94 protein-coding genes (1 of these 94 running past the window's edge) are annotated in these 115343 nt (G+C 39.4%); 32 read left to right on the forward strand and 62 right to left on the reverse strand.

The window, feature by feature from the left end; genetic code table 11:
• Positions 1-9: 9 nt before the first annotated feature.
• The 7 genes from ABEG20_RS16950 to pdhA form a co-directional block, all read right to left on the reverse strand.
• A complete protein-coding gene (locus ABEG20_RS16950; RefSeq protein ID WP_406824440.1) occupies positions 10-258 on the reverse strand; it encodes a DUF4834 family protein in 249 nt (82 codons plus the stop codon).
• A gap of 103 nt (positions 259-361) precedes the next feature.
• The gene (locus ABEG20_RS16955; protein ID WP_406824441.1) at positions 362-898 is read right to left on the reverse strand and encodes a hypothetical protein; all 537 of its coding nucleotides are present in this window, start codon (positions 896-898) and stop codon (positions 362-364) included.
• Positions 898-1095, reverse strand: a complete 198-nt coding sequence (locus tag ABEG20_RS16960) for a YwbE family protein (protein WP_090497912.1) — start codon at positions 1093-1095, stop codon at positions 898-900. Before ABEG20_RS16960 ends, ABEG20_RS16955 begins: the two co-directional genes overlap by 1 nt.
• Positions 1096-1150: 55 nt before the next feature.
• Entirely contained in the window at positions 1151-2443 is a 1293-nt protein-coding gene (locus ABEG20_RS16965) for a DUF3472 domain-containing protein (RefSeq protein ID WP_406824442.1), read from the reverse strand.
• A gap of 77 nt (positions 2444-2520) precedes the next feature.
• The gene (gene uvrB / locus ABEG20_RS16970) at positions 2521-4563 is read right to left on the reverse strand and encodes an excinuclease ABC subunit UvrB (RefSeq protein ID WP_406824443.1); all 2043 of its coding nucleotides are present in this window, start codon (positions 4561-4563) and stop codon (positions 2521-2523) included.
• 397 nt (positions 4564-4960) lie between these two features.
• On the reverse strand, positions 4961-6640 hold the full coding sequence (locus ABEG20_RS16975) for a 2-oxo acid dehydrogenase subunit E2 (protein WP_406824444.1): 1680 nt from the start codon (positions 6638-6640) through the stop codon (positions 4961-4963).
• Positions 6641-6669: 29 nt separating this feature from the next.
• Positions 6670-7665, reverse strand: a complete 996-nt coding sequence (gene pdhA / locus ABEG20_RS16980; protein ID WP_265851127.1) for a pyruvate dehydrogenase (acetyl-transferring) E1 component subunit alpha — start codon at positions 7663-7665, stop codon at positions 6670-6672.
• A gap of 496 nt (positions 7666-8161) precedes the next feature.
• On the opposite strand from pdhA, the gene ABEG20_RS16985 reads away from it, so the two are divergent.
• From ABEG20_RS16985 to ABEG20_RS16995, 3 genes are all read left to right on the forward strand, one after another.
• Positions 8162-8719 carry a C40 family peptidase gene (locus ABEG20_RS16985; RefSeq protein ID WP_406824445.1) on the forward strand — a complete coding sequence of 186 codons (558 nt, stop codon included), beginning with the start codon at positions 8162-8164 and terminating at the stop codon, positions 8717-8719.
• A gap of 198 nt (positions 8720-8917) precedes the next feature.
• Positions 8918-10012 carry a CapA family protein gene (locus ABEG20_RS16990; protein WP_406824446.1) on the forward strand — a complete coding sequence of 365 codons (1095 nt, stop codon included), beginning with the start codon at positions 8918-8920 and terminating at the stop codon, positions 10010-10012.
• Between the two features lie 116 nt (positions 10013-10128).
• The gene (locus ABEG20_RS16995) at positions 10129-10311 is read left to right on the forward strand and encodes a hypothetical protein (RefSeq protein ID WP_265851125.1); all 183 of its coding nucleotides are present in this window, start codon (positions 10129-10131) and stop codon (positions 10309-10311) included.
• Positions 10312-10381: 70 nt separating this feature from the next.
• On the opposite strand, the gene ABEG20_RS17000 is transcribed toward ABEG20_RS16995, so the two are convergent.
• Positions 10382-10567 carry a hypothetical protein gene (locus ABEG20_RS17000; RefSeq protein WP_113950816.1) on the reverse strand — a complete coding sequence of 62 codons (186 nt, stop codon included), beginning with the start codon at positions 10565-10567 and terminating at the stop codon, positions 10382-10384.
• Positions 10568-10927: 360 nt separating this feature from the next.
• Here ABEG20_RS17000 and ABEG20_RS17005 point away from each other — a divergent pair, with 360 nt between their 5' ends.
• Positions 10928-12337, forward strand: coding sequence for a hypothetical protein (locus tag ABEG20_RS17005; RefSeq protein WP_387505391.1), 1410 nt, complete (start codon positions 10928-10930; stop codon positions 12335-12337).
• A gap of 98 nt (positions 12338-12435) precedes the next feature.
• On the opposite strand, the gene ABEG20_RS17010 is transcribed toward ABEG20_RS17005, so the two are convergent.
• Positions 12436-14478, reverse strand: coding sequence for a M13 family metallopeptidase (locus ABEG20_RS17010; protein ID WP_406824447.1), 2043 nt, complete (start codon positions 14476-14478; stop codon positions 12436-12438).
• A 160-nt stretch (positions 14479-14638) separates the two neighbouring features.
• On the opposite strand from ABEG20_RS17010, the gene ABEG20_RS17015 reads away from it, so the two are divergent.
• Entirely contained in the window at positions 14639-15580 is a 942-nt protein-coding gene (locus ABEG20_RS17015) for an SPFH domain-containing protein (protein WP_406824448.1), read from the forward strand.
• Positions 15581-15864: 284 nt separating this feature from the next.
• Here the strand turns inward: ABEG20_RS17015 and ABEG20_RS17020 are convergent, their stop codons facing one another.
• The 4 genes from ABEG20_RS17020 to ABEG20_RS17035 form a co-directional block, all read right to left on the reverse strand.
• Positions 15865-18030 carry a carboxy terminal-processing peptidase gene (locus tag ABEG20_RS17020; RefSeq protein ID WP_406824449.1) on the reverse strand — a complete coding sequence of 722 codons (2166 nt, stop codon included), beginning with the start codon at positions 18028-18030 and terminating at the stop codon, positions 15865-15867.
• A 271-nt stretch (positions 18031-18301) separates the two neighbouring features.
• Complete coding sequence (locus ABEG20_RS17025) at positions 18302-18991, reverse strand: hypothetical protein (RefSeq protein WP_406824450.1); 690 nt, start codon at positions 18989-18991, stop codon at positions 18302-18304.
• 29 nt (positions 18992-19020) lie between these two features.
• A complete protein-coding gene (locus tag ABEG20_RS17030) occupies positions 19021-19863 on the reverse strand; it encodes an isoaspartyl peptidase/L-asparaginase (RefSeq protein ID WP_406824451.1) in 843 nt (280 codons plus the stop codon).
• Positions 19864-19959: 96 nt separating this feature from the next.
• Complete coding sequence (locus ABEG20_RS17035; protein WP_406824452.1) at positions 19960-20835, reverse strand: cyanophycinase; 876 nt, start codon at positions 20833-20835, stop codon at positions 19960-19962.
• Between the two features lie 296 nt (positions 20836-21131).
• Here ABEG20_RS17035 and cphA point away from each other — a divergent pair, with 296 nt between their 5' ends.
• Positions 21132-23747, forward strand: coding sequence for a cyanophycin synthetase (gene cphA / locus ABEG20_RS17040; RefSeq protein ID WP_406824453.1), 2616 nt, complete (start codon positions 21132-21134; stop codon positions 23745-23747).
• Positions 23748-23982: 235 nt separating this feature from the next.
• Here the strand turns inward: cphA and ABEG20_RS17045 are convergent, their stop codons facing one another.
• The 4 genes from ABEG20_RS17045 to ABEG20_RS17060 all read right to left on the reverse strand — a co-directional run bounded on the left by ABEG20_RS17045 (position 23983) and on the right by ABEG20_RS17060 (position 27020).
• A complete protein-coding gene (locus tag ABEG20_RS17045; RefSeq protein ID WP_406824454.1) occupies positions 23983-24438 on the reverse strand; it encodes a PA2169 family four-helix-bundle protein in 456 nt (151 codons plus the stop codon).
• 126 nt (positions 24439-24564) lie between these two features.
• The gene (locus ABEG20_RS17050) at positions 24565-25482 is read right to left on the reverse strand and encodes a glycosyltransferase (RefSeq protein ID WP_406824455.1); all 918 of its coding nucleotides are present in this window, start codon (positions 25480-25482) and stop codon (positions 24565-24567) included.
• Positions 25483-25590: 108 nt separating this feature from the next.
• The gene (locus tag ABEG20_RS17055; RefSeq protein ID WP_406824456.1) at positions 25591-26001 is read right to left on the reverse strand and encodes a GxxExxY protein; all 411 of its coding nucleotides are present in this window, start codon (positions 25999-26001) and stop codon (positions 25591-25593) included.
• A 248-nt stretch (positions 26002-26249) separates the two neighbouring features.
• Positions 26250-27020 (reverse strand): class I SAM-dependent methyltransferase, encoded by a 771-nt coding sequence (locus tag ABEG20_RS17060; RefSeq protein WP_406824457.1) that lies wholly within the window; start codon positions 27018-27020, stop codon positions 26250-26252.
• A 253-nt stretch (positions 27021-27273) separates the two neighbouring features.
• Here ABEG20_RS17060 and ABEG20_RS17065 point away from each other — a divergent pair, with 253 nt between their 5' ends.
• Positions 27274-28653: a M57 family metalloprotease gene (locus ABEG20_RS17065; protein WP_406824458.1), complete on the forward strand. Its 1380-nt coding sequence runs from the start codon at positions 27274-27276 to the stop codon at positions 28651-28653.
• Between the two features lie 83 nt (positions 28654-28736).
• Here the strand turns inward: ABEG20_RS17065 and ABEG20_RS17070 are convergent, their stop codons facing one another.
• On the reverse strand, positions 28737-32834 hold the full coding sequence (locus tag ABEG20_RS17070; protein WP_406824459.1) for a gliding motility-associated C-terminal domain-containing protein: 4098 nt from the start codon (positions 32832-32834) through the stop codon (positions 28737-28739).
• 215 nt (positions 32835-33049) lie between these two features.
• Here ABEG20_RS17070 and ABEG20_RS17075 point away from each other — a divergent pair, with 215 nt between their 5' ends.
• Positions 33050-33736, forward strand: a complete 687-nt coding sequence (locus ABEG20_RS17075; protein WP_406824460.1) for an FkbM family methyltransferase — start codon at positions 33050-33052, stop codon at positions 33734-33736.
• Here the strand turns inward: ABEG20_RS17075 and ABEG20_RS17080 are convergent.
• From ABEG20_RS17080 to ABEG20_RS17120, 9 genes are all read right to left on the reverse strand, one after another.
• Complete coding sequence (locus ABEG20_RS17080; RefSeq protein WP_406824461.1) at positions 33731-35059, reverse strand: flippase; 1329 nt, start codon at positions 35057-35059, stop codon at positions 33731-33733. The two genes, ABEG20_RS17075 and ABEG20_RS17080, sit on opposite strands and share 6 nt — an antisense overlap.
• A gap of 74 nt (positions 35060-35133) precedes the next feature.
• The gene (locus ABEG20_RS17085; RefSeq protein ID WP_406824462.1) at positions 35134-35751 is read right to left on the reverse strand and encodes a hypothetical protein; all 618 of its coding nucleotides are present in this window, start codon (positions 35749-35751) and stop codon (positions 35134-35136) included.
• Between the two features lie 41 nt (positions 35752-35792).
• Positions 35793-36311, reverse strand: coding sequence for a DinB family protein (locus ABEG20_RS17090; protein ID WP_406824463.1), 519 nt, complete (start codon positions 36309-36311; stop codon positions 35793-35795).
• Positions 36312-36330: 19 nt separating this feature from the next.
• Positions 36331-37029 (reverse strand): DUF4476 domain-containing protein, encoded by a 699-nt coding sequence (locus tag ABEG20_RS17095; RefSeq protein ID WP_406824464.1) that lies wholly within the window; start codon positions 37027-37029, stop codon positions 36331-36333.
• Positions 37030-37106: 77 nt separating this feature from the next.
• On the reverse strand, positions 37107-37796 hold the full coding sequence (locus ABEG20_RS17100; RefSeq protein WP_406824465.1) for a YjjG family noncanonical pyrimidine nucleotidase: 690 nt from the start codon (positions 37794-37796) through the stop codon (positions 37107-37109).
• 1494 nt (positions 37797-39290) lie between these two features.
• Positions 39291-39620, reverse strand: a complete 330-nt coding sequence (locus tag ABEG20_RS17105) for a low molecular weight protein tyrosine phosphatase family protein (protein WP_406824466.1) — start codon at positions 39618-39620, stop codon at positions 39291-39293.
• A gap of 61 nt (positions 39621-39681) precedes the next feature.
• A complete protein-coding gene (upp, locus tag ABEG20_RS17110) occupies positions 39682-40326 on the reverse strand; it encodes a uracil phosphoribosyltransferase (RefSeq protein WP_406827402.1) in 645 nt (214 codons plus the stop codon).
• 88 nt (positions 40327-40414) lie between these two features.
• Positions 40415-41683, reverse strand: a complete 1269-nt coding sequence (locus ABEG20_RS17115; protein ID WP_406824467.1) for a DUF7033 domain-containing protein — start codon at positions 41681-41683, stop codon at positions 40415-40417.
• Positions 41684-41814: 131 nt separating this feature from the next.
• Positions 41815-42321, reverse strand: a complete 507-nt coding sequence (locus ABEG20_RS17120) for a DUF6702 family protein (RefSeq protein WP_406824468.1) — start codon at positions 42319-42321, stop codon at positions 41815-41817.
• A 188-nt stretch (positions 42322-42509) separates the two neighbouring features.
• Here ABEG20_RS17120 and ABEG20_RS17125 point away from each other — a divergent pair, with 188 nt between their 5' ends.
• The 7 genes from ABEG20_RS17125 (at position 42510) to ABEG20_RS17155 (ending at position 49653) form a co-directional block, all read left to right on the forward strand.
• Positions 42510-43094 (forward strand): HupE/UreJ family protein, encoded by a 585-nt coding sequence (locus ABEG20_RS17125; protein ID WP_406824469.1) that lies wholly within the window; start codon positions 42510-42512, stop codon positions 43092-43094.
• Between the two features lie 11 nt (positions 43095-43105).
• Complete coding sequence (locus ABEG20_RS17130) at positions 43106-45478, forward strand: M1 family metallopeptidase (protein WP_406824470.1); 2373 nt, start codon at positions 43106-43108, stop codon at positions 45476-45478.
• Between the two features lie 225 nt (positions 45479-45703).
• Positions 45704-46255: a cupin domain-containing protein gene (locus tag ABEG20_RS17135; RefSeq protein WP_406824471.1), complete on the forward strand. Its 552-nt coding sequence runs from the start codon at positions 45704-45706 to the stop codon at positions 46253-46255.
• Positions 46256-46323: 68 nt separating this feature from the next.
• Entirely contained in the window at positions 46324-47553 is a 1230-nt protein-coding gene (locus ABEG20_RS17140) for a serine hydrolase domain-containing protein (protein WP_406824472.1), read from the forward strand.
• Positions 47554-47557: 4 nt separating this feature from the next.
• Complete coding sequence (locus ABEG20_RS17145) at positions 47558-48541, forward strand: hypothetical protein (RefSeq protein WP_406824473.1); 984 nt, start codon at positions 47558-47560, stop codon at positions 48539-48541.
• 23 nt (positions 48542-48564) lie between these two features.
• The gene (locus ABEG20_RS17150) at positions 48565-48870 is read left to right on the forward strand and encodes a YbaB/EbfC family nucleoid-associated protein (protein WP_138818975.1); all 306 of its coding nucleotides are present in this window, start codon (positions 48565-48567) and stop codon (positions 48868-48870) included.
• A 105-nt stretch (positions 48871-48975) separates the two neighbouring features.
• Positions 48976-49653 carry a metal-dependent hydrolase gene (locus ABEG20_RS17155; protein WP_406824474.1) on the forward strand — a complete coding sequence of 226 codons (678 nt, stop codon included), beginning with the start codon at positions 48976-48978 and terminating at the stop codon, positions 49651-49653.
• A 186-nt stretch (positions 49654-49839) separates the two neighbouring features.
• Here the strand turns inward: ABEG20_RS17155 and ABEG20_RS17160 are convergent, their stop codons facing one another.
• Together ABEG20_RS17160 and polA are read right to left on the reverse strand one after the other, a co-directional pair.
• Entirely contained in the window at positions 49840-50181 is a 342-nt protein-coding gene (locus tag ABEG20_RS17160; protein WP_406824475.1) for a hypothetical protein, read from the reverse strand.
• Between the two features lie 240 nt (positions 50182-50421).
• Entirely contained in the window at positions 50422-53229 is a 2808-nt protein-coding gene (gene polA, locus ABEG20_RS17165) for a DNA polymerase I (RefSeq protein WP_406824476.1), read from the reverse strand.
• Positions 53230-53376: 147 nt separating this feature from the next.
• Here polA and ABEG20_RS17170 point away from each other — a divergent pair, with 147 nt between their 5' ends.
• Positions 53377-54060 carry a hypothetical protein gene (locus tag ABEG20_RS17170; protein ID WP_406824477.1) on the forward strand — a complete coding sequence of 228 codons (684 nt, stop codon included), beginning with the start codon at positions 53377-53379 and terminating at the stop codon, positions 54058-54060.
• Between the two features lie 47 nt (positions 54061-54107).
• Here ABEG20_RS17170 and ABEG20_RS17175 read toward each other — a convergent pair whose 3' ends face one another.
• The 5 genes from ABEG20_RS17175 to trmB form a co-directional block, all read right to left on the reverse strand.
• Positions 54108-54698 (reverse strand): DNA-3-methyladenine glycosylase I, encoded by a 591-nt coding sequence (locus ABEG20_RS17175; protein WP_406824478.1) that lies wholly within the window; start codon positions 54696-54698, stop codon positions 54108-54110.
• A gap of 32 nt (positions 54699-54730) precedes the next feature.
• On the reverse strand, positions 54731-55105 hold the full coding sequence (locus ABEG20_RS17180; RefSeq protein WP_406824479.1) for a four helix bundle protein: 375 nt from the start codon (positions 55103-55105) through the stop codon (positions 54731-54733).
• 103 nt (positions 55106-55208) lie between these two features.
• A complete protein-coding gene (locus ABEG20_RS17185; RefSeq protein ID WP_406824480.1) occupies positions 55209-55562 on the reverse strand; it encodes a carboxymuconolactone decarboxylase family protein in 354 nt (117 codons plus the stop codon).
• Positions 55563-55624: 62 nt separating this feature from the next.
• Entirely contained in the window at positions 55625-55960 is a 336-nt protein-coding gene (locus tag ABEG20_RS17190; protein ID WP_406824481.1) for an MGMT family protein, read from the reverse strand.
• Positions 55960-56610 carry a tRNA (guanosine(46)-N7)-methyltransferase TrmB gene (gene trmB, locus ABEG20_RS17195; RefSeq protein WP_406824482.1) on the reverse strand — a complete coding sequence of 217 codons (651 nt, stop codon included), beginning with the start codon at positions 56608-56610 and terminating at the stop codon, positions 55960-55962. Before trmB ends, ABEG20_RS17190 begins: the two co-directional genes overlap by 1 nt.
• A 112-nt stretch (positions 56611-56722) precedes the next feature.
• Here trmB and ABEG20_RS17200 point away from each other — a divergent pair, with 112 nt between their 5' ends.
• A complete protein-coding gene (locus ABEG20_RS17200) occupies positions 56723-57649 on the forward strand; it encodes a GDP-L-fucose synthase family protein (RefSeq protein ID WP_406824483.1) in 927 nt (308 codons plus the stop codon).
• Positions 57650-57701: 52 nt separating this feature from the next.
• Here ABEG20_RS17200 and ABEG20_RS17205 read toward each other — a convergent pair whose 3' ends face one another.
• The gene (locus tag ABEG20_RS17205) at positions 57702-58829 is read right to left on the reverse strand and encodes a glycoside hydrolase family 130 protein (protein WP_406824484.1); all 1128 of its coding nucleotides are present in this window, start codon (positions 58827-58829) and stop codon (positions 57702-57704) included.
• A 220-nt stretch (positions 58830-59049) separates the two neighbouring features.
• Here ABEG20_RS17205 and ABEG20_RS17210 point away from each other — a divergent pair, with 220 nt between their 5' ends.
• Positions 59050-59982, forward strand: a complete 933-nt coding sequence (locus ABEG20_RS17210; RefSeq protein ID WP_406824485.1) for a LysR substrate-binding domain-containing protein — start codon at positions 59050-59052, stop codon at positions 59980-59982.
• A 265-nt stretch (positions 59983-60247) separates the two neighbouring features.
• On the opposite strand, the gene ABEG20_RS17215 is transcribed toward ABEG20_RS17210, so the two are convergent.
• The 4 genes from ABEG20_RS17215 to ABEG20_RS17230 all read right to left on the reverse strand — a co-directional run bounded on the left by ABEG20_RS17215 (position 60248) and on the right by ABEG20_RS17230 (position 63311).
• Positions 60248-60709 carry a hypothetical protein gene (locus ABEG20_RS17215; protein ID WP_406824486.1) on the reverse strand — a complete coding sequence of 154 codons (462 nt, stop codon included), beginning with the start codon at positions 60707-60709 and terminating at the stop codon, positions 60248-60250.
• A 96-nt stretch (positions 60710-60805) separates the two neighbouring features.
• Positions 60806-61414 carry a superoxide dismutase gene (locus ABEG20_RS17220; protein ID WP_090497809.1) on the reverse strand — a complete coding sequence of 203 codons (609 nt, stop codon included), beginning with the start codon at positions 61412-61414 and terminating at the stop codon, positions 60806-60808.
• An 844-nt stretch (positions 61415-62258) separates the two neighbouring features.
• Positions 62259-62726, reverse strand: a complete 468-nt coding sequence (locus ABEG20_RS17225; protein ID WP_406824487.1) for a nucleoside deaminase — start codon at positions 62724-62726, stop codon at positions 62259-62261.
• A 249-nt stretch (positions 62727-62975) separates the two neighbouring features.
• Positions 62976-63311 (reverse strand): tRNA-binding protein, encoded by a 336-nt coding sequence (locus tag ABEG20_RS17230; RefSeq protein ID WP_406824488.1) that lies wholly within the window; start codon positions 63309-63311, stop codon positions 62976-62978.
• A gap of 188 nt (positions 63312-63499) precedes the next feature.
• Between ABEG20_RS17230 and ABEG20_RS17235 the strand changes: the two genes are divergently transcribed.
• From ABEG20_RS17235 to ABEG20_RS17245, 3 genes are all read left to right on the forward strand, one after another.
• On the forward strand, positions 63500-64984 hold the full coding sequence (locus tag ABEG20_RS17235) for a xylulokinase (RefSeq protein WP_406824489.1): 1485 nt from the start codon (positions 63500-63502) through the stop codon (positions 64982-64984).
• A gap of 61 nt (positions 64985-65045) precedes the next feature.
• Entirely contained in the window at positions 65046-66377 is a 1332-nt protein-coding gene (gene xylA / locus ABEG20_RS17240) for a xylose isomerase (protein ID WP_265851154.1), read from the forward strand.
• 195 nt (positions 66378-66572) lie between these two features.
• Positions 66573-68240 carry a sodium/sugar symporter gene (locus ABEG20_RS17245; RefSeq protein WP_406824490.1) on the forward strand — a complete coding sequence of 556 codons (1668 nt, stop codon included), beginning with the start codon at positions 66573-66575 and terminating at the stop codon, positions 68238-68240.
• Positions 68241-68798: 558 nt separating this feature from the next.
• On the opposite strand, the gene ABEG20_RS17250 is transcribed toward ABEG20_RS17245, so the two are convergent.
• The 7 genes from ABEG20_RS17250 to ABEG20_RS17280 all read right to left on the reverse strand — a co-directional run bounded on the left by ABEG20_RS17250 (position 68799) and on the right by ABEG20_RS17280 (position 74942).
• Positions 68799-69182, reverse strand: coding sequence for a hypothetical protein (locus ABEG20_RS17250; protein ID WP_406824491.1), 384 nt, complete (start codon positions 69180-69182; stop codon positions 68799-68801).
• A gap of 1 nt (position 69183) precedes the next feature.
• Positions 69184-70419 carry an ABC transporter permease gene (locus tag ABEG20_RS17255; protein WP_406824492.1) on the reverse strand — a complete coding sequence of 412 codons (1236 nt, stop codon included), beginning with the start codon at positions 70417-70419 and terminating at the stop codon, positions 69184-69186.
• A gap of 108 nt (positions 70420-70527) precedes the next feature.
• The gene (locus ABEG20_RS17260; protein WP_406824493.1) at positions 70528-71166 is read right to left on the reverse strand and encodes an MBL fold metallo-hydrolase; all 639 of its coding nucleotides are present in this window, start codon (positions 71164-71166) and stop codon (positions 70528-70530) included.
• Positions 71167-71215: 49 nt separating this feature from the next.
• Complete coding sequence (locus tag ABEG20_RS17265; protein ID WP_406824494.1) at positions 71216-71803, reverse strand: gliding motility lipoprotein GldD; 588 nt, start codon at positions 71801-71803, stop codon at positions 71216-71218.
• 77 nt (positions 71804-71880) lie between these two features.
• The gene (locus ABEG20_RS17270; protein WP_406824495.1) at positions 71881-72624 is read right to left on the reverse strand and encodes a shikimate dehydrogenase family protein; all 744 of its coding nucleotides are present in this window, start codon (positions 72622-72624) and stop codon (positions 71881-71883) included.
• Positions 72625-72710: 86 nt separating this feature from the next.
• Complete coding sequence (locus ABEG20_RS17275) at positions 72711-73478, reverse strand: phosphosulfolactate synthase (protein WP_147230194.1); 768 nt, start codon at positions 73476-73478, stop codon at positions 72711-72713.
• Between the two features lie 60 nt (positions 73479-73538).
• Positions 73539-74942, reverse strand: coding sequence for a tetratricopeptide repeat protein (locus ABEG20_RS17280; RefSeq protein WP_406824496.1), 1404 nt, complete (start codon positions 74940-74942; stop codon positions 73539-73541).
• A gap of 250 nt (positions 74943-75192) precedes the next feature.
• Between ABEG20_RS17280 and ABEG20_RS17285 the strand changes: the two genes are divergently transcribed.
• Positions 75193-75648 carry a nuclear transport factor 2 family protein gene (locus ABEG20_RS17285; protein ID WP_406824497.1) on the forward strand — a complete coding sequence of 152 codons (456 nt, stop codon included), beginning with the start codon at positions 75193-75195 and terminating at the stop codon, positions 75646-75648.
• Positions 75649-75756: 108 nt separating this feature from the next.
• On the opposite strand, the gene ABEG20_RS17290 is transcribed toward ABEG20_RS17285, so the two are convergent.
• On the reverse strand, positions 75757-78264 hold the full coding sequence (locus ABEG20_RS17290; protein ID WP_406824498.1) for a M1 family aminopeptidase: 2508 nt from the start codon (positions 78262-78264) through the stop codon (positions 75757-75759).
• Positions 78265-78344: 80 nt separating this feature from the next.
• On the reverse strand, positions 78345-79223 hold the full coding sequence (locus tag ABEG20_RS17295) for a TraB/GumN family protein (protein ID WP_406824499.1): 879 nt from the start codon (positions 79221-79223) through the stop codon (positions 78345-78347).
• A gap of 115 nt (positions 79224-79338) precedes the next feature.
• On the opposite strand from ABEG20_RS17295, the gene ABEG20_RS17300 reads away from it, so the two are divergent.
• On the forward strand, positions 79339-80880 hold the full coding sequence (locus tag ABEG20_RS17300) for an aldehyde dehydrogenase family protein (RefSeq protein WP_406824500.1): 1542 nt from the start codon (positions 79339-79341) through the stop codon (positions 80878-80880).
• Positions 80881-80926: 46 nt separating this feature from the next.
• Here the strand turns inward: ABEG20_RS17300 and ABEG20_RS17305 are convergent, their stop codons facing one another.
• On the reverse strand, positions 80927-82738 hold the full coding sequence (locus tag ABEG20_RS17305; protein ID WP_406824501.1) for a DUF4153 domain-containing protein: 1812 nt from the start codon (positions 82736-82738) through the stop codon (positions 80927-80929).
• A gap of 134 nt (positions 82739-82872) precedes the next feature.
• Here ABEG20_RS17305 and ABEG20_RS17310 point away from each other — a divergent pair, with 134 nt between their 5' ends.
• From ABEG20_RS17310 to ABEG20_RS17325, 4 genes are all read left to right on the forward strand, one after another.
• The gene (locus ABEG20_RS17310; protein WP_406824502.1) at positions 82873-85683 is read left to right on the forward strand and encodes an outer membrane beta-barrel protein; all 2811 of its coding nucleotides are present in this window, start codon (positions 82873-82875) and stop codon (positions 85681-85683) included.
• Between the two features lie 52 nt (positions 85684-85735).
• Positions 85736-86509: a GLPGLI family protein gene (locus tag ABEG20_RS17315; protein ID WP_406824503.1), complete on the forward strand. Its 774-nt coding sequence runs from the start codon at positions 85736-85738 to the stop codon at positions 86507-86509.
• Positions 86510-86616: 107 nt separating this feature from the next.
• Entirely contained in the window at positions 86617-87186 is a 570-nt protein-coding gene (locus tag ABEG20_RS17320; RefSeq protein WP_406824504.1) for a Crp/Fnr family transcriptional regulator, read from the forward strand.
• A gap of 280 nt (positions 87187-87466) precedes the next feature.
• The gene (locus ABEG20_RS17325) at positions 87467-87901 is read left to right on the forward strand and encodes a carboxymuconolactone decarboxylase family protein (protein ID WP_406824505.1); all 435 of its coding nucleotides are present in this window, start codon (positions 87467-87469) and stop codon (positions 87899-87901) included.
• Between the two features lie 113 nt (positions 87902-88014).
• Here ABEG20_RS17325 and ABEG20_RS17330 read toward each other — a convergent pair whose 3' ends face one another.
• A complete protein-coding gene (locus ABEG20_RS17330; protein WP_406824506.1) occupies positions 88015-89199 on the reverse strand; it encodes a class I SAM-dependent rRNA methyltransferase in 1185 nt (394 codons plus the stop codon).
• 223 nt (positions 89200-89422) lie between these two features.
• Positions 89423-90433 carry a LacI family DNA-binding transcriptional regulator gene (locus tag ABEG20_RS17335; protein WP_406824507.1) on the reverse strand — a complete coding sequence of 337 codons (1011 nt, stop codon included), beginning with the start codon at positions 90431-90433 and terminating at the stop codon, positions 89423-89425.
• A 261-nt stretch (positions 90434-90694) separates the two neighbouring features.
• On the opposite strand from ABEG20_RS17335, the gene ABEG20_RS17340 reads away from it, so the two are divergent.
• The 5 genes from ABEG20_RS17340 to ABEG20_RS17360 all read left to right on the forward strand — a co-directional run bounded on the left by ABEG20_RS17340 (position 90695) and on the right by ABEG20_RS17360 (position 99217).
• Positions 90695-93877 carry a SusC/RagA family TonB-linked outer membrane protein gene (locus ABEG20_RS17340; RefSeq protein WP_406824508.1) on the forward strand — a complete coding sequence of 1061 codons (3183 nt, stop codon included), beginning with the start codon at positions 90695-90697 and terminating at the stop codon, positions 93875-93877.
• A 22-nt stretch (positions 93878-93899) separates the two neighbouring features.
• Positions 93900-95696 (forward strand): RagB/SusD family nutrient uptake outer membrane protein, encoded by a 1797-nt coding sequence (locus ABEG20_RS17345; protein ID WP_406824509.1) that lies wholly within the window; start codon positions 93900-93902, stop codon positions 95694-95696.
• A gap of 10 nt (positions 95697-95706) precedes the next feature.
• The gene (locus tag ABEG20_RS17350) at positions 95707-97272 is read left to right on the forward strand and encodes a DUF4957 domain-containing protein (protein WP_406824510.1); all 1566 of its coding nucleotides are present in this window, start codon (positions 95707-95709) and stop codon (positions 97270-97272) included.
• A 177-nt stretch (positions 97273-97449) separates the two neighbouring features.
• The gene (locus ABEG20_RS17355) at positions 97450-98472 is read left to right on the forward strand and encodes a pectinesterase family protein (RefSeq protein WP_406824511.1); all 1023 of its coding nucleotides are present in this window, start codon (positions 97450-97452) and stop codon (positions 98470-98472) included.
• A 4-nt stretch (positions 98473-98476) separates the two neighbouring features.
• The gene (locus tag ABEG20_RS17360; protein WP_406824512.1) at positions 98477-99217 is read left to right on the forward strand and encodes a rhamnogalacturonan acetylesterase; all 741 of its coding nucleotides are present in this window, start codon (positions 98477-98479) and stop codon (positions 99215-99217) included.
• Positions 99218-99628: 411 nt separating this feature from the next.
• Here the strand turns inward: ABEG20_RS17360 and ABEG20_RS17365 are convergent, their stop codons facing one another.
• The 11 genes from ABEG20_RS17365 to ABEG20_RS17415 all read right to left on the reverse strand — a co-directional run.
• Positions 99629-101254 (reverse strand): NADP-dependent glyceraldehyde-3-phosphate dehydrogenase, encoded by a 1626-nt coding sequence (locus ABEG20_RS17365; RefSeq protein ID WP_406824513.1) that lies wholly within the window; start codon positions 101252-101254, stop codon positions 99629-99631.
• Between the two features lie 120 nt (positions 101255-101374).
• Positions 101375-102820: an MFS transporter gene (locus ABEG20_RS17370; protein WP_406824514.1), complete on the reverse strand. Its 1446-nt coding sequence runs from the start codon at positions 102818-102820 to the stop codon at positions 101375-101377.
• A 28-nt stretch (positions 102821-102848) separates the two neighbouring features.
• Entirely contained in the window at positions 102849-103511 is a 663-nt protein-coding gene (locus ABEG20_RS17375; protein WP_406824515.1) for a bifunctional 4-hydroxy-2-oxoglutarate aldolase/2-dehydro-3-deoxy-phosphogluconate aldolase, read from the reverse strand.
• The gene (locus tag ABEG20_RS17380; RefSeq protein ID WP_406824516.1) at positions 103508-104557 is read right to left on the reverse strand and encodes a PfkB family carbohydrate kinase; all 1050 of its coding nucleotides are present in this window, start codon (positions 104555-104557) and stop codon (positions 103508-103510) included. Before ABEG20_RS17380 ends, ABEG20_RS17375 begins: the two co-directional genes overlap by 4 nt.
• A gap of 114 nt (positions 104558-104671) precedes the next feature.
• A complete protein-coding gene (gene uxaC / locus ABEG20_RS17385) occupies positions 104672-106072 on the reverse strand; it encodes a glucuronate isomerase (protein WP_406824517.1) in 1401 nt (466 codons plus the stop codon).
• A gap of 220 nt (positions 106073-106292) precedes the next feature.
• The gene (locus ABEG20_RS17390) at positions 106293-107939 is read right to left on the reverse strand and encodes a UxaA family hydrolase (protein ID WP_406824518.1); all 1647 of its coding nucleotides are present in this window, start codon (positions 107937-107939) and stop codon (positions 106293-106295) included.
• 1 nt (position 107940) lies between these two features.
• Positions 107941-109452: a tagaturonate reductase gene (locus ABEG20_RS17395; RefSeq protein ID WP_406824519.1), complete on the reverse strand. Its 1512-nt coding sequence runs from the start codon at positions 109450-109452 to the stop codon at positions 107941-107943.
• Positions 109453-109548: 96 nt separating this feature from the next.
• Positions 109549-110673: a pectate lyase gene (gene pelA, locus ABEG20_RS17400; RefSeq protein WP_406824520.1), complete on the reverse strand. Its 1125-nt coding sequence runs from the start codon at positions 110671-110673 to the stop codon at positions 109549-109551.
• Between the two features lie 141 nt (positions 110674-110814).
• Positions 110815-112746, reverse strand: a complete 1932-nt coding sequence (locus ABEG20_RS17405) for a glycoside hydrolase family 88 protein (RefSeq protein ID WP_406824521.1) — start codon at positions 112744-112746, stop codon at positions 110815-110817.
• Positions 112747-112753: 7 nt separating this feature from the next.
• A complete protein-coding gene (locus ABEG20_RS17410; protein WP_406824522.1) occupies positions 112754-114427 on the reverse strand; it encodes a glycoside hydrolase family 28 protein in 1674 nt (557 codons plus the stop codon).
• A gap of 158 nt (positions 114428-114585) precedes the next feature.
• Positions 114586-115343, reverse strand: partial view of a pectinesterase family protein gene (locus tag ABEG20_RS17415; protein ID WP_406824523.1) — the 3' portion only. 199 nt of this gene lie beyond the right edge of the window; 758 of the gene's 957 nt are visible here — the last part of the coding sequence; its start codon lies off the right edge, out of view; its stop codon occupies positions 114586-114588.

Consider the following 115343-nt stretch of genomic DNA (forward strand, 5'->3'; position numbering starts at 1 on the left):
GTTTAGTTTTTATTTTACTTCTTCGTAATCTACAAAGTCGCCGAGTTTATCTGTTTTACTTTGATCGGGTTTTGGAGGCATGTAATCTATAGAAATAGAACCTTCAGGTTTAGATCGCCGCTGTTGTTGCTGTCCGGTAGCCTGACTATGCATTTTGCTGGCCAGGTTATTAAACAGCATGGGTAAAATCAACCTGATCAACATTCTGATCAGCCAAAGTACCAATATTGTAATAAAAATGAATTTTACTAATGCCATGCTTTAAATTACTGTTGTTACAAATATAGACGTACTACCATTTATTTTGTTACTTTTTAAGCCTTTAATTGCAATCTGATTACAATATAATACGCATATAAGGCTATAAAGGTTTTATCGAGACCTGTAAAAACCGTTCTTTCCCCGAGGCATTAATTTTTTTAATTACTTCTACATTTTCTACAAGATCACCTGAGAGGTAAATATCATTATTGCTGGAGAGTTTTTTATCTTCAATAAAAATAGGCAGATTCCAGTATTTCTTTTTGATTTTATAAATTTTAAACAAATCCATGAAACACCATATTTTGATGTCATTTTTTAAGCCAACTTCGATCACCCCATTTTTTGCGCTTTCTCCATATATCTTTGCCCCCTCTTCAGCCGCTAAGATTTTAAACGAAGTGATACTTGAAGGGCTTAAAAACTCAATCACATAACCATTCTCAATTACAATTTTATTAATAACGTATAATGGTGCATTTGCAATTATCCCACCCTTTGGTGGTGAAATGTACCAAGGTATTCGCCCCGTTTTTCCTTTGCCATCAATAGGCTTTCCCTTAAATGATTCAGGTAATTGTGCCGATGCGCCAGCGGCAATTAAAAAAAATAAAGGAATAAGGTAGGTTTTTTTCATTAATCTTCAACTATTTCAGCTACACGGCCAACCTGACCATCTTCGAGCCTCACTTTTATTCCTCTGGAATGAAATGCGGATGAAGTAAGCAGATCTTTCACCACGCCATAAGTGATGTTTCCCGATCGCTGATCTTTCTTTAAAATAATACCGACTTCCAAACCCGGATAAATGTCTTTTCTGTTTTGCCCGTCCATTGTGCTGTAATAAAATGATGATGAAAATTTCAAAATTCCATAATTATTTTGAATGTTAAGGTAATTTACTAAAATCTATTTCCGGTTTCTTACCTTTTGAGGTTCTGGTGAAGATTTTTCTTGCTGTGGTATAATCCTTAAAAAAGCCACCGTTCTTTAAATAAAAGGCACCTTTATCAACTCCTCCCTGGTAATCCATCCGATAGCCTTTTGCACCAGTATTATCGGTAGTAAAGCGGGCTGATTTTAATTCGATCCATGTTCCCTTATCATCACAGATCCATTGGTTATCAAACAAAACTTTTCGCGATAAGTCTCCCTGTACAGGTGAGAAGTTTTCTAAAAAAGAATGGAAGCGCTTTAAATAGGTTTTTGTTTGTGGCCTGGTAAAACTTGCAATCAATTGCCATTTATCGGTTTCGGGAGTAAAGAAATAGGCAGTATACGTGGTTAGGCTATCTTTTCCGGGTACACCATGGAGTAAGAATTTATAGGTGTTTCCTGCTTTCCATATATAGTTCAGGTAACTCTGACCTCCGGCGCCTTCATTCCCAAATTCTCCGGTATGTACACCTTCGCCTTTCTTAAGCATTTTAATTTTGTGCGATTCGGGGATACTTTTCGGATCGTCGGTATTAAATGGGCTCCATACCGAAAACAGGATATGTCTTTCAGTCGGGCTGTTAACCTGCATGCCAAAATAACCTTCGCCAAAACCACAAGCCATAAAATATGAACCTAAAATATCTTCTCCTTTAGGCACGGTTACTTCGTTATAATACCATTCTGCATTTACATTTTCTGGTTGCTGATAGTTTAAGTGCACCGATGGTCCACGTCTGCCCCAATGAAAAAAGTTGCCTTCATTGTTTTTAACATAAACTGTTTTGCCGTCAATAGCTGTGCCGCCGATGTACAAGCTTTGTATCGAAGGAAAATTGCTGGCACTTTTGCTTATTCCTTTGATGGTTATGGACACATATCCGGTGTCTTTAATAATCCATTCGCCAATTTTACCATCAAAGGGTTTATTTTCATCAAAACCGACCTTTTTGGGTTGATTGTTTATGGAAAATTCTAAGGTGGATTGTCCTTCCCACGTAGGTTTCTCTGATAAGGAAATTATAACTGTTCCAGGTTTAGATACCCTAAAATAAGCTATAAAATATTCTTTTGGGTTAGACCAGTTTACAATTCCCTTGTTCGATAATGTTCTTTCTGAATCCTGATGTAAAGAACTGTAGGCATTACCACCAAGAGGAAGAGAAATTGCTGCAGCATTTTGGGCATGACTTTTTAGCCCCATGAAACCGAGTAAGATCAGCGTTACTAGTTTAAAAGATTTCATTAAATGATTTTTAGATAACTTGTTGAACTGCAATTCTAATTTAAATTATCTAAAAATCAATCCTTAAAACCAAATCGTTACTTGCCGAATTTTTCGTTAAACATTTTCTCTAGTGCAAACATTTCATCACGCAGCTTTGCAGCCTGTAAAAAGTCCATATCTTTTGCTGCTTTTTGCATGTCCTTACGGGTGGTATCAATTGCCCTTTGCAATTCGGCCTTACCCATATACTGTACAATCGGATCTGCTGCAATGCTAATTTCGGCATTTTCAACGTAAGCCCTGGCTTTATTATCGCTTGCTTTTTGCGAGAAATCGAGCACAGAGGTCTGTTCTAAAATGGCCTCTCTTGATTTTCCAACAGTTTTTGGTGTAATGCCATTTTCAAGATTGTAGGCGATTTGAATATCCCTACGTCTGTTCGTTTCTGAGATGGTTTTTTCCATACTTTCCGTAATGCCATCTGCATACATGATTACTCTACCCCTATCATTACGGGCAGCACGGCCTATGGTTTGGATAAGCGATTTTTCAGACCGTAAAAAACCCTCTTTATCCGCATCCAAAATCGCTACCAAGGTAACTTCTGGTAAATCCAACCCCTCGCGTAAAAGGTTAATACCGACTAAAACATCAAATTCTCCCAAACGTAAACCCCGCAGAATTTCTACCCGTTCCAAGGTTTTAATTTCGGAATGGATATACCTGGTTTTGATGTTTAAGCGATCAAGATACTTGGTTAACTCTTCAGCCATACGTTTGGTTAAAGTAGTTACTAAAATACGTCCGCCATCTTTTATCGTTAGGTCTATTTCATCTAAAAGATCATCAACCTGGTTAATGGCAGGCCTGATCTCTATAACAGGGTCCAATAATCCGGTAGGCCTGATTACCTGCTCTACCACTACACCTTCTGATTTCTCCAGTTCGTATTCTGCCGGAGTAGCACTCACATAAATGGTTTGCGGCGCAAGGGCTTCAAATTCGTTGAAATTTAACGGCCGGTTATCCAATGCTGCCGGTAAACGGAATCCATATTCTACCAAAGATAATTTCCTCGACCGGTCTCCGCCATACATGGCCCTGATCTGCGGAACGGTAACATGACTTTCATCAATGACCATTAAATAATCATCCGGAAAATAATCCAGCAGACAGAAAGGCCGCATACCCGGCTGTCTCCCATCAAAGAAGCGGGAGTAATTTTCTATACCAGAACAATAACCCAGTTCTTTCATCATTTCAAGATCGAAATTGGTTCGCTCTTCCAGCCTTTTGGCCTCCAATAAATGCCTGTCGGCAATCAATTGGTTTTTACGGATTTCCAATTCTTCCTGGATGCTCCAGATGGACTGATTGAAACGGTCTTTTGGCGTCACAAAAAGGTTGGCGGGATAAATAGCCATGTCTTCCAGTTTTTCGAGGGTTTTGCCTGAAACAGGATCAATCGCAGAAAGTTCTTCAATATCATCGCCGAAAAAAGAAATTCGGTACGCGTGGTCCAGATAAGCTGGGTAAACATCAACGGTATCGCCTTTCACCCTAAAAGTTCCCCTCTTAAATTCGGTTGTGGTACGCGAGTATAAAATCTCAACCAAACTATGCAAAAATGCATTTCTCGAAATCCGCAGCCCTACACCAAAGCGAAAAACCATTCTCGAAAAATCTTCCGGATTACCCATACCATAAATACATGATATCGATGATACCACGATAATGTCTCTCCTGCCGCTCATTAATGATGAGGTGGTACGTAAACGCAACTTCTCGATCTCCTCGTTAATGCTCAGGTCTTTTTCGATATAGGTATTGCTGGAAGCGATAAAGGCTTCTGGCTGATAATAATCATAGTAAGAAACAAAGTAATTTACCGAATTTTCGGGAAAGAAATTTTTAAACTCACCGTAAAGCTGTGCGGCCAGGGTTTTATTGTGACTTAAAATCAGGGTGGGCTTTTGGGTCTGCTCAATTACATTGGCCACAGTAAATGTTTTTCCTGACCCGGTTACCCCCAATAAGGTTTGATAATGTTCGTTAGCGTTTACACCATCTACCAACTGTTTTATAGCATTGGGCTGATCTCCGGTAGGTTTATATTCTGAAGTGATTTTAAATTTCATGAGTATATCAAATATAAGACTTAACAACTAAAGAGTAAACAGGCGAAAGTCAGGAAAGTTGGAAATTGACCGGCAACAACAAGCATTAAAATCATGAAGTTAATTTTTCACAAAGATTAAAATTGAGCTCAAAACGGTTTAAACGAATATCAACCTGTAGATTTCTCTACTATGATCTAAAGTTTCTCTACTATGATCTAAAGGGCGACTTTTTGGACAACTATACAAAAATCAAGAATAAATCTATTTCCGGCTTGCCGCCCAAGCGCCCATGTTATTTTAAATGCTGATAACGGAAACGCCCGGTCTTTTAAATCTTAAACGCAAAAAAGCCATCACTTAGGATGGCTTTAAATTTTATAATGAGATCCTTCGACAAGCTCAGGATGACAAAGTATTAGGCTAATAACCTGATCGGCTCTTCTAATAAACCTTTTAATGTTTGTAAGAACTGTGCTCCTGTTGCACCATCAACCACACGGTGATCGCAACCTAAAGTGAGTTTCATTACATTACCAGGAACAACAGCACCATTTTTAACGACAGGCACTTGTTGAATAGCGCCTACTGATAAAATTGCACCATCAGGAGAGTTGATAATGGAAGTAAACTCATCAATACCAAACATACCTAAGTTAGATACGGTGAAAGTAGAACCTTCCCAATCCGCTGGTTGTAATTTCTTGGCTTTTGCTTTCGCACCAAAATCTTTTACTTCAGCAGAAATGTGTGATAAAGATTTTCCATCAGCGAAACGCACAACCGGCACCAATAAACCATCTTCAACGGCCATGGCTACACCAATGTTGGTATGTTCGTTAAATCTGATTTTATCGCCACCCCATGATGAGTTAACAGCCGGGTGTTTTTTCAATGCAACGGCAACCGCTTTAATTACGATATCATTGAAAGAAACCTTAACAGGAGCAACCGCATTAATAGCTGTACGTGCAGTCATTGCGTTGTCCATATCAATGCTGATGGTTAAATAGAAGTGTGGTGCTGTAAATAAACTTTCTCCTAAACGTTTTGCAATTACTTTACGCATTTGCGAAACTGGCTGTTCAGTAAATTTAACTTCACCTACAAATTGTGGAATAACCGGTGCTGGTGCAGCAGCTTTCTCAGCAGCCGGAGCTGATGCAGATTCTGCTTTTGCCGGCGCTGTACCTGGCTTAAAGTTTTCGATATCTTTTTTAATGATACGGCCACCTTCTGCACTGCCCGCAACCTGTGCTAAATCGATCCCTTTATCTTTAGCGATTTTCTTAGCTAAAGGAGATGCTTTAACACGGCTATCTGAAGAACTTTCTGCAACAGGAGCAGGTGAACCTGAGTCAGCAGTTGCAGCTTGTTTTTCTTCTTTTGGTGCTTCAGCAGTTTCAGCTTTAGGAGCCGGAGCTGAGCCGCCTGCTAAAATCCCACTTACATCTGTTCCTTCAGGACCCACAATGGCGATAATTCCGTTTACTTTAGCTGCCTGGCCTTTTTCTACTCCAATGTGTAATAAAGTTCCGGTTGCATAACCCATCACTTCCATAGTTGCCTTATCGGTTTCTACGTCAGCAAGAACATCATCATCTTTTACTTTATCACCAACTTTTTTATGCCATTCGGCAATTACGCCTTCTGTCATGGTATCGCTTAACAAAGGCATGCGGATAACCGTAACACCTTTTGCCGCTAATTCTTCTTCGCTTAAACCACCGCCTTGTGCAGGGGCTGTTTCTTCTTTTTTATCTTCAGTTTTTGGCGCTTCTGTGCTTTCAGCTTTTGGGTTTTCACCTTTAGCTTCCGCACCACCTTTTTCAGCATCTAAAGCTGCCTGAAAGTCTTCACCTTCCTTACCGATAACGGCCATAATCGCATCAACTGGAACAGCTTCACCTTCCTTTACACCAACGTATAAAAGAGTACCATCCCAATAAGATTCCATATCCATTGTTGCTTTGTCAGTTTCTACTTCTGCCAAAACATCGCCGCTTTTCACTTTATCGCCCACTTTTTTGTGCCACTTCGCCAAAACCCCTTCGGTCATGGTGTCGCTCATTTTGGGCATTTTAATTACATCAGCCATTATATCTAATTAATTGAATCTTATTAATATTAGTCCATTACGTAAGGATAATCCTGTTGCATATATACATCTTTGTATAGTTCGGATGCATCTGGCCAAGGAGATTCTTCAGCAAATTTTACTGCCTGATCTACAATTCCTTTTACTTTAGCTTCTATTTCTTCAATCCAGGCTTGATCTGCATACTTCTCTTTAAGGATCGTTTCTCTTGCATGCTCAACCGGATCTTTTGCCTTATAATCTTCTAATTCTTCTTTGGTACGGTATTTTGCCGGATCTGACATGGAGTGACCACGATAGCGGTAAGTTCTCATTTCTAAGAAAGTTGGTCCTTCACCTTTACGTGCACGTTGAATGGCTTCGTCCATCGCATTGTGTACAGCAACCGGATCCATACCGTCAACTGGTGCACATGGCATATCGAAACCTAAACCAATTTTATAAATATCAGTCATGTTTGTAGTACGTTGTACTGAAGTACCCATTGCATAACCATTGTTTTCGCAAACAAAAATAACAGGCAATTTCCAAAGCATAGCCATGTTAAACGTTTCGTTTAATGCGCCCTGGCGCACAGCACCATCACCCATATAACAAATGTTTACGTTATCAGTTCCTTTATATTTTTCTGCAAAAGCAACGCCAGCACCCAACGGAATCTGACCGCCAACAATTGCATGGCCACCGTAAAAGTTATGTTCTTTACTGAACATGTGCATTGAACCACCTTTACCTTTAGAGCAACCTGTAGCTTTACCATACATTTCTGCCATAATACTATCAGCACTAACTCCTAAAGCTAAGGCGTGAGCATGATCACGGTATGTTGTAATCATTGAATCACCTTTTTGCATTGCAGATATTGCGCCTGCAACTACAGCTTCTTGCCCGATGTATAAATGACAAAAGCCACGTATTTTTTGTTGTCCGTATAACTGGCCAGTTTTTTCTTCGAATTTGCGCATCAGCAACATCGACTCGAACCACTTTAACCAGGTATCTTTATTTATTTCTACTGCACTCATTTTAGGGTATTTGTTTTTTTGCGACAGCAAATCTAATTTTTTTATTGTAATTTTTGGCACTTTTTAGTGTAAAAACATCATAGTATTAGGGTTATAATCAGATTTAACAGTTGTTTTACAATTAAATATAATACTGCCATATCAATATTGATTTAACATCGATTTTTTATAATTAAATCAACGCCCTTTATCATAATATGGAATCAATTTATTCTGAAATATAATTCTGCATATCTACTCATATCCATAATTTAAAAATAATGGATTTTCAGGATAACAGTAAAAATTAAAAAGAAATATTTTAGTAAAATCATGCTTTTTTATGCGGAAATTTTAATCAAAAACGGTGGATAAAAAACAAAAATGTTAATAACTTTCATTTTTTCTAAGATTACATTTGGATAACATTTGTATAATTAATACTTTTGACAACCAACAATAAGCCCATGTGGTGTACGTTAATGTGTAAGTGAATACCCAAACATAACTGTATAACATGATTAAAAAATTTTTGTTTTCTACTCTATTTGCTATCTGCACGCTCTCAGCCGCATTTGCGCAGACAAAAACAAAAGAATCTGGTAAAGAATTAAATGATCCCGACAACCTTGCATCGCAGTATTTTTCGCAGGTAATGGGTGTAGCGGTAGATGCAACTTCAAATTTAAAACTGTATAAGTTTATTTACGAATGGATCGGAACGCCATATAGTTATGGTGGAAACACCAAAAGAGGGATCGATTGTTCGGCTTTCACCAAAGCCATTTACGATAAAGTTTTCAACACCACCATCAGAAGAAATTCGCGCGATATTTTCAGCATGGTAGATCCATTATCAAAAGAAGATTTAAAAGAAGGCGATCTGGTTTTCTTCAAAATTAAAAGCAGAAGCATTTCGCATGTAGGTATTTACCTGGGCGACAACAGATTTGCACATGCATCAAGTTCCCGTGGTGTAGTCATCAGCAACCTTAACGAACCTTATTACAGCCGTTACTTTTATAAAGGTGGCCGCGTTTTAGAATCGTTTAAGAAAGAATTTACAGTAGAATAGTTCAATTAACGGTTGACGATTTTCAGTTAACCGTTAATAAAAATATATTGAATCCTCCTAAAGAAATTTCGGAGGATTTTTTTTTAACAAAACTCTAGGCCGTCATTTCGAGCGGAGTGAAACGTAGTCGAGAAATCTAATGCAAATTTCTTCATTTCGCTGCGCTACAGTCGAGAAGACCATTACAATAAACACTCAATGAAGCTCATCAACACCATAGTCCTCCCTTTTCTTCTTATTGTCACAATTAGCTGCACCAGCAATAATGCACAGGTTACAATACCTGTAGCCAGACAAGATACCTTAATCAGGAAAATTAAAGATACCATATCCATTACCGCAGTAGGCGATATTATGCTCGGCTCTGCTTTCCCCTCCAAAACCAATCTTCCACCGGATGATGCCATTAACAGCTTCCAGGCGGTTGATGGTTTATTAAAAGGCGATATCGTATTTGGAAACCTGGAAGGCTGTTTTCTTAATTCGGGTAATTCGAACAAATGTAATGGCATTAATCCGAACAACTGTTACGCTTTTAGAATGCCGGAGCGCTACGCCGGCATATACAAGGATGCAGGATTTAATGTGTTGAGTATCGCCAATAACCATGTTGGCGATTTTGACGCAAAGGGAAGGAAAAACACGGCAAGGATTTTAGATTCACTACAGATTCATTATGCCGGACAGGTAAACAAACCTTTTGAAGTTTTTGAAAAAGATAGTGTGAAGTATGCCTTCTGTGCTTTTGCTCCAAATGAGAATACGGTATCCATAAATAAGATTGATAGCGCGAAAGCTTTGGTGGCCCGTTTAAAATCAATGGCTGATATTGTGATTGTTTCTTTTCATGGCGGCGGTGAAGGTGCAAGATTTGAACACGTTCCGCGCAAGAACGAGATTTTTTACAAAGAAAACCGGGGCAATGTTTACGCCTTTGCCCATGCCGTTATTGATGCTGGCGCCGATGTCGTGCTCGGACATGGCCCGCACGTAACGCGGGCAGTTGAAGTTTATAAAAATAAATTCATCGCCTACAGTCTGGGGAATTTTTGTACCTATGGAATGTTCAGCTTAAAAGGCAATAACGGCATTGCACCCTTATTGCAGCTAAAAGTAAATGCAAAGGGCGATTTTCTCTATGCCAATATTGTATCGGTTAAACAAGATAAGATTAACCGTTTAACCCTGGATGATACCCACAGTGCCTTTAAACGGATTAAAGAGCTAACAGATATTGATTTCATTGGTCACCAGTTGAAATTTGCTGATCACAGGATCAGTTTAAAAGATTAATCTTCTGCGACATCAATCTCAATTTATTTCAGAATATTTGTGGTCTGAAACCGTCATATTTTAAGTCGTGTAATGCCTGAATAAATGGCCCAAATCTTTTAAAAACAAATTTACAGATGAAAAAAGGATTAATACTACATTATATTATAGGTATTGCTGCTGCAATTTTGGTACTTGCAGCAGCCTACTACATTAATCAAAATCCTAAAAACCTATTATCTGCCGGGATTATTATACTGGCGGGTTGCTTAGTTGCTTTTAGCCAGTACCAGATCATCAAGCAAAAGAAAAAGCAGTGACATTACTGCAATTGGATGCTAACGGCTAAATTAAATTTTGGTGTGCCAATATTCAGGATGAAAGCTTAATCTAGCTTTCATCCTTTGTATTTTTTACCAGACCAATTCCGGACACAAAGAAAATTAATCCGATTATGCCATAAACCATCAATCCCCTTGTATTTTGATTGTGGTTTACAAATCCATATCCGGCATAAATTAGGCCGATAATTCCTAAAATGGTTAATATTGTTCCAAATGTTCGTTTTACGTTCATGATCTGTTTTTAACATCAAACAAGGAATTCAAACTTTTTGTTTGATGAAATTTTACGTAGTAGTTTCTATTTTGTTAGATTGTAATATTTAAATTACAGTAATGACTTTGTAATCCGAAAGTCTAACTTTAGGTATAATCCACCTGACAACAGGTGGATTAAATTTTTAATTAATACTAAAACGTTTTAATATAACCAGATATATCACTTTTATCATTTTGTGAATAGAGAACAGCAGGGGAAACACAACTACTTAATTTAAGGAATCAACTCAACCTAAATATTAACCCCAATGAAATAGATTGTGATCTTACTAACCACTTTAAGAGATCCCTTCTAACATTAAAACAATCTAAACAGATGAAAAACAAACGGACTATCCTCTTGGGCATGCTGATTTTTGCAGCTTTACTCTCTTGTTCCAAAAAAGGACTGGAAGAATCTCAACCTGCAATCACAAAAAATGCCGTGGCAAATGTAAACAACACCCTGCTTGCCGATCCTCCGCTTACCTGGCAAGAACATTGGTTTGACCATGTGCAGGTATTGCAACGGTTTTACCACGATACGAGCATTGTAGTTTACCACGATAATGATGTAAGCAGTACGGTTACCTGGCCCAATACGTATTTAGCTCAGGTTTGGAATTACACCAAAAGTAAATATGGGTCGTTTGGTACTGACTCTCGCTTATGGGCCATTTTTCATACCGGAAAATATAGCGGGGGGCATCCGAGCACTTACATGGATGCCAGCCACGATTACCGAAATGTAATCGATGTGGGATCCTCGAGCACAAGTGCCTGGCTCAGTGGGACAGGGAACGATCTGGATCTTACCACACATGAGGTAGGGCACATTGTAGAAGGTGCTTCGCGTAATGTACTTAATTCGCCTGCCTTTGGTATCTGGCACGATAGTAAATGGATGGAAATTTACATTTATGATGTTTACATTGGTCTTAACCGTTCGGCTGATGTGCAACGTTGGTATAATTTGGTTGCCAATGGATCGGAAAGCTATCCACGTGCGCAAACGTATTGGTTTAGAGACTGGTTTTTCCCTATCTACTCGCAACAGGGCGATGCTTCTTCACTAAATAAGTATTTCAGCCTGCTGGCACAGTATTTTCCTAAACAAACCGTAAATAATGGGCAAACCAATATACAGCGCTTTTCAAGATCAATGAATTATGGCGAGTTTATCCACTTCTGGAGCGGCGCAACAGGGATGGATTTAAAGCCACTTGCCTTAAGCGCTTTTGGTAACCTGGATGAGCAGGGCAATGATTGGGTGGCACAGTTGAATGCGGCAAAAACCGCCTTTCCCGGTGTAACATACCTGAAAGATATAAGCAGCCAGGCAGTTGTGAGTGTGAGTAACGAAAATGCTGGCGGTGCTGCTGCAGCTGAAGGTTCTGCTAAACTTTCTGATAGTTATTATAATACCAAGTTCTTTTTGGGAGCTTACCCTAACACTTTTTGGGCACAACTCACTTTTCCTGGCAGTCAGGTGGTAAAAGGATATACAATTACTGCGGGGAACGATGCACCGGATCGTGATCCGAAAAGCTGGAAACTTATGGGATCTAACGATGGTACGAATTATACTCAACTCGATATCCGAAGTAACGAAACTTTTGGCTTAAGAAGGCAAACAAAAAAAATGTTGATTTCAAACACTACCGCATACAAATATTATAAACTCTTTATTACTGCCAATAACGGGAGCGTAGATTTGCAATTAAGTGAGTGGAGGTTGTTGCAATAATATCAACTGCAGAATAAAGCTGATCCCGGAATTTACGAGTTGATCAATTCCGGGATCATAGTTTGCAAACGTATATTTTAAAATTATGCTTTTAAATTTTACCAAACGCCTAACCTGTTGGCTGGTGCAATATACATTTTCGCCGTTGCAGGAATGTTAAATGCTTTATAAAAGGCTTCCATGTTATAAACGGGCCCGTTCACGCGGAACATTTCCGGGCTATGCGGATCTGTTTTTAATCGTACGCGCATGCTCTCGTCGCGGGTTTTGATTCTCCAAACCTGGGCAAAGCTTAAGAAGAAACGTTGATCGGGTGTAAAACCATCAATTTTTTTATCTCCTTTTCCTTGTTCAGTTAATTTAAAAGCATCATATGCAATGTTTAATCCACCAATATCGGCCAGGTTTTCACCCAAGGTTAATGAACCGTTTACATGTTGATTATCCAATAGCGAGAAGTTGTTGTAAAATGTTTCTACTTTACCAGCCTTGGCTTTAAATTGATCAGCATCGGCTTTTGTCCACCATTCTTTTAAATTACCTGTTGCATCGTACTGGCGCCCCTGATCGTCAAAACCATGCGTCATTTCGTGACCAATTACCGCACCTATTGCACCATAGTTAATGGCATCATCTGCGCTAAAATCAAAGAAAGGAAACTGTAAAATTCCGGCTGGGAAAACAATTTCATTGAAAGATGGATTATAATAGGCATTAACAGTTGGAGGAGTCATTCCCCACTCTGTTTTATCTAAGTCTTTACCGAGTTTATCCATCATTTCCTTGTAGGCATGTTTATTGGCCGATTGAAGGTTTGCATAATAGGTGTTTTTCGAAACCTCTACATCATCATATTTTTTCCATTTATCAGGATAACCGATTTTTTTGATAAATGCGTTCAGTTTTTCTAAAGCTTTCTTTTTAGTATCCTGCGTCATCCAATCTACCTTCTGGATTCTTTCAGCATATACCTTCTGCAAATTATTTACCAGGGTTAACATGCGCTCTTTCGCTTCTGGTTTGAAATACTTTTCGGCATATAACTGACCTAAAAGCTCTCCTAAATGACCATCAGTTGCATTTACAATGGCTTTCCATCTTTCTGCTGGTGCCTGCTGACCATAAAGTGTTTTAGAGAAAAAATCGAATTTAGCATCTCTGAATTTTTTGGGGAAAGCATTAGCCGAGCTGTTCAATGCATCAAACTTTAATTTTTCTTTCCAGATTTCGATAGGCTGGCTTTTTATCAAGGCTGACAAGGTTTGATAATATTTTGGCTGCCTAACAATAACGGTATCCGTACTTGCACCCAGTTTGCTTAGAACGGATTTCCAATCAATGTTTGGGGTCTGTTTTTGAAAATCAGCCACTGTCATTTTGTGATAGTTTTTTTGTGGATCGCGCAGTTGAACAGGTGTTGAATGGGATTGTGCAATCGCTGTTTCCAGTTTTAAAATATCAGTGGCATATCTAGCTGCGTTTGCAGAATCGCCCGAAAGGTTAAAGATTTTTGTGATGTATTTGATGTACTCGGCTCTGATTTTTTTGGCTTTATCATCCTGGTCCAGGTAATAACTGCGATCTGGTAAGGTAATGCCCGCCTGCGTAAATGATAAGGCATTTTTACTGCTTAATTTATCGTCAGGTTCTACGCCAAAACCTAATAAATCGCCTTCGCCTTCTTTATAGCCCCCGGCAATAAAATTGATTAAATCCTGATCATTTTTAATCCTCTCAATTTTACTTAAAAGCGGCTTTATGGGTTCGATGCCCAGCTTTTCGATGGTAAGGGTGTCCATTCCGCTGGTATAAAAATCGCCAACTTTCTGTTCCGCACTACCTTTGGCCGCCTTCGCTTTTGAAGCGTTTTCGAGAATACTTTTCAGATTCTTCAGGTTATCATTGTATAAAGTATAAAAAGAGCCCCAGCCAGTTTCCGTTTTAGGAATTTCGGTATTTTTCATCCATTTTCCATTGGCATACAGGAAAAAGTTATCACCAGGTTTAACAGTCGTATCCATACCGGCCTTATCAAAAAAATCGGTACGTTTATTTACGATATCCGTTTCCTGATGGCTTTTATTCTGGCATGCTGCAAATAGCAAAATGCCTGCCGCCGGGAGAAATAATTTAATTTTCATCTGCGTAAAATTTGTTTTAAGTGATCAGATTTTCATTCCACCGCGCGGTTTGGAAAATCATGATGATTTTATTTATATAAGTTAGTTAGAAAAACTTAAAGCTACGAAATGCCTGGTGTAGTTTGTATGAATTTTTATACCTTCATAAAAAAATCTAATTATGCAATATACCGTTTACATTTTAGTAGTAATAGGAGTTATTATACTGCTAAGCTCATTCGTTACTGTTAAACAGGGCACCATCGCCGTAGTTACCGTTTTTGGTAAGTACCAGAGGCTTTTAAGACCAGGCTTAAATTTTAAAATTCCTTTAATAGAACAGATTTATTCGCGTATATCGATTCAGAACCGATCGGTTGAACTTTCTTTTCAGGCGGTAACGCAAGATCAGGCCAATGTTTATTTCAAGGCCATGCTGCTTTATTCTGTAATTAACCAGGATGAAGAAACCATCAAAAATGTAGCATTTAAATTTGTTGATGCGAGCAATCTGATGCAGGCGTTAATCAGAACCATCGAAGGTTCTATTCGTGCATATGTGGCTACGCAAAAGCAGGCAAATGTATTGGCCCAGCGAAATGAAATTGTGCTTCATGTTAAGGAGCAGATTGATCAGGTGCTGGATGGATGGGGTTACCATCTTCAGGATCTTCAGTTAAACGATATTACTTTTGACGAAGAAATTATGCGTTCCATGAGCCGTGTGGTAGCATCAAACAACTTAAAGGCAGCTGCCGAAAATGAAGGACAGGCTTTATTGATTACCAAAACCAAAGCTGCAGAAGCAGATGGTAATGCCATTAAAATTGCGGCTACAGCAGAGCGTGAAGCGGCTCAATTACGCGGCCAGGGTATTGCATTGTTCCGTGCGGAAGTTGCCCATGGTATGAGTAAAGCTGCCCAGGAAATGGAGCAGGCTAACCTTGATATTTCAGTGATCTTATTTACGATGTGGACGGAATCGATCAAACACTTTGCTGAAAATGGCGATGGCAATGTCATCTTTTTGGATGGCAGTACCGAAGGTATGAACAAAACCATGAAAGAAATGATGGCCATGCAGATGAGTAAACAAAATGAGCCGACGGCCAAGAAAGGGTAGTGATTTTGCAGTGCAGTTACAGAATGACGATTTTTTGAGGGATGTTACCTAATTAAATTTTATCTGTCATTCATATTGATTTTTACATCATAAATTATTCCGCAGGACGACAATTCTATATTGAGGAGATGGCCTCCATGAAATTCCAATCGAGGTATAATATGCCTTTAGCATTTGCAACTTTACAGCGAATTGGTTATTAAAGTTGACGACTCTGAAATCTAATGACAAAAAAGGCCGCTTTAGTATAAACTAAAACGGCCTTTTTTGTTGAAATATATTTCTTAGTTATTCTTTGGCATCACGCCTAAATTCATCACGTAGTTACCAGATTGTTGCATAAAATCGCCCATTACTTTTAACGATTCATCTTCAATGAAATCGAAAGCGTCCTGCTTGGTAATTTTATCACCTTTTTTAATGGCTGGCAATCCTCTCAACGCTCTTAATTCATTCTGCCTGGCTAATGTTTTAGCTTCCTGTGCATCACGTTCAGCTTTAAGTTTTGCCTCGTTTAAAGTTACGGAAACTTCGTTGTCACGTTTTTTAAGATCTGCGATATCTTGTTTCAGGTATTTAAAATCAAGGGAGTTTGCAATACGTTGCTCGCTACTTTTAATCAATTGTGCCTTAACAGCTGTTAAATTGGCCACTGCTTTAAAATTCGAACTCGGAATAACATCCCATGGCAAAGCAGATGGTTCTGTATCTTCTCCAATTTTATCCATTGGATAAACAGATGGGAAAACGATATCAGGAGTTACTCCTTTGTGTTGTGTACTGCTACCTGCCACACGGTAAAATTTTGCCATGGTTAAATTGATCTGGCCCAAGTTAATGTCAGCAGGGTTGGCACTGCTAGGAGAAGTTCCTACAGTTTTATCTTTTGAGATCAATCCAGCTACCCTTTGCAACATACTGGGGTTTACCAATTTATTTAAATCAATTGAAGATTGAACGGTACCTTTACCATAGGTTTGGCTACCCATAATAATCCCGCGCCCATAATCTTGTATAGCGCCTGCAAAAATTTCTGAGGCAGAAGCACTTAACCGGTCCACCATTACACCAAACGGACCATCCCAGGCCACACCACTATTTTCATCCTGATCCACTTCGATTTTGCCACGTAAATCTTTAACCTGTACAACAGGTCCTTTATCGATAAACAATCCGGTTAATGATATGGCTTCAACCAATGAACCTCCTCCGTTTCCACGTAAATCCATTACAATTGCATTTACCTTATCGTATGTTTTCAACGAGTCAATTAATTTTTTAACATCGCGGGTGGTACTTTTGTAATTTTTATCACCTGCATTAGCGGCTTTAAAATCTGCATAAAATGCAGGTAGGGTAATAATCCCGATTTTATAATCTTTACCATTACTGTTAATGGTTTTAACTTTCTTTTTGGCGCTTGTTTCTTCCAAAACAATTCTATCACGAACCAATTCGATAATTACTGGTTTAGATGACATTTCTTTTCCTGCAGGGATTACCTTTAAACGAACCTTGGTTCCTTTCGGGCCTTTGATTTTCGAAACGGTGTTATCTAATCTCCATCCTACAACATCTACAAACTCGCCATCGCCCTGGGCTACCGCAATAATACGGTCGCCGGCACTCAGCTGTTTACCCTTGAATGCAGGCCCGCCAGCAATAATCTCTGTAATTTTAACTACTTCATTTTCTAATTGTAAACGGGCACCAATACCTTCGAAAGAACGGGACATATCTTCGTTAAATGCGGCTGCATTGGTTGGGTTAAAATAGTTGGTGTGTGGATCAATGGATTCGGTAAAAGCATCCATCAAAATTTGAAAAACATCCTGGTTATTGGTTTTTGATGTTTGCGACTGTAGATTTTTATAACGTTTAGTTAGCGTTTCTATATTCTTAGATTCGGCAGTACCGGCTAAATTTAAGTTGATCAATTCGTATTTAACACGTTTTTTCCAATTTTCATTTAATATTGTCGAAGAAGTTGCCCATGGCTGTTTCTCTCTATCATATAGATAAGTATCGTTTTGGTTAAAATCAAATTTGGTTTTAATCTGTGCCAGAGAATAGTTAAAATATTCGTTTAGCCTTTTGGCATAAACGTTATAGATAAAAAACGGAGCGCTCAGATCCCCATTTTTAAAATCATCATCCAAAGTATATCTATATTTCTCAAATTCCTTGATATCTGATGCAAGGAAGTAATTTTTGCCTGGATCCAAAGATTTGATATACTTATCTAAAACGATGGATGAGATAGAATCGTTGATCTGAACTTTTTTGTAATTATAACTCTCAATCAGATTTACAACCTCTTTTATAACCAGTTGTTGCTGCTCGTCAGGTTTTACATTAGTAATTCCCTCAACCATGGGCTGGGTTTTAGGTGCAGCATGACAAGCAAGCACAGCCGCAGTAAAAATTACAAAAAATATTCTCTTTAACATTTCTCTAAATGATTTAAAATCCATTTCCAATTCTATATAGCCAATATGATACCATTTTAGCAAAAAAACAAAAAAGAGACAGCATTATTACCGTCTCTTGTTAAAACTTTATCAAATCTAACTAAAAGCTTTTTATTTAACAATTTCTTACGTAGAACGTTGAGCGTTATTTTTTGTTTTAAGGCAAAGGCAAATTTGACCAATTACAGACCTTTTAGAACTCCGTAGTGTGCTTTATGATGTGAAGGTTTAGCAGAATTGAGACCTCAGGCTAGCTTGGGTTTACCTTTTTACCGGTAGTTTTGTTGGCAATTGTTTCCCTAGCATCTTTAATCTGCATTTTATATTGGCTGGTTTTGATGGAGTTTGCCAGCCATTCGGCCGATTTGAGATCTCTCAGTGCAAGCGTAAAATCTTTCTTTTTAATTTTAACCTGAACAATACCTAGAATAGATTCTATATAAGCATTGTTGCTTTTTAACTGTTTTGCCAAAATACCTTGCTGGGTGTAGAACCACATGGATTGTGTATACTTGGAATTGGCCAGATAAACTTTGCCCAAAAGGTTATAGGTATTCATCACTCCGGCCCTGTTTCCGGTTTTGGAGTAATTTTTTAGGGCTACGTTTAAGAGAATCTGCTCCGCATCAGCAAAACGGCCAAGTTGATAGTGCATATTGCTCATTTTGATAACAGCCAGCCCGTACCTGTTGAAATTTTTTACTGAATTATATTCAAAAGCTGCCTTGCCGAATAAAGTGAGGGCTTCATTGTAATCGCCTTTTCGCTCAAAATCTTCTGCTTCCTCAAAAAAGGAATTTCCATCTTCCAACTCAAATTTAGATACCGCTATACTTATAGCACTGCCATTAGGTTCCTGGATCTCAGATTTATCTAGATTTTGAGCTTGTAGTTGTAATGATGCAAAAAGGCCAATTAAAGCCAATACAATTTTGGTCATGCAACAAAAATAATACTTTAAATCTAATTTCAGCTAAATACCTGTAAATTAACATCAAAAGCTGCCCAAACCATGTAAGGGTGCGAATCACAATGGTAAACTTCACCTGCTGCAGAAATACCGACAACACCTGCAAAGCCATCAAAAGCTTTAAGTTCTGCAAAAGATTTATCTGCTGCTTCTTTTAAAGAAAAACCATCGGTAACGCGGGTTACAATTTTTGCAGCCAAAGCGCCACTTACAATATCTTCGCCAACACCGGTACAGGAAATACCTGCGTATTGATTGGCATAGTTGCCTGCCACGGTTGCAGAATCGCTCACCCTGCAAGGAATTTCAAATCCTTTTCCGCCTGTGGAGGTTGCTGCTGCTAAATTTCCATCTGCATCAAGTGCTACACAGCCAACCGTTCCCTTATTATTTTTTTGGTTTAATTTGGCTTCGTATTCTGATTGGCGTTGTGGGGTAACCGGATTGAAATATTCAAATCCGTTTGTTCTGGCAAATTGCCGTGCACCATCGCCACTAAGCACCCGGTCATCATATATGAGCAGTTCCCTTGCAATATGTACAGGATTTCTAACATCTTCTACATTAATTACACCACTAAATTTCTCCGTTTTACCATCCATCAGCGCTGCGCTCAACCTTACCTTTCCATCGCTTTGAATCTGCGAACCGATACCTGCATTAAACAGCTCGTTATCTTCTAACAGTGCAACGGTATAAACCACGGTTTCTAAAGCAGTATGTGTTTTCAGATATTCGTGTCCGAGTGTCACAATCGAGGCTAAAGCATCCTGTTTCGCCTTTTTCGTTTCCTGGTTGGTAGACGATTCGCTGAAGAAACCGCCGTGTATGATTAGTTTCATTTTCTAGTATCGAGATGTTAGTATTAAGTATTGAAGTAAAAGTATCCGGAAATGGATTTCAAACCATACACCCTAAACCCTACACCTTAAGCCTTTCTAGGCTACAGGAATAACTTTTGGATGGTGGATCACCAAGCTATGGTCTGTTAAATCGTAAACATCTCCATCGCACATCACATGTACCACCATGTTTTTAATAGAGACAGGCTGCCCCATTTCTACATCGGTTAAATTGGTATCGGCCATCGTGCGGCCATCTACTAAAATGACCATTCCAGAGCCAATCGCCTCCATTTTATGCCCATCAGAAATAAAAAGCCCGGTATCTTCACCGAGTCCGATCCCTAAAATACCAGGATTACTGGCCGCTGCGTACAACAAGCGGCCAATTCTGCCGCGTTGAACAAAATGTGTATCTACAATAACATCATCTATAAAGCCTAATCCGCCGGTAATTTTAACCTCTCCTTTAAGTAAGGCATCTTTACTGCTCCCCTGGTAAATCATGTTTTTGGAACTTGCAGCTGCTCCGGCAGAGGTGCCAGCAATGACCACGGGTTCGTTTCTATATTTATCTAACAGGATCTGATGGGTTTTGGTGCCGCCGAATATGGAAGAAAGGCGGAGCTGATCGCCACCTGTAAAGATAATAACTTCTGCTGCTTTGATACGTTCGTAATTTTCATCAGAATTGGCTTCTTCGCGATTGGTAATATTAAGTACACCAACATTATGAACGTCTAATTGTGCGTAAGCCTTGATATATTCTTCGCCAACTTTCTCGGGCATTAATGATGCTGTGGTGATGATCTCGAAACGAGATTGCGTATCTCTTAATGATTCTGTAGTAATCCGTTTTAGAATTCCACGCTCGAAAAAATTCATATTTTCAGGCAGTCCGAATTGCGTTTCTGCGAAACTACCTGTATTTATTGCGCCACCAATGATGATGAGTTTACCTTTCGGAACCATTCTTTGTGTATTATAATTGTATCAAAAAACCCAAATATATAGGCTTAAGATAAAAAACACGACTTTTTTTGTAAAGAATATTCAATTTATTAACAAAAGTTAAAATATGATAACCTAAAATTAACAAGATTGCCCTTGAAAATAAAACAAATACGCCTTAAAATTGATTTAGCTAAATGAAACGTCTATTTTCAAAATAAATGCATAATTTACAGTCATCAATTTCATTCTTAAAATTGAGTATAAAGAGCGATTCCTAAATCTCTCTTTAACATAAAAAACGAACAAAACATTACATGAAGATATTAAATATACAAGTATTAAGAGGGCCAAATATATGGTCTATTAACCGGAAGAAATTGATCCAGATGCGACTGGATTTGGAAGATTTGGAGCAAAAACCAACCAATGTAATAGACGGATTTAGCGAAAGGATGGAGAAGCTGTTGCCCAGCATGTTTACCCATCGGTGCTCAAAAGGTGTTGAAGGTGGCTTTTTTACGCGTGTGAAAGAAGGAACCTGGATGGGACACGTAATTGAGCACATTGCACTCGAAATTCAGACACTTGCAGGCATGGAAACTGGCTTTGGCAGAACACGCATGACTAAAACCGAAGGGATTTATAATGTGGTTTTCAGTTACCTGGAGGAAAAAGTAGGGGTTTACTCCGCAGAAGCAGCAGTTAGAATTGCAGAAGCTTTGATCAATAATGAAGAGTACGATTTAGAACACGATATCCGCAGAATGAAAGAGATACGTGAACTGGAAGCCTTAGGCCCAAGTACAGGTTCGATTGTAGAGGAAGCAGTAAAAAGAAGCATTCCATGGATAAGATTGAACAAAAGTTCGTTGGTACAGTTGGGTTATGGTAAAAATCAGGTGCGTTTTAGGGCTACCATGACTGAAAAAACCAGTAGCATTGCTGTAGATCTTGCCAGTAATAAGGAAGAAACGAAGCGTTTGCTTACCGAAGCTGCCATTCCGGTAGCTGCAGGGGTAACCATTTCTAATCCTGAAGATCTGGAAGCTTCCGTTAAAAAGGTTGGATTTCCCTTAGTTTTTAAACCACTTGATGGCAACCACGGTAAAGGTGCAACCATTAATGTAAAAACAATGGAAGATGCTGTGGCGGCGTTTGAATATGCCAAAACTTATTCGAGAAGGGTAATTATTGAAAAATACATTACCGGATTTGACTTCCGGGTGCTGGTCATCGATCATAAAGTAGTTGCTGCGGCACAACGCGATCCGGCCCATGTAAAAGGAAACGGGATCCATACCATCCAGGAATTAATTGATCAGGAAAATGAAGATCCACGTCGTGGTTATGGCCATGAAAATGTGTTAACGGAAATCGCTGTAGACCGCGATACGTTGGATTTATTAGCCAAAAAAGAATATACCTTATCAACCATTCCGGAAAAAGGAGAGGTGGTTTATTTAAAATCGACCGCCAATTTAAGTACAGGAGGAACATCTATTGATGTGACAGACATTGTTCACCCACAGAATATTTTCATCTGCGAGCGGATTTCGAGGGTAATCGGACTGGATATTTGCGGTATCGATATCATGGCACAAAACCTTACCCAACCGCTAACCGAAAATGGCGGTGTGGTATTAGAAGTTAATGCTGCCCCTGGTTTTAGAATGCACCTGGCACCGAGCGAAGGTTTACCGCGTAACGTTGCAGCACCTGTAATTGATATGCTTTATCCGCAGGGAAAATTATCGCAGATCCCGATTATTGCTGTTACCGGAACCAATGGAAAAACCACCACTACCCGTTTAATTGCACACATTATCCGTAGCAATGGTAAACGTGTAGGTTTTACAACCAGTGATGGTGTGTATGTGCACAATACCATGTTAATGAAGGGCGATACTACCGGACCGATAAGTGCTGAGTTTATTTTAAAAGACCCAACGGTAGAGTTTGCCGTATTGGAAACCGCCCGTGGTGGAATTTTAAGGTCAGGTTTAGGATTTAATACCTGCGATATCGGTGTGGTTACCAATATACAGGAAGATCACCTTGGGCTTTCTGACATCCATAATCTTGATGATTTAACCCGGGTTAAGGCCGTTGTAATCGGAGCGGTGCGCCGCAAAGGTTGGGCCGTATTAAATGCTGACAATGGTTATTGTGTTCGCATTGCTAAAGAGGCCCGCTGCAATGTTGCTTATTTTAGTATGGATGAAAATAATCCTGTAGTAAAAGAGCATTGTAGAAAAGGCGGAATTGCTGCCATTTATGAAAATGGATACATCACGATTAAAACCGGCGATTGGAAATTAAGGGTAGATAAAGCCACCCACGTCCCTCTAACCTTTGGTGGTTCTGTCAACTTTATGATCCAGAATGTACTGGCAGCAACATTGGCAGCCTATTTATGGGGTTATAAACCTGAAGATATCCGTTTATCGTTAGAGACCTTTATCCCTTCAGCAGCGCACACACCAGGAAGGATGAATATTTTCAGGTTCAAAGATTTTAAAGTACTGGTAGATTTTGCGCATAATCCCGATGGATTTAATGGCGTGAAAGGTTTCTTGCAAGGCGTTGAGGCAACAGAACAGGTTGGAATTATTTCTGCAACAGGAGATAGAAGAGATGAGGATATTCTGGAAACTGCCCGTATTTCTGCACAGATGTTTGATAAGATTTACATCTGTCAGGAAAAATATCTTCGTGGCAGACAACAACAGGAGCTGGTTGATTTGCTGATTAAAGGTATAAGAGAAGTAGATCCTAATAAAGAGATTATTGTAAACAATAAAAGCACAGCCTGTTTACAGATTGCCATTGAAACGGCTAAAAAAGGCTCTTACCTAACTATTTTAAGTAATACGATTGATAATACCATTCAGCGTGTTACTGAACATCTGGATAAGGAATTGGAATCGTAGCCAATATCGTTTTTCCTGCCGTTGATCGTCACCCTGAACCGAGCCTCGGCGAGCTCACCGAAGGTAATTTATTTCAAGGGTCTTAAATAAATATTATTAGATGCTGACCACTTAGTAGCTATTAGGCCTTTAAAACAATAGAAACTGCTAATAAAACAAGTTCAGCATGACGATGGGGTTAAAAAAAACCTCCTTTGATTATGATCAAAGGAGGTTTTCATTTTTATATATTTACTTAGGCCTGCGCATCACGTAATCTTTTAATTTCATCATGCGATTCTCTCAAAGAGGCTTTTTGATCTGAAATTAATTCTCTGATATTAGAAGGGACATCTTCTCCCTCCAGGGCCATTTTGTATGCATTTTGTGCAGCATCCTCACCAAACTCACAGTTATTTAAAACTGTTTTACGATCGTGTCCGGTAAAAAGTGCTTTAACATCCATCCAGGCCCTGTAAATTTTGCCTGAATTGGTTGTTCCTGTTTCAATATCTTCACCTAAAGCTGATACTTCAGTTGCCAGTGCCATTTTATATTTTTGACTTTCGCCTATCATATTTAAGAATAACGTCTTCAAATCGGCATCTTCATCTTTTAATTCCTGACGCGCTTTTTCATAACCTTCAATACGGTCATTGTTAATTTGGATTAAATCGTTTAGTACCTCAGCTGTTTCTGTTGTCGTTTTCATGTTTTTTATTTTTATAGTTTTGATGTTATAAAAGCAACATGAGCAATTAAAAAAGGTTTGTCATTTTTTTTAATTGCATAACGGTAAGCCATATAGGTTTTTTAGATCATATAGTGGGTGCTGTTATTATTTTTTGGAAAAATATTGTGTCAGCTTTTCTTTTACAAAACGCCTAACCCTTGTTACCATATTGCCTTTACGCTTGGTCAGAAAGCTTTTGATGGCTTTGTATGCAATAGGATCTTCTGCTATTACAGTTGGGAATTCAACAATTTGTTTAGGGTTGATCACGACGTTATAGATATCGTTGATTCCGGAATGTACACCTGTGCCATCGTGGCCGATGTTGTTAACGAGTGATTGAGATGGGTTAAGTGTTATACCTCCTTTTAAAAAGATAGAGGCATACCACCTTATGGCCCAGCTATTATTTTTTCCTTTTTTAAATTCCTGCATTTGTTTCCAGAAATTCATTTTATGATCAATAGAAAATGCAGTCCTTTTCTTTTTATCAAACTGTTTAAGAAGAACATCAATATTTGGTTCAAAATTTTTCCATGCCCTGCCCCATGTGGCCCACCCCCAACTTGTGGCTGCCCTGTAGAAAAAAGATTGAGGAAGATCATCTGCTTTTAAGGGATACATATAAGCTCCAATGTGCATTACTTTTTCCTCTTCACGATAATGGTTTAAGGCATTGTTGAAATAGGCTAAGGTGTGCGGAGAGGTAATGAGATCATCTTCAAATACAATTACCTGATCGTATTCTGATATTAATTGGGTAACCCCTGCAATTACCGCATTGGCTAAACCTGCATTAACCTTACTTTCTATTACTTTGACAGACTTAAATCCATCTGCTTTTTTAATGATTTTTCTTACTTCCGCAACTTTTTCTCTATCCAGATCGGTTTTGGCTCCATCAGAAAAAATATACAAATGACTTTGCGCTGCCGACTCATTCTGTTGCAGAAATTGTAAGGTACGTGCTGTGTGCTGCGGACGGTTGTATACGAAAAGTGCTATTGGTGCAAGGTTTTGCATTTTTGTTTTTACAAGTTAAGATTTATAGGGTTAACCATAATACTAAGTTGGCCACATCTTTTACCATATAAGAAATGTAAGGCACATATAAGTTTAGGCAAAAATATACTAATAAATTGATTCATATATTTCGTTTACGTATGTTTTTTGGCCTTCTGAAAAGATATGCAAACAATTAAAGTTTATCATTAATCCAAGGGGTAATTCTAATAACTTCACATAAGTTAACAGTTGGGCTACATGAATTGGTGCAACACTTTCAACAGCTTTAAATTCAACAACTAGCGAATCCTCAACTAGTAAGTCACACCTTAATTCTGAATTAATTATTAACCCTTTATAATCTATTTGGACGGTTAACTCTGATTTGAAATTAATATTTCTGATTTGCAGCTCGTGAATCATGCATTTATGATAAGTGCATTCTAAAAGCCCTGGGCCTAAAGCTCTATGAACCTCAATTGCTGCTCCGTTTACCTTGTAAACTAAGTCCTTTAAGTAATTTCTAGTTAATAACATTCCTTTATTATCTTTTGTTAAATAATTAACCAGGGATGTTTTTTAAACAGATTTAATTTCTATTGCAATATACCGAATTAAAGTTTGGTAGTAGCGATCACACTTAAATTTTCTTCTATTCCTTATATGGTTAAATGGCCACGTAAAACTTCGATTAATATAACGGTACATCCAGTATAGGCTTAACATTGAAGAAGTTTAAGGTCATATAAGTTTGATATTCTTAGCTTATATATTCCCTTTTAGCGCTAAAATATCTGCAGGTTATGATCTGATTTTTGGGTTAACACGGTATAGGCATTGGCAAACTGCTCCTGTTTTTTCCTTCCTAATATATTACCCAGGGTTTTCTTTATCCTGTATTCTAACTCTATTTTTAGGTTTTTGGAAAATGTTTTAGGTGCTTTTCTATTGATAAATTCATTAAATTTTACCGTTTCGGTTGCCGTCATTGAAATTTTATCGGCTAAAATTTCCAGCCCTTCGCTTTGCAGCAAAAACCGGAGCGAAGTTGGGGTGTACATGTTAATGTGCCCATAATCCATAAAGTGTTTCATGCGTTTATCTACATCAAAACGGTAATCTTTTGGCACTTCCACTACAATATATTTAGCTACGCGCTTTAACTCCCTGATAAGTAATCTTTCATGCTCTACATGCTCCAAAACATGCGCAAGGATAACCAGGTCAAATGTATTGTCTTCATAAGGGATTTTGTAGCCATCAAAAGTTTGTGCTTCTTTTAAACTGGATAGGTTACGATCTTTTATCAGGTCTACACCACTTTGTGCAATTTCCAAAGCATAAAGTTCCGGCGCGAAATGCCATTCATTTAAAAAGTGTAAAATACTCCCGTCTCCGGCGCCAACCTCGAGCACTTTTTTTCGCTTTATGCCTTTGCAGACGTCGATAATGTTCTGCGCTTTATATTTTGCGCCGAGCATCCTCCATGCCACATCGCTATTGGTATAAAAATTATCGTAAGCTGTTTTTACTTCTTCAGTTAACATTTGTGCCATCAGGTACAAATATAACTCTTGAGAATTATATAATTTGAATAAACTGAAAAGACGAAATTTTCATCTTATAAAATTATATTTTTTGTGTTACAAAACCTACTCGAACGAAAATTTAATATGTATTATTAATTATATTTCATACATTAGAAATATTGACATCAGTTCTGATTGCTTTTCCGAATTAAAAAAACATTATAAACAAAAAACGTCACACGTTTAAAAAAACAACAACAATTTAAATTAAGCTTCATTTATGAAAACTAAACAAACCATTAAAGGGTTGCTTTTGATTGCGGCCATCTCAATTTATTCCCTGGGCTGTAAAAAGAACGGGGAAAGTGCCACACAGCCTGAAGTAAATAAAAAAGACGCTGTATTTACTTATATTAAAAGTCTGGGTTTTCCAGCTTCATCGATTAAAGATGCTGGTAACGACTATATTGTAGAAGATGATATCTTGTTTCCTAAAGATATGCAGATTCCTTCAAGTACAGGACCAAAAACAGAACAGTATTATACGGGCAATTTGGTGAGCACTACAAACAGAACCAACATTAGGATTTTAGTAGACGCCTCGATGTCAAGTATGATGTCAGAAATTAACTCAGCCGTTGATCAATGGAACAACGTGCCTAATGCAAATATTCATTTTAATATTGTTTATAGTGGCGGTTATGATATTCTGATTAAAGATGAGAATTTAGGTAATGGTTATTGTGGAGTAGCTCGTTTTCCTATTAATGGAAATGCAGGCGGGTTAATAAAAATTAATAAAACTTATATTTCAGGAAATAGCTTTGATCAAAGACAGCGTACAATTACACATGAAATAGGACACTGTGTAGGTTTCAGGCACACGAACTGGCAGGCAAGTGGTGAGCCTCAAAATGGCACTGATGACATTGGCACTCCTGCAAGTGCAATTGATGTTCCAAACGTTGGAGGTACTGACCCCGGCTCCCTAATGAATGGCGGACAATGTGGTTATGGTGCAGCTTATCTGTCTAATATGGATAAACAAGCAATAGCATCATTATATCCTGTTGTAACAACTAATCCTTCTGGTACACTGTCCACCATGGCAGGTATTGATATTGGTACGGATGACGGGGTTTATTTTTGGGGTTTATCAGGTTTTGTTACCAAAGGCAATTCAACATCTATAAGCGGAGTAACTCAGCAATATTATTTACCATCAGGAAAAAATTATAGTGATGTAATCGATATGGCAATATCAAATGCAGGTCGCGGATATGTGTGGTATAAAGATGGAACCATGTCAGTAGGACAGGGAATAGGCAACTTTGGCGATTATATCTTGCCCAAAAACTATGTATTACCCACTGGTAAGGTCCCTGCAGATATAGCTGGTATTGCCATTTTAAAATCTAATGATCATTGCTTTGCTTTTTATAGAGATGGGACTTTTTCTGAGGGTAATTCCACTGATTTAGGCGCTTATGCAGGTTTGCAAAATTATGTGATCTCATCTTCAGAAACATATAACAATATTGTGGATGTGGGTATAGCAGCTTCATCAGGAAAATTCTATGTTTGGTTTTCAGACAACAAGATGTCAGTTGGAAGTGCATATAACTTAAATGATTATATTCCTTTAAAACCAATGAATTAATTGTCTTAAGAAATATTCTTTCCGTTACATTTCCCCTTAGAAGATATTCTTAGGGGAAATGTTTCGATACAAAAGGCAATGAGCTAACGTAAAACAGTAATACTCCCATTGTAAACTGAATTATGCCTGTCATTAAGTTTAATAACATAATAATACACGCCAACCGGCACCAGCTGACCCCTATGCGTTCCATCCCATGAGGCCAGATTATCTCCGTTTTGATACATTAGTGTTCCATATCGGTTATATACAGCTATCTTAGACCCGGGGTAGTTTAAAATATTTCCAACGCTCCAAGTATCGTTAATGCCATCGCCATTTGGAGAAAAGCTTTTCGGAATTTCTAATGTGTTCAACACAATAACCTCTATCGGAATCGTTTTACTACAGTTAAGTCCATAATTGATTTTTAAGGTATATGTTGTGTTTTCTCGCGGGCTGGCTTCCGGACTTAAACTAAACGGATTTTTCAGACCCGTTTTAGGGATCCATTCAAAATTATGGGGTTCATCCCCTAAATCTGCAAACACACTTAAATTAACCACTTTACCGTAATCTATGGTAAGCTTGGTCGGTGCAGTTACAAAAATGTCACGGTATGAAAAGATTTCTACTTCATCTTTAGTAGTTGTATTGCAATTGTTGTTTGTAATTTCCCATTGAAGAACAACTTGCTGGCCAATTGGAATATGATTAATTACCGCATTTTGGTCATGAATATTTGTCGAAGTAAATGGATTAAAATTTGTGGGTGAAATAACAGACCAAGTACCTACTTCGTTATTCCCAGGCTTATTTCCGTTTAAAATAACAGCTGATTCTCCGCACAGATTAAGGTTTTCACCTGCATTTGCAATGGTTGGTAATGGGTTAACGGCTATTTTTAATGCATTACTTAATGATGAACAGGAATTACTATAGGTTGTTCTTCTAAAGTAAGCTGTTCCTGATAGGTTACTTAAAACAATATCTTTCAATCTCTCGTTAATGACCGTCCTCCAGTTTATCCCATCATTGCTTTGTTCCCATGTATACGCTATGGCCATGTCTGCTGCACCAATAGGATTGGAACCGGTAATAATGAGCTGTCCGGGTATATTGCCGCAATAGTTTACGGTTTCGGCACTAATAATGTTATTTTGCGTATGCGGGGCAGCAGTTATTTCATATTTAGAGTCGAAATAGGTTGTGCCGCCTGCGGTAATCATTCTTCTATATAGTGCCAATATAGGTGTATCCTCAAAATGAACATTGGTTTTTAAATAAAAATCTGCACTGTTACCGTTCTGGATATTTACCCAGTTACCCGAATCAAAAAGCTGCCACTTAATATCTGGATTTGCTCCAATAAAAGCTTCCCCGGTAAGCTGCACGTTTTCGCCAGAGCAAATTGTAAGCTTAGTTGTCTTATCAACTCCAATTCGAATGTCTTTCTCAATTATACAATTATTGCCATAGGTGATTTTAAGATGGTAGACTGTTGTCTGATCAGGTTTCGCTATTGGTGCCAATATATCGTAACGATCAAGGCCGGTACCAGGGCTCCATGTATAAGTATAATTATTGCCAGCCGGAGTTAAAGTAGCAGGGATCTTTACCGATTGACCTTCCGTAATGCTTAAATTGCTGGGTAGATTTAAGATAGCCTCGCTGTAGTTATGGATCGTAAGTGTTGATGATGAGGACGTTTGGCAGATATTATGATTGATTGTCCATTTTAAAACCAAATCAACATCATTGGGAATATCAGTCAGGTGCAATTTGGGATCATGTTCATTAGCCGCATCAAAAGGGTTGTAGTTTACCGGACTTACAACGTGCCAGGTACCGGTTTCGTTCAGGGCAGGTACATTTGCATTTAGTGTAACTGTGGCATTATGGCAAAGGGCAATATTATTACCGGCAACTGAAGCGGTAACCTGAGGCTGAACTTCTATTTTTAATGTGTTGCTATAACTAACGCAATTGGCTGAGAAAGTAAGGCGTTTTAAATACTTGGTTTTGTCAATAACAATGGAAAGATCTTTTCCGGTTTCGCTATTGATATCGCGCCAAACCAATTCGTCATCGCTTTCCTGCCATTTATATGTTGCTATGGTATTTTCTGCTCCTTGTGGCAATGTACCGGTAACTATCACGTTAGATGCACCATTACAAAGCAGGCTTTGTGCTGTACTGATTAAATTGTTCGTAGTAGCAGGGTGGATGATAATATTTATTTCGGGTTCGGTAATTTCGGTGTCTGGAGAAAATACTTTCCTTCTAAACTGATAAGTTACATCAAGATTACCATAATTAGTAATCCCTTTTAGTTCATAATCAGCACCTGAGTTCGCATTGGGCGCCGGTATCCAATTGCCCCCAGGATCTTTAATCTCCCATATATAGGTATTGGATGGTTTAGTATTGGCCGGAGTGCCGACCAGAATCTGTGTAACCCCAGCGCAAATTTTTATTTCATTTGTTGCTTCTGCCTGTACAGTGACCAACCAGCTATAATTCTGACAGTTAGAGGTAATGATATATTGCTGCGGTTGTGTAAAATTATTGGTCACGCCAGATAATGGGGATACAACGCCTATGTCGGTCGTTAATGTAGGTTTAAGCGCGGTAACATCAGTTCCGGCTTTCACCTTAATGGTTATCGTTTTAAGCTGTGTATTAATTATGGCAGGTGCTGTTTGTTCAGCTAGCTCAAAAGAAACAATGTTTGCATCACCGGTAAATTTAATCTGGTTATATTTTGAGATGTAGCCATCTGATGTTCCGTTCTTTGCCGTAATCTTTAAGTCGCAAATTCCGGGGTTAAAGTCTACAGTGCTACAAAATGAGCCGGCAAGTAAAATATTTTTCTTCGAATCCACGGCAATTTTATGTCCATAGTTACTATAGCAGCTACTACCAAAGTTAAATGCCCATACATAACTGCCCGTTCCTGTATATTTACCGAAAAATGTGTCCCGGGCACCGTGGTATGTTAAGGTTTTATTTAAACTGGCATCACCAAAAATCAGGGTTCCATCGAAGTAGCCTCCTACATATACGTTATCCTCCAGATCAGCCGTAATATAATAACTATAAGGTGTCGGGCTATTACCGCCTATATTTTTAGCCCATTGTGTTACGCCTGCAGAACTGTATTTTCCTACGAATAGATTTTTTCCTCCTGTAGAGGTTAAGGAAATATTGTTTGTTGAAGAACTTAAGTTTACCGTACCACTATAAACACCAGTTAAATAAATATCGTTATTTGGACCTGATGCTAAAGATGATACAACTGCAGCGACTCCATCTATTTTATTAAACCAGATGAGCTGACCATTTGAAGTGTATTTTGCAATAAAATAATTTGGTGAAGTACCTGTAACACTGTTTGCCGGACCTTTTGGGTTTAAATCGATATTGGACGAAAAATAACCCATAATGATAATTTCATTATCGGTATTGGTGATCACATGCCGGATCTCATCTGTACTGAATGATCCCAAACCATAAGCCCATTGAAGATTGCCATTCCGGTCATATTTAATCATAAAGCCGTCTAAATCTCCTTTAGGAGCCAGGCTAAAACCAGGCAAGTTTATAGTTGACGAATAGGAGCCTACAAAAATAATATTACCTAAACGATCGGCGGCAACAACATGTCCGTATTCTGTATATGAGCCTCCAACATTTTTTGCCCATTTAAAATTGCCGTCTGAATCGAGTTTTACGATAAAAGCATCGTTTCCGCCTGCATTGTTAAGACTAAAAGTCCCCGATCCGGGATCACAATCCATGCTAGGCGAATTAAACTGGCCTCCAAAAATTACATTCGATTCATCATCAACCGTTAAATTATTCACCTGGTCAAGTCCTGATCCGCCAATGCTTTTTGCCCAAATTAATTTTCCATCGGGTGTATATTTAGCAATAAAAACATCATAATCCCCTTTTGAGGTCAGATTAGCCGGGGTAGAGATACCCGATAAATCAACGGTGACCGTAGTTCTGAAATTTCCGGCAATGTAAACATTATCAAATTTATCAACAGCAACCCCGCTTACCTTGCTTTCGCCAAAACCACCAATATCTTTTACCCAGTCTGGGATGGGCTGTTGTTGTGCATATCCTTTCAATGAAAGAAAAAAAAATGCCAAAAGATATAATAACCTGTAAAATAGGGGGATTTTCTTGTGCATTATAGGAGCGTAAAGCAGTGTTTTTGGATTAAGGAAAAAATAACATTAGCACAAATCTACAACTAATTAAAATAGCAGTTGAATTCTAATCTACTGATTTTTTTGCTGATTTCTAGCAATTTAAAATCAGGAAGATAGTGAGGTCTGATGAACTAATATTCACACTTTTTACTTAGTTTTGAAATCGATAGATTCAAACTAAGTAAAAAAATTTTATGATTAAAGCGATAAAGAAGGTCCTGTTAAAATATTTACCTGTTAATTATTTCGCGTACAGCAAATCATATTCGCAAGATGGTGAGGATATGATACTTAAAGCGATTTATGAGCAGAAAAAAGGATATAAGGGCTTCTTTGTCGACGTAGGGGCACATCATCCTGTAAGATATTCCAATACCAATTACTTTTATAAACGTGGCTGGAAAGGGATTAATATCGAACCTACTCCATCTGCAATTGGTGCTTTTAATACATTTAGAAAAAGAGATATTAATTTAAATATTGGCATAGGTCCTGAAAAAACCAAACTAAAATTCTATTGTTTTAACGAGCCTGCGTTGAATAGCTTTTCTGAAGAGGTTTCGAAAAGAATCGACGCCGAATCCGGTAAATATAAAATTATAAAAGAGCTTGATATTGATGTACTGCCTTTAGGTGATGTTTTGGATCAGCACCTGCCAGCCAACACCACCATAGATTTTTTGAGTATTGATGTTGAGGGTTTGGATTATCAGGTTTTACTTTCCAATAACTGGGATAAATATAAACCCAGCATCATTTTGGTAGAAGAAAATGTAAATGTTGACGACCTCAATCATTCGCCGATATACAAATTCTTAAAGGATAAAGGTTATACCTTTTTTGCAAAAACTTTACGTACCTGCGTTTACCGGTTATCATGACCGGTTAAATATTTTTTGGAATGCGGTAATAAGGAATAGTGATTTTAACATCATGTAACCCTGTTGCCGTGTTTTTTTGAACAGCAGAATAAAAAAAGTAGAACAGAAATAAGCAATTACAGTGGCTATAGCTGTACCAATCATTCCCATTTTTGGGATCAGGATTAAGTTTAATACAATATTAACCGCTGCTCCAAAACCCGTACGGATAAAAGTAAGGCGGCTAAATCCTTCTGCAATCAGATACTGTCCACTGGCTACACCTAAAAAAACAAAAATACTTCCCCATACATGTAAGGCCAGTGCCGGTGCGGCAAACGCGAATTCCGGATTGAACAGCTTGTAAATATAGGGTGCGGCAAAGGTTACAAAAAGGGCAAATGCAAGGCTTAACCAGGCCATTAAATCATATAGATTTTGAAGTCTTTTTTGATATCGTTCCGGATTATCTCTTCTTGCATTTAAAATAGCAGGAAAAAGTGAGGTTACAATAGCTACCGGCACAAAATTTAAGGCTTCACTAAGGCTTACTGCTGTTGCATAGGCCCCAGCTTCTGCAGTTCCATTATGCCCCATAATTTCTTTTAGCATTAGCTGATCTATTTTCATGTAAACCGAAACCATGATTCCAGAAATAATTAATGGCCACGAAAAATGGAGTAATCTGATGGCCAATTCTTTGTTGAAATTCCAGTTAAAAATGTTCCTGCCTTTACGCTGATAAACATAAAAATAACCCACCGATAACAAAACGGTATCGAAAAGAAATGAATAAACAAAATAGATCAATTCTGCCGAAAACATAATCAGCATAACTTTGGTCAGTGCTGATATAAAATTTCCAACAATCTGTACCTGCATAATATATTTCGACTGAACTTCGGATTGAAAATAAGAATCGATTACCGTTAAAGACTGGAACAAGCCGGTAAAAGATAATGTGAGTATAATATGGTATGGAATATCAGCAAGAGGGCGGATAGTCCAGGCCAGAAAGATAGCTGGGATACAGATCAATCCGGCAGTAGCCTTTAACCAAAATGCAGTTCCCAATATGGTATCTCTATTGCCGGGGAACTGATGAAGCTCTTTTACAATGAACTGATCAAGGCCAAGGCCGGCAATAGATGCAAAAAGATAGGTATATGCAATTGCGCTTGTTAAAATACCATTGTTAAAGGCCAGCAAATAGTTAGCCACCATAATGCTGACAGCCATTTTAATGGCCAAACTGCCAACTCTTCCAAGCATTAACAATCCCGTATTCTTTAAATACTTGTTAAATGCTTCTTCATCAAAACCTTTTATGGTGGGTAATTTCATTAGCGCAAAGATGTAAAAAAATGTGCGTTAAGTAAGGTGCCCTAAATTCAAATATTTTACTGCCTTATGGATGGTTAACCTTCACTTTTTGTTTCCAGCACTTTTGTTTCGGTAGTCTTGGTTTCTGGGATTGAAATTGGTGATGGGCTTACAGCCGCAGTCGGTTTGCTGTTCAATGGTGCGCCTACGGCAAGATCGCAGCTGTGGTTGGGCTGGCCATGAGGTGGATTTAAGCCTTTGCCTACCTTTACAGCAGGTACCTGAGTAACCACGGGCTGCGTAGTAGTAACCACTTGAGTGGGTTTACTATCCAGCGGTGCCCCAACAGCAATATCGCATCTATGGCCAGGCGCTCCATGTTTAGGATTCAGTTTTTTGCCCGAATTATTGGCAACCGGCAATGACTGAATTGGCATGGTTTGCGGAGTAAGCTTTTGCTGAGGTTGAGCTGCGGCATTTCGATTTAATAGTGCCCCAACAGCCAGCGCACAGGTATGTCCGGCTTCGCCATGCGGTGGATTAAATATCAGGTTATTGTTAGTCTGTTGCGCAACTGGCTGTGCCATATCGCCTTTCTGCAATCCCTGAATCCCGGTAGGTGTTGGAATAACTGCCTGAGCGCTTTCTTTCTTTTCGCCGGGGTTACAGGCAAAAAGTACAGCGAACATGGAGAGGTAAAAAGCATATTTCATGAGCACAGCATTTAGGGTTAACCAAATATGGCGAAATTAATTTAGGTCTGAAAGCTCTTTTCTATTCTTTCTAATTGCTTTAAATGGTGCTTTAAATGTATTTCTATAAACCTAAGCCATTGTTTAGCATTTAAATACCCTAACCTGGGGTGTTTCGTTTTGCTATTGGCTTTTGCATGTGTAAGCAACGGGTAACTGTTATCCAAAGCTTTCTCGAATTCTAAAATAAAATCGAGGGCTTCTGTTTTACTGATTTTTTTTACGCGCTCTTCCAGCCGCTTTGGTACTTTATACTTTAGTGCCGGAGGTAGCGTGCCCAGTAATAAAATCAGCTTTACCATAAAATGAGTTGGTTTGCTTTCGCCTTTGCCGGTTGCGGCATGTTCAAAGGCAATTAATGAAAGTAAGCTCGAATCAAAAATATGTGAATATACTTCGCTATAACTCCAGCCAGAGATTGGCGGGGTAGTTTGGAAAATATCTTCAGGGTAACGTGATAATTTTGATTTGTAGGCATCGACTACCTGATGTATCGATGCCTTAACTTTTGCAGCCGTCATGTAATAAAGGTAAGCGGAATTACGGTTTCTCCAAAAATTTTAAAAATTCATCTTTATAATAAGGGAATTCGAATGTATCAGCAATTGTAAAATAATTTTGTGGATCTACAACGGTTTGATAGAGGCTTTTGGCAATCTTCAACCGTTCACCATCAAATGTGAATGTTTTAAGGATGAGTTTACTCTGACTGCTGGAAAATGAAGCATTTTTGCTCACTGCATTGATCAACTTTACCCTTTCACTATCGAAAACGGATTTTTTATAACTCGTATAAAATTCCTGAAAAGCCTCTGGTGATAATAAACGGTAATTCGGATCTGGCAGCACTGGCGGAACAATACCCGTGTTATAGTCTCCGGTATACCCATCAAAATCGTCGAGTGCGTATTGCCTGTTCCGAAAGATATTCATTTGTTTCAACGTGATTAATTCTTTACCTTCCAGGCTTAAAACAAGCCTTTGTTCCGGAATCACCTTTACCTGTTGTTTCAAGATTTCCGTATTGCCCTGAATAATAGATAGTACCGGTGTAGAATTGTAGACATCGTAAAAACGGAACCTACCATTGGCAGACGAAACAAGTTCTTCGTCTAAATATACGTTGTACTTTCCTGGATTAACGATTTCTAAGAAAACTTCGGCAGATCTGCGGTTGTTTTGAGCGAAACTTAGGGTAGCAAATAACATTGCCAGTCCTAAAAAGATGGTTGTTTTCATTTTAATTAAGGTTTCATTTGTATGTGTTTTGAATTAATGCCAAACAAATGCCAAAATCAAACAAAAAAGGAGTAGGGTTAAAAAAGTTTTAATAATTCTTCCAAATGAACAATTTCCTGTTTTACATCTTCAGGCTTTTCTTTTTGCAAAGGATTAAAAAAGATGGCATCCATGCCAAAATTTAAGGCACCATAAATATCAGCTTCAAGACTATCGCCAATCATGATACTTTCTTCCTTTAAAGCCTTTGCTTTATCCAATGCATATTCAAAAATGATAGGATTGGGTTTGTTTACCCCTACATCTTCAGAAATAATTACATTTTCGAAATATGGGTTAAGATTCGAAAGGTCCATTTTGGTTAAGGTGGTTTCCTTAAACCCGTTTGAAATAATATGCAGGGTGTATTTTTGCTGTAGATAGCCCAAAACATTTTCCGCCCCTTCAAATAAATTGGTTTTGGTAGGCGAAATACTGACATAATCATCTTCAAACTGGTGCGGCACTGCATCAGGATGAATCCCCAACTGAATAAAAGTTTTGCTAAAGCGTTCCGATCTTAAAAAATCTTTGGTGATTTTGCCCAGATGATAGTCGGTCCACAATTGATGGTTATTTTCGGTATAAGTACTGATAAAATCGGCACACGATTTAAGTCCAAGTGAATATAACTTGTAAGTTTGATAAAGTTCACTCAGTGTTTCTTCTGCATTTCGGTCAAAATCCCAAATCGTATGGTCAAGGTCAAAGAAGATGTGTTTTTTCATATATGATATTTTCACAAAGGTAACTTAATGCGCTTTGATTTGCAGATCATCTGAGTTTGATTATCTATTGCCGTTTTCTGTTTGTAGGTTTCGCTTCCTGAGGTCTCATTGTTACAGGGTTGCATGATGCAGAAGCCCTTGTACCTAAACCTGATTGAAGCGGACACGGAGTGAAACGGAGTAAAGCATAAAGCAGGGCTACATGCCGCCAATGATCACTGCATGCTCATTTCCTAATTCCATTTCGGTTGGTTATACACCAGCAAATAGTAAAAAAATTCTTATTAAAGGAGCGCAGAGCCAGTATAAGACACTAAACGTCTTCCTGTTTTCCGCTTATACGCTTCGCTTCCTCGTACCTCATTGCTGCAGGGTATCGCTGCAACCAGGGCTAGCTGGCTACACCTGTATTTCATTTTCGGGGTACTGGGTGCAGAAGCCCTTGTCCCTAAACCTGATTGAAGCGGGCACGAAGTGAAACGGAGTAAAGCATAAAGCAGGGCTACATGCCGCCAATGATCACTGCATGCTCATTTCCTAATTCCATTTCGGTTGGTTATACGCCAAGAGATAATAAAAATATTCTTATTAAAAGGAGCGCAGAGCCAGTACAAAATACTATATTTCTTCCCGTTTTACGCTTATACGCTTTGCTTCCTCGTACCTCGTTGCTGCAGGGTATCGCTGCAACCAGGGCTAGCTAGCTACGCCTGTATTTCATTTTCGGGGTACCGGGTGCAGAAGCCTTTGTCCCTCAACCTGATTGAAGCGGGCACGAAGTGAAACGGAGTAAAGCGTAAAGCAGGGCTACATGCCGCTAATGATCACTGCATGCTCATTTCCTAATTCCATTTCGGTTGGTTATACGCCAAGAGATAATAAAAATATTCTTATTAAAAGGAGCGCAGAGCCAGTATAAGACACTAAACGTCTTCCTGTTTTCCGCTTATACGCTTCGCCTCCTCGTACCTCGTCGCTGCAGGGTACCGCTCCAACCAGGGCTAGCTGGCTATACCTGTATTTCATTTTGGGCGTACCGGGTGCAGAGGCCCTTGTTCCTAAACCTGATTGAAGCGGGCACGAAGTGAAACGGAGTAAAGCGTAAAGCAGGGCTACATGCCGCCAATGATCACTGCATGCTCATTTCCTAATTCCATTTCGGTTGGTTATACACCAGCAAATAGTAAAAAAATTCTTATTAAAGGAGCGCAGAGCCAGTATAAGACACTAAACGTCTTCCTGTTTTCCGCTTATACGCTTCGCTTCCTCGTACCTCGTTGCTGCAGGGTATCGCTGCAACCAGGGCTAGCTAGCTACGCCTGTATTTCATTTTCGGGGTACTGGGTGCAGAGGCCCTTGTTCCTAAACCTGATTGAAGCGGGCACGAAGTGAAACGGAGTAAAGCGTAAAAGCAGGGCTAGACACTGCCAATGACTACTGCATGCTCATTTCCTAAATCTATTTCGGTCGGTGCGACACCAACTGATAGGATAATCACCCACGTTCGGATAGGTAATGAGCAACTTTTGAATCAATTTCTCCGATAAGCTCCTCGTCCATATACTGATAATCATCTGGAATGTCCAAAGTAATGATTTCTTTTTCATCAACTTCCTGAGGGAAACGTTCGGTCATTCTTTGTTTGTGTTTTTTCTCCATCACAAAGATAAGATCAGCCCAAATGATCAATTTGGCATTGATTTTAATCCTTGCCGAAGGTTCCGTACCAGCTGAGCGTACCTGATGTTCGGGATGGTTTTTATACATGGTTTCGGCTGTTGCACTACGCCATTTATTTCTACTGCATACAAAGAGGATATTCATTTTATATTGAACATTAAAGACGCTGGACTAAAGACTCTAGACTTAGGACTTCAGACTAAGGCTAAACCTTTTCTCCGTAAGCTAAGTCCCCGGCGTCGCCAAGACCCGGCACAATGTAAGATTTGCTGGTCATTTCCTGGTCTATTGCCCCGAGCCAAAGTTTTGCTTTGGGCAGGTTGGCACGTACGTGGGCAACACCTTCGGCGCTTGCTATTGCGGCAACGATATGAAGCTCGGCAATTTTGTAGCGGTTAATCAGTTCTTTACAGCACATCACCATGCTTTGTCCGGTAGCTAACATCGGATCGGCCATAATCAAAACTTTTCCTGCTAAATCCGGGGTGGAAATGTAATCCATCTGAATAATAAAATCGCCTCCCTTATTTGCTTTACGATAAGCAGAAATAAAGCAGCATTCCGCTTTGTCGAAGATGTTAAGCAGGCCTTGTTGAAGCGGAAGTCCTGCCCTGAGTATAGTGGCCAGAACGGGCTGTTCAGATAAAACCTCACCGTTTGATACACCTAAAGGAGTTACGGTTTCCCGGTTAACATATTTTAATGATTTACTGATTTCATAAGCGAAAAACTCGCCAATCCGCTCCATATTCCTGCGAAAACGCATCGAATCTTTTTGGATGGTCTCATCGCGAAGTTCGGCAATGAAGGTATTGGCAATAGATTTTGTCTTGCTGATATCAAAAATCATCATGTTGTTTTTTGGATATTAGAGATTTATGGCAAATGTTTTTCAATCATTAAATGTAGTAATTCTCCACTAAATAGTGCTAACTAAATTAATTCCCGGCATAATGAAGCATTTCCTTAAAAAGTGATTTTAACTTTTTGTACTTAGGATGATCTGACAAACTTTTCAGGCTCCAGCTACTATAAAAAGTCCCGTTTACTACTTTAACGGCATCTATATATTGATGTATTTCTTTTAGTGCCGCTTCTCTGGTTAAAAATTGCAGGATATGATCAGTTAAGCAGTAAGAATTCACTACTAAAGGTGTAACTTTCTCGAGCTGAAGATCATACCAGTTAAACGGTGTACATGTTCCTGCCCGAAAACCCATCACATGATCATAACCCATAGAATAATCGGCAGTGATGCCAGAGTTAAGGATATTTAAATAGCATATTGGAAATTTTAATGCATCCAATTGCTGACTGGTTAAGGGGATTAAATTTAGCTGTATTTTTTTAAGCTTTACCAAATCTTCTTTAATTTCAGTCATTTTTTGTTTGTCACTGGCGCAGGGTCTCAACAAACCAACCGACTGATTATTCAGGGTTTTAGAAATCCGATCTGTTCTGATGTAATCCATAGGGACATCAGGAAAATCAACAAAATAAAGGGGATTGCTTTTTTTTAAAGCTAACATTTCTTCTACCTGCTCAAGTACTTGCTCATTGTTAATCCCAACTCCGGTTAACCTATCAAATTGTGCATTCAGGTAATTATTCTCTTTTTTAAAGACAGCACTAAAAATAAATTTGGCCCTGTTTAAGAAACCTTCAGGAAAATAAGTCAACAGACTGAAATGGATGGTAGGCTCGTGCTTAAATTTCTTTTCCTGAAATTTAAAGTCCGGATGTTTCTTCCTGATGAGACTTTTAATTATCAATGCCCACTCATCAATAATCGGCTTTTGTAATACCCGCCATTTATGCTGATAACTTTTTGATGCTTTAAACACCCCTTCGGTATTGCGCTGATGAAGGTATTCTTCATATCTGCTGATCATAAAAAATGAAGCAGCGAAAACATCGAAGGGTAAAGCAGACCGATCGACAGGAAATGGCACCTGATATTCTCCAAACGAAACTGTTTTGAGTTTGATTTCTTCTAATTTATTGGAGAAAAGTAAAGGTGTGCTTTTAAAAAATAGTTCTTCGCCCAAAGGCTCATCGCCATAACTGATTTTTAGGTGTTCACTCTGCAAAAAATATTGGCTGTTGCCCGTAAATTCTATTTCTGCTTTAAGAATCTCTTTAAAAATGAAATTGAAGATGTATTTAATCCGGGGCGTTAATATGTTAGAGAAGATGATTAGCTGCATAACTTATTTTAACAACGCTGTATTTAAAAAAAGATTACAAGAAATATATCTTAGCCTAATATTAACCTTAAATATCGACCATTAATTAACGGTAATTTAACACAGAATTATTATCTATACAAAAAATACGGTTAAAAGTTTGCCGTGAATTTCTTTTCTGGATAAAGGATTTTGGTGCTCTTACGGTTGTTGCCCTTCACCACATGTATGATACTCATCTGATCATCGAACATATCATATAAAATGCTATCATTAACTTCAATAGATTTTAGGGCTGCAACTTTTTCAACTTCCAGGTAAATATTGGTGGCTTCATGATCGATCTCAAATCCGATATAGTTTATCGCAACAGCCTTGCCGTTGGCTTTTAGCTGTAAATGAGTAAGCAGGTATTTTTTTACCAGTGCATCCATTACGCTTTTCATATTCGGATTGCTCAGGTCGGTTTTTTGTTTGTATAATTTGGCTAAAATTGCTTCAAAGTCGTCTGAAAAGATTTTGCAGCTTAATTCTAAAGTTTTATCCTTTGCATTAAAGCTCACTTCAGTTGTGCTTACGTGCAAGGGATGTTTTAGTCCTGCTTTAACGGAAAAAAAGGCACAGCACAAAAACAACAGGATATATTTTAATTTACGCATCAGTTTTTTGTTAGGAAAAAATAAAGTTATGACTTAAAGCTAAGCCGAATAATGGGCTTAAATAACAAAAACAGTAACAAATTTAACATTTATGCTTTTGTTTAAAGGATATTTGGTTTTTTTATAATTAAAAAATATAATTTTAACTGTTGTAAACTATTTTATTTCCGATAGTTAGCTTATTATTCATGCCTTTACAAGATTTTATCTTTTATTTTAAATTGGGTTGGGAGCACATTATCAGTGCCGATGCTTTAGATCATCAGCTATTTATTTTAGCGCTGGTGGCTATTTACAGCTATGTAAATATAAAGCAGGTACTCATATTGGTGACGGCCTTTACCATCGGCCATTCATTTACCTTACTTTTAAGCGTGCTGGATATCATCAGGTTTGATAGCAAATGGGTCGAATTTTTAATTCCCTGTACCATTGTTATTACGGCAATCAGCAATTTGTTCAGAAAAAATTTCTCTTTAAAATCAATCAGGATCAATTATTTTTTGGCGCTTGGTTTTGGATTGATTCACGGAATGGGCTTTGCAAACTCCATCAGAATCATGTTGGCCAAAGACCAGCAAATTGGCTGGGGCTTGTTTGGTTTTAACTTAGGCTTAGAGGCCGGACAGGTGTTTATGGTGATTATTATTTTAATGATTACTTTTTTAATTTTCAATTACACCCGCATTAAACGAATGAGTTGGGTTTTATTTATATCAGCAGCCGTATTTAGCCTGGCTTTAAAAATGGCTTTAGAACGCATTCCTTTTTAATAAAATATACAATGAATAAACTATTTACTTTAACCGGCCTGCTTGTCTTTTCTGGCAGTTTGGCTATGGCCCAAAATATTCAGAATAACCCAGGCAGTAACCATGGGAATAAGTTTGAGCAGTTGGGTACCATTTTACCCACCCCTAACGAACAGCGTACGGCCAGTGGAGCGCCTGGTGTAAAATATTGGCAGCAGCGTGCCGATTATAATATCAAATGTGAACTGGATGAAAAAAATCTGTTGTTAACGGGGACTGAAACCATCACCTACACCAATAATTCTCCTGATCCTTTAACTTACATCTGGCTGCAGCTTGATGAAAATGAGCACAGTACAGATCGAAATGCCAATTATCAGGATGCAACAAAAATGCCTGCTGTGGGCACCACGAAAAATTTAGATCTGTTAAGTGCAACAGGCAATAATGGCTATGGCATCAATATTACCAAATTAACAGATGCTACCGGTAAAAGCTTACCTTATACAGTTAACAAAACCATGATGAGGATCGATTTGCCGGTAGCGTTAAGAACCGGACAAAAATTTATCTTCAACATCAATTGGAACTATAAAATTTCTGACCGGATGAGTTTTGGGGGGCGTGGTGGCTACGAGTTTTTTCCAGGCGATGGAAACTACCTGTTTACCATGACCCAATGGTATCCACGTTTATGTGTATATAGCGATTTTCAGGGCTGGCAGAACCATCAGTTCACGGGTAGAGGTGAGTTTGCCTTAACCTTTGGCGACTTTAAAGTACAAATGACTGTCCCGGCAGATCACCTGGTCGGTTCAACAGGAGAGTGTATCAATTATAGTGCTGTTTTAAACCCGACACAGCTAAGCAGGTATAATGCGGCTAAAACAGCAGCTGCACCTGTAGAAATCCAAACCCTGGCTGAAGCTAAACTGGCAGAAACCAAAAAATCGACAGCTAAAAAAACCTGGGTTTTTAATGCCAGTAATGTGCGCGATTTTGCATGGACCTCTTCCCGCAAGTTTATCTGGGATGCCATGCCTCAAAAAATTCAGGCCAATAACAATACGGTCATGTGTATGAGTTTTTACGGAAAAGAAGCTTACAATCTGTACAGTAAGTTTTCTACCCGGGCGGTGGCACATACCATTAAAACCTATTCAGATTTTACCATTCCATATCCTTATCCGGTTGCACAAAGTATCGAAGCTGCAAACGGAATGGAATATCCGATGATCTGTTTCAATTATGGTCGTACCGATGCAGACGGAACTTACAGCGAAAGTACCAAAAATGGCATGTTGGGCGTTATTATTCATGAAGTTGGGCATAACTTTTTTCCAATGATCGTAAATAGTGACGAGCGCCAATGGACCTGGATGGATGAGGGGCTAAATTCTTTTGTGGAGTACTTAACCGAAGAACTTTGGGATAATAAGTTTCCAAGTAAAAAAGGACCGGCCTATACCATTGTTGATTACATGAAACTGCCTAAAGATGAGCTGGAGCCAATTATGACCAACTCAGAAAATATTGCACGTTTTGGTCCAAATGCTTATTCGAAACCAGCTACAGGATTAAATATTCTCCGCGAAACCATTATGGGAAGAGAACTTTTTGATTATGCGTTTAAGGAATATTCGAAACGATGGGCTTTTAAACATCCTCAACCTGCTGATCTTTTCCGTACCATGGAAGATGCCAGTGGCGAAGATTTAGATTGGTTTTGGAGGGGATGGTTTTACGGAACCGATCCATGTGACATATCATTAGATAGCGTGAAATTTGCAAAAGCCGATTTTCCTAAAGAAGTTCCTGCTGCCAGATCAAGAATGGTAAAAATTGATAAACCTGCCGTGAATGCTTTTGAAGACATTTCTAAAATCAGAAACCGTGAAGACAAAAAAATTAACTTCTATGTAGATAAAAATACAGCCGCTCAGGATTTTTATTATAAATATGATAGAGGCCTGGTAACTGTTGATACCACAGTGGCCACGAAAGTGGATATGACACCACCGTTAGAAGCGCTTCCAGAAGCCGATCAAAGTAAATATGCCAACCAGTTTTTATACGAACTGAGCTTTAGCAATAAAGGCGGCTTGGTAATGCCTATAATCGTTGAGTTTACCTTTAAAGATGGAACAAAAGAAATAGACCGTATTCCAGCACAGATCTGGAGGCATAACGAGCTTAAAACTTCTAAATTCTATGTAAAAAACAAAGAGGTGGCCGCTATTTTGATAGATCCATTACGCGAAACCGCTGATATTGATACCGCTAACAATACCTGGGGTGGTAAAGCAAAAGAAAGTAAGTTTAAAGTATTTAAAGCCAAAGCTGGAGGGGCTGTAAGAGGCCAGTCGGTTGGGAAGAACCCAATGCAGGCCACAGCTGGAAAATAGTAATTTAATCGTTATTTATAGCGCACCCGATAGCGAGCTATCGGGTGCAACGCAACCTGGATATCTGTTTAGACAGCTCTATCCATCACGCGATGCTCCAGTCACAGATAACGATTATTTTTTATGCCGTGGTTTGTTACTGCGCGAATCACAATCATCCCAATTCATCAGATCCTGAAACCCTTTTCCAATTACTTTGTTAATGATTAAAACACCCTAAAAATCATGGATAAAGAAAAATTGATACAGGAAGCTTACCTGGTTGCACATAAGATAGAAGAGAATGGCAATTTCCCAAATAATCCCAATTTGCCGTTAATGATCTATAAAGGCACCTTCAGGTTGCATCCTGATGATAATGAAGAGGTAATTAAGAAAGTTTTTGCCCAAAATGGTTATACCAATTCATGGGTAGACGGCATTTTCGATTATCACCATTATCATAGCAATACACACGAAGTAATGGGTGTATTTTGTGGCAAAGCTGATGTGCAGTTTGGTGGCGAGCATGGTGTTTGCATAGAACTGGATAAGGGTGATGTTGTGATCATTCCTGCAGGTGTAGCTCATAAAAAACTGAACTCCACCGATGATTTTACTGTTGTTGGAGCATATCCGAATGGCTCAGATTACGACATAAAATATGGCAGGGCAGAGGAGCGCCCTGAAGCAGATGAAACCATTTCTAAGGTAAAAAATCCAGATAGCGATCCTGTTTATGGAAGCAAAGGCCACTTATTTGAATGCTGGTATGGCCAAAATTGCGAAAATGTGTAAAACTCTTTTGTTGCAACCGTCTAAAATTCTTTAATTTTCGGGTTTTAAATACACTATCCCTGGTATAAATGAATTTTCGATATATATGTTCAGCATTAGCCCTCTCTGCAACTTTATTAACCGCCTGCTCAGGTAAAAAATCTGAAGAGAAAAAGGCTGCTGAAAAAAAAATCCGCACGAAAGAAGACGATAAAGCGGATAGCCTCCTATTGGCTTATAATCCACAAAAAGGCGACAAATGGATTGCTGATTTTGTAGATAACCTACATAAAAAATATGGCTTTAACGGGAATATGCTGGTGGCAAAAGATGGAAAAATCCTTTATGAAAAAGCGATCGGTTGGGCCGATTACCTCCACCGCGATAGCTTAACCATCAATTCGGAGTTCGAACTGGCCTCTATCACCAAAACATTTACCGGCACGGCAATTATGCAACTGGTTGAGGCCGGAAAACTTTCGTTAAATGATAATGTAAAAAAGTTCTTCCCCAATTTCCCTTATGACGGCATTACGGTAAAACTGCTGCTCTCTCACCGGAGCGGTATGATGAACTACGTTTATTTTATAGATGATATCTGGCGTAAAGAAAAACGCAACATGAAAAAAGGCGTTACCAACCAGGAAGTCATGAACGTTATTGCTGAACGCAAACCTAATCCATACACCAAACCCGATAACCGATTCCATTATAATAACTCCAACTTTATGGTATTGGGTGCCATTATAGAAAAGGTAACCGGACAGCGCTATTCACAGTACATGATGGAGCATGTATTTAAGCCAGCCGGATTAAAACATACACACGTATATAGCACAACGGAGTATGAAAAAATCCCGGTTGATGTGGTTGGCCATGACCGTACCTGGCGCTATTCTGTAGCACAGAACTTTTTAGATGGCCCCGTTGGAGATAAAGGCATTTATAGTACAGTACATGATTTAGTGCTATTCGATAAATATTTGAAGAATGGCCGATTATTGACAAAAAAGAGTCTTGATTCTGCCTATGTAGGCCGCAATAAGCCTGTAAATGGCCATTTTAACTATGGTTATGGCTGGAGAATGTTCGATGGCGAAAAAATGGACAAAGTAGTGTACCATACAGGTTGGTGGCATGGTTTTCGCCACATTTATGTAAGAGACTTAAACAAAAATATCGTAGTTATATTTTTAGGCAACTTAACAAACGGCAGTTTAATGCATTTAGATGACCTTTATAAACATTTAGACATGCCAATTATACGTAAAGGCGCATACCATGGCAACGGCAGTTTGCCTGGTTCAGATGAAGATTAAATTTATGGCCAAAACAAAATGGATAATCAGCCCGGGTACATTAACCATCTATCCTAAAAGAAATTTAAGGATAGTTGGGCTTATATTTTTTGTACTGATTGCTGCATTTATTTTCTATTTATCAAGATCAGTACAAGGTTATTCTGCTGGCCTCACCCTTGGGTATTATGGCTGCCTGCTATTAATTCCGTTGCTGCTGATTTTTATTGCCGAAACAAAAGTAATTTTTGATGGGAACAGCAGGATTTTATACAAAAAGATTGCGTTTTTACCAATTGGATCAATCCCTTTTGATGATATTGCTTCAGTAGAACCTTACGAAGTACTGGGAAGTGGCTTTAATTATAAATTGTTCAGAAAAAGTAACAGGCATGGAAGAGGTTTACTGGTTTCTGCCGGATATAGTAAAGCGACTAATACCAACCTGATCGCTTTTCAGCAGGAGGTATTACCAAAAATTGATGAGCTCGTGTTCGCTCATGCACCTGTAATTCCGAAACAGACTATTTACGATTTTAGATTTTTCAGCGAGGAAGGAGGCACTTACCTGCTGAGGGATAACAAGATAGGGAGTTTCATTATTGGGTTGATTATGATCGGTGCTACCATTGCCATATTATTTAGCCCTGGTTTTTTGGCAAACGAAGGATCAATTCAAAAAACACTCCTCACCTATTTCCCGGCGGCGATAGGCCTGGCGCTTCTTTTTGCAGCAACCTCCAATATCCGTTTTGATCAAAACCAAAGAAAGATTATCCGTTCTACTTTTGCCGGCCGGTTTAAAAAGGAATATCCTTTTGATGACTTGATCCGTTTTCAGGTGATCCGTAAAACCACCAATTTTATTTATTCCGGTACCGAAGTCAGGGCAGAGATTTTTTTGCCTGCCAAAAACAAAATGGTCACCTTAAACCTTAAAAGCTTTATAGGCACTAAAAAGATTGAGCGCTTTCTTGATGAAGCCAATACGATTTTGGGCCGGATTTAGTTTCATTATAAAACACAACGATTATGTTCGATAAATTATTTGCAGCGCAACAAAAAGCTGAAGAAATTAAAAAACGCCTGGATACGATCTCGGTATTTGGCGAAGTTGAAAATGGTGCAATAAAAATTACTGCTACTGCCAATAAATCCATCACCGGAATTTCCATTAATGAGGAGTTTTTGAAAAATGCCGATAAGGAAGAATTGGAAGAACTGCTGTTAACTGCAATTAACAAAGCCATGGCAAGTGCCGAGCAGGTTAGTGCAGCAGAAATGCAGGCATCGGCACAAGATATGCTGGGTGGCTTAGGCGGTATGTTTGGCCAATAAAACATAGCTTGGTCTTGATACTATAATTTTGCTAATTAAATCTTCATACCTGATACTCCAATCTCAATACTTGATACTAAAAACCCTCTACTTGATACTAAAACGATGAAATATACTTATTACGGCCAATCATGCTTCTTGTTGGAGGCAGCTGGTAAAAAACTATTATTCGACCCATTTATATCACATAACCCAATAGCTAAAAATATAGATATTAAAGCGATTGAAGCTGATTACATTTTGGTGAGCCACGGTCATGCAGACCATGTAGCAGATTTGGTTGAGTTGGCTAAACAAACTCAGGCTACGGTAATTGCGATGCCGGAGATTATTGATTGGGTTTCGAAGCAGGGTATAGAGAAAGTGCACGGAATGAATTTTGGTAAATTTACTTTCGACTGGGGAACCGTACGGATGGTACCTGCCATACACTCATCCAGCTTACCCGATGGAAGTTATGGCGGAAACCCTGCTGGTTTTGTGCTTGAAATAGATGGCAAACAGATTTATTTTGCCGGCGATACAGGTTTAACTGTTGAGATGAAAGTTTTAGCTGAGATTTACAACCTGGATTACGCCATCTTACCAATTGGCGGAAATTATACCATGGATGTTGATGATGCTTTGATAGCAACCAAATATTTCGATTGCGACAAGGTAATTGGTGTACATTATAATACTTTCCCTGTAATCGAAATTGATACCCAGACTGCTTTAGATAAATTTGCACGTGAAAAGAAAACCTTATTATTACCAGAAATTGGTGAGACAATAAGTTTATAGTTTCGGCGAACCGTCATTCCCAACTTTATTGGGAATCTTAATGCAGTAAGCTTTAAGATTCCCGCCTGTGCGGGAATGACGACCTTTTCATGGACTAGTCTCTGATACTACTTTCAATCTGTTGCAATTAAAACAAAAAAGGGCCTTCAATTTTCATTGAAGACCCTTCAAATTATAAACCTGAACCTAGTTCTTTTTAGCAGCAGCTTTGTTTGCTTTGTAACGCATATCAGCTGTACCATCTTTTTTAGTTGGACCAGCAACTTTAGTTACTGCTTTTGCTTTATTTTCTTTAAAACGCATATCTGGGGTACCGTCTGCCTTTATCTTGGCGGCTGTAGTAGTTGTTTTAGTTTCTACTTTTTTAGCCTCTTGTTTTGCGCCTGCTTTAACTGGTGCTGTTGTTGTTTTTACTTCTTTTTTTACAACTGTTTTAGCTTTAGCCGGAGCTGTTGTTGCTGGTGTTTGAGCAAATGCTGTTGTTAAACCAAATGCTGCGATTGCGATTAAACTCAATAACTTTTTCATATTTTTTAGATTTTTTTTTAATTGTTATGAAGCTTCTTCGTTTCACTCCGAGGTTTCATAATTTCTGATTTTTGTTTTACTCGTTATTTTTATTGATATAAAATTCCTGAATCGATATGAAGTTTTAATGAAGATAACGAATATTTCTATTTTTTAAATATTGCCCAATTAACATTGTATTGTTGGGATCTCGATTAATAAAATCTATTCTGCTGATTTGGTTAGGTTATATTCCAAATTTTAATGCGCAGCCAGCCAATTTTCGCCCTCCCCAATTTCTACCACAATCGGTACGGTTAATTTAATGGCATTGGCCATCTTATCCCGGATAATGGCTTTCATCGTTTCTTTTTCCGATTTCAGTACATCAAAGACCAACTCGTCATGTACCTGCATGGTCATGGTTGACTGCAATTTTTGTGCTTTCATCTCTTTGTGGATGTTGATCATGGCAATTTTGATCATATCGGCCGCAGAGCCTTGTATAGGCGCGTTAATGGCATTTCGTTCAGCAAAGCCCCTTACAGTTTGGTTAGCGGAGTTAATGTCTCTTAAATAACGTCTTCTGCCCATAATGGTTTCTACAAATCCGTTCTCGCGTGCAAAGTTCATCGTATCACTCATGTAACGTTTAATACCAGGGTATTGTGCAAAGTACTGCTCAATGATCTCGGCAGCTTCCTTACGCGGAATACCTAAGTTCTGTGATAAACCAAAGGCAGATTGACCGTATATGATTCCGAAGTTAACCGCTTTGGCATTTCTGCGTTGTGTTCCATCTACTTCTTCAATACTTACTCCATATACTTTGGCCGCTGTTGCCGTGTGGATATCGATCCCTTTGTTAAAAGCATCAAGCATATTTTCTTCTTTGCTAATCTCGGCAATAATGCGCAATTCTATCTGCGAATAATCGGCCGATAACAAAATGTGGTTTTCATCCCTCGCGATAAAAGCTTTACGCACTTCCCTTCCACGTTCCGTACGGATGGGGATATTCTGTAAATTCGGGTTATTAGAGCTTAATCTTCCAGTTGCTGCAACGGCCTGATTGTAGGATGTATGCACCCTCCCTGTTTTGGGATTAACCATCAGCGGCAAGGCATCAACATAGGTTGATTTCAGTTTCTGTAACTGCCGGAAATCTAAAATATCCTGTACAATATCACTTTTACTGGCCAGTGCCGTCAAAACATCTTCTCCAGTTTGGTACTGACCGGTTTTGGTCTTTTTGGCTTTGGGATCGAGCTGAAGTTTATCAAATAAAACCTCTCCCAATTGTTTTGGTGAAGCCAGGTTAAATTTTATTCCGGCCTTATCATACACATTCTGTTCGAACTTGATGATTTCGGTCTCCAGTTCTTTAGAATACGCTCGTAAAGTCTCAATGTCAATCCTAACGCCTTCCTTTTCGATGTCTGCCAATACGTAAACCAACGGATTTTCAATTTCTTCGGCTAATTTGGCTGCATTTAACTCCTTTAATTTAGGGTCAAAGGTATTTGCCAATTGCAACGTTACATCGGCATCTTCTGCAGCATAATCTACCACATCTACGACTGGAACATCGCGCATAGTAATCTGGTTTTTACCTTTTGCACCGATTAGTTTCGTAATAGAAATTGGCGAGTAACCCAAATAGTTCTCTGATAGCACATCCATCCCGTGGCGGGTATCGGGATCGATTAAATAGTGCGCCAGCATGGTATCAAAAAGTTTTCCTTTTACCTCTACGCCATACCATTTTAAAACCAGGATATCATATTTGGTATTCTGACCGATTTTCGTGATGTCCTCATTTTCCAATACCACCCTAAACTCATCAACAATTAACTGCGCTTCTTCCCTTTCTGCAGGAACCGGAATATAATAACCTGTTCCAGGTTTAACAGAGAATGATAAACCCACTAAATCGGCCATGTTTGCATCTGTACCTGTGGTTTCGGTATCGAATGATATTCGTTTTTCAGCAAGTAACAACCTGATCAAATTGGCACGTTGCTCAGCAGAGTCAACCAGCTGATAATCGTGTTCCGTATTTTCAATGGTTTTAGCGGGTAGTTTTTCTTCGGGCTCTTCCTGCAGCGTATTGGTATACTGGATGGCTTCTCCTGATTGATTGCCAAATAAATCTGTTTGTGTACCCTCTTGAAAGCGTGCTGTGGTTACCGAAAATTCATCACCAAATACCCTGCGACCCAATGTCCTGAATTCTAATTCGGTAAATAATGGCTCCAACAAGTCGCGGCTCGGGTCGCAAAGTTCTAAACTGGCTTCGTCCAATTCAACCGGAACATCTAACAGAATGGTAGCTAGTTTTTTGGAAATTAATCCCTGTTCTGCAAAATTTTCTACGTTTTCGCGTTGTTTACCTTTTAGCTCATGAGCGTTCGCAATAATATTCTCCATAGAACCGTATTGTTTAATCAGCGCTTTTGCAGTTTTCTCGCCGATACCCGGGATACCTGGGATATTATCTACGGCATCGCCCCACAAACCCAAAATATCAATTACCTGTAATACATTTTCAATCTCCCATTTGGCCAACACTTCTTTTACCCCCAATATTTCCATATCGTTGCCCATGCGGGCTGGTTTATAAATAAAAATATTTTCAGAAACCAGTTGTGCAAAATCCTTATCAGGTGTCATACAATAAACCTGATAACCCTTTTGTTCCGCTTTTTTTGCCAGGGTACCAATAATATCATCAGCTTCATATCCATCAGAAGTAATTACAGGAATATTGAAACCGGTAATCAATTTAAGTACATAAGGCATTGCTGCAGCCAGGTCTTCGGGCATGGCCTGGCGGTGCGCCTTATAGGCTTCAAAAGAGGTATGTCTTTCAGTAGGTGCATCAGTATCAAAAACCACTGCAATATGTGTTGGTTTTTCTTTCTTCAAAACATCCAATAAGGTATTGGTAAAGCCCATCACTGCCGATGTATTGATACCTGTTGAGGTAAAACGCGGATTTTTACTGAGTGCAAAATGCGCCCTGTACATGAGCGCCATACCATCGAGGAGAAAGAGTTTTTTATTCATTTGATACACTGATTTAATGATTACACCGAAAAGATGAAATCTCTGATAAATTAATCAAAGTTAATAATCTAAGGAACTATAACACGAAATTTTATGAACTGTATCTTAAAACCAGTTAAATTGCGTTGTTTTTAAAATCGAATAGATATGAAAAAAGCCATACCTCTGTTAATACTGATTTTTGCATCGGCATCTGCAATTTTTGCGCAAGATTTTATCGTTAAAAACAATGATGATGTCATCCGCGGGACAATAAAAGGCACGGATTATTTTTCTGTTTTTATCAGTGCCAATGATGAAGCCGACATGATTTTGCCAGCAAAAGATGTTAAAAATTTCTTCTGGAATGGTGATAGCTTTGTGAGCAAAGGATTTGCAAATGGGCGTAATTTCGAATATCGTTTTGTTAAGGTAATCGAAATGGGAACCGTAAATCTTTACGCTTTTGGTGGAGGCACCCTGGTTCCCCAAGTAAAAGAGAAAAAGGTAAAATTCAGACCTTCAATTGGTATCGGTACCGGAACCGGTGGCTTTGGTGGCATGGGTATGGGCGGAGGTATTAGCATTGGTGGCGGACGTAATGCTGCACCGGAAAGACCTGCTGGTGCACCTGCTGTTCGCTATTTTATCGAAAAACCTGGCGCAGGGCCTTTACAAGAGGTGCCGATGAAAGCCATAACCGACGAAACCAGAAAAATGGAGGTTAAAAATATCCTTTTGCAGAAAATTGGCGATCAACCTGCCTTAAAAGCCAAAATTGAAGCCGGAACAGATTTTAACAGCCGGGATGTTATTGAATGGGTAAAGGAGTATAATGCAACAAAAAAATAAAGCAGGATTTGGAGATTAAAGGATTTACAGAATCATTCGGGTAAAAATTATCTTGCACAGCAGTTTAATAAATGATCGTTCACCATCCCCGTGGCCTGCATGTAAGCATAGCATATGGTCGTACCGAAAAACTTAAAGCCGCGTTTTTTCATGTCCTTACTGATGCGGTCAGAGAGTTCAGTCCGCGGTGGAACATCACTCATTTTCTCAATTTGATTTAAAATAGGCTTGTTCCCTGGAACAAAACTCCACATGTATTTAGAAAAGCTGCCAAATTCTTTCCGGATTTCGATAAATAGTTTGGCATTGGTAATGGCGCCATTTACCTTTAAACGGTTGCGGATAATGCCCTCATCATTCATCAACCTTTCTACGTCTTTTTCGGTAAAAGCAGCTACTTTATTAACGTCAAAACCTGCAAAAGCCTTGCGGTAATTTTCTCGCCTGCGGAGAATGGTAATCCAGCTTAAACCTGCCTGCGCACCTTCCAGTATTAAAAATTCGAACAAAATTTGATCATCATAAACAGGCTTTCCCCATTCTTCATCGTGGTATTTGATATAGAGTGGATCGGAGCCAGCCCAGGAACAACGTATAGTTGAGTTTGGAGTTTGGGGTTGGGAGTTTTGAGTCGGCATAGAGCTGAGTTGGGAGTTGCAACAGCAAGGTACTAAGAGCGATTGATTAGAAACTTTTCTGGGTTATTCATCATATACACCAACAATTTTGCTACTTCCTCTGCTTGGTTATTTAATATATCAAATTCATCAATAGAAATGTAATTACATGCTAAAGCAAATTCTAGCCATGTTTGGGTTTCACCATTTTCGGTGTCTGCGTCGGAGAGCTTGCTCACAAAATGATTTGGGTATTTTCGTTTTCTGTAGGCTTCTGCTAGGTTTGCACAAACACTTCTTGAACATCTCCTGATCTGATCTGTTAAACTATATTTTTCTTCTGATGGAAATCTTTTTGAGATCTGGAATATTTCCATTGAAAGTTTAAATCCTTTCTGATAAGCTAATAAATCCTTAATTGTTCCCATAACTAAATATAAGAACATTCAATTGCTTTATTTAGTCAATTTAAGAATTCCCATTTTGAAAACTCGCGTCTCTAATCTGCGACATGCAAGGAAACTCCCAACGCTAAACTCCCGACTCCAAACTTAACTCGTCCCAATACTCTACAGCTCTCCGGTAATGCGGGATTACAATGCTGCCACCTACCAGATTGGCGATCATGAAGATTTCGTTCATCTCATCATGGTTTACACCAGCATCGAAACATTTGCCCAGGTGGTACTTTATGCAATCATCACAACGCAAAACCATAGAGGCAACCAGGCCCAACATCTCTTTCGTTTTAACATCTAAAGCTCCATTGGCATAAGTGGTTGTATCAAGCGCAAAAAAACGTTTGATATTCGTATTTGCCGTTTCCATAATTCTATCGTTCATTTTTTCGCGATAGCTGTTAAACTCTTCTATAAGCTTTCCCATGTGTAATTAATTATTGAATAAATGATTTTTTGAATGAGAGAATGACGTTACTATTATTTTATTCAATCAAGGTTGATTTCTTCCAGCGGATTCCAGAATACTTTTTTAAAGTTTACCACCTTATCGTTCTTCACTTCAACACCTTCTTCTCTCAGCAGTTCTTCCATTAGTTCTGGTGGCTTAAAATGAAACTTCCCGGTAAGCAGGCCGCTACTGTTTACTACGCGGTGTGCCGGCACCTTGGGGTGCGCTGTTCCGGCATAAAGCATGGCATGTCCAACCATTCTTGATGATTTTGCTGCACCTAAACTTTTCGCGATAGCGCCATAAGAAGTAACCCTTCCTTTCGGAATTAACCGGGCAATCTCATACACCTGTTCGTAAAAGTTGGTATCCATTATTCAAAAGAAAACTGAATGTAGTTAATATTTTTATCGTGCAACAAGTATTTCTTCTCGTAATAGGTTTTGATTGACAGTACCTCATCAACCAGATCTGAAGTGTACAGATGATCGGTGTTTTTATGTACAGGCAGATTCAATTCTGCAACCTTTTCGCAGGTGTAAGCATACAGTTGGTCGTTATCTGTTTTCAGATTAACATTCCCGCCTGGTTTTAACACCAGTTTATAACGGTTCAAAAATGCCGGAAAAGTTAAACGTTTTTTCTCACGGCTGTCCTGTGGCTGAGGGTCGGGAAAGGTGATCCAGATTTCATCAATCTCGCCTTCATTAAAGTAATCCAGTAAGTTTTCGATCTGTATCCTTAAAAAAGCAACATTATCAATCCCATCTTCAATAGCCGTTTTGGCTCCGCGCCAGATGCGGTTGCCTTTGTAATCTACACCAATGAAATTTTTCTCCGGGAATAGCCTGGCCAGATTTACCGAATATTCGCCTTTTCCACAGGCCAGCTCAAGCACAATGGGGTTTGTGTTTTTAAAATGTGTTGAAGCCCAGTTCCCCTTTAAAGCTTTCCCTTGTTCTAATTGATATACGTTTGCGAATGTTTCTATTTCAGCAAAACGCCTAAGTTTATCTTTACCCAAAAGTTTTTTTCTGCAAAAATACAATTAAATCAACAATAGGAGTTTTTTTTGCTGTAAAGATTAGTGCCAATCTAGTATGGGAATCGTATTTTTGTTACCTATACAAATTACCGTGAAAAAAAACGCGAAAATATATGTTGCAGGCCATCGTGGTATGGTAGGTTCGGCCATTTACCGCAAACTGCAAAAAGAAGGTTACGAAAACATTGTTACCAGAACTTCAGCAGCGCTTGATCTTCGGAACCAGCAGGCTGTCACCGATTTCTTCTCTACAGAAAGACCTGATTATGTGTTTCTTGCAGCAGCAAAGGTAGGTGGCATTGAAGCCAACAACACCTACCGTGCCGATTTCCTTTACGAGAATTTAGCCATACAAAATAACGTAATCCACAATGCTTATGTAGCTGGTGTTAAAAAGCTGATGTTCCTGGGCTCAAGCTGTATCTATCCTAAAATGGCTCCGCAGCCCTTAAAAGAGGATTATCTTTTGACCGGAACTTTAGAGCCTACCAACGAACCTTATGCCATTGCCAAAATTGCAGGCATTAAAATGTGCGATGCCTATCGCGATCAGTATGGCTGTAATTTTATCTCTGTAATGCCAACAAATTTATATGGCTTTAATGATAACTATCATCCTCAGAATTCGCATGTTTTACCCGCTTTGATCCGTAAGGTACATGAGGCAAAAGTGAACGATGAAAAAGAAGTAGTGGTTTGGGGATCAGGCTCACCCATGCGCGAATTTTTATTTGCCGATGATTTAGCAGATGCCTGTTATTTCTTAATGCAAAATTATAACGAACCACACCTGATCAATATTGGTACCGGACATGATTTAACCATCAAAGACCTGGCCTTGCTGATTAAAGATGTTTTAGGCTTTGATGGCGAATTGGTATTCGATGCCACTAAACCAGATGGCACACCGCGTAAATTAATGGATGTGAGTAAACTTCATCATTTAGGTTGGAAACATAAAATTGAACTTAAAGAAGGTATTGCCCTGGCATATCAGGATTTTGAAAGCCGGTACTAAAATAATTCTCACAACGGTGCGCAGTATAACCTGCGCACTTTTTATTTACACCTTATTTTTTAACAACAGGATCATAAATGGCTACGGCCACCCGGCTATCTGCACAACCATAGTATAAAAACCATTTCTTTTTGAAATAAACCAATCCTTCGATAAAAACCGTACCAGATGGGTATTGCCCACTTTTTTCGAAAGATGCAGTCGGCACGAAAAAAGGCTGATTCAACCGCGCTATCACTTTTGAGGGGTTTTTGAGATCAAACAGAACCTGTCCGGCAGAATAAGTATTGGACACGTAATTGGTATCACGGCCGGCATCCCCTCTGTTCTTACCATTATAAAGTACTAATATACCTTGATCTGTAACAATGGCCGGCGGACCGCATTCTGTGAGGTCGCTATCGAAATAATGCTTTCTAGGCTTCACAATCATATCCAGATCACCTGCTGGATTTAAAGCCGGTTTCCAATTGAGGAGATCAACAGAGGTCGCAATATTCATAAAACGTTCGCCCCAGTACATCATGTATTTACCGTTTATCTTGGCGATGATCTGTTTACCGTTTTCTAACCTGGTAACAATTGAACCGGATTTGCATTTGAGATCCTTAAATTTACCATGATAGGCTTTACTAAACGCAGGACCATGTTTGGTCCAGTGTTTTAAATCTTTGGAAGTGGCTACCGCAAGGCGGAATATATTGCGGTTCCATTGCGTATAGAACATGACATATAAACCCTCTGCTGTAACAGCAATGCGAGGGTCTTCGCAACCGCCTGGCCATTCGTTTGCTTTCTGTCCATCCTCATCCGGATAGAGTACTGGCTCAGGACTACGTTTCATTTTAATACCATCACTGCTTTCCGCAATCCCTATTCTGGAAGTACGCATTCCGATCCCAGTGCCAGAGCGATCTTCACTGCGATATAGTACATAAATCTTATTTTTGTGAACTGTAGCAGCTGGATTAAATACATCGCCGGCCTCCCAGGCTATTTTTTGCTTGAATATGGGATCCATGAAAACACTTTCTGTTTTTGGGGAAATAATGGGATTAACATTTCCTGGTCGTACAAATGGCCCAAGTGCCCACTCTGGGAGTTTGTTCTGGGCATTTACCGCAAAGGCTAGCGGAAAAAAGAAAACAAGAAAATACAGGCGTAAAATGGTTCTGTTCATAAAACTAAAATACTAATTAATCTGCTAAGCTGGTCATAGTATAATTACCCTAAATTAAATCAATCAGATTAAAACCGCTGTTTAATCTTTTGTTTAAATGGTTCATTTTAATGAGAAATTTTAGTTCAAACCATTCAAACCTGATCATGTTACAAACGCAGAACATTTTCTATTATAGTTAAAATTGATATATTTGGGACTATCAATAAATTTTACCTATATGACTTTAGTTCAACTCGAATATATTGTTGCCGTAGATACTTATAGAAGTTTTGTAACTGCTGCCGAAAAGTGTTTTGTAACCCAGCCTACCCTAAGTATGCAGGTTCAAAAACTGGAGGAATTAATCAGCGTTAAAATTTTCGACAGGAGCAAACAGCCCGTAAGTCCGACAGAAATTGGTGCGCAGATTATTGCACAGGCCAGAATCATCTTACAGGAAAGCGGAAAAATTAAAGAGCTGATCAGCAGTCAGCAGCAAGATGTACTGGGTGAACTGAAAATTGGTGTAATTCCTACTATCGCGCCATATTTATTGCCTGAGGTGATTTCGGCCATGCTGGACAAATACCCTGAATTAAAACTTTTGATCTGGGAATATACCACCGAAGACATTATCCACCACCTGAAGACCGGTGTACTCGATTGTGGTATTCTAGCTACACCACTTACCGATCCGAACATTACGGAAACTCCATTATATTATGAAAACTTTGTAAGTTACATCAGCAAAAACAGCAAGCTTTACAAAAAAAAGGCTGTTGATGCAGAGGACCTGAACGATGAGAACATCTGGCTCTTAAATGAAGGCCATTGTATGCGCAACCAGGTATTGAACATTTGCCGTTCTACCAAAAATAATAGATTACAGGGATTAGAGTATAATACCGGCAGCGTAGAAACCCTGGTTCGTATGGTTGATTTAAATGGCGGGGCTACCTTATTACCAGAACTGGCCATAGCCGAGCTTAACGCTAAACAATCCGGCAAAATACGCCATTTTAAATCACCTGAACCTGTACGCGAGATTAGTTTGGTTACACATAAAAACTTCATTAAAAAACGGATGCTTAACGCTTTAAAAGATGAGATTTTAGCGATTATCCCGAAAGCAATGAAGCAGAAAAAGAAAAAAGATGTTGTGGGGATTTAGATTGTACCGGTAAGTCTGAAGGGGAATTGAGTAAAGCAGACATTGATTGACTTTACCCACGCAATCGTCATGCTGAATTTATTTCAGCATCTAGCACACAATAAGACCCTGAAATAATTCAGGGTGACGCCTCAGGTAAAGATATGATCAATAATAGAGAATGTCAGGGCTCAAAAGCCTAACCTTTGTCTTTATTCACAAGATCTGCACGCGCAAACCCTGTTTCAGCGAGATTTTTATCTTCTAAAATGATTAATAAAAAATACTACTGATTTTGTTTTTCCACCGGAGGCGCGGATAATAATCCTTTAATATCACTTTCCACTTCTTCCTCTTCACCCTTTTTCTTTTTCTTGTTTTTACCTTTTAAGCCTTTACCGCTTAAACGCTCCTCAATGATTTTATCATATTCGGTTTGTTGCTCGGGCCTTAAAACATTGCGGATATTCTTTGAGGTTTCGTTCTGTAGTTTGTAGAATTTATCTACATCTTCCTCACGTGAGTTACCTGCCTGCTGTCTTTTGATTAAATCAGCCTGTTCTTTCGCCTGGTTATAGGTAAAGCTGTAGATTACACTTTTTTGCGTCCCGTTAAGCTTTAAGCGCTTCTCAAGATCCTCCACATTCTTCTGTGCAATTTCCGCTGGAGTAGGTACTTTATTCTGTTGCGCGCACACTAGCCCATTCACACCAACAACAATTAAAAATAAGATTACAAGCCTTTTCATTCCAAATATTTTATAGGCGAAGTTACTTAATTATCTTAAAACAAGAAAGTCCCGGTTTACACCGGGACTTCTCTTAAATTTTATAGCCTATTGAGCTTATAAAGCTTTTTTATAAAGTTCAGCAACAGCATCCCAGTTAATTACATTCCAGATTGCCGCTAAATAATCAGGGCGTTTGTTTTGGTATTTCAAATAATAAGCGTGCTCCCAAACATCGATACCCAAAATTGGCGTTCCCTTTACTTCGGCAACATCCATTAAAGGATTATCCTGGTTTGGTGTAGAAGAAACCTGAAGTTTTTTATCAGCACCTACCGATAACCAGGCCCAGCCTGAACCAAAACGGGTAGCGCCAGCTTCTTGTAATTTAGTTTTAAGATCAGCAAACGAACCAAAAGTTTCGTTAATTGCTTTAGCTAAATCGCCGGTTGGCTCACCACCTTTATTTGGACCTAAAATGTTCCAGAATAAAGAGTGGTTATAGTGACCACCGCCATTGTTTCTAACCGCAGCAGGAAATTTTGAAATGTGTTTTACAATTTCTTCGATGCTTGAATTCGCCTCTGGTTTACCTTCTAACGCTTTGTTTAAGTTGGTAACATAAGCCTGGTGGTGTTTATCATGGTGAATCTCCATGGTAGTTTTATCAATATGCGGTTCTAATGCATCGGTTGCGTAGTGTAACGCAGGTAATTCAAAAGCCATAATGTTTTATGTTTAAAGATTTAAAAATATTTCTTGTAGCAAATATAACATTAGAACGTTAAGATTTGTTCATGTTATTATCATCAAATCGTTTTCTGAGTTAATGTTGTAATGTTGAAGGTTTTAATGTTGGAAGGTTTTGAGAAAAATTACCATCGTCCCGATTTGAAATACGGGATGCATGAGAAAGACGATTGTATCGACATTTATATCTAAAACGCATACAAATACAGATCTCACTAAGAGGCTTTCTCATCAAATTGTCGTTCATGTTGAGCCTGTCAAAACGGCCTTGTAAGGCATTTAAAATAGGTCCTTTGATAAGCTACCATTGACGTTATTTTGCAAATATTTATTAATGAGCGACTTGTGAAACCTATGCATTTCCGCATAGCTAGGCCTTAGCACCGTATCTCCGTTCCGCTTAAATCCGGCCTAACAAATTTTTCGGGCTACACTGACAAAGGCATCCCACTAGATTCGAAAGAAAATGGCGCAGCCTTCATGAATGCAGCTGAATTATGCAAAAACGAATGAATAAATTTTCAGCCGGTGTTTTATTAATGGTTGTCTATTGTTTTTTATCTGTATTAATGAGCTCGGCAATGCTTCGGTTTTGTTTCTTTTTGACATCAAAAAGAAAGAGCCCTTCGGCGGCGGCGGACCTGTACCGATTTTTCATCGGTAGCCGAGGCAAGGCTTCGACCTGGGCAAAAAAAATAAATGTATACGTCATTCATATTGATTTTTATCCAATAAATTATCCCTCAGGATGAAAATCTACATGGATGAGACAGTCTCCTATTAGGCAATGAACTACAGTATTACGGAACATCAACTCAATCTACCTCTTCTTCGCAAAAAATCCCTTCATTAACGCTCCACACTCCTCCGCCATTACACCACCCTTTAATACCGTTTTAGGGTGCAGCAGGTTTGCGTTTTTGGAAATAAATCCCCTTTTTTCTTCTCTGGCACCATACACAATACGGCCAATCTGTGTCCAGTAACTTGCACCTGCACACATTACACAAGGCTCAATGGTTACATATAAAGTGCAATCCCGTAAATATTTCCCACCAATGGTTTGAGATGCCGAGGTAAAAGCCTGCATTTCTGCATGGGCGGTAACATCGTTAAAACGCTCTGTCAAATTGTATCCGCGGCCAATAATCCTGTTTTTACTGACCACAATGGCCCCGATCGGAATCTCATCCTCAGCTAAAGCTTTTTTGGCTTCTTCCAGAGCCAGTTTCATATAATGAATGTCTTCTTCCTCAGGATCGGTATTCTCGAAATTGTAAAAACTCATGAGGCAAATATAGGGTAATAATGGCCAAAAAGACTTCCAAAGGTTCCAAAGGCAGAGGGCTGGCAAAACTGCTGAAGTCTAAGTTAAAAATTGGTTAGGTTTGGAGCGCAGTGTCAGCGCTTATCGGCTGCTTCAGTCCTGCTTTACGCTCCAAGTCCTCTCCCGGTGAAAAACCGGCATTGCGGGCTTTCCGCTGCAATCAGGGCTAATTGGCCGCTGCAACTAGGTGTAAACTTCGGAAGCTAACGATTAAACCAATTTACTTCCATTTGGCACCTCACGCTCCACCGTAGTTAATACGATATCGCCATTTTCATCTGCAAATCCGGTTACTAAAAATTCGGACATAAATTTTCCGATCTGTTTTTTAGGGAAGTTTATCACGCCAACAATCTGTTTTCCCGGTAATTCTTCCAATGTATAATGTTTGGTGATTTGTGCGCTGCTCATTTTAATGCCAAATTCACCAAAATCTACCTTCAATTGATATGCAGGTCTTCTGGCTTCCGGAAATTCGAAGGCCGCTAAAATAGTACCTACCCTTAATTCTACTTTTTCAAAATCGTCCCATGTAATCTGTTCCATATATAGTCATTGTATCTGAGACAAAAATATAAATTGTCTGGCATTCTAAATCGACCTGGAATATATTAATTCGATTCAATCGTTTGCATTAATTTTAACAGGTTTTTATAAAAAATTTGCGTTTTATATTTTTACCGCTATCTTTATGCAACCGTTTGCATAACCAAATATTAAAATTAGATGAAAGCATGTATTTATTAGGGATTGATTTAGGTACCTCATCCATTAAGGTTGCCATTGTTGATGCAGCTACACAAAAAAATATAACCTCCGTTCAATATCCGGAAGAGGAGACTGCCATTAAATCTTTACAGTCGGGCTGGGCAGAACAATCGCCTGATGACTGGTGGCATAATGTTCAACAAGCCATCCTTAAATTAAATTCGACAGGTCTTTTTGATCCGAAAGAAATTAAAGCCATTGGTATTGCGTACCAGATGCATGGCCTGGTCGTAGTAGATCAAAACCAACAGGTGCTCCGCGATAGTATCATCTGGTGCGATAGCAGGGCCGTTGAACTGGGCAACGATGCTTTTGAGGCCATTGGCCACGAAAAATCCTTAAAACATCTGTTAAACTCTCCGGGCAACTTTACGGCATCCAAACTGGGCTGGGTTAAAATAAATGAGCCAGATATCTATAACCGCATTGATAAAATCATGCTCCCGGGCGATTTTATCGCCATGAAATTAACCGGAGAAATTACAACAAGTATTTCGGCACTATCTGAAGGGATTTTTTGGGATTTTGAAAGCCACGAAATTTCTAAAGATGTAATGGATTATTATGGGATTTCGGGGAACCTGATCCCAACGGTTAAACCTTTATTTTCGGAACATGGTTATTTAAAAACCGATATTGCAAATTCATTAAATCTACCGGCCGGTATTCCGGTTGCTTATAAATCTGGCGATCAACCGAACAATGCACTCTCCCTAAACGTATTAAAACCCGGGGAGGTTGCCGCTACAGCCGGAACATCGGGGGTAATTTACGGCGTAAGCGATGAGCTTACCTACGATAACCAATCGAGAGTGAATACCTTTGCACATGTAACTTATTCTGCAGAAAAAAAGCATACCGGTGTTTTGCTTTGTATTAATGGCACCGGCAGCATGTACCGTTGGGCAAAACATGTCTTCGCACCACAGTCTACCTATGCAGACCTGAATATGCTGGCTTCAAAAGCACCAATAGGCAGCAACGGTTTAAAAGTACTTCCTTTTGGCAATGGTGCAGAACGGATGTTAAATAACCAATATACAGGAGCAGCGTTATTGGGTATCGATTTAAACCTTCACCAGCAATCAGATATCTTCAGGGCGGTACAAGAAGGGATTGCTTTTTCTTTCCGTTATGGATTGGATATTATGCGCGAAAACGGCATGCAGCCAAAAGTGATCCGCGCCGGAAGGGCGAACCTGTTTTTAAGTGATGTATTTGCACAAACTTTTGTAGATGTTACGGGCATTCCGGTTGAACTTTACGAAAACGACGGCAGTGTAGGCGCAGCCTTGGGTGCAGGTATAGGCGCCAGCATTTTTAAAAGCGCAGAAGAAGCTTTTAGCAACCACAAAGTAATCAAAACTTTAGTACCGCAGCATTCAGCTATGTATGAACCAATCTATCAGGATTGGAAAAAAATATTAGAAAAACAATTAAAAATTGGTTAATGGTTCAAAGCCATCGGCTATCAACTATGAACCAACAAACCAAGAATCAAAAACAAAAAATATGACAAAAGTAGTAACCGGAGCAACTGAATTTTTCAAAGGCATTGAGCAAATCAAATTTGAAGGCCTGGAAAGCGATAATCCATTAGCATTTAGATGGTATGACGCCAACAAAGTAGTAGCTGGCAAAACCATGAGCGAGCATTTTAAGTTTGCTTGTGCTTACTGGCATTCATTTAATGGTAATGGTGCCGATCCGTTCGGAGGTGCAACACACGTTTTCCCATGGGATGAGAAAAAAGATGCAGTAGAGCGTGCAAAAGATAAAATGGATGCAGCCTTTGAATTTATTACCAAAATGCAAATCCCATATTATTGTTTCCATGATGTGGATGTGGTAGATTATGGTGATGACGTTGCCGAAAACGAGCGCAGATTACAAGCGCTTGTTGAATATGCCAAACAAAAACAAGCAGACAGCGGCGTAAAACTGTTATGGGGAACCGCCAATTTATTTAGCCATAAGCGCTATATGAACGGCGCATCTACCAATCCGGATTTTCATGTGCTGGCACACGGCGCTGCCCAGGTTAAAGCAGCACTAGATGCTACCATTGCCCTTGGCGGCGAAAATTATGTTTTCTGGGGTGGAAGAGAAGGCTATATGAGCCTATTGAATACCAATATGAAACGTGAGCAGGAGCATTTGGCAAAATTTTTACATACGGCTAAAGATTATGCACGCAAACAGGGTTTCAAAGGAACATTCTTTATTGAGCCGAAACCATGTGAGCCTTCTAAACACCAATACGATTACGATGCAGCAACCGTAAAAGGCTTTTTACAACAATATGATCTGTTGGCAGACTTTAAATTAAATTTAGAAGTTAACCACGCCACGCTGGCAGGCCATACTTTCCAGCATGAACTACAGGTTGCAGTAGACAATGGCTTATTAGGCTCTATCGATGCAAACCGCGGCGATTACCAGAACGGCTGGGATACCGACCAGTTCCCGAATGATATTAACGAACTAACGGAAACCATGCTGATCATTTTAGAGGGTGGTGGCTTACAGGGTGGAGGTGTAAACTTCGATGCGAAAATACGCCGTAACTCTACCGATCAGAAAGACTTATTCTATGCACATGTAGGCGGAATGGATATCTTTGCAAGGGCACTAGTTACTGCAGATGCCATTCTTCAAAAATCTGATTACAAAAAAGTAAGAGCCGATCGCTATGCTTCATTTGATAGCGGAAAGGGTGCCGAGTTTGAACAAGGTAAGTTAAGTTTAGAAGACCTAAGAAATTACGCTGCAGAAAACGGCGAACCAGAGGTACGCAGCGGAAAGCAGGAATATCTTGAAAACCTGATTAACAGGTATATTTAATTCATTTTTATAAAATGTAATCTCCGTGGTCTGTGTCCTCACAGACCACTTGTGTTTGATTTAATTAGCATAGTCTGTGGAGACACAGACCATGGATTAAATTAATAAACGTCACTTTAACATTTTTTAATTCAAAAAAAGCGGAGATTAATTTATGATTTTACTACATTTAGATTTCTAAACCAAATAACTTAAATGAAAGTCACAGATTACATTATTTTTCTAGCCTACTTTGCCATTGTAGCAATTTACGGTTTCTGGATTTACCATCGTAAAAAACAAAAGCAGATGAGCAGCAAGGATTATTTTCTTGCAGAAGGTTCGCTCACCTGGTGGGCTATTGGTACATCCTTAATTGCCTCGAACATTAGTGCTGAGCAATTTGTAGCCATGAGCGGCGATGGATTTAAAATGGGATTGGCCATTTCCACTTACGAATGGATGGCAGCAGCAACATTGGTAATTGTAGCCACATTTTTTATTCCTGTATATCTTAAAAATAAGATCTACACCATGCCACAATTCTTAAGTCAGCGTTACAACGGTACTGTAGCCATGATTATGGCTGTGTTTTGGTTGTTATTGTATGTGGTGGTAAACTTAACCTCTATCTTATACCTGGGCGCGCTTGCTGTAAGCAGTATTTCGGGTATTGGCTTTTGGTATTGTATGATCGGCCTGGCCATTTTTTCTGTAATTATAGCATTAGGCGGTATGAAAGTAATTGGTTACACGGATGTAATCCAGGTAGCGTTTTTAATTTTCGGCGGTTTGGCCACTACTTATTTAGCACTTAATTTAGTGAGCGACCATTTTGGTGGTCATGGCGTACTGGATGGTTTATCGTTTTTAAGAGAAAAGGCGCCAGATCATTTCCACATGATCTTTAAAAAAGATAGTGCCAATTATGCTTCTCTACCTGGTATGACAGTATTGCTTGGCGGGATGTGGATTGTGAACTTAAACTATTGGGGTTGTAACCAGTACATCACACAACGTGCGCTGGGTGCTGATCTGAAAACCGCGAGAGCTGGTATTTTATTTGCTGCCTTTTTAAAACTTTTGATGCCGTTAATCGTGGTATTACCAGGTATTGCAGTGTATATGTTGTACACAGAAAAAACAGGTATTGACGTAAATTCAATGATGCCTGGCGGAGAGCTTCGTCCGGATAGGGCTTACCCTACCTTATTAAGTATTTTACCAACAGGACTTAAAGGTTTATCTTTTGCCGCTTTAACTGCAGCAATTGTTGCTTCATTAGCCGGTAAAATCAATAGTATCTCTACCATTTTTACGCTGGATATTTTCAAGAAACACATTAACGTAGAAGCGAGTGAGAAAAAACTGGTAAGCACCGGGCGTGTGGTTGTAATTATTGCAATGGCTATCGCAATTGCTATTTCGCCATTCTTAGGTATTGATAAAAAAGGTGGTTTCGAGTTTATTCAGGAGTATACAGGTTTTGTAAGTCCTGGTATTTTCGCCATGTTTATTTTAGGTTTCTTCTGGAAAAAAACCACTTCAAATGCAGCTTTATTTGCAACTATAGGTGGTTTTGGTTTATCCGTATTGCTAAAATTCCTGCCAGGAATGATGGATTTATCTTTCCTTCACAATTTTGGATTCTCGGTAGCCAATGCCGATGGAGTTTATGAAATACCTTTCCTCGATAGAATGGGAATTGTATTTGTGGTTTGTATAATTGTAATGTTTGCCATCAGTATGTTCGAAAACAGCAAAGGCGATAAATCTAATGGTTTAGAAGTAGATTCGAGCATGTTCAAAGTACATCCTTCGTTTGCCGTTGGATCATTGATTGTATTCGGAATTTTAGTTGCCCTTTACTCTACTTTCTGGTAAAATTAAAATCAATATAATATGTAAAATGCTCGCAATTAAAATTGCGAGCATTTTTTTTGCTCATTTAATGGCTTACTTACGGTTTTCTATGTAAAGAATGTATTCATCCGAAAAGAGGCTACACTTAACCGTACGTGAAAACTCAATCTTATTGATTAAATCTGTAGAGACGCTGCGCTTAACGCTACGGACAGGACAGGCAGGAGAAGCGATTAATAGTAGCACAGACTCCAGCCAACATAGCCCTGATTGAAGTGGAAGCCCGCAAGCGAAGCATGAGCGCGGACTTATAACAGAAAGCAGGACTATAATAACCGATTAGCACTGCAATTGCGCTTCTTAAAAAACAGCAATAATAATTTAAGATCATGTAATTAACCAAAACTGGCTAACCGGAACTTCTTTTAATAACAATAACCTGTTTTCAACCGGAAATATTGGGCTTGAAATTCAATCCTATATATCAATCTGCAGAAACGCTATGCTTAACGCTACGAACAGGATAGTTGGTTCGTGCAGACACAAACCAAGACAATTGTAAAGGAAATTTTCTATGAATTACTGCGCACAGGGACCATCAGGAATTTCTTTGCTGATTTTAAGCACTTTCATCACCACTAAGGTCGAATCGAAATCACTGGAAACGATGCCCGTATCAGATTTCGCAAAATAACCTTCCAACTCTACGTATACGGGTTCATAGGGTTTTTCGAAGCCTAAGTTGCTATACGAAAGTTCCAGGTTTTTTACACTGTCTTTAACCCAATATTCCCGCCCGTCTTCGCAGAAGGTAAAAGATTTCACCTCAGGACCAAAACTATACAAACCTTTAACAGTTTTCAGGTTACTTTTTTCTCCTTCGGCTTTATCGTTCCTGTTACAAGCTGTAGCGGCTACGCCAAGGAGCACAACGAATACAATTGCCTGTTTAAATAACTTCATTTTATATAGTTTGATTAATTTGATCTATCTTTTTAACACTTAAATTGGATGACAAAGCAGATGCCAAAAATGAGAAGATACCTACCGTAACAAAAACTAAAACAAAATCCTTCCATTTTAATGCGATTGGATAAGAACTTACCAGTGTTTTATTTACCTCATCTCCCATTTTAATAAAACCATAGGTATGCTGAAAATAATAAAATATAATTCCTATAAATAAACCCAACACGCAGCCAGACATGGTGATCATCATGCCCTCAAATAAAAATATCCGTTTGATTAGATTTTTGCCCGCACCTAAACTACTCAGAATGGCAACATCCTTTACCTTATCGATTACCAGCATGGTTAACGACCCTATAATATTAAATATAGCAATAATTAGAATAAAAGTAAGGATTATATATACTGCCCATTTTTCGGTGTTTAAAATGTGGTAGAGTGATTTATTTTGTTCGGCCTGATTTCTGACTTCATAATCCTGACCAGCCTTTTCGATTATTTCATTTTTAAAATCATCTACATCAACGCCGGGCTGCAGATTGATCTCAATAGCAGACACATTTTTGTCTTCTCCTAGCAGCCCGCGGGCAAAACCGAGCGGAACGATGATCCCATTGTCGAAATCTTGTTGCACTTCAAAAACACCACTTACCCTAATATTTTTGACCACAAAATCGTCGGCCGGATTTATTGTATTTACCGCGATATCCTTCTTTGGAGAATAAATTTCCAGTTCGGTAAAGGGATCAACAGTATTAACAGCCAGATAACTTTGTAAGGCCGAACCAATTACCGCATTATCACCGCTCTTATTATGCAATATAAAACGGCCTTCTTTAATGGTACTGTCTAATTTAGAGTTCTTCAAATAATCTAAACTTACACCTTTAACCATTCCAACAGCCTGCTTATCATTGTATTTTAACAAAGCGTTTTCTTGCAGTACTTCGGTAAATGCAGCAACGTCTTTATTTTTTCTCAGCTGATTAAAATAGCTTGTATTAGGATCAAAGGTTTTGCCCCTGGCTGGTGTAATTGCAATTTGTGGAGTAATGGTATCGAACATATTCAACACCACTGTTTCTAAACCGTTAAATACAGAAAGGATAATAATCAAAGCAGCGCTGCCCACCATTACCCCTACCATTGATATGCCTGAAATCAGGTTAATGGCATTGGTTGATTTTTTGGCAAAAAGATACCTTTTGGCAATGTAAAATGATGTATTCACAGCAGTAAAGATAGTTAAAATGTAAGATGGCAGTAATGTAAGATGAATATGTGAGTGGAATATGTAAGATGTGAATTACATCATCCCTTATCCATTTTACATTTTACATCAAAAAAACGGGTTATGTTGTTTCTCAAAACCAATGCTTGTTGCTGGTCCATGGCCAGGATAAACTTTGGTTTCATCAGGTAAGACAAAAAGTTTATCGGAAATGTTTTGGATTAATTGCTGATGGTTGCCACCTGGCAGATCGGTACGGCCAATGCTGCCATAGAAAAGTACATCGCCACCTATTAAAATATGATCAGCCGCATTGTAAAAACACAGGTGCGCCGGTGAATGTCCGGGAGCAAAAATTAAAGTCAGTTTGCTATTGCCAAAAGAAATAGTTCCTGTTTCAGGCAAAAAGGTATCTGGAAGAGGCGATATCTCATAACGGGTAAAGCCCATTGATGGCCCATAACCGGGAACAGCATTTAAAATCGGTAATTCGCCCTGATGAAACTGTGGTTTTAAACCATAGGTTTCGGACACAAACTTATTGCCAAAAACATGATCAAGATGGCAATGTGTATTCAGCAATAAAACCGGGTTTAAACCTTCCTGTTTGATGAAAGCTGCTAGTTCATTTTGCTCAAACCCCTCATACATACCCGGATCGATAATGGCACATTCTTTAGTTTCATCGTAAAGTACATAGGTGTTTTCGCTGTAAGCGTTAAAAGTGAAGGTTTTTACTGTTATCATAAGTCTTAGAAAATGCCTGTTTCCAGGAACAGAATTAACAATTAATAAATTAATTTTTCCACCTGAAGGTAGAAATCAAGGTATCGATGTCCTTTTTGATAAATTTAACAACAGGCTCAATAGAATCGTATTGTGGGCGTTCATTAAAATATAAAGCCCCTCTAAAATAGTGCCTGGCACTATCTGTTAAAAAAAACTGAACAGAAGATGCCGTATTCCCTTCAATGGCGTAATAAATGCCATAAACTTTACGGTCAGGATAATTGATGATCTTCTGATCAATCGCGCTTGCTTTTATGGTATGTTTGAACGCAAGTTTCCGGGCATCTTCAACCATTTCATCATACTCGCTTTTACCCGAAACATCATAATAAGTTAAATGCAAAAAGCCATTAAACTGTTTAAAGTGCAGGTTATACCAGTTTTGTTGGGCATCACGGCTTTGATCTTGCTCTATTACGGAGTAGGTAGGATATTTGAAGGTAAAAGGAACAGGTTTGCTAAATGCTGTATAGGCTTTTTCTGGAAACATGATCCTGAAATAAGCTTTTGGCTTCGGGCTGTAATCGTGGTCCTGACAAGCTGTTATGAACAAAAGCAGTACAAATGGAATACAGATCAGTTGTTTTAGTTTCATAGCTATTTATCGAAGATTGTTTCCGTGATCGTCTGGAGCAGGCTGTTGTTAATATCGCATTTACGACAAGTTTTTCATTATTTATTCCAGATTGTCCAGGCTTTTTCGGCTTGTTTGTAAAGCATTTCCAAACCGTTTTTAACTGCCGCACCACGTTCAGCAGCTTTAGCCAAAAACGCGGTTTCCAGCGGATTGTACACTAAATCGTAAGCCAAATGCCCTGGTCCTACTAAACTGTAATCAATCTCTGGAAAGGTATCAATATTTGGCGACATTCCCAAGGGTGTGGTATTGATCAATAACTGGTGTGAAGTTAAAATTTCAGGCGTAATTTCAGAATATAGAATAGCACCGGGAGCAGCCGTTCTTACCACCACCTGATATTGAATGTTTAACTTTTCTAAAACATATTTTACGGCTTTAGCCGCGCCGCCATCACCAAAAACAAGTGCTTTGTTATGTTGTGGTCCTATCAATGGTTTTAGCGATTCTTCAAAACCATATGCATCGGTATTAAAACCTTTTAAATAGGTTTCACCTTCAAAATATTTGATCGAAATACAATTTACGGCACCAATTTTTTCTGCAGCTTCATCTACTTCATTTAAATAGCAGAGCACATTAACTTTATGCGGAATAGTTACGTTAAGACCACATAGTGATGGGTGATCATTCAGCAGATCGGGCAATGATTTAATATCAGCAATAGGAAAAAGCTCATATTGATGATCGGTTATCCCCTCATTTTGAAATTTTTCTGTGAAATATTTTTTGGAGAAAGAATGAGAAAGTGGGTACCCGATTAAGCCGTATGTTTTCATATTGATATAACAAGCAAACCTTACAGATTTTTTGAAACCTGTAAGATTTATTTAACTATGCGCTCTCGCAACGACGAATTTTGTATTTACTTTACCTGGTTCAGGAAATAGTCGAAAGTATCTCCCCGTAATCCTAAGCGAATGGTTTCTAAAGGAATTACTTCTGCCGGCGCAATATTACCCAGGTTTACATTGCTACCGATCAATTTAATAAACCAAACCTGCTGTTCTTTTTGAGGAGCCTCCCAAATAATGGTTTCTTCAGGAATCTGTGTTAAAATTTCATCAACCAGGCCTTCCCTCACTTCGCCACTCCCACGGTAAATACCAACATTACCACCTTCGCGGGCTTCGGCAATAACTTTCCACGAACCTGCCTCTATTTCGGCCTGCATTAATTTAATCCACTTGTATGGCGCAAATATTTTGGCTGCATCTTTACTGCCAACTTCAGAAATTACAGTTACCTGTTTAGAAAGTTCGCTGATAAAACCACATTTTTTGTCGTGTTCAATTTCGATGGAGCCATCAGAAACTTCTGCATATTCCATTCCGTACTGATCTAAAACACGCTGATAATCTGAAAACTGATTACGGATAATAAAGGCTTCAAATAATGTTCCCCCGAAATAGGTAGGAATGCCTGCACTTTTATATAAAGCTAATTTTTCTTTAAGGTTTGGTGTTACATGCGATGTTGCCCAACCTAATTTTACGATATCAGTATGTACGCCGGCAACTTCAATAAAATCTTCAACCTGGCGTAGGCTCAATCCCTTATCCATAACCATTGTTAAGCCTTTTTGGCGCGGTTTAGCTGGACGTTCGGGAACGTTTAATAATGGATAATTCATATGCGTACAAAAGTGAAAAAAATTTTCAGATTTATCAGTTAAATTTTTCTCACAAGGTCGTTACCTTATATATCTGTTTATAACATTCAAAATGGCACTGTTATCCTGTAATTGCGGTAAATATTCAAATAAAATATAGTGTTTATCAGGGTCAGTTGTTAACGCGGTTTCTAAATACCCCAATGCATCAGCATAGTTTCCTATTGCAAAAAGATAGGCCACCATCCTATAATACAGTTCTGCAGCTTCCGGGTTATTCTTAATCGCCTCTGCCATTGTTTCCGCTGCTTCCAATAATTTCCCCTGTTCGTAAAGCACGGTACTAAAATCCAACCAGGCTTCAATATCCAACGGATTAAATTCTAATACTTTTTCGTATGCTTCGATCGATTCGTCAATCTGACCTAATTTATAATAGGCATCGGCCATGGCGAACCAGAAATCTGCATTTTCAGCCTCTAAATCAATCGCTTTTTTATAAAAGTGCAGCGATTCGAAATAACGTTCTTCAAAATTCAGTGTTACCCCAATCCCAAACCAGGCATCAGCCATTTTAGGATCCATTTTTACCGATTTTTTATAATATGAACGGGCTTCGTCCATTTTTTCCAGTTTCTCGTAACATTCGCCAATGGCACAATAAGTATCGGCATTAGGCTGTTCGTACTCAAAGGTATGTTTATAAACTTCTATAGCCTCATCATATTTATCGAGTTGCACCAGCGCATTTCCTTTGTTAAAATAGGCTGAACTGAAATCTTCTTTAATCAAAATAGCATAATCATAAGCATCGATCGCTTTTTCGAAAAGGTTCAGTTTGTGGAAACTATTGCCCAAATTGTACCAGGCCGCATAAGAATACGGATCAGTATCGATATATTGCTGATAAAATTTGATGCTTTCTTCCTGTTTATCTAATACATCGTAACAGAAAGCAAGCTCATACAAGCCATCCTGGTTTTCCATATTTTGCTCTAAACTTAGCTTAATATAGGTAATCGCACTTTCATAATCGCCCATGCTCTGGTAAACATAAGCCATCTGTAATAAAATTTCATCCGTACTTTCGGCCAGTCCCAAAGCTTTTTCATAGTTTTCCAAAGCCTCATCAAAACGTTCGGTATTTTGAAAGATATTACCACGGAGCAAATAAATATCCGGCTCTGATGATTCTAAGAGCTCGGCCTTTTGCAAGGCAATAAAAGCCTTTTCATTGTTGTTGGTTAAGATATAAAGGTGGGCCTGTTTGATTAAAAACACTGTTGCATAAGGGTGCTGACTGATGGCAAAATCAACTACCTGCAAAGCTTTGACCGGATCATTTTTCTCAATGTAAAAATCTACAATGTATTCGAATGCACCTGCATCGAAAAAATACTGATCCTGGTTCCGGAGCATTTCTTCGTAACGTTCTACCGAGCGTTGTGCATCTTCGTTGGATTCAAAAAAGAATTCTTCTTCCATATATTATACTATTAAAGAACCGTGCCAATTAGCAGAAAAACACATGATAAGTTTAACAATTTTAATTATCCGTTTTTAAAATAATTATTAACATCAGCAGCAATAAAAACTGTAAACAGCTGAATATAAAGCGTATTAACTGTGACTAAGATGTGTGGATAATCGATAGATTTATTGCAACATCGCGGTTCCTTTTCCCTTCTTTTACAAAAATACTATAAATTTATGGTATATACGTAATGAGGAAGTCATGAAAGGATTAGTCATTTTTGCCCTGTTTTTACTATGTTTTACGACAAAAGGCTTTGCCCAAAACGATGAGGAAAGCGCAGTTAAAAAAACCATAACAAACCTTTTTACCGGCATGAAGAACGGAGACAGTTCTTTAACCAGAAGTGCCTTTGCGCCGGCAGCAATAATGCAAACCATCGTTAGCAAAGATGGTAAAGTGAATATACATTCAGAATCTGTTAACAGTTTTATCAAATTTATTGGTTCGCCACACCAGGAAAAGTATGATGAACGCATCGTTTTCACCAAAATCTTAATTGATGGTCCGTTGGCCGCTGTTTGGACAGACTATAAATTTTACCTCGGCGAAAAATTTAGCCATTGTGGCGTTAATTCTTTTCAGTTGGTAAAAGGAGATCAGGGATGGAAAATTGTCTATATTATCGATACAAGGAGAAAAGAGGGGTGTAATTAAAATAAAAGATGTAGGATAGATTTTGTCACGTTGAGCCTGTCGAAACGCCTTCATCATTGTTTCGGCAGATCCTTCGACAGGCTCAGGATGACAACATAAAACTCCTTATTATTCCTTTCCTAAATCGGCAGCACCTTTTTTAAATAACTCCGCCTGCTTGTTCAGTTTTGCTTTAGCTTCCCCGCTTACAGCATCTGCCTGTTTCGCTTTGCCCTGCGAAGTAGCCGTATAAGCACCAGCCAACTGCTTGTTTAAATAGGGTTGTAATTTTAATCTTTCGATGGCGTTGCCAATGTTCGTTATACCTTGCTCGGTAACAGCAGGGTTAGTATTGGCTCTTAAATACTGAAAATACTGACCAACTACTCCAAATACCTTATCCCGATCGCCTGTTAGCATGATGTTATCATAAAATGCCTGATAGTCGTCTTTTGGATCGTTGATGTATATGGATGCGATCGATGGTGCGATATGCGCTCTCGTATCTTCATCTAAGGATGCTATGGCAGACATCGTTTCCTGTGGAGCCAGTTTGGCCAGTCCATCCACACCAGCAGCAATTACCCTGTACGATCTGTCTTTTAAACTTTCTGTCACTAAAGCTTTGTAGGCCTGATCTCCGGTCTCAGCCAATTTCACGATTGCAGCTGATCTTGCTTCGGTATTTTTATCTGTTTTGGCAATCTCAAATAAAACCGGTAAAGCTGCTGCTTTAATCCGGGCATCTTCTAAATTAATGCCGGCAATACTTAAAGCGCGTAAATCTGCCGATTTATCTTTTAAGCCTTCCAATAACACCATTTGACCGCTTTGGGCTTTGCTCTGCATGATAAATTGCAAGGCCTCAATTCTATTGGCATAACTTGGCGCATTTTTGTATTGAAAATAATAGTTTTCCGCCGTTTTATTGTCATTGGTTTCGCCAACTAAAATTTTATCTACATCAAAATCGATTAAATCGGGTTTAGCACTCACCTCAAAACTAAAATTCTGTTCACGGTTACTGATCAGGATTTCTTTCCTGATTTTTTTACCACCTGCATAAATATCAAGTTTAACCGGCAACGTAAAGGTTTGCACACTGGCATCCTGTGTTTGTTTAACTTTAATGGTTGCCTTGCCGTTTTCATAGCCGTAATCAATACTTAAAACCGGGTGGCCCCCATTGTAATACCACTGATTAAAATAAGGACTCCAATCTTTTCCGGTAACCTCTTCCATGGCTAAACGCAATTGGTGCGTTTCGCCATTTTTAAAGGCATTGGTAGTGAGGTAACGTTTAAGCGATTGGTAGAAAGCCTCATCGCCCATCTGGTTTTTTAAGGCATACAGAATAACCGAACCTTTGGCATAACTGATATTATCGAACATATCTTCCTTATCGTTATAATAGAAGCGTGCCAAAACCGGACTTTCTCCTTTTTTAGTCGAGCCGATATAAGATTGTAATTTTTCGTAACGCGATTTATCTTCCGCGTCCTTGCCGGCATCATGCCCATGCCAGATGATCTCGCCAAAGGTGGCGAAAGATTCGTTCATAGTTAAGTTAGACCATGATTCGGCCGTTACATAATCGCCAAACCACTGGTGAAAAAGCTCATGTGCAATGGTACCTTCTTCGTTTCCATCCAATAGCTCGCGGTCTGTTTTTTGTACCTGCTCGCCATGTAAGGTAGCTGTCGTATTTTCCATCGCTCCTGAAACATAATCTCGGGCTACTACTTGTGCATATTTATTCCACGGATAATCTACGCCCAACAAATTGCTGTAAAACTGGATCATATCGGGTGTTTTACCAAAAATTTGCTTCGCGTAAGGCGCATATTTAGGCTCCAGGTAATAACTTACTTCTTTACCTTTATAATTGTCTTTTGTGATTTTAAAATCACCTATGGCCATCATAAACAAGTATGGCGAATGTGGTAAATCCATTTTCCAGGTATCGGTCCTTGTACCATCGGCATTGTTTTTTTGACTCACCATTTTTCCGTTCGACAGGGTAGTGTATTTCGATTTTACCGTCATCGAAATTTCCTGGGTTGTTTTCTGGTCGGGTTTATCGATGGTTGGAAACCAGGCCGATGAAGATTCTGTTTCGCCCTGTGTCCAGATCTGTGTGGGCTTATTTTTATCAGTACCATCAGGGTTGATAAAATATAAACCTTTAGCATCGGTTATGGCCGCACTCCCCTTAACTTTCAGTTCATCAGGTTTAGCTGTATAAACAACATACACAGTGTATTTTTCGGCATTGGTGTACTTTTTATTTAAATTGATATACAACTTATTATCGTTATACGTGTATTTAAGCGGGGTATTTCCTTTGGTTCCAACCAACGTAACAGTTTTTATGTCCATTCCCTGCGCATCAAGCGTCAGCGAATCGGTGGTGTAAAAGTGAGGCTTTAAAGTTATCCACGCTTTACCATACAGGTAGCGCTTGGCGTAGTCAAATGAAACATCAAGTTTGGTGTGTACCAGGTCATTAATTTTTGTTGGGGTTACGCGGTAAACACTGAGGTTTGATTTTTCTGCAGCTTGTTCCTGTGCGAAAAGCGGATTGGCTGCAAAAACACCGGCCAATAGTACGCCACAGGCAATAATTTTTTTATTCATTTTTTAAGATTTATAAGTCAGTATCCTGAAGGCAAGATATTAAGAATTGTAATAATTACCAGGTAATTTTTATTTCGCTCCTAATCGGTTGCGATCGGTTTTAAGGTATAACCTTTAGCCTGCAACCCTTTTATCAGCCCTTCAGCACCCACTAAATGACCAGCGCCAACGGCTATAAACAAAGATTCTTTTTCCATCAGGGCAGGGAGTTGATCTAACCAGCGTTGATTACGGTTTTTAAGCATCTCAGTCATAAACTCTTTGGTTTCTTCATCCTGTGTTTTAAAGAAATCAGTTAATTTATCGATATCCTGCGCCAGGTAATAAGCGGTTAGTTCCTGCAGTTTAGTCTTATTCTTATCCGATTCCCTAACTGATTTAAGCAAGGCTTTTTTCTGTTTTTGCAGGTCATCATCAAACAAAAGTGCCCCCTGATATTCGGCAGTTTCTAAACCATGTATGGATTTAGCATTGCTTTTGGCAAATTTTTGAAAGCTTTCATCTATGCCATTGTTCAGATTTTTCATTTCGGGGTTATCAAGAAGCATAATCAGCACGCCCACCATTGCAGGCTTAAACCTGTTGAATTGTTTTAAGTTTACAGCCGGATTCCTGGCTTTAATATAGTCATCAACCTCTTTATATTCAGCCGGGGTAAATAAACTATCCAGTGTGTTGTTTTTCATCACTAAAAACGGGGCCATCCGCCCTTGTAAGGTATTATCCATTACTAGCTCACCCACTACACCATCAACCGATTTTAATTTGTCCTGTAAAACCTGCATCGTATCTGCAAATTCCTTATTGGTAAAATGATGTGTTCCAAACAAATACGATGATTTCTTTAATCCATTTCCAGAAACTTCCCAGAGTAGGGTATTGGTAGACTTTTTAGGCTGTGCGTGAAGACTGAGACCAAGGCCTAAAAGGGCAATGAATAATAATTTTATGTTTTTCATTGAATAGTGGTATTGCTCAAAATTAGGGCAAGATATCAAGAATTGTAATAAAGTTAACCGCTAACATGCCCTGCTTCCCTTATTTTTTTGTTTTTTTGTGTAAACCGATAGAAATATGGCTACAGATATTCAATCTATTTTAAACAGATTAGGCATTAAAGCAGACAATGCAGCCTATAGTACAGGAAGTAACTGGGGCGGGGCAACAAACGCAAAAACATTGGAAAGCTATTCTCCGGTTGATGGCAAACTGATTGCTACGGCTAAAGTTGGCAGCGCAGCTGATTATGATACTGTTGTAGTTAAGGCACAAGAGGCATTTACTGCCTGGCGTTCGGTTCCGGCCCCCAAAAGAGGAGAAGTGGTGCGCCAGTTTGGTGATGCGTTACGTGAAAATAAAGATGCCCTTGGCACCCTGGTTTCTTACGAAATGGGGAAAAGTTTGCAGGAAGGCTTAGGCGAAGTGCAGGAAATGATCGATATCTGTGATTTCGCAGTGGGTTTATCCAGGCAGCTTTATGGTTTAACCATGCACAGCGAGCGCCCAAGCCACCGCATGTACGAGCAATGGCATCCCCTGGGAATTGTAGGGATCATTTCTGCATTTAATTTTCCTGTAGCCGTATGGAGCTGGAACGCAGCCCTGGCTTTGGTTTGCGGCAATGTGTGCATCTGGAAACCATCAGAAAAAACACCTTTAACCGCCATAGCCTGCCAACATATTATGGCCAAGGTTTTTAAAGATAATGAAATAGCAGAAGGGGTTTGCTGCCTGGTTTTAGGAGATCGGGAAATTGGCGAACTCATGACCAATGATGGAAGGATTCCTTTGATTTCTGCTACAGGATCAACACGAATGGGCAAGGCAGTGGGGGCCGCAGTGGGCGCAAGGTTAGGAAAAAGCCTGTTGGAACTTGGCGGCAATAATGCCATTATTATTTCAGAACATGCCGATTTAGACATGAGTTTAATCGGTGCGGTATTTGGTGCAGTTGGTACGGCAGGCCAGCGTTGTACTTCTACCAGAAGGTTAATTATCCACGAAAGTGTGTATGATGCTTTTACCGCGAAACTGGTTAAAGCTTACGGACAATTGCGCATTGGCGATCCTTTAGATCAAAATAATCACGTGGGTCCGTTAATTGATACTGATGCCGTTGCAGCCTATTTGGATTCGATAGCTAAATGTAAAGCTGAGGGTGGCAATTTTGTGGTAGAAGGTGGCGTTTTAGCTGGAGAGGGCTATACAAGCGGCTGTTATGTAAAGCCATGCATTGCAGAGGTGCAGAATGATTTTAAGATTGTTCAGCACGAAACCTTTGCACCAATTTTATATCTGATTAAATATAAAACCTTAGAAGAGGCTATTTCCTTACAAAACGCTGTTCCTCAAGGATTATCTTCGGCCATTATGACCTTGAATTTAAGAGAGGCAGAGCAGTTCTTATCTGCTAACGGATCTGACTGTGGTATAGCCAATGTCAATATCGGCACTTCAGGCGCCGAAATAGGCGGGGCTTTTGGTGGCGAAAAAGAAACAGGTGGCGGCCGTGAAAGTGGATCGGATGCCTGGAAAGCTTATATGCGCAGGCAAACCAACACCATCAATTATTCGGATACCCTACCATTGGCACAGGGTATAAAATTTGATCTGTAATTAATATTGGCCGGGATTTAAAATCCCGGCCAGCTACAATTTTAATTTAAAGCTTTTTTATCAGCAGGTAACTTTTTGTCTCAAACCATGGATCGGTATGAACATCATTTTCGTAATAGGTGCCCTGCAATGAAGTAACCACAATCGTATATTGATATCCATTAATATTTTTAGAAACACTCATCAGCTTTGCCGGATACAGATATTTCTGTTGTTGATCCGCAGCTTTTAAGTTACCCTTTTGATATGCTTTGGAAGCTTGAACAAACACTTCCTTTAAATCGATTTGCAACGCCGGTTGATGATTAATCAATAGCGAAATTTTTGACCTGATTTTATTTGTAGTTAAATCCGTACCATAGAAAGGTATTGTTTTTTCCTGGGGATATCCGTCTAGTTCGACCAGGTAATCATAACCCTTAATATTTAATACCTGGTTTTCATCATTCTGAAGCGTGATACTGAGACCTGTTTCAATACCCCATTCATCTTTAACCCTAAAAATAGCTAATGCGGTATCTACCTTATTCATCCGCTTGCTATAGCGATAATTATTGGTACCCTCTATCTTTTCTTCTAATTTAGAGAGATCCTTTTTAGTAAAAGGTTGTAATGTTTTTAATCCATGTGTATACACCAGATACCTGATTACGGCAGGCTTTTCTTTAAGGTCGTCTTTTTTCCGGCTGTTCATTATTCTTTTTAAACGCCCTAACTGTGAATATTTCGATACAGAAAATGCACTCTGCGGACCATATGTGGCCACTATTGAAATGATGCACAAACTTATTGGGATGACCTTAATGTTCTGCCTCTTGCTAAACAGAAAATAAAGAGTTATACCAGCAAGCCAAAGTGCCAGCGCCGTTAATATATACCGGCTTTCAGTTATACCGTAATGACCAACTCTTTTCCAAACGGCCAGCAGTAAAAGCACCACCAAAGGAATCATCATCACATAAAAGAACCTGGAAAACAATTTAATCCAGCTATTACCGGCCGTTTCTTTAACCGGATAAACCAATAATAGTGAGAGAATCCCAAAAACTGCGTAGCCTAAAATCAGGCTTGATACCAGCCCTTTGGGCAGCTCCCATAAAACAGCAATTTTAATCTCATATACCAATAAAATGGCTAAATATATGGCTACCAATGGAACAAGTACAAACTGTGCAAATATTTTTAAACCTTTTGGATAACTATGGTCTTCCTCCAGCATTTTAAAATCAGTTGGAATACCTGCCAAAAAGAAAATCGTATTGAAGCCGGCACTAATCATGGCAAATAATGTCATATAGGTTTGCCATTTTATGCCGGCATTAAATAACCCATCAATGGCAACCAAGGCAATTGCCAATCCCGCATATAATACGGCTGAATAAAGTGCGGAAGTAAGAAACCGAATGAAAAGTGCTTTATTAAACTGCCAAAACCCATTTATCACCTCCTGACCGATAAAGGGTGCAAATGCCACCAGTAAATGAAAGGCAAAAGCAAATAGGAAAATGCGGTAAAGATCTGCCGAATAGTTTGCAGGATCGAGACTGAAATAAAGAATAATACTGATCATTAAACCGCCAAACCGTAATAGCCACTTTTTCTTTAACGGATATCGATTTCGTTCCGATATTAAATCGATTGCCAATACCAGTGTAAGTGCCAGGTTTAAAATAGCGATGGCCTTTATTAACTGATCTTTTAAATCTTCATGCTGTTCTGAATAGTTACGATAATCAGAAACATGAATATAATAGCACCAGCAGCAGGTTGCGGCAACAGCAAAAATAAATGGTAAAGGAAAACGCTTGATTACGTTTCTAAAGCCATAATAGAGCTGTTGGAGAGAAGGTAATTTCATCCGGTTTTTTTTAATAAAGATAATTTTTTTTACATGCCTGCCGGGAAGAAGATTTTTTTTGTTAAAAAAGGTTAAATCATTTCAACTAACTAATCCATTAGTTTATATTCGGCAAACAAAACCAAACGCTATCTATGAAACGTTTACTGCTCTCGCTATGCCTTTTCATTTTTATCATTACACATTCCAAAGCGCAGAGCCTTCATACCCTTAAAGGCCGAACGATTGATACCGCATCTACAACGCTTTTATCAGGCGCATCTATTGTCGTTTTAAATGCTAAAGATTCAACTTTGGTAAAATTTACCCGTGCAGCAGAAAATGGCACATTCGAGCTTACCGGAATCAAAAACGGAAAATTTATCTTATTGGTTTCCTACCCGAAGTATGCCGATTTTGTAGATCATTTTATGCTCGATTCTACCACTCAGGTAAAAGATTATGGCAAGATTAATCTTACCGGGATGGCAAAAATACTTGCCGATGTCATTATCAAGGGAGAGAAAGCAGCCATTAAAATTAAGGGCGATACTACAGAATTCAATGCTTCGAGTTATCAGATTCAACCGAATGATAAGGTAGAAGATCTGTTAAAAAAACTGCCCGGCATACAGGTAGATAAAGATGGAAAGATAACCGCACAGGGTAAAACCGTACCAAAAGTACTGGTTGATGGTGAAGAATTTTTTGGAGATGATCCAACCCTGGTGACCAAAAATTTAAGGGCAGATATGGTAGATAAGGTACAACTTTATGAAAAATCAAGCGATCAGGCGGCATTTACCGGAGTTGATGACGGGCAGAAAACACAAACAATCAACATTAAACTAAAAGAAGATAAAAAAAGTGGTTATTTCGGTAAAGTTGATGCAGGTTACGGTACCCGTGATTTTTATAAAGGCCAGGTATTGTTCAATCACTTTAAAGCTAAACAGAAGTTCTCTGTGTATGGCACAGCCAGCAATAATGGTACAACAGGATTAAGCTGGCAGGACAACAACAAACTGGGTACAGGAAATGATAACATGCAGATGGGTGATGATGGAAGTATATGGTTTAGCTACGGTGGCGGAGATGACCTGGAAAGTGGTAATTATTACGGAGAGGGTATCCCGAGGGCAATAACCGGTGGTGCGCATTATGATAATAAATGGAACAGCGATAGGGAAACCATTAATACCAATTATAAACTAGGTGCTTTAGGCATTAAAACGACTAAAAATACCATCAGTCAAAATAATTTACCTGACGGGATCATCAATACCACTACCGACGAAATGTCTGACCGGAATGTATTTAGGCAAAAACTGGATGCAACTTATACCGTTAAGTTGGATACGACAAGTAATTTAAAGGTATCCGTTGATGGAATGCTTAAAAACAGCGACTATGCTTCTAGTTCAAAAAGTGAGGGCTTAAGAGGCGACAATTCTAAGTTAAATAGCAATGATCAGAAGAACAGCAATGATGGCAAAGAGCAAAATTTTAACATCTCCGCATTTTATACTAAGAAGCTGAAAAAACCAGGCCGTAATTATTCGGTTAACATTAGTCAAAAGATTAATCAGATCAACAGTGAAGGTTTTTTATATTCTGATGTAAAGTATTTTGACGAGGCTGGTGTAAAAAATGGGGGTGAAGTAACCGATCAATTTAAAACTAATACCACCCGCAATTCTGTTCTCAGTACCAATTTAACCTACAACGAGCCGCTAAGCAAGTCGTTGGCTTTAGTTTTGAATTATGGTTTTGGCCTTAATGACAGCCGTTCTGACCGTAAATCCTTCAATCAATCGGCTCCCGGAAATTACAATATATTGGATAAAGTATTTAGTAACGATTTTAAAGCTACCCAATATATCAACCAGGGTGGAGCAGTATTGAATTATAAGACCACAAAAACAACCGTTAGTTTTGGGAGCAAATTAAGTGCTGTAAATTTCGATCAGTTGGAGCAGCTTTCCGGTCAGCGTTATAAAAGAAGCTTTGTTAACTGGTTGCCACAGGCCAGCTATCTGTATAAATTCTCCGCGCAGAAATCTTTTCGCATCAGCTATAACGGAAACACCAATCAACCTACAGTAGATCAGTTGCAACCTGTAAAGGTAAACGATAACCCACTGTACCAACCTTTAGGCAATCCTAACCTGGCACCATCATTTGATAACCGCTTTAATGCCAGTTATAATTCTTATAAAGTGCTAAGTCAACAATCCATATACATAAGCGGCAGTTTCGGTTTTGTAAATAAAGCCATTGTTAGCAATACGCAAACCGATGCCACTGGAAAAACGATTGCCCAATCGGTTAATCTCTCGGGTAAAACGCCCGTTAATTATAATATTTATAGCAGCATCAACAGAAAACTGAAATTTTTATTTGATTCCAATATCGGTCTAAGTTTAAACGCAGGTGGTAGCACCAGTTACAGTTATGTAAAAAGTCAATTCAGTGATGAGGTAGAATTAAACCAAGTAGTGAGCACCAATATTAGCCCTTCATTAAATATTAACCGATACAAAGATAAAAGTGAAATCTATTTGAGTTTCGGCCCCAGCTATAATGCACAGGTTGCTTCATTACAAAAAGAACGGTCTAATAAAGGGTGGGGCTTACAGGGTTGGGGAGGCATGAGTTTTAATTTGCCAAAAAAAATCAAACTCCAGGCCGATGGCGAATATACCTATACACCCAAATCACAGGCTTTTGATACCAGTTTTGAGCAGGTAATCATCAATGCTTCGGTTACCAAATCGTTCTTTAAAAAAGAAGATTTGAAATTCACCATCCGTGGAAACGATTTGTTTAACCAAAACCGTGGCTTCAGGAGGTATGCCTATTCGAACATGATCACCCAAACCAATTACAATAACATCAGCCGATATTTTATGTTCTCTTTAATTTGGGATTTTAATAAAATGGGTGGAGGAACACCTCAAAAATAATTCGCATGCGCTATTAGAAATAGTATATAAAAGATATTTTAAAAACTTATAAATGAAACTAAAATACGCCGTACTCCTGCTAATCTGTACGATTAATTATGCAATGGCACAAAATGCCAGGTTTGTACACCAGGGTATTATTGAATTTGAAAAGAAAGTCAATATATATGCTTTGCTTAAAGATCAGGTAAAACGTTACCCTGATAATTTTTGGAGCGCCCAGGCGCTGGAACAGTACCAAAAAAATAATCCGCAGTTTAAAACTTTAAAAAGTGAGCTTGTTTTTAAAAATGAACAAACATGCTTTACTCCATTAGCGGATGAAAGCAATGCTAACAACTGGGCGGGTAATTTTGCTTCTGCTAAACAGAACAATATTATTTTAACAAATTTAAAAACGGGCACAAGCATTAATCAAAAATCAGTTTACGAGGAAACTTACCTCGTTAAAGATTCTATCCGGAAGATAAACTGGAAAATAACCGACGAATTCAGAACCATAGCTGGTTACGATTGCCGGAGGGCAAATGCTTTGATTATGGATTCGATCTACGTAGTAGCATTTTATGCAGAAAGCATTCCGATATCAGGAGGACCAGAAACTTTTAACGGGTTGCCTGGCATGATATTGGGTGTGGCATTGCCCCGCGAGCATATTACCTGGTTTGCTACTGCAGTAAAAGATGTAGAAATAGCTGATGCCAGACTTAAAGCACCCACTAAAGGAAAACCTGTCAATAAAAAACAGTTAAGCGATATTTTAAAAGGGGCATTAAAAGATTGGGGCAACTATGCGAGCGATATTTTAAAAGCTGCAGATATGTAAGCCGTTAAACATTTACAGGATCTTGCTTATCCTGTAAACCTTATCCTCAATTTAATTGAGCTGAATCCTGATGGTTATCATTATTTTCGCATTGTTAATAACCAGCCATGAATAGCGCACTTCATCAGCACATTAATAAATTTATAGATCTGAATAAAGATGAGCAGCAAATTCTAACGTCTTTTCTTCAGTATTTTTCTCTTAAAAAGAAAGCTTTTTTATTAGAACAGGGGCAAACCTGCAGGGCAAATTATTTTGTAGTGAAAGGCTGCCTGAGGCTTTATTTTATCGATATAAAAGGTGCCGAACAGACCACTCAATTTGCTATAGAAAACTGGTGGATTACCGATCTCACGAGCTTTCTCTTCCAAGAGCAATCTGAATTTTATATCCAGGCGGCTGAAGCCACCGAAGTCATCGCTATCGGACATCATCATTATGATGAAATGTTCCATAAACTGCCCAAGCTGGAACGGTATTTTAGATTAATCCTTCAAAAAAATCATCAGGCATCGCAAAGAAGGATAAAATTCCTCTATAGCCAAACAGCAGAAGAAAGATACCGCAATTTTAATCACTTATTTCCAGAGTTTGTACAACGGGTACCCCAGTATATGCTGGCTTCTTATCTTGGCTTTACACCAGAATTTTTAAGTAAGATCAGGGCAAAGAAGTGATTTACTCTTTTTTAACCACGAAGCACACGGAGTATGACACCAAGTACACTCTGTTGGGTGCAATACAAATTCACTCAGTTTCCACTCCGTGAAAACTTCTTTTTCCTCTGTGGTTAATTTATAAATGTAGTAGTGCTGGAGGATTGAAGGTATATCTCTTTGCGTAACTCCGCGCAAAACTTGGCGGCCTTTGCGGTGAGAAAATTTATTTCTTAAACTAGATTAAGTTTTTTCGGAAACGGAATCAGGAACTTTACATCGTAATCAAAAAACAAATAAAATGGAAAGCAGAATTGATATCCCAAAAGCAGAACCAGCAGCTTACCAGGCCATGTATGGTTTAGAGAAATATTTATCAACGAGCAAACTGGATCCAATTCTTTTAGAATTGATTAAAATGCGTGCCTCGCAAATTAACGGCTGTGCATTTTGTTTAAATATGCACGCAACTGATGCCCGTAAGATAGGCGAAACCGAACAACGTTTGTATTTATTAAATGCCTGGCGTGAAACTAACCTGTTCACACCGCAAGAAGAAGCTGTTTTAGCTTTAACAGAGGAAGTGACCTTAATCAGTAACCATGTTTCTGATGCAACCTATCAAAAAGCGGCCAGCTTTTTTAATGAGCAGGAATTAGCGCAAATTATCATGGCCATAGTGACCATAAATGCCTGGAACAGGTTAGCCGTTACCGCTAAAGTGATGGTTGGATAATTAGATTCCTCTTTCAGTTTATCACAAAGAACACGATAACACCTGGTTAATGATTAAAATAACCTGGTACTTTGTGTCTTTGTGATTTAAAGTTGAACACTAAAGGGCCAAATTTACAGCACCCTTAATAACAATCCCTTTAAATATTCTCCTTCAGGAAAAGAAATCCTTACCGGATGATCTTCCGGTTGGCAGAATTGTTTAATAATCTGTACTTCCTTGCCGGCATCAAGCGCGGCCCAGGCAATAATCTGTTTAAAGGTTTCGATATCAACGGCGCCAGAGCAAGAGAAAGTTGCCAAAAGACCTCCTTTTTCCAGCAACAGCATGCCTAAACGGTTCAAATCTTTATAAGCCCTGGCCGCACGATCTAATGCTGATCGCGATGGGGCATATTTAGGTGGATCAAGCACAATCACATCAAACAGTTCGCCAGCTTCTTTAAAAGCCCTGAGCTGTTTATTCACATCCGACTGGATGGCGGTCACTTTATCGCCATCAAACTGGTTTAGCGCAACGTTTTGCTTCAGGGTTTCAATTGCTAAACCTGAGCTATCTACGCTGGTAATCCCTGCAGCGCCGTTCGCCAGGCTGTTTAAGCTAAAACCGCCACTATAGCTAAAGCAGTCTAAAACTTTTTTACCTTTTGTATAACTCGCTAAAATGAGCCTGTTATCACGCTGGTCGCAGTAAAAACCTGATTTTTGCCCTTCTGCAATATTGATATGATATATAATCCCATTTTCTTTTACCTCCAAAAATTCTGGTGGATTCTCTCCCCACAGCAATCCATTTTCAATGGGCAAACCCTCGTGGGTACGTGCGGTGGCATCACTTTTATCGAATATTCCTGTCGGATTTAATTCAGTTTTTAAAATTTCTACGATTTCTGCTTTTACCTTCTCTATTCCGGAACTTAAAATCTGTAACGAAAGGAAATCGGCATATTGATCAACGATTAAACCGGGCAGAAAATCAGCTTCACTAAAAACCAGACGACAGGTATTGGTTTCTTCATTTAAAATAAAATGTCGTGAGGCAATGGCCTGTTTTAAGCGGTTTTGATACCATTGATAATCAATCGTTTGCGCTTCATCCCATTCTAACAAACGGACCGCAACACGCGAATTGCTGTTGAAATATCCATAGGCCAGAAATTCATGATCGAAAGCAAAAACTTTTACCACATCACCATCTTCAGGTTTTCCCTTAACTTTTTCCAATGCTCCGGAAAATACCCAGGGGTGCCTTTGTAGTACCGCTTTTTCTTTGCCCTTTTTTAATGTAATTTCTACCATGCTGCAAAGGTAATTAAAAGAGGGATAATGTTAAATGTAATATGGAGGATGTAAGATTTATGATGTAGCGTTCGGCGCTTAGCGATAAGCGTTTCATACGATGCGCATAATCAGAATGTCTGTTAAATCGGAGTACTGATTTGAATGTAGCGTTAAACGCTAACCACCACAAGCTTAGCGTCAGGCACTCAACGCCTTGCAACACACGCTAACCGCTTATCGCTCAGCGCCTCTTCACCAGTTCCGTATCCAGCACCCTGGTTTCGAACTCGGTAACAGGCCTTTTAGCCTCGATCATCGAAATTAACAATTCGGTGGCTACCTGTCCCATTTCAAATGCCGGTTGTTTAACCGAGGTCAGGGATGGTGAAAACAATTCGACCAGATTGGAATTGGTAAAACCTGCAATGGCGAGTTTGTGGGCTACCTCGGGATTGGTTTTCTTTAACGCCATAATACAGCCTGTGGTTAAGCGGTCGCTTGATATAAAAATCCCATCAGGCTTAAGCGGCAAAAGTTCTTTCACCGCTTGCTCCAATTCTGCGCTATGCATCCCTCCATGCTGGCAATATTTCACCAGTTCGGGTCTAAATTCGATATGATATTTAGCTAAAGCGGCTTTATAACCTGCCAACCTTTCTTTCGTTATGGAGAGGTTTTCGGAATTCGTTAAATGGGCAATGGTTCTTTTTCCTGACAGGATCAGGTGTTCTGTGGCATCAAAAGCGCCCTTAAAGTTATTGGCAATTACTTTATGCGTTTCAAAATCTCCGGGTACACGATCAAAAAATACAATGGGTAAGCCTTTGGCATACAGTTGTCTTAAATAATCAATATCCTGCGTTTCTGACGATAGCGCGATCAGCAAACCATCAATAGAACGTGATGCCAGGTGCTCTACGTTTAGTTTTTCCTGCTTGTATGATTCGTGGCTTTGGGAAATAATCACATGATAATCTTTATCGTAAGCGATTGATTCGATGCCATTAATCACCTGAGAAAAAAAGTTGTTGGCAATTTCGCTCACAATAATGCCGATAGAATAACTCCGGCGTTCTTTTAAACTGCGGGCAATAGGATTGGCGCGGTAATTAACCTTTTCGGCATAGGCCAAAACCAGTTTTTTGGTCTCTTCACTGATTTCGTAACGGTCTCTTAATGCCCGGGAAACTGTTGAAGTTGACAGTCCGAGTGCTTTAGCAATATCCTTAATGGTAGATGTTTCAAATCTCATGTTCGTATTGCGTACAAGTTACAAAAAATATCTCTTAAGGTGGATTTACATACCATATTAATAAACGTTAATATAACGTTTTTGGGAACGTTTGCACACTTTTTTAGTTAAATCTGATTTCAATTGCTTTTTAGTTTGTAAAATTGTTAACCTAATGTAACCAAATATAAATCAACTATAACATCTCGAAATAGAATTATATTCTATATGCAAGCGATTGCAACAGCTTAAATAACCAAATCACTTCAAAATAAATAATTTATGAGCAGAGTTCTACTCTTTTTAGCATTTTTCTCTTTTTTCGGATCTTCTGTAACACATGCACAAACCAGGCAGGTTACCGGAACGGTAAAGGATAAAACCACAGGACAGGCCTTAGTTGGTGTTAGTGTAACCGTTAAAGATTCGAAGATAGGAGCCAGCACAGATGCCAATGGTGTTTACAAAATAATGGTACCTGCTAAAGATGCCGTTTTGGTATTTACCTACATCGGTTATAAGACCCGCACCGTTTCTGTTGGCAGCCAATCTAAAACAGATGTAATTTTAGAGGAAGATTCCAACACTTTGCAAGAAGTTACCGTAAATGTGGGTTATGGAACTGTACGCAAGAAAGACCTCACCGGGGCAGTATCATCGGTAGGTGCTGATGTAATTGCCGCTGCTCCTGTTTCTTCTGCCCTCGAAGCGATACAAGGCCGTGTAGCCGGTATTAATATTTCATCATCAGAAGGTTCGCCAGATGCACAAATTAATGTCAGGGTAAGAGGAGGTGGTTCTATCACGGGTGATAACTCGCCGCTGTATATCGTTGATGGTTTTCCGGTAACTTCAATAGCTGATATTGCCCCGCAGGATATCGAATCCATTGATGTGTTAAAAGATGCATCATCAACAGCTATTTACGGCTCAAGAGGGGCTAATGGCGTAATATTGGTTACCACCAAAAACAGTAAAGACGGAAAAACCAATATTGCCTATAATGTTTTCGGGGGAATAAGAAAATTAGCTAAAAAACTTGATGTGTTATCCGCTTCGGATTATGTACACTGGCAATATGAACGTGCATTATTAGATGGTTCTTTAACAGATTACACGCAGTATTTTGGGAATTACCAGGACATAGATTTATATGATAATATTGCTGAAAATAATTGGCAGGACCTGGTATTCGGACGTACCGGAACAACCTTTAACCAGAATTTAAGCATTACAGGTGGAAGCGACAAAACCAAATATAGCCTGAGCCATAGCTTTGTAACCGATAAAGCCATTATGCAAATGTCTGATTTTAAACGGCAAAATATTAATTTCAAGTTAAATCATAAGCTATACGATGCACTGACATTAGATTTTGGGTTTCGCTATGCAGATACCAAAACAAATGGTGGCGGAACCAACGAGCAAAACGAAAAATCATCTGCAGATTCGCGACTGAAGTATGCCATCTTGTACCCATCGTTTCCGGTACCGGGGCTAACCGCATCAACAGATACGAATGACGAATTTAACTTGTACAACCCGTTGGTAGCCATTTCGGATAACGACCAGTATGCGCACCGTAAAACCTATAATATTAACGGAGCAGCAACTTACGAAATCATCGATAATTTAAAACTTCGTTCTGAGGTGGGTTACGATGGACTTAGGAATGATCAGGATCGCTTTTACGGTATTACAACTTACTATGTAAAAAACCTGGCCGATTATCCCAACCTGCCAACACTCAACTCCATGAACACCACTAGAAATAGTTTCAGGAATACGAATACACTTAATTACAACTTCAATAAGATCCTGAGCAAAAGCCACAACCTTAATGTGTTATTAGGACAGGAATTTATCAAAACAGAGCAGAACACCTTAACTACTGAAGTGCATGGCTTTCCAAAAACATTTGGATTCGAGCAAACCAGGGTATTAACCACGCAAGGGAAAGCTTCCATAATAGATAATAACTTTTTGCCAGATGATAAATTGTTCTCGTTTTTTGGTAGAGCCAATTATGATTACAAAGGCAAATACCTGTTGAGTGCAACATTCAGGGCCGATGGTTCCTCTAAATTTTCCGCCGAAAATCACTGGGGCTATTTTCCGTCGGTTTCTGCCGGATGGAGAATCTCTCAGGAAGACTTCATGAAAGATACAAAAGCCTGGTTGACGGATTTAAAATTAAGGGGAAGTTATGGTGCCGCAGGTAACAACAATATCCCTCCGGGACAAATTACCCAATCATTCCAAAATTCTACCACCACCTGGATAAACGGTTTCAACAATTACTGGGCGGCATCTAAAATCATGGCAAACCCCGATTTAAAGTGGGAAACCACCATTACCAGGAACATCGGTCTGGATTTTGCTTTATTTAACGGCAAAGTTACGGGTACAATCGATGCCTACTTAAATAAAACAAAAGACCTCCTGATCTTATTCCCGGTTGGGGGTACCGGCTATGATGCACAGTACCGTAACCTCGGCCAAACTCAGAATAAAGGTTTGGAATTTTCTTTAAACTGGAATGCAGTAAAGGAAAAGAATTTCGACCTAACCCTCAATGCAAATATCAGCTTTAACCGCAACAAGGTTATTTCTTTAGGTTCAATTAAAAATATAAACGGTACTTCGGGATGGGCATCAACAGAAATCGGTGTAGATTATTTGGTAGAAGAAAGTGCTTCCATTGGCCGTATTTACGGATATAAAAGTGCCGGCAGATACGAAGTTTCTGATTTTACAGGTTATAATGCCACAAGTGGTAAATGGACATTAAAACCAGGCATAGTTGACGCATCTTCATTTGTAGGAACTGTACGCCCGGGCACGATGAAAATTGAAGACATTTCAGGAGATGGAAAAATTGATTTATCTGACCGATCGATCATCGGTAATACCAACCCTTTAAACACCGGCGGTTTCTCGCTCAATTCGAGAATATACAACTTTGATATTGGTGCATTCTTTAACTGGAGTTACGGTAACGATGTGTATAACGCTAATAAAATCGAGTACACCTCTACCAGCAAATATGCTTCAAGAAACATGATTTCAGTAATGGAAAGCGGACAGCGCTGGACAAATTTAAGGGCAGACGGAACGATCAGTAACGATCCTGCAGAATTATCCGCTATGAATGCAAATACCACCTTATGGTCGCCATATACCAAAACTTTTGTGCTAAGTGATTGGGCTGTGGAAGATGGTTCATTTTTAAGGTTATCAACCCTTACACTAGGTTATACCCTGCCCGAAAAAATATCGCGCAAGTTAAAAATGAAAAAATTAAGGTTTTATGCTTCTGCTTACAACGTGTGGTTATGGACGAATTATACCGGTTTCGACCCGGAAGTTTCGACCAGACGGAATACACCACTTACACCAGGCGTTGATTACTCTGCTTACCCAAGAAGTAAATCTTACCTATTCGGACTAAACGTTAATTTTTAGAAGACCATTCAATTTCAAGAAAATGAAAAAAGTTATATATACGTTATTTGTAATTGCAGGAATAACATTGGTGAGTAGCTGTAAAAAAACCTTAGATGCACCAACAAAATCTTCATTGGATGAGTCTGTAATCTTCTCTACTCCAAGTTTAGCTGAAGGCTCGATAGCGGGCGTACTTCAATCATTCGGAGAAACCAATTCATACAGGGGTCGTTTTTTAGTGTTCTACGGGCTTAACAATGATACAGAAGTATACAATACTTTAAAATCGGTTGATGATGACAAAGCCAAACTCTCTAATTACAACTGTAATGTGAACAATAGCCAAATGAATACTACCGATAATGCATGGGCTAAATTTTATGAGGGTATTGAAAGGGCCAATCTGGCCATAAGGGGAATCAGAACCTATGGTAATATAACCAGTAACCCTGCGATGGCGCAGATCCTGGGTGAAATTTTAACATTAAGGGCTGTTTTATACAACGATCTTATCAAAGGCTGGGGTGATGTGCCGGCACGTTTTGAGCCTATTACTACTGCAACAGCTTATCTGCCCAGAAGCGATCGCGATGTAATTTACAAACAATTACTGGCTGATTTAAATGAGGCTGCAGGCTACCTGCCGTGGCCTGGCGAGAACACCGCAACTGCGAAAGTGGAGCGGGTAAATAAAGCTTTTGCAAAAGGCTTAAGGGCGCGTTTGGCCTTGGCCGCAGGTGGTTATGCACAGCGACTGGATGGAACAGTAAAATTAAGTGCTGATCCGGAATTATCACACGATAAAATGTATGCCATTGCTAAAAAAGAGTGCCTTGAGATTATCAACAGTGGCAAATTAAGGCTCCTTGGATTTGAAGAAGTTTTTAGAAAACTGAACGAGGAAGCAGGTGTGGCCGGTTTAGAGTCAATGTGGGAAATTCCATTTAGCGATGGCCGGGGCCGCGTAATTTTTGATCTGGGCGTAAGACACATTAAAACAGACCAGTATACCGGCCAGAATAAAGGTGGAACAGACGGACCGAATCCAATTATGCTATATGAATACGATAATGATGATGTGCGTAGAGATGTGACCGTAGTGCCTTATGAGTGGGACGGTGGTGACGGAACAAAAGGTGCCATACAGGTTCCTTCCTCACTTGGTCGTTTATATTTTGGTAAATACCGTTACGAGTGGATGAAAAGAAGGGTAACTGCAACCAATGATGATGGATTGAACTGGATGTACATGCGTTATGCTGATGTTGTGCTCATGGCAGCAGAAGCCATTAACGATCTTGATGGACCGGCAGCAGCTGCGCCATATTTAAAAATGATCAGAGATAGGGCCTTTCCTACAGCACCTGCTAAAGTTTCGGCTTTTATGGCTACGGCAACAGCGTCCAAAACTGCATTTTTTGATGCTATTGTAAATGAAAGAGCACTGGAATTTACAGGAGAGATGCTCCGGAAAAGTGATCTGATCCGCTGGAATTTACTGGGCACAAAACTGGCTGAAGCCAAAACCAAATTACAGCAATTAGAAAACAGACAGGGTAAATATGCCGCCCTACCTGCCAAAATTTATTACCGGACAGCAACTAATGGCGAAACGGTAGAAATTTATGGGTTAAAATTTGGAGATACCGATGCGCAGGGCCTTGCCTTAGGATACACTTCAAATAAAGCCTGGACCATGGTTACAACCGGAGAAACTGTTTCTTACTGGAATGCTCTCTATACAAAAGACCCCAACTTGCAGCAGTATTGGCCAATATGGCAGGTATTTTTAGATTCATCTAACGGAATGTTAAACAATAAGCCCTTAAACTTATAAAGCAGAGGTTATGAAAAAGATTAACAGATATACATACACCTTCTTACTCATGGCGACAGTTTGTTTATCGGCATGTAAAAAAGATAACTTAGAAGAAATTACCAAACTTGAGGTAAACAGGGTTTTTTCTAGTCCGGGTTTAACGGCAACCATAGTCAATAAAACTGGTGTTAAATTAACATGGAATGCTGTGCCAAACGCCACATCGTATACTGTTGAGGTATATGATAATGCCGATTTTACAGGTATTCCGGTAAAATCAATTGCCAGCATTACCGCGGCTCAATTACCTTATACCGTAACTGGATTAATAGGTGACACGCAATATTCAATCAGGGTAAAGGGTGTTGCACAAGGTGTTGCAGATTCCAAATGGGTTAGCACTTCTGCAAAAACAGAATCCGAGCAGATTTTTCAAACGGTAAACCAAACCAAACTAACCGCTAGTTCCGTTGTGTTGAACTGGACCCCTGGCGAAACAGCAACAACAATTACCATAACACCGGGAAATATTACGCATACGGTTACCGCAGCAGAGATTGCCGCTGGAGAAGCAACCATAACAGGCTTAACCGGAGAAACGGATTACTCGGCAAAATTACTGGCTGGTACAAAAGTTAGGGGAACGGCAACTTTTACCACACTTTATAATTTTACAGGCGCAACACTGGTAAGCCCATCAGATAACCTGGCGGCCCTGATTGCAAATGCCACTGCCGGGACTGTTTTTGGACTTGCACCAGGAACTTATACCGTAAACGCAGATGTTATGGCATCAAAATCAATTACCATCAGGGGAACAAAACCAACTGACAGACCGATTATTAATGGCATGGTTCTGAGATTAAAGGCCAATGCAGGTTTAACTGTGAAAGATGTAATATTGGATGGTACCGGATCGTTAAACGGGAATCAAACTTTTATCTACGATGAAGCATCTGATAATGCTTACGGCAATTTCGTGCTGGAAAATTCAGTTGTTAGAAACTATACCAAAGGGCTTTTCTATGTAAATTTAAAGGCACTTATCGAGTCGGTAACTTTTAAGGGAAATATTATTAACAATATCGAATGTAATGGTGGAGACTTTATCGATTTTAGATCGGGTTTGACCAAAACATTAAATTTCACCAACAATACCGTTTATGCCTCTGTTTTGGCCAGAGATTTTATCAGGATGGACCCGGCAGGCTCAACCAATTTCCCTAGCATAACATCCATTATTAATGTTGTTACCAATACCTTAAATGGAGTGAGCAATGGTGCTTCCAACAGGTTGTTTTACGTTCGACTAGCCAAACATGAGATTTACTTCTCGAAAAATATAGTAGCCAACTCTGGTGGTATTTTAACCAATCAGCTTTCTACGAACATTGTAGCGGCCAATTTTACAGCTAACAACTACTTCGCTGCCCCAACTTTTATTTCGGGCAGTGCAACTGCCGGCGCTAAATACGATGCCGGAACATTTACAACGCTTAATCCTGGTTTTACATCACCGTCTACAGGTAATTTTACCATCAGTCAGCAGGATTTAAAAACAAACGGAATTGGCGACCCGAGGTGGAGAAACTAATAACCTTCTTTAAAAGAGGCTGTATCATGTTGTAATTTCACCACTAATTTGTCACGTTGAGCCTGTCGAAACGCCTTAAAAACATTTCAATAGGTCCTTCGACAAGCTCAGGATGACAATTTATTTATGACACAGCCTCTTTTTTGTTGAAATTTAGCGTTAAGAATTTTCAATCCAATGACGAAGTCAACATTACTCCACATCGCTGCTGCCTTGCTGCTTTACGTCAGCGCTTGTTCAAGCGTTTACGCTCAGGATCCCAAATATCCATCAACTATAACCGTTGCTCAGGAGGGAAGTGCAAATTATAAAACCATACAGGAAGCCATAAATTCAGTTCGCGATTTAGGGGAACATGAAGTTAAAATTTATATTAAAAATGGCATTTACAAAGAAAAGCTGATTATCCCATCATGGAAAACCAAAATTGCTTTGATTGGCGAAAGTGCCGAAAATACCATTATTACCTTCAACGATTATTCGGGAAAGCCAAATCCAAATGATAAGGACCAGTTTGGCAATATGAACTTTAGTACATATACCTCTTTTACCACATTAGTTCAGGGGAATGATACCCACCTTGAAAATTTAACCATTATCAATTCATCTGGAAGAGTTGGACAGGCTGTTGCGCTGCACGTAGAGGGTGATCGCTTTATAGCAACAAACTGCAGGTTTTTAGGTAACCAGGATACGCTTTATGCTGCAGGTGAAAATAGCCGTCAGTATTTTCAGGGTTGTTATATAGAAGGCACAACCGATTTTATTTTCGGCAAGGCCACAGCAGTCTTTCAAAGTTGTACCATCAAAAGTTTAAGCGATTCTTACATTACGGCAGCCTCCACTTCAGCACAACAAAAATTTGGATTTGTTTTTATAAATTGTAAGCTCGTTGCAGATGCATTGGTAACAAAAGTTTATTTGGGCAGACCATGGAGACCTTATGCAAAAACGGTATTCATTAAATGCGATCTGGGTAAACATATTTTGCCCGAAGGCTGGAATGCCTGGAAAGGCGACAAGATGTTTCCAGATAAGGAATTGACTGTTTTTTATGCAGAATATAAAAACAACGGGAATGGTGCTTCGCCTAAAACCAGGTTGCACTGGGCAAAACAACTCACCGATAAAGAGGCAAAAAGCTATACCTTAGAACATATCCTGGGAGGAACAGATCAATGGAATCCAATCAAAAATTAATAAAATGAGACCAAATTCCCTTAAGATTTTTACGGCTGGAGTTTTAGCCATTTTATGCTCTTTTGCCCCGGTACAAAAGAAAACTAAGCTGTACATCATAGGCGATTCTACTGCCGCCAATAAAGAAGAAAAGGCATACCCTGAAACAGGCTGGGGAATGCCACTTCAATCTTACTTTAAAACCGATATTGCGGTTGATAACCGGGCAATGAACGGCAGGAGTACCAAATCGTTCAGGGCCGAAAAACGCTGGGACCCGATATTAGCACAATTAAATCCTGGTGATTATGTTTTTATCGAATTTGGACATAACGATGAGAAAGTTGATAAACCAGCCGTTGGCGTTTCGCTGGCCGATTTCAAAATGAACTTGATTAACTACGTTATAGAAACCAGAAGCAAAAAAGCTTTGCCGGTTTTACTCACCCCCATCTCCCGCAGAAGTTTCAAAAATGGCGTGTTAGTAGATTCACATGGCGATTATCCACGCATTACCCGTCAGGTGGCAGACTCACTTCAGGTTCCATTAATTGATATGCTGGCAAAAACCCAAAGTTTACTAACCCGCCTGGGAGATAAACCATCCATCAAATTATTCAATTATGTTGATTCGGGAAATGTAAATTATCCAATGGGCAAAAAAGATGATACGCATTTAAGTCCAGAGGGCGCTAAACAGGTTGCAGGATTGGTTGTGAAAGGGATTAAGGAGTTGAAGTTGAGTTTAGCGAAGAGTTTGAAATAAAATATACTTTGTCATCCTGAACGCTAGTGAAGGATCTTTTTTACCACCGAGTGCACCGAGAAATTCACTGAGTACACAGCGTTAGGCGTATAATTTCATTAATTGTCATCCTAAACGCTATTGAAGGATCTTTTTTACCACCGAGTGCACCGAGAAATTCACTGAGTACACAGCGTTAGGCGTATAATTTCATTAATTGTCATCCTAAACGCTATTGAAGGATCTCTTTTTTAAACGATCGAGTGCATCAAGATTAATATCTTCTTAATAAATAAGTTGATCCGGGTTCTGCCTTTCATCGTTTGAGGATTCTTCACTGCGTTCAGAATGACAGCATGCGGAAATAAAAAAGCCACAAATACACAGATGAACATCCATGTTTTTGCGGCTTGGTAATTATAAACCAGTTCGTTAAAAAATATACTTTGTACTTAAAAAGTTTGAGTCATCTCCTCTCACAATTTCATTTAATAACTTTTTATTATCATCTGTAAATTTAGTGGCCACCAAAGAGCGGATCGAGAATGAACGCAAGGCATCTACCACTGAAAGTGTACCTTCAGCACTGTCTTTACGGCCGGTGAAAGGGAAAGCGTCCGGTCCGCGTTGGCACTGGCAATTGATGTTTACCCGACTTACCTGATTAACCAAAGGATCGATCAATGAAGAAATTACCGCAGCATTGTTACTGAAAATACTGACCTGCTGGCCGTGCGGCGAATCAATTAAATATTCAATAGGCTCTTCCAGATCATCAAAAGGCACCACAGGCACGATCGGACCAAACTGCTCTTCACGGTAAAGTTTCATATTTCCGTTTACCGGATAAACAATAGCCGGGTAAACAAAAGTTTCTAACGTTTGTCCACCATTTTTATTGATCACTTTTGCCCCATGTGAAACGGCATCATCAATACATTCCTTTAAGTATTCAGGTTTGTTCAGCTCAGGGAGCGGGGTAAGGTTTACTCCTTTTTCCCAGGGCATACCAAATTTCAGTTTTTCTACTTCTGCAGATAAACGCTTTAAAAATTCCTGCGCCAAACTGCGGTGCACGTAGACGATTTTTATGGCAGTACAACGCTGTCCGTTAAAAGAAAGCGAGCCCAGTACCGTTTCAGAAACTGCCAGATCAAGATTTGCATCTTTGGTAATGATGGCCGCATTTTTGGCATCCAAACCTAAAATCGCCCTCAAACGGTTTACTTTAGGATGCAGCTTTTTCAGTTCGTTGGCCACTTTACTTGAACCAATTAAGGTAAGCACATTAATTTTACCAGATTTCATAAGGCCCGGAACAATCGTATTGCCACGGCCATAAATGGTATTCACCACACCTTTAGGAAAACTTGAACGGAAAGCCTCTAGTAAAGGATAGTGCAATAAAGTACCGTGCTTAGGTGGTTTGAATAAAAGGGTATTGCCCATAATCAAAGCCGGGATAAGCGTAGTAAAGGTTTCGTTTAGCGGATAATTGAAGGGTCCCATACAAAGTACTACACCTAGCGGAGAACGACGTACCTGGGCCACAATTCCCTGCTCGATTTCAAAACGGGATGACTGCCTGTCGATATCTTTCAACGCATCAATGGTGGCATAGATGTATTCAACCGTACGGTCGAATTCTTTAACCGAATCCGCATACGATTTTCCAATCTCCCACATAATCAGTTTGGCAACAATTTCTTTTTGCTCAATCATTTTATGCGTAAAGTTTTCTACACAGCTGATGCGATCGGCAACACTCATCGTTGGCCACTGTCCGCGGCCATTGTCGTAAGCCGCTACGGCTGCATCTAATGCCTCTGTCGACTCCTTCTCTGTACAAACCGGGAAACTACCAATACGCTTGCGTTTCAAGCCCTCAGGGGTTTTTACGCACACCGGAGAAAACACTTCATTAAATGGTCCATTCCATGCTTTCATTTCTCCATTAGAAAGAAACTCCTTTTGATTGATTTCTTCCTTGAGCCTAAATTCATCTGGAATCTGGCTCTCTTCAACGAAAATACTTTCGAGGTTTAGCGTTGTACTCAATTTTATTTGTTCTTAGGGTTAAATTAATGTTAAATCTATAGTTTAAGTATAGATTTATGTTTTAAAAAATTGTCAAAGATCCAGGCACAATAATATTGCCTAAATCTTTAATGGATTGAACTATTTAACTTCTATTACTTTATATTTTGGAACAAGTGTCTTCATTACCATCCAGCCAATCAGGTAAGCCACCGCACAGAAAGAGAAAACGATAAAATAACCGGCTTCTTTACCCTGAAAACCCATAAAAGTCATTTGCTTATCGCCGGCATAGGTAAACAGCACACCAGAACCTTTGTTGATAAAAAATGATCCCACGCCTCCGGCCATACCGCCAATTCCGGTTACAGTAGCAATGGCCTGACGAGGGAACATATCACTCACAGTGGTGAATATATTCGCCGACCAGGCCTGGTGCGCGGCACCTGCAATACCAATAATAATTACCGGCAACCAGTAGGTATAGTGACCTAAGGGTTGGGCCAATAAGGCTAACAGTGGAAAAAAGGCAAAAATCAACATGGATTTCATCCTGCCATCGTAAGGATTCATGTTTTTCTTGCCGATGAAATAAGATGGCAACCAGCCCCCAATAATCGACAATAAGGTGATTACATATAAAATAAATAATGGAAAAGCACTCTCGGTACCGCTCATTTTATAAATATCTTTCAGGTAAGCTGGCGACCAAAAAAGATAAAACCACCAAACCCCGTCGGTCATAAATTTACCAAAAGCAAAGGCCCAGGTTTGTTTAAACTTAAGGCAATCTGCAAATGATAATTTTTTTACAGGCGATGCTGCGGTAACCGTTTCGCTAATTTGCTCGTGTACAACTATATCTTGTTGGATATAGGCTAATTCTTCTTTATTTACACGCGAGTGCTTTTCTGGCTTGCCATAAAGTAAAATCCAGAATAACATCCAGATAAAACCTAAAGCCCCGATGATAATGAACGACATTTCCCAGCCATAAGCATCGGCAATGTACGGAATGGTAACAGGGGCGGCCAAAGCACCAACGGTTGCACCTGCATTAAAAATACTAGTGGCAAATGCACGGTCTTTTTTAGGAAAATACTCGGCTGTAGCTTTAATGGCTGCCGGAAAGTTTCCTGCTTCGCCAAGGGCCAGTACAAAACGGGCAAAAATAAACAGCGAAAGACTGGTGGACAGAATTAATGTAGTATTGCCAACAGTAGATAGTGCCTGTTTTGCGCCAGCAAAGCTCATTGCCCATGAACCGGTAATGATACCTGAAGTAGCAATGCCGCAAAAAGCATGGATACAAGCACCTACCGACCAAATTCCAATTGCCCAAAGGAAACCTTTTTTAGTGTCCATCCAATCAACAAACCGTCCTGCAACCAACATTGACCCGGCATAAAAAAGAGAAAACAATGCTGTAATGGTTCCGTAATCGCTGTCTGTCCAATGAAATTCGGGAACAAAATAGTCTTTCCAGGTAAGAGACAGTACCTGTCTATCTAAGTAGTTAATGGTTGTTGCAACAAATAACAGTGCACATATGGTCCATCTGTAATTGCTGATTTTTGGTTGGCTCATTTCGGTTGTAGGTGGTTAGGGGTTGGGTTTATTTACTTTGCTTGATAAGTTCAAGTGCCAGCTGTGTATTGTTGTAAAGCTCCTCGTAAAGCCCTTTGTTCATCACATCCTTACTAATTAATTTGCTGCCCATACCAACAGCACAAACCCCGGCTTTAAACCAGGTTTTTAAATTTTCGGCATTAATTTCTACACCACCTGTTGGCATAAACAGCTGTCCGGCGAAAAGATCTTTAATTGATGAAATAAATTCAGGGCCTAAAATATTTGCCGGAAAAATTTTGATCAACATGGCTTTGTGTTCTTGTGCCACGCTGATTTCGGTTGGTGTCATACAACCAGGTACCCAAAGCATGCCTATTTTGTTTGCAATTTCGGCTACCGCCGGATTTACGATCGGTGCCACGATAAAATCAGTTCCAGCTTCGATAAAAGCGTTGGCATCAGCAGGCGTTTTAATGGTTCCTATCCCCAGATAAAGATCTGGCATTTCTGCATCACGGATTTCTTTTAACTTTTTAAAGTTTGACAAGGCCGATTTACCGCGATTGGTATATTCAAAAACCCGAACCCCGGCTTTATACAAAGTGCGTAATATTTCTACACTACCCGGTTCGCTATCCTGATAAAATAGCGGTAACATGCCCTGCTCTAAAATGGCATCTAAAATTTTGTGCTTGTTGCTAATCATCGTATTATTCTTTTTTCTATATCGCCTACAGTACTGATTGTAGCATCACTTGGAATGTATAATTTATCGTATGCGGCAGCTGTGGCAAAATTTAACATTTCTTTGGCCGATAACTGGTTGTAAAAGCCATAAATCAGGCCAGCCATAAAACAATCTCCACTACCTACTTTATCCAAAATTTCTTCAGAAACATATTCTTCAGAAACCGTTAATTCGTTGTCTGTATAAATGGCGGTATAATACCGTATGCCCTTTCCATGGTCGAACCTGAAAGTATTGGCAACCGCTTTACATGCCGGAAACAAACTTAATATTTCTTTAGAAGTATCAGTTGCCTGTTGCAGTAACGTTTCCTTTGCATAACCCTCTGTTGGTGTTAAATCTTCGTGAAGCGCCGTGCCCAACATTTTGTTGGCTGCCCAAACGTTTCCCATAATCAGGGTACAATATTGAGCCAGTTCAGGCAAAATATCAATCGGTTCCTTTCCGTACTTCCAAAGCTTTGCACGATAGTTTAAATCAAGCGAAATGGTAATATTTTTTGCACTCGCCGCTTTTAATGCTTCCAGACAAACGTCAGCAATATTTTGATTAATGGCTGGGCATATGGCACTGAAATGGAACCAGGCCACATCATCAAAAACTTCGTCCCAGTTAATCTGTCCAACTTTTAAACCGGCATAGGCTGAATTGGCCCGATCGTAAATTACACCTGCATTTTTAAGGTCTTTCCCTTTAGGCAAATAGTATAAACCCAGGCGTTCACCATGGTAAACCATAGGCCCAGTATCAATATTGCGTACATTAAGGTATTCTACAATTTCACGGGTAACGGAATTATCGGGCACCGCCGAAAGGTAGGTTGAAGGTACATTCCACAAGGCCAAGGCAGTGGCTACATTAAGCTCGGCCCCACCTATATAAAACGGCAGTTTATTTTCTTTTAACCATTGTCCGTCCATATCCGGACAGATGCGCAGAAGTATTTCTCCAAAGCTTAAAACTTTTTTTCCTTTTTCTGATGAAGCGAATATTGGGGTGCTCATTTTTATATGTGATCGGCGTATTTCATCCTGTTTTCGGCAACCGAATGAAAAGGAAAGGAAAACGATTGAAATGATTTGATTCCAATAAAATACCCTCCCTAAACCTGATTTTAGTTAAAATTTAAAGTAGTTTTTTGCGTTAAAATACGAAATATCCTGCACAATTTTGCCCACCCATTCCAAATCATTAGGCAATTCGCCGTTCTCCATATCTTCTCCAAACAGGTTGCAAACAATCCTTCTGAAATATTCGTGACGTGGGAAAGAAAGGAAACTGCGCGAATCGGTAAGCATCCCTACCATGCGGCTTAAAAGCCCCATGTTTGATAAGGCATTTAACTGTTTGATCATCCCATCCTTCTGATCTAAAAACCACCAGGCCGAACCAAACTGTACTTTACCTGCAACGGAGCCGTCGTTAAAATTACCGATCATGGTGGCAATTAATTCATTATCGGCCGGGTTAAGATTATAAATAATAGTTTTAGCCAGTTTATCCTGGTTATCCAATCGGTTTAAAAATTTAGAAAGCATGCGGGCCTGGCTAAAATCACCTATTGAATCCCAGCCGGTATCAGGCCCCAATTGCCTTAACATGCGGGCATTGTTGTTACGCAAAGCACCAAGATGGTATTGCTGTACCCAGCCCTTTTCATGATGCCATTCTGCAAAATATACCAGCATAGCCGATTTAAACTTCAGGTTTTCATCATAGGAAATGTTTTGCTTACCACGGATTTTATCAAAAATTAATGCTATTTCGGCTTCAGTATAATCTTCAGCATAAATCTGTTCTAAACCATGATCAGAAACTGAACAGCCATTTGCTGCAAAGTAATCGTGGCGGCTTTTTAAAGCATCAATATAATCCTGAAAACTGCTGATGGTTTTATCGGTTACACCTTCCAGTTTGTCAATATATTCATTTAAGCCTTCAACGTCATCGCTGTTCATGGCCTTATCGGGACGGAAAGCGGGCAACATTTTAAGGTTTGCCCCTTCTCTGGCCAGTTGCTGATGAAAGTTCAGGCTATCTAAAGGATCGTCTGTGGTACAAACCGATTCTACATTCATTTTAGCTAACAAACCACGTACGGAATACTCAGGCGTTTGCAGTTTAGCAGCACATTCATCGTAAATTTTCCGGGCCGTTTTGCCCGAAAGCAAATCATTTATGCCGAAATAACGTTGAAGTTCCAAATGTGTCCAGTGGTATAGCGGATTACGTAAGGTATAAGGAACGGTTTCGGCCCATTTTTCAAATTTCTCGTAATCAGATCCTACTCCGGTAATGTATTTTTCATCAACACCATTGGCGCGCATGGCTCTCCATTTGTAATGATCGCCGGCAAGCCAAACCTTGCTGATATTGGCAAATTGCGTATTATTGGCAATTTGCTCTGGAATAAGGTGATTATGATAATCAATAATGGGCAGTGATTTTGCAAAATGGTGATACAGCTTTTCAGCCGTTTTGCTTTGCAAAAGAAAATTTTCGTCTAAAAAAGATTTCATGCTATGTAATTTGAGATAAGAGATCTGAGATGATCAAAACACTTATCTATTCATGTTTATTTATGCTCGGCCTATGTCTTCAGACCGGAACTCAATTTGTATTTATCTATCTGTGGTCAGTGAGGACACAGACCACGGCAACTGCAAGCAAAGGCGATTGTAAGGATAGCCGCACAAACCTCTGACCCTGGTCTTCAGACTTGGGACTAATAACTCTGGACTACAGACTAACGCCCCGTTTCCATGGGATAAAATCATCCTGGTTAAGCAATACTGCCTTAGGGATTACCTCGCCACTGGCCGCTTTAATGCAATATTCCAGGATATCTTCGCCCATTTGTTCGATGGTTTTTTCGCCCTCGATAACCGGACCACAGTTGATGTCGATAATATCGCTCATGCGTTTCGTCAAAGCGTTATTGGTCGATACTTTGATAGTCGGGCAAACCGGGTTTCCTGTTGGTGTTCCCAAACCGGTAGTGAACAAAATTAAAGTTGCACCTGACGCAGCCTTTCCTGTAGTGGCCTCCACATCGTTTCCGGGTGTACAAACCAGGTTTAAGCCGGGTTTTGTGGCTGGTTCGGTATAATCCAACACATCTTCTACAGGCGATGTTCCGCCTTTTTTGGCTGCTCCGGTACTTTTAATGGCATCCGTAATTAACCCATCTTTAATATTACCCGGTGATGGATTCATAAAAAATCCAGAACCTACATTTTCTGCAGCTTGGTTATAGGCCGTCATCAATTGGATAAACTTACGTGCGGCAGTTTCGTCTTTAGTGCGATCAATCAACTGTTGTTCGGCACCACAAAGCTCAGGGAACTCGGCAAGGAGCACAGTGCCACCTAACGCCACCAATAAATCGGAAGTGTAACCTACAGCAGGGTTGGCGCTGATTCCGCTAAAACCATCGCTACCGCCACATTTAACCCCCAATACCAATTTACTTAATGGTGCCGGCTGGCGCTCAATTTTATTGATTTCAGTTAAACCGTTAAAAGTTTTATGGATGGCTTCTTTAACCAATTGTTCTTCACTCTGCGATTGTTGTTGTTCGAAAACAAACAAAGGTTTATCGAAATTAGGGTTACGATGCTTCAGGTCTTCCATAAAATCGTGTACCTGCAAATTCTGGCACCCTAAGCTCAACACGGTTACACCAGCAACGTTAGGATGATCTGCATAGGCAGCGAGTAACTTGCTTAACACTGCAGCATCCTGACGGGTACCACCACAACCGCCCTGGTGATTTAAAAATTTAATGCCATCTACATTTTTAAACACCCGGTTAGCGGATGGATTAGCCAAACCGATAGCATCCGGATCAGCCTCACCTAAAATTTCACCGTTTTTATAAGCCTCAACCAGTTGGTGGGCGTAAGATTTGTATTTATCGGTTACTGCATAACCCAGCTCGTTGTGTAAAGCCTCGCGGATAACATCCAGATTGCGGTTTTCGCAGAAAACGGTCGGTATAAACAACCAATAATTTGCAGTACCCACGCGCCCATCGCTACGGATGTAACCGTTAAAGGTTCTGCCCTCGAACTTAGCCACATCAGGCGCATGCCATTCGTAATGGTACGGGCGGAATTCAAAAGGATCAGATGCATGTTTGGTATTTTCGGTATCCATTAAACCGCCTTTTAGGATAAAGTGCTGTGCTTTGCCTACCAACACGCCATACATCATGATGTGATCGCCCGGATTCATATCCTGCATAAAAAATTTATGCTTGGCCGGAATGTCATCCTGTAAAATATATTCCTGTCCATCGTAGATAACTGTTTCGCCTTTTGCCAGGTTTTGCAGGGCAACCAATACATTATCGTTGGGATGGATTTTTAAAATTCGAGTAACCATTTTAATTTGTTGTTTCTGAATGCAAGTTACTTAAAGTTTCTTTTGCACCCTTATTCTGTAATAAATCAACGTAAAATTTAACGGCTGCGTTAAAGCCAGGGTAATCATTCAGATTTTTGTCCCAAAGACGTTTGTCGCCAAGGATATGATCTACAACAGTTTCAGGGTCTTTCCAATATCCGTATAACACTTCCGCAAATTCATCTTGTATAGGGTAGGTTTTTCCATTTGCGCTCGCGGTGTAAGTTTCGCCATCTTTATTCACATTCATGAAAAGAATATAAGCGGCTACCCCCAAAGCAGTAAGCTGAGGCACTTCATTTTTTAAAGCATAATATCTCCTGATCAGCGGCACGTTGCGCATCTGCATTTTTGAAGTGAAGTTTAAGGTAATGGCCTGCCATTGGTGTTCTAAAGATGGATTGCTAAAGCGGTCGATTACACTTTCTGCAAAGGCAATCGCTTCGTCGTAGGTAATATCTTCATTCACTATAACTGGTGCAATTTCATCTTTCATCAATTTTAATACATTAGCCGAGAAATCTTTATTCGCCATAGCCTCTTTTACCGTATTAAAGCCTGCCAAAATAGCCAAACCGCAGCTTATCGTATGTGTACCATTAAGTAAACGGAGTTTTAGTTCTTTAAATTTATCAATGGAGGGAACAATGAAAATGCCTTTATCTGCTTTTGCGAAAGATAAAACCTTTGTTACTTTTTCGCTGGATGATTCGATTGCCCAAAGCCTGAAAGGTTCGGCCATGATCATCAGTTCATCTTCGTAACCCAGTTCGTTTTCAATGGCTCTTTGCGCTTCTTCCGGAAGTTTGCCTGGTACAATTCTATCAACCAAAGTTTTGCAAAAATGATTGGCTGTTTTTAACCAGTTTTCGAAATCCCATCCTAATTTATTCCGGATAGCCAGGTCAAGCAAAATTTCTTTTAGTTTATCGGCATTATCACTGATGAGTTCGGTAGGAACGATCACCATTCCGCTTTCTTCAGATCCGTTAAAGGCTTTATAACGTTCGTGCAAAAAGGCAAGCAGTTTACCCGGGTAAGATTGTGGCGGATAATCGGTGATTTTATCTTCACTTTTTACGATCCCAACTTCAGTGGTATTCGAAATTACGACCTGCATTTCAGGCTGGTGTGCTGCTGTTAAAATTTCTGCCCAATCTTGCGAAGCTGCCAGAACCCGACTTATTGAAGCATTGATGGAGTTTTCTTCAATACTTACCCCATCTTCAATACCTTTTACACAAAGCGTATATAAATTATCCTGTCTCGAAAATTCGTCTGCACCACCTTTTGAAGTAGATTTAACAACAATCACGCGACCGTTGAAAATCCCTTTCTGGTTGGCTTTATCAATAAAATAATCAGGTAAACCACGCAGTAAAACGCCCGTTCCAAACTGGATTACTTTTTCGGGCAAGGCTAAAATTTCGGCCGTAGGTTTTGTAACCTTGCCGTTATTAATGTTTTTTAAATTTTCTTTGTTTAAAATCATAATCTTGCAATTTCCGTCACTGCGAGAAAGAAAGTGCCTCATACCCATAGGAGTAAGATTGCTTCGTCACTCTTCATGAAGATTTTTATTTTCTATTTATTTCCCGTTTGTGCTTAACCACTTTGGGTATTCTTTTTCAATTAATTTTTGTCCCCAATTGCCGTACCAGGCATATCCATTGCGTCTTTCAGGACTTAATTCTTCTAATTTTGTTTTAATCGTATTGTCCCGATCGCCAAAAATCGGCGTATTTTTATCAAGGTCGTAAAAGCGTGCCCAGGCAATTGCAGTGGGATCTGCGACCAAAGCCGCAGCTTTAACATTGGTTTTAGGGTTTTTCGGTCTATCAAAACGATAGCCTACTATTTTATAGGTATCGAACCATTTTACTGCTGCTGTAATTGCATTTTTTTCTGCTGGAGAAGGATTTTTGATCCGCATTAAAAAGCGGACAATCCCTACTGATTCGCTGGTACTCAATGATGACGGTTCAAACGCCCTGGCTTTTGCGGGCAACATGGAATCTTTATCGTACTGTGCAGCCCAAATGCTTAACACGCCCTTTTGTTTTACCTGTGTTTTGATAATACAATCGATACCTTTTGCAATGGCTTTCTCTGCTTTTTTGATATAAGCTGGATTTACCACTTCGAAATCGTTAGTTTGCGTGGCAATATCCTGTAATATATTCAGCACATTGATCATTGCATCATCGTTATAAGTGATCTCTGATCGGTAAGAAGATTGATCAGGATAATATTGTGGCCAGCCCCCATTGGCATATTGTGCCGACAAAATATAATCCAGGCCTTTTTCGGCAGCATCCAAATAAGCTTTATTCTGTGTTTTTTTATACGCTTTTACCAGGTAAACCACTTCTCTGCTGGTGGCTTTATTATCGAAAGTAGCATGTAAATCTTTAGTTGCCTTTATTTTGGCCAACAACTCAGGCGTTAAAGCTGCGTCATAGTTAACCACGCTCTTATCCTCCAGCTGCTTTGGCCAGCCGCCATTGCCTAATTGATAAACCAGCATTTTATCTGCTGTTGCATCAACAGATTGTTGTGCATAACACGATAGCAATAACGTGCTGCACATTAGGGTTAACCATATTTTTATTTTCATCATGCTGTTTATTTCGTGTTCTGCGTACTTACAGATTTTTTGTTTTCCATTTGCCGTGGTAATTGTCTGCCACAGATGCGCAGAATATGTTTTCATCCAATATGTCAAATTGAACTTAGCCTGTGCTGAGCTTGACGAAGTATCGAAACGCTGTTTGCAGTAATTTTAATAAGTCCTGCGACAGGCTCAGGATGACAATCCTATTGCGTTATCTGTGTTCATCCTTTTCATCTGTGGTTATTTTTTACCCGGCACCTGCTTAATCAACCAGTTCACCAAATCATTCGTCGCTTTAAAATTTTCAAATTCAGCAGGCAATTTTCTGCCATCAATATATTCATTATAAAACCATGGATCGCCCACCGCGAAAACTGTTCCTCTGCCATATTTTGCAGTGGCAACAATCACGTCTCCTTTATCGGTTAATGCAGAAACCGCCGGACTTTTTGCCAAAATGGTCGAAATTTCTTTGATGTAAACTTTTTTGGCTGACTTGAAAACAGCATTTCCTGAAGGAATTTTTATTGCACCCTGCTCAAAGTTTGCACCCTGAACTTTATTGCGGCTATCTTCATTAAAACGGATTCCGAAGGTTTCGGGCAATACATTGAATTTTGAGATTTCGCAATTGCCTGTATCGTTTAAGAGCAGTACCAGAACGCCACCAGCTTTCACCCAGGCTGCAATTTGCTTCGCATGCTCAGCATTCATGTAATTGGGCTTCGCAGTTTCTTTTTCAGTATCAGGATCTACAATAATATAAATATGGCTGCCTTTTAAGTTAACAGTTGTTGGCGCAGTTTTAAGCGTATTGGTTTTTACACCAGCATCGTTAAATATTTTTCCGAATAAAGAGAAGCCATTGTTATCATCCTCTTCCCAAAGGTAATGGAAAGGGATTTTATCTCCGGTAGGGCCAACCATATATTCATTGTTAAAGAAATTATCAACGGTAACAGTTAAACCTTTCCCCGGTTTTGGTAGCTGGTCTATTTCCATTTCAGTAGCAGCACAGATAAATGCGCCAACACCTTTTGGATCATTGGTAATTACTTTTTCACTAATATAATAATCGAAACTGCCATCGCGGTATTTAGGCTTTCCACCCAAACCGGATACGGAAACTGTTTTGGTCAGGTTTACTCTTTCATTGCCAGCTTTTTCTATAAATTCTTTCCTTAAACCTGTATAACCTTTATTTGCAGCGGCCATAAAAGACGGAGTTAACCAGCCTTTACGTACGCCTTTGGCCAAGCCATATACAAACATGCTAGAAGCCGAACTTTCCAGGTAATTACCTTTGCGGGTTGGCATATCTAAAATATCAAACCAAACACCCGATTTCGGGTCCTGGTATTTTACTGTTGCAGTTGCCGTTCGGTTTAAAATGGCTATTAGCTCTTTTCGTTGCGGATGATTGGCCGGAAAATTATCCAGCACATCTACCAAAGCCATGATGTACCAGCCCATTGCCCTGGCCCAGAAATTTGGTGAACGACCTGTTTTTTTATCGGCCCATTGTTCAGTTCTGCTTTCATCATAGCCATGGTATAGCAAACCAGTTTTAGCATCACGGGCGTTTTTTTCCATCAGGATAAACTGTTTGGCGATATCATCAAAAGCGGCATCTTTTTTCATCAGCTTCGCATACTCTGCATAAAATGGTTCGCCCATGTACAAACCGTCCAGCCACATCTGGTTCGGGTAAATTTTCTTGTGCCAGAAACCGCCTTCCCTGGTACGCGGCTGTTTTTGCAACTGATCATATAATTTAGTCGCCGCCAGCAGATATTTCGGCTGTCCGGTCACTTTGTACAATAATAACAAAGACCGGCCATTTTTGATGTGATCAATATTAAAGTCATCTGGTTTATACGTCGCAATATTGCCTTCTTTGTCCAGGTAAGCATCCATGGAACTTTGAATGTACTTAAAATATTTACCGTCGCCGGTATTGCGCCAAACGGCAGCGGCACCTTCCAAAACAACCCCCATATCATAGGTCCATTTGGGGCCTTTAGCACCTTTTAACAGCGTGGTATCCTGAAACAGTTTTTCCATCGCAGTGAGGGTTAACTGTTCAGATAATTTCTTTTGGGCAAATCCAATTTGTGTTAAAACAGAAAAACCAATAAGTGCAACTACTTTATATGAGATTGATTGCTTCATAACGCTCTTACTTTGAAATTTCAAATGCTTTTTTATCTACCTCATCAGCTAAAACGAAAGCTGTTTTGGCTTTAGAAACAGTTGTTCCACCAATTTTTACCCCTTTTGTTTTTTCGCCGGAAACATTAAACAATAACGTGCTGTTATCAGGATATTTTAAATTGCTGATATTGATATTGGATCCGTTCTGGATCATGACAACCGGATTGGTATTTTCTGCAATGATGTTGATGTTCTTTAGAAAAATTCCGGCAGCTTCAATAATTTCGATGCCTTTTTTGGCTTTAATGGTAACGTTTTCCAGGTGGATATCTTTAATGTTCATTTCGGGTAAGCCTCTAAAAAATATCGCCTTTTCGGCACCATTGGCCACTACATCTTTAATGTAAAAGTTTCTGAACTGCGGAGTAGCTTCGGTAACCGGAACAGTAACCGTTTTAATGGCCTCTCTTTTTTCACCCGCCAAAGGAACCGGATCAACCGCCGCATAATACATATCGAACAAAATGGCTTCACCGGGAATATCGATCATGTTGATGTTATTGATATAGATATTTTCGACTACGCCACCACGGCCACGGGTAGTTTTAAAGCGTAAGCCAATATCAGTACCAATAAAAGAACAATCATACACCCAGATGTTTTTTGCCCCACCACTCATTTCACTGCCGATTACAAAACCGCCATGTGCATGATAAACGATATTATTTCTGACGATTACATTTTCGGTTGGTATGCCTCGTTTGCGACCAGCTTCATCACGCCCTGATTTAATGCAGATCCCATCATCACCCACATCAAAAGTGCTGCCTTCAATCAATACGTTTTTACACGATTCTACATCAACACCATCGCCGTTCTGTGCAAACCAGGGATTTTTTACCTGTAAATTCCTTAAGGTTAAATCCTGGCAAAGCAAAGGGTGTAAATTCCAGGCTGGTGAATTCTGAAAGGTAACTCCTTCTAAAAGAATTTTTTTACAGCCTGTTAATACCAATAAATTCGGGCGGAGAAAATCTTTGATATCCTCATAGTCGGCCGCAGTTTTTCCCGCTTCAATTACGCCGGCATTTTTGGTATTCGAACCTTTAACGGTTTTTTCAGATGGATACCACATTTTTCCGTCAGCTTTAACAATGCCTCCGGATGCCACGAGTTTTTTCCACTGTGTTTCGGTAAGTTTATCTTTTTTAACCATACGCCAGGCACCACCATTCCCGTCGATAATCCCGGTCCCGGTAATGGCAATATTTTCGAGGTTTACACCTGAAATCGGGCTCTGGTTCCGCCAGGCAGGCTGGCCTTCCCAATTTCCCTGTACGAGTTTGTATTGATTAAAATCTGCCGTAAATTGAAGGATGGCATCGCGTTTAAGGTGCAAATTTACATTGCTTTTTAATTCGATTGGACCGGTCAACCACAAACCCGAAGGGATTAAGACCACGCCTCCGCCTTTTTCACTCACGCTGGCAATGGTTTTATTAATGCTTTCGGTATTTAAGGTAATGCCATCGCCTTTTGCCCCAAAGCGGACAATGCTCGTTGTATCGTTTTTAAATTTAACCTGCTGAATAATGGGTAAGCTTTGCTTTTGTTGCGCCATCGCAGAACCAGCTGCTGATAAAACTAAGCAGGAGAGAGCTACTTTAATTTGGCATAAACGACCAGAAATATGTTTCATTATTTGCGCTGTTAAATTATACTTGGTTATTGTAATAACAAGTGTACGTTGTTTGCAGCTAAAACAGAAGAGAAATCTATGCAATCGTTGCCGGAGAAACGGGCAAAAAGACCACTACAAGCAGGCAGATAAACACAGTATATCAAGCATTTATCCTCTTATTTCGCTTCCGGATTCCATCCACGGAAAACGTTTTCTAAAATATAGATCTTATATTCTTCATCTGTTAACTGGTGCGACCATTCCACCCTGCTTTTAGGTTCAGCTCCTTTTCCGGTACTTTTATATTCAGCAAAATAAGCCGTTTTTTCATTGCTTTCTTTATCCCAGTTATTCCACCCTTCGTGGCGGATAAAATCAGGTAGTTCGCAATGGAGATAGGCCACTTTTGCATAAGGCCTCCAGGGGCGGCCTAAATAAAAACTATTGGCCGGCGCATCTCCTTTGATTTTACATTTGTTGAGAATGTAACCAAATTTTGTGGTATCAGCAGTTGAAGCAGCTGTAATATAGCCTGCCTTTTTGCAAAAAATGGTGCAGCTTTCGAACCATGCTGTCGAAGCTCCGAAAATGAAATCAACCGTTCCTTCAATATAACAGTTTTTATAATACTGGCGGTTGCCCCCTCCGTAAGTATAAAGCGTATCCTGAAAGCCCAAAAACCGGCAATTGGTAAAAATTAATTTATCGCCACCTGCCCAAACGGCTACGGCCTGGCCCACCGGCCCGGATGAATTTTGGAAAGTAATGTTCTCAGCAGAAAAGCCTTCGCCATAAATGTAAAAGCTTGATGAACCTGATGTACCTTTTTCTTCGCCAAAAATATTTTTTTTCTGGGCGTAGTCATCATAGGTTAAAATGGTTTCGTTTAAACTTTCGCCAATAAGTTTCACATTCTTTTTTGAGGCGGCCAATA

It is taken from the genome of Pedobacter sp. KACC 23697 (assembly GCF_045348445.1).
In the GTDB taxonomy this organism is placed as follows: domain Bacteria; phylum Bacteroidota; class Bacteroidia; order Sphingobacteriales; family Sphingobacteriaceae; genus Pedobacter.

Coding starts and splice junctions, on each gene's coding strand:
- ABEG20_RS17055 (WP_406824456.1), bottom strand. CDS start 26,001: ATGTTATTAACTAGAAATTACTTAAAGGACTTAGTTTACAAGGTAAAC.
- ABEG20_RS17145 (WP_406824473.1), top strand. CDS start 47,558: ATGGCCAAAACAAAATGGATAATCAGCCCGGGTACATTAACCATCTAT.
- ABEG20_RS17130 (WP_406824470.1), top strand. CDS start 43,106: ATGAATAAACTATTTACTTTAACCGGCCTGCTTGTCTTTTCTGGCAGT.
- polA (WP_406824476.1), bottom strand. CDS start 53,229: ATGAATAAAAAACTCTTTCTCCTCGATGGTATGGCGCTCATGTACAGG.
- ABEG20_RS17025 (WP_406824450.1), bottom strand. CDS start 18,991: ATGACCAAAATTGTATTGGCTTTAATTGGCCTTTTTGCATCATTACAA.
- ABEG20_RS17410 (WP_406824522.1), bottom strand. CDS start 114,427: ATGAAACATATTTCTGGTCGTTTATGCCAAATTAAAGTAGCTCTCTCC.
- ABEG20_RS17065 (WP_406824458.1), top strand. CDS start 27,274: ATGAAAACTAAACAAACCATTAAAGGGTTGCTTTTGATTGCGGCCATC.
- ABEG20_RS17085 (WP_406824462.1), bottom strand. CDS start 35,751: ATGAAATATGCTTTTTACCTCTCCATGTTCGCTGTACTTTTTGCCTGT.
- ABEG20_RS17220 (WP_090497809.1), bottom strand. CDS start 61,414: ATGGCTTTTGAATTACCTGCGTTACACTACGCAACCGATGCATTAGAA.
- ABEG20_RS17035 (WP_406824452.1), bottom strand. CDS start 20,835: ATGGTTCCGAAAGGTAAACTCATCATCATTGGTGGCGCAATAAATACA.
- ABEG20_RS17405 (WP_406824521.1), bottom strand. CDS start 112,746: ATGAAGCAATCAATCTCATATAAAGTAGTTGCACTTATTGGTTTTTCT.
- ABEG20_RS17260 (WP_406824493.1), bottom strand. CDS start 71,166: ATGATAACAGTAAAAACCTTCACTTTTAACGCTTACAGCGAAAACACC.
- ABEG20_RS17185 (WP_406824480.1), bottom strand. CDS start 55,562: ATGGGAAAGCTTATAGAAGAGTTTAACAGCTATCGCGAAAAAATGAAC.
- ABEG20_RS17290 (WP_406824498.1), bottom strand. CDS start 78,264: ATGAATAAAAAAATTATTGCCTGTGGCGTACTATTGGCCGGTGTTTTT.
- ABEG20_RS17105 (WP_406824466.1), bottom strand. CDS start 39,620: ATGAATATCCTCTTTGTATGCAGTAGAAATAAATGGCGTAGTGCAACA.
- ABEG20_RS17230 (WP_406824488.1), bottom strand. CDS start 63,311: ATGGAACAGATTACATGGGACGATTTTGAAAAAGTAGAATTAAGGGTA.
- ABEG20_RS17345 (WP_406824509.1), top strand. CDS start 93,900: ATGAAAAAAGTTATATATACGTTATTTGTAATTGCAGGAATAACATTG.
- ABEG20_RS17045 (WP_406824454.1), bottom strand. CDS start 24,438: ATGAAAACGACAACAGAAACAGCTGAGGTACTAAACGATTTAATCCAA.
- ABEG20_RS17235 (WP_406824489.1), top strand. CDS start 63,500: ATGTATTTATTAGGGATTGATTTAGGTACCTCATCCATTAAGGTTGCC.
- ABEG20_RS17275 (WP_147230194.1), bottom strand. CDS start 73,478: ATGAATTATCCATTATTAAACGTTCCCGAACGTCCAGCTAAACCGCGC.
- ABEG20_RS17020 (WP_406824449.1), bottom strand. CDS start 18,030: ATGTTAAAGAGAATATTTTTTGTAATTTTTACTGCGGCTGTGCTTGCT.
- uvrB (WP_406824443.1), bottom strand. CDS start 4,563: ATGAAATTTAAAATCACTTCAGAATATAAACCTACCGGAGATCAGCCC.
- ABEG20_RS17075 (WP_406824460.1), top strand. CDS start 33,050: ATGATTAAAGCGATAAAGAAGGTCCTGTTAAAATATTTACCTGTTAAT.
- ABEG20_RS17135 (WP_406824471.1), top strand. CDS start 45,704: ATGGATAAAGAAAAATTGATACAGGAAGCTTACCTGGTTGCACATAAG.
- ABEG20_RS17350 (WP_406824510.1), top strand. CDS start 95,707: ATGAAAAAGATTAACAGATATACATACACCTTCTTACTCATGGCGACA.
- ABEG20_RS17205 (WP_406824484.1), bottom strand. CDS start 58,829: ATGAACAGAACCATTTTACGCCTGTATTTTCTTGTTTTCTTTTTTCCG.
- ABEG20_RS16960 (WP_090497912.1), bottom strand. CDS start 1,095: ATGGACGGGCAAAACAGAAAAGACATTTATCCGGGTTTGGAAGTCGGT.
- ABEG20_RS17270 (WP_406824495.1), bottom strand. CDS start 72,624: ATGAAAACATACGGCTTAATCGGGTACCCACTTTCTCATTCTTTCTCC.
- pelA (WP_406824520.1), bottom strand. CDS start 110,673: ATGAAAACATATTCTGCGCATCTGTGGCAGACAATTACCACGGCAAAT.
- ABEG20_RS17305 (WP_406824501.1), bottom strand. CDS start 82,738: ATGAAATTACCTTCTCTCCAACAGCTCTATTATGGCTTTAGAAACGTA.
- ABEG20_RS16990 (WP_406824446.1), top strand. CDS start 8,918: ATGAAGCTCATCAACACCATAGTCCTCCCTTTTCTTCTTATTGTCACA.
- ABEG20_RS17250 (WP_406824491.1), bottom strand. CDS start 69,182: ATGAAGTTATTTAAACAGGCAATTGTATTCGTTGTGCTCCTTGGCGTA.
- ABEG20_RS17225 (WP_406824487.1), bottom strand. CDS start 62,726: ATGAGTTTTTACAATTTCGAGAATACCGATCCTGAGGAAGAAGACATT.
- ABEG20_RS17295 (WP_406824499.1), bottom strand. CDS start 79,223: ATGAAAAACATAAAATTATTATTCATTGCCCTTTTAGGCCTTGGTCTC.
- ABEG20_RS17150 (WP_138818975.1), top strand. CDS start 48,565: ATGTTCGATAAATTATTTGCAGCGCAACAAAAAGCTGAAGAAATTAAA.
- ABEG20_RS17360 (WP_406824512.1), top strand. CDS start 98,477: ATGAGACCAAATTCCCTTAAGATTTTTACGGCTGGAGTTTTAGCCATT.
- ABEG20_RS17155 (WP_406824474.1), top strand. CDS start 48,976: ATGAAATATACTTATTACGGCCAATCATGCTTCTTGTTGGAGGCAGCT.
- ABEG20_RS17180 (WP_406824479.1), bottom strand. CDS start 55,105: ATGGGAACAATTAAGGATTTATTAGCTTATCAGAAAGGATTTAAACTT.
- ABEG20_RS16950 (WP_406824440.1), bottom strand. CDS start 258: ATGGCATTAGTAAAATTCATTTTTATTACAATATTGGTACTTTGGCTG.
- ABEG20_RS17215 (WP_406824486.1), bottom strand. CDS start 60,709: ATGAAAAGGCTTGTAATCTTATTTTTAATTGTTGTTGGTGTGAATGGG.
- ABEG20_RS17315 (WP_406824503.1), top strand. CDS start 85,736: ATGAAACTAAAATACGCCGTACTCCTGCTAATCTGTACGATTAATTAT.
- ABEG20_RS17170 (WP_406824477.1), top strand. CDS start 53,377: ATGAAAAAAGCCATACCTCTGTTAATACTGATTTTTGCATCGGCATCT.
- ABEG20_RS17310 (WP_406824502.1), top strand. CDS start 82,873: ATGAAACGTTTACTGCTCTCGCTATGCCTTTTCATTTTTATCATTACA.
- uxaC (WP_406824517.1), bottom strand. CDS start 106,072: ATGAAATCTTTTTTAGACGAAAATTTTCTTTTGCAAAGCAAAACGGCT.
- ABEG20_RS17095 (WP_406824464.1), bottom strand. CDS start 37,029: ATGAAAACAACCATCTTTTTAGGACTGGCAATGTTATTTGCTACCCTA.
- ABEG20_RS17320 (WP_406824504.1), top strand. CDS start 86,617: ATGAATAGCGCACTTCATCAGCACATTAATAAATTTATAGATCTGAAT.
- ABEG20_RS17015 (WP_406824448.1), top strand. CDS start 14,639: ATGCAATATACCGTTTACATTTTAGTAGTAATAGGAGTTATTATACTG.
- ABEG20_RS17370 (WP_406824514.1), bottom strand. CDS start 102,820: ATGAGCCAACCAAAAATCAGCAATTACAGATGGACCATATGTGCACTG.
- ABEG20_RS17300 (WP_406824500.1), top strand. CDS start 79,339: ATGGCTACAGATATTCAATCTATTTTAAACAGATTAGGCATTAAAGCA.
- ABEG20_RS17245 (WP_406824490.1), top strand. CDS start 66,573: ATGAAAGTCACAGATTACATTATTTTTCTAGCCTACTTTGCCATTGTA.
- ABEG20_RS16975 (WP_406824444.1), bottom strand. CDS start 6,640: ATGGCTGATGTAATTAAAATGCCCAAAATGAGCGACACCATGACCGAA.
- ABEG20_RS17330 (WP_406824506.1), bottom strand. CDS start 89,199: ATGGTAGAAATTACATTAAAAAAGGGCAAAGAAAAAGCGGTACTACAA.
- ABEG20_RS17000 (WP_113950816.1), bottom strand. CDS start 10,567: ATGAACGTAAAACGAACATTTGGAACAATATTAACCATTTTAGGAATT.
- ABEG20_RS17090 (WP_406824463.1), bottom strand. CDS start 36,311: ATGACGGCTGCAAAAGTTAAGGCATCGATACATCAGGTAGTCGATGCC.
- ABEG20_RS17325 (WP_406824505.1), top strand. CDS start 87,467: ATGGAAAGCAGAATTGATATCCCAAAAGCAGAACCAGCAGCTTACCAG.
- ABEG20_RS16995 (WP_265851125.1), top strand. CDS start 10,129: ATGAAAAAAGGATTAATACTACATTATATTATAGGTATTGCTGCTGCA.
- ABEG20_RS17120 (WP_406824468.1), bottom strand. CDS start 42,321: ATGCGTAAATTAAAATATATCCTGTTGTTTTTGTGCTGTGCCTTTTTT.
- ABEG20_RS17265 (WP_406824494.1), bottom strand. CDS start 71,803: ATGAAACTAAAACAACTGATCTGTATTCCATTTGTACTGCTTTTGTTC.
- ABEG20_RS17375 (WP_406824515.1), bottom strand. CDS start 103,511: ATGATTAGCAACAAGCACAAAATTTTAGATGCCATTTTAGAGCAGGGC.
- ABEG20_RS16985 (WP_406824445.1), top strand. CDS start 8,162: ATGATTAAAAAATTTTTGTTTTCTACTCTATTTGCTATCTGCACGCTC.
- ABEG20_RS17125 (WP_406824469.1), top strand. CDS start 42,510: ATGCCTTTACAAGATTTTATCTTTTATTTTAAATTGGGTTGGGAGCAC.
- ABEG20_RS17140 (WP_406824472.1), top strand. CDS start 46,324: ATGAATTTTCGATATATATGTTCAGCATTAGCCCTCTCTGCAACTTTA.
- ABEG20_RS17340 (WP_406824508.1), top strand. CDS start 90,695: ATGAGCAGAGTTCTACTCTTTTTAGCATTTTTCTCTTTTTTCGGATCT.
- cphA (WP_406824453.1), top strand. CDS start 21,132: ATGAAGATATTAAATATACAAGTATTAAGAGGGCCAAATATATGGTCT.
- ABEG20_RS17005 (WP_387505391.1), top strand. CDS start 10,928: ATGAAAAACAAACGGACTATCCTCTTGGGCATGCTGATTTTTGCAGCT.
- ABEG20_RS17380 (WP_406824516.1), bottom strand. CDS start 104,557: ATGAGCACCCCAATATTCGCTTCATCAGAAAAAGGAAAAAAAGTTTTA.
- ABEG20_RS17160 (WP_406824475.1), bottom strand. CDS start 50,181: ATGAAAAAGTTATTGAGTTTAATCGCAATCGCAGCATTTGGTTTAACA.
- ABEG20_RS17080 (WP_406824461.1), bottom strand. CDS start 35,059: ATGAAATTACCCACCATAAAAGGTTTTGATGAAGAAGCATTTAACAAG.
- ABEG20_RS17070 (WP_406824459.1), bottom strand. CDS start 32,834: ATGCACAAGAAAATCCCCCTATTTTACAGGTTATTATATCTTTTGGCA.
- upp (WP_406827402.1), bottom strand. CDS start 40,326: ATGATTTTTGATATCAGCAAGACAAAATCTATTGCCAATACCTTCATT.
- ABEG20_RS17030 (WP_406824451.1), bottom strand. CDS start 19,863: ATGAAACTAATCATACACGGCGGTTTCTTCAGCGAATCGTCTACCAAC.
- ABEG20_RS17395 (WP_406824519.1), bottom strand. CDS start 109,452: ATGATTTTAAACAAAGAAAATTTAAAAAACATTAATAACGGCAAGGTT.
- ABEG20_RS17010 (WP_406824447.1), bottom strand. CDS start 14,478: ATGAAAATTAAATTATTTCTCCCGGCGGCAGGCATTTTGCTATTTGCA.
- ABEG20_RS17050 (WP_406824455.1), bottom strand. CDS start 25,482: ATGCAAAACCTTGCACCAATAGCACTTTTCGTATACAACCGTCCGCAG.
- ABEG20_RS17175 (WP_406824478.1), bottom strand. CDS start 54,698: ATGCCGACTCAAAACTCCCAACCCCAAACTCCAAACTCAACTATACGT.
- ABEG20_RS17115 (WP_406824467.1), bottom strand. CDS start 41,683: ATGCAGCTAATCATCTTCTCTAACATATTAACGCCCCGGATTAAATAC.
- ABEG20_RS17355 (WP_406824511.1), top strand. CDS start 97,450: ATGACGAAGTCAACATTACTCCACATCGCTGCTGCCTTGCTGCTTTAC.
- ABEG20_RS17335 (WP_406824507.1), bottom strand. CDS start 90,433: ATGAGATTTGAAACATCTACCATTAAGGATATTGCTAAAGCACTCGGA.
- ABEG20_RS16955 (WP_406824441.1), bottom strand. CDS start 898: ATGAAAAAAACCTACCTTATTCCTTTATTTTTTTTAATTGCCGCTGGC.
- ABEG20_RS17390 (WP_406824518.1), bottom strand. CDS start 107,939: ATGGTTACTCGAATTTTAAAAATCCATCCCAACGATAATGTATTGGTT.
- ABEG20_RS17060 (WP_406824457.1), bottom strand. CDS start 27,020: ATGGCACAAATGTTAACTGAAGAAGTAAAAACAGCTTACGATAATTTT.
- pdhA (WP_265851127.1), bottom strand. CDS start 7,665: ATGAGTGCAGTAGAAATAAATAAAGATACCTGGTTAAAGTGGTTCGAG.
- ABEG20_RS17100 (WP_406824465.1), bottom strand. CDS start 37,796: ATGAAAAAACACATCTTCTTTGACCTTGACCATACGATTTGGGATTTT.
- ABEG20_RS17285 (WP_406824497.1), top strand. CDS start 75,193: ATGAAAGGATTAGTCATTTTTGCCCTGTTTTTACTATGTTTTACGACA.
- ABEG20_RS17280 (WP_406824496.1), bottom strand. CDS start 74,942: ATGGAAGAAGAATTCTTTTTTGAATCCAACGAAGATGCACAACGCTCG.
- ABEG20_RS16965 (WP_406824442.1), bottom strand. CDS start 2,443: ATGAAATCTTTTAAACTAGTAACGCTGATCTTACTCGGTTTCATGGGG.
- xylA (WP_265851154.1), top strand. CDS start 65,046: ATGACAAAAGTAGTAACCGGAGCAACTGAATTTTTCAAAGGCATTGAG.
- ABEG20_RS17210 (WP_406824485.1), top strand. CDS start 59,050: ATGACTTTAGTTCAACTCGAATATATTGTTGCCGTAGATACTTATAGA.
- ABEG20_RS17190 (WP_406824481.1), bottom strand. CDS start 55,960: ATGGATACCAACTTTTACGAACAGGTGTATGAGATTGCCCGGTTAATT.